This window comes from Paenibacillus sp. BK720 (genome assembly GCF_011761545.1).
Lineage (GTDB): Bacteria > Bacillota > Bacilli > Paenibacillales > Paenibacillaceae > Pristimantibacillus.
Window position 1 is genome coordinate 979,400 of the sequence record NZ_JAASRQ010000002.1, and the last position, 115,343, is coordinate 1,094,742.

114 protein-coding genes and 1 riboswitch (2 of these 115 running past the window's edge) are annotated in these 115,343 nt (G+C 52.0%); of the genes, 111 read left to right on the forward strand and 3 right to left on the reverse strand.

The window, feature by feature from the left end; genetic code table 11:
• The 84 genes from fliJ to FHT67_RS11510 form a co-directional block, all read left to right on the forward strand.
• A protein-coding gene (fliJ, locus tag FHT67_RS11095) for a flagellar export protein FliJ (protein WP_167198117.1) crosses the window boundary here: on the forward strand, window positions 1-449 show its 3' portion. 1 nt of this gene lie to the left of the window's left edge; only the last 449 of its 450 coding nucleotides appear in the window; the start codon is cut by the window's left edge — 2 of its three bases fall inside, at window positions 1-2; the stop codon is at window positions 447-449.
• Between the two features lie 26 nt (window positions 450-475).
• Window positions 476-1,387: a magnesium transporter MgtE N-terminal domain-containing protein gene (locus tag FHT67_RS11100; RefSeq protein ID WP_208403220.1), complete on the forward strand. Its 912-nt coding sequence runs from the start codon at window positions 476-478 to the stop codon at window positions 1,385-1,387.
• 24 nt (window positions 1,388-1,411) lie between these two features.
• Window positions 1,412-2,869, forward strand: a complete 1,458-nt coding sequence (locus FHT67_RS11105; protein WP_167198123.1) for a flagellar hook-length control protein FliK — start codon at window positions 1,412-1,414, stop codon at window positions 2,867-2,869.
• A gap of 45 nt (window positions 2,870-2,914) precedes the next feature.
• Window positions 2,915-3,454, forward strand: coding sequence for a flagellar hook capping FlgD N-terminal domain-containing protein (locus FHT67_RS11110; RefSeq protein WP_167198125.1), 540 nt, complete (start codon window positions 2,915-2,917; stop codon window positions 3,452-3,454).
• Complete coding sequence (locus FHT67_RS11115; RefSeq protein WP_167198128.1) at window positions 3,451-3,828, forward strand: TIGR02530 family flagellar biosynthesis protein; 378 nt, start codon at window positions 3,451-3,453, stop codon at window positions 3,826-3,828. Before FHT67_RS11110 ends, FHT67_RS11115 begins: the two co-directional genes overlap by 4 nt.
• Before the next feature lie 179 nt (window positions 3,829-4,007).
• Window positions 4,008-4,820 carry a flagellar basal body rod protein FlgG gene (gene flgG / locus FHT67_RS11120; protein ID WP_132305630.1) on the forward strand — a complete coding sequence of 271 codons (813 nt, stop codon included), beginning with the start codon at window positions 4,008-4,010 and terminating at the stop codon, window positions 4,818-4,820.
• 75 nt (window positions 4,821-4,895) lie between these two features.
• Window positions 4,896-5,117 carry a flagellar FlbD family protein gene (locus FHT67_RS11125; protein ID WP_127495824.1) on the forward strand — a complete coding sequence of 74 codons (222 nt, stop codon included), beginning with the start codon at window positions 4,896-4,898 and terminating at the stop codon, window positions 5,115-5,117.
• 2 nt (window positions 5,118-5,119) lie between these two features.
• Window positions 5,120-5,590, forward strand: coding sequence for a flagellar basal body-associated FliL family protein (locus tag FHT67_RS11130; protein WP_132305629.1), 471 nt, complete (start codon window positions 5,120-5,122; stop codon window positions 5,588-5,590).
• Between the two features lie 36 nt (window positions 5,591-5,626).
• On the forward strand, window positions 5,627-6,628 hold the full coding sequence (gene fliM / locus FHT67_RS11135) for a flagellar motor switch protein FliM (protein WP_132305628.1): 1,002 nt from the start codon (window positions 5,627-5,629) through the stop codon (window positions 6,626-6,628).
• Complete coding sequence (fliY, locus tag FHT67_RS11140) at window positions 6,618-7,883, forward strand: flagellar motor switch phosphatase FliY (protein ID WP_167198131.1); 1,266 nt, start codon at window positions 6,618-6,620, stop codon at window positions 7,881-7,883. Before fliM ends, fliY begins: the two co-directional genes overlap by 11 nt.
• Before the next feature lie 20 nt (window positions 7,884-7,903).
• Window positions 7,904-8,266 carry a response regulator gene (locus FHT67_RS11145; protein WP_132305626.1) on the forward strand — a complete coding sequence of 121 codons (363 nt, stop codon included), beginning with the start codon at window positions 7,904-7,906 and terminating at the stop codon, window positions 8,264-8,266.
• 3 nt (window positions 8,267-8,269) lie between these two features.
• Window positions 8,270-8,890, forward strand: coding sequence for a flagellar biosynthetic protein FliO (locus FHT67_RS11150; protein ID WP_132305625.1), 621 nt, complete (start codon window positions 8,270-8,272; stop codon window positions 8,888-8,890).
• Between the two features lie 37 nt (window positions 8,891-8,927).
• A complete protein-coding gene (fliP, locus tag FHT67_RS11155) occupies window positions 8,928-9,635 on the forward strand; it encodes a flagellar type III secretion system pore protein FliP (RefSeq protein ID WP_373312715.1) in 708 nt (235 codons plus the stop codon).
• 21 nt (window positions 9,636-9,656) lie between these two features.
• Entirely contained in the window at window positions 9,657-9,926 is a 270-nt protein-coding gene (gene fliQ / locus FHT67_RS11160; RefSeq protein WP_127495819.1) for a flagellar biosynthesis protein FliQ, read from the forward strand.
• Window positions 9,927-9,942: 16 nt separating this feature from the next.
• Complete coding sequence (gene fliR / locus FHT67_RS11165) at window positions 9,943-10,737, forward strand: flagellar biosynthetic protein FliR (protein WP_132305622.1); 795 nt, start codon at window positions 9,943-9,945, stop codon at window positions 10,735-10,737.
• A 13-nt stretch (window positions 10,738-10,750) separates the two neighbouring features.
• Entirely contained in the window at window positions 10,751-11,848 is a 1,098-nt protein-coding gene (gene flhB / locus FHT67_RS11170; RefSeq protein WP_132305620.1) for a flagellar biosynthesis protein FlhB, read from the forward strand.
• Window positions 11,849-11,870: 22 nt separating this feature from the next.
• Window positions 11,871-13,904 (forward strand): flagellar biosynthesis protein FlhA, encoded by a 2,034-nt coding sequence (gene flhA / locus FHT67_RS11175; RefSeq protein ID WP_132305618.1) that lies wholly within the window; start codon window positions 11,871-11,873, stop codon window positions 13,902-13,904.
• On the forward strand, window positions 13,901-15,202 hold the full coding sequence (gene flhF, locus FHT67_RS11180; RefSeq protein WP_167198134.1) for a flagellar biosynthesis GTPase FlhF: 1,302 nt from the start codon (window positions 13,901-13,903) through the stop codon (window positions 15,200-15,202). The genes flhA and flhF overlap by 4 nt, the downstream gene beginning before the upstream one ends.
• Entirely contained in the window at window positions 15,195-16,067 is an 873-nt protein-coding gene (locus FHT67_RS11185) for a MinD/ParA family protein (RefSeq protein ID WP_167198137.1), read from the forward strand. Before flhF ends, FHT67_RS11185 begins: the two co-directional genes overlap by 8 nt.
• Window positions 16,068-16,094: 27 nt before the next feature.
• Window positions 16,095-17,414: a protein-glutamate methylesterase/protein-glutamine glutaminase gene (locus tag FHT67_RS11190; RefSeq protein ID WP_167198140.1), complete on the forward strand. Its 1,320-nt coding sequence runs from the start codon at window positions 16,095-16,097 to the stop codon at window positions 17,412-17,414.
• 36 nt (window positions 17,415-17,450) lie between these two features.
• Window positions 17,451-19,520 (forward strand): chemotaxis protein CheA, encoded by a 2,070-nt coding sequence (locus tag FHT67_RS11195; RefSeq protein WP_167198143.1) that lies wholly within the window; start codon window positions 17,451-17,453, stop codon window positions 19,518-19,520.
• Between the two features lie 13 nt (window positions 19,521-19,533).
• Complete coding sequence (locus FHT67_RS11200; RefSeq protein ID WP_127495811.1) at window positions 19,534-19,995, forward strand: chemotaxis protein CheW; 462 nt, start codon at window positions 19,534-19,536, stop codon at window positions 19,993-19,995.
• A 35-nt stretch (window positions 19,996-20,030) separates the two neighbouring features.
• Window positions 20,031-20,618 carry a chemotaxis protein CheC gene (locus FHT67_RS11205; RefSeq protein WP_132307140.1) on the forward strand — a complete coding sequence of 196 codons (588 nt, stop codon included), beginning with the start codon at window positions 20,031-20,033 and terminating at the stop codon, window positions 20,616-20,618.
• The gene (locus FHT67_RS11210) at window positions 20,615-21,109 is read left to right on the forward strand and encodes a chemotaxis protein CheD (protein ID WP_132305608.1); all 495 of its coding nucleotides are present in this window, start codon (window positions 20,615-20,617) and stop codon (window positions 21,107-21,109) included. Before FHT67_RS11205 ends, FHT67_RS11210 begins: the two co-directional genes overlap by 4 nt.
• A gap of 1 nt (window position 21,110) precedes the next feature.
• A complete protein-coding gene (locus FHT67_RS11215) occupies window positions 21,111-21,542 on the forward strand; it encodes a hypothetical protein (protein WP_132305606.1) in 432 nt (143 codons plus the stop codon).
• A 5-nt stretch (window positions 21,543-21,547) separates the two neighbouring features.
• Window positions 21,548-22,318 carry a FliA/WhiG family RNA polymerase sigma factor gene (locus tag FHT67_RS11220; RefSeq protein WP_132305604.1) on the forward strand — a complete coding sequence of 257 codons (771 nt, stop codon included), beginning with the start codon at window positions 21,548-21,550 and terminating at the stop codon, window positions 22,316-22,318.
• Between the two features lie 15 nt (window positions 22,319-22,333).
• Window positions 22,334-23,737, forward strand: coding sequence for a DUF342 domain-containing protein (locus FHT67_RS11225; protein WP_132305602.1), 1,404 nt, complete (start codon window positions 22,334-22,336; stop codon window positions 23,735-23,737).
• Window positions 23,738-23,751: 14 nt separating this feature from the next.
• Window positions 23,752-24,075 carry a hypothetical protein gene (locus tag FHT67_RS11230; protein ID WP_132305600.1) on the forward strand — a complete coding sequence of 108 codons (324 nt, stop codon included), beginning with the start codon at window positions 23,752-23,754 and terminating at the stop codon, window positions 24,073-24,075.
• A 27-nt stretch (window positions 24,076-24,102) separates the two neighbouring features.
• On the forward strand, window positions 24,103-24,657 hold the full coding sequence (locus FHT67_RS11235) for a DUF6115 domain-containing protein (protein ID WP_167198146.1): 555 nt from the start codon (window positions 24,103-24,105) through the stop codon (window positions 24,655-24,657).
• Window positions 24,650-25,216 carry a hypothetical protein gene (locus FHT67_RS11240; RefSeq protein ID WP_132305596.1) on the forward strand — a complete coding sequence of 189 codons (567 nt, stop codon included), beginning with the start codon at window positions 24,650-24,652 and terminating at the stop codon, window positions 25,214-25,216. Before FHT67_RS11235 ends, FHT67_RS11240 begins: the two co-directional genes overlap by 8 nt.
• A gap of 188 nt (window positions 25,217-25,404) precedes the next feature.
• On the forward strand, window positions 25,405-26,103 hold the full coding sequence (gene rpsB / locus FHT67_RS11245; RefSeq protein WP_015844998.1) for a 30S ribosomal protein S2: 699 nt from the start codon (window positions 25,405-25,407) through the stop codon (window positions 26,101-26,103).
• Window positions 26,104-26,207: 104 nt separating this feature from the next.
• Complete coding sequence (tsf, locus tag FHT67_RS11250) at window positions 26,208-26,858, forward strand: translation elongation factor Ts (RefSeq protein WP_015844997.1); 651 nt, start codon at window positions 26,208-26,210, stop codon at window positions 26,856-26,858.
• Window positions 26,859-26,956: 98 nt separating this feature from the next.
• A complete protein-coding gene (gene pyrH / locus FHT67_RS11255; RefSeq protein ID WP_015844996.1) occupies window positions 26,957-27,685 on the forward strand; it encodes a UMP kinase in 729 nt (242 codons plus the stop codon).
• Entirely contained in the window at window positions 27,685-28,239 is a 555-nt protein-coding gene (gene frr / locus FHT67_RS11260) for a ribosome recycling factor (RefSeq protein WP_127495801.1), read from the forward strand. Before pyrH ends, frr begins: the two co-directional genes overlap by 1 nt.
• A 65-nt stretch (window positions 28,240-28,304) precedes the next feature.
• Window positions 28,305-29,069 carry an isoprenyl transferase gene (locus FHT67_RS11265; protein WP_132305594.1) on the forward strand — a complete coding sequence of 255 codons (765 nt, stop codon included), beginning with the start codon at window positions 28,305-28,307 and terminating at the stop codon, window positions 29,067-29,069.
• 26 nt (window positions 29,070-29,095) lie between these two features.
• A complete protein-coding gene (locus FHT67_RS11270; RefSeq protein WP_167198148.1) occupies window positions 29,096-29,890 on the forward strand; it encodes a phosphatidate cytidylyltransferase in 795 nt (264 codons plus the stop codon).
• 333 nt (window positions 29,891-30,223) lie between these two features.
• Complete coding sequence (locus tag FHT67_RS11275) at window positions 30,224-31,363, forward strand: 1-deoxy-D-xylulose-5-phosphate reductoisomerase (protein WP_167198151.1); 1,140 nt, start codon at window positions 30,224-30,226, stop codon at window positions 31,361-31,363.
• An 86-nt stretch (window positions 31,364-31,449) separates the two neighbouring features.
• On the forward strand, window positions 31,450-32,715 hold the full coding sequence (rseP, locus tag FHT67_RS11280; RefSeq protein WP_167198154.1) for an RIP metalloprotease RseP: 1,266 nt from the start codon (window positions 31,450-31,452) through the stop codon (window positions 32,713-32,715).
• A 7-nt stretch (window positions 32,716-32,722) separates the two neighbouring features.
• Complete coding sequence (gene proS / locus FHT67_RS11285; RefSeq protein WP_132305586.1) at window positions 32,723-34,171, forward strand: proline--tRNA ligase; 1,449 nt, start codon at window positions 32,723-32,725, stop codon at window positions 34,169-34,171.
• 42 nt (window positions 34,172-34,213) lie between these two features.
• Entirely contained in the window at window positions 34,214-38,527 is a 4,314-nt protein-coding gene (locus tag FHT67_RS11290; protein ID WP_167198156.1) for a PolC-type DNA polymerase III, read from the forward strand.
• 186 nt (window positions 38,528-38,713) lie between these two features.
• Window positions 38,714-39,175 (forward strand): ribosome maturation factor RimP, encoded by a 462-nt coding sequence (gene rimP / locus FHT67_RS11295; RefSeq protein WP_132305582.1) that lies wholly within the window; start codon window positions 38,714-38,716, stop codon window positions 39,173-39,175.
• Window positions 39,176-39,212: 37 nt separating this feature from the next.
• A complete protein-coding gene (nusA, locus tag FHT67_RS11300) occupies window positions 39,213-40,310 on the forward strand; it encodes a transcription termination factor NusA (protein WP_132305580.1) in 1,098 nt (365 codons plus the stop codon).
• A 49-nt stretch (window positions 40,311-40,359) separates the two neighbouring features.
• Entirely contained in the window at window positions 40,360-40,674 is a 315-nt protein-coding gene (gene rnpM, locus FHT67_RS11305) for an RNase P modulator RnpM (protein WP_091181683.1), read from the forward strand.
• A complete protein-coding gene (locus tag FHT67_RS11310) occupies window positions 40,667-41,017 on the forward strand; it encodes a L7Ae/L30e/S12e/Gadd45 family ribosomal protein (protein ID WP_091183487.1) in 351 nt (116 codons plus the stop codon). Before rnpM ends, FHT67_RS11310 begins: the two co-directional genes overlap by 8 nt.
• Complete coding sequence (gene infB, locus FHT67_RS11315) at window positions 40,983-43,772, forward strand: translation initiation factor IF-2 (RefSeq protein ID WP_132305578.1); 2,790 nt, start codon at window positions 40,983-40,985, stop codon at window positions 43,770-43,772. The genes FHT67_RS11310 and infB overlap by 35 nt, the downstream gene beginning before the upstream one ends.
• 7 nt (window positions 43,773-43,779) lie before the next feature.
• A complete protein-coding gene (gene rbfA / locus FHT67_RS11320) occupies window positions 43,780-44,136 on the forward strand; it encodes a 30S ribosome-binding factor RbfA (RefSeq protein ID WP_015844983.1) in 357 nt (118 codons plus the stop codon).
• Window positions 44,133-45,125, forward strand: coding sequence for a DHH family phosphoesterase (locus tag FHT67_RS11325; protein ID WP_167198159.1), 993 nt, complete (start codon window positions 44,133-44,135; stop codon window positions 45,123-45,125). Before rbfA ends, FHT67_RS11325 begins: the two co-directional genes overlap by 4 nt.
• Window positions 45,126-46,028, forward strand: a complete 903-nt coding sequence (gene truB, locus FHT67_RS11330) for a tRNA pseudouridine(55) synthase TruB (RefSeq protein ID WP_167198162.1) — start codon at window positions 45,126-45,128, stop codon at window positions 46,026-46,028. It begins immediately after the preceding gene.
• Between the two features lie 35 nt (window positions 46,029-46,063).
• The gene (locus FHT67_RS11335) at window positions 46,064-47,011 is read left to right on the forward strand and encodes a bifunctional riboflavin kinase/FAD synthetase (protein WP_167198165.1); all 948 of its coding nucleotides are present in this window, start codon (window positions 46,064-46,066) and stop codon (window positions 47,009-47,011) included.
• Between the two features lie 164 nt (window positions 47,012-47,175).
• Window positions 47,176-47,445: a 30S ribosomal protein S15 gene (gene rpsO / locus FHT67_RS11340; RefSeq protein WP_132305571.1), complete on the forward strand. Its 270-nt coding sequence runs from the start codon at window positions 47,176-47,178 to the stop codon at window positions 47,443-47,445.
• A 229-nt stretch (window positions 47,446-47,674) separates the two neighbouring features.
• Window positions 47,675-49,756, forward strand: coding sequence for a polyribonucleotide nucleotidyltransferase (gene pnp / locus FHT67_RS11345; RefSeq protein WP_132307139.1), 2,082 nt, complete (start codon window positions 47,675-47,677; stop codon window positions 49,754-49,756).
• A gap of 180 nt (window positions 49,757-49,936) precedes the next feature.
• Window positions 49,937-50,944 (forward strand): polysaccharide deacetylase family protein, encoded by a 1,008-nt coding sequence (locus FHT67_RS11350; protein ID WP_132305569.1) that lies wholly within the window; start codon window positions 49,937-49,939, stop codon window positions 50,942-50,944.
• 250 nt (window positions 50,945-51,194) lie between these two features.
• Window positions 51,195-52,460 carry an insulinase family protein gene (locus FHT67_RS11355; RefSeq protein ID WP_167198168.1) on the forward strand — a complete coding sequence of 422 codons (1,266 nt, stop codon included), beginning with the start codon at window positions 51,195-51,197 and terminating at the stop codon, window positions 52,458-52,460.
• Window positions 52,441-52,884 carry a dUTP diphosphatase gene (dut, locus tag FHT67_RS11360; protein WP_132305565.1) on the forward strand — a complete coding sequence of 148 codons (444 nt, stop codon included), beginning with the start codon at window positions 52,441-52,443 and terminating at the stop codon, window positions 52,882-52,884. Before FHT67_RS11355 ends, dut begins: the two co-directional genes overlap by 20 nt.
• A gap of 189 nt (window positions 52,885-53,073) precedes the next feature.
• Window positions 53,074-53,970 (forward strand): dipicolinate synthase subunit DpsA, encoded by an 897-nt coding sequence (gene dpsA / locus FHT67_RS11365; protein WP_132305563.1) that lies wholly within the window; start codon window positions 53,074-53,076, stop codon window positions 53,968-53,970.
• Window positions 53,970-54,563 (forward strand): dipicolinate synthase subunit B, encoded by a 594-nt coding sequence (locus FHT67_RS11370; protein ID WP_132305561.1) that lies wholly within the window; start codon window positions 53,970-53,972, stop codon window positions 54,561-54,563. Before dpsA ends, FHT67_RS11370 begins: the two co-directional genes overlap by 1 nt.
• Before the next feature lie 231 nt (window positions 54,564-54,794).
• Window positions 54,795-55,997, forward strand: coding sequence for an aspartate kinase (dapG, locus tag FHT67_RS11375; RefSeq protein ID WP_167198170.1), 1,203 nt, complete (start codon window positions 54,795-54,797; stop codon window positions 55,995-55,997).
• Between the two features lie 54 nt (window positions 55,998-56,051).
• A complete protein-coding gene (dapA, locus tag FHT67_RS11380; protein WP_167198173.1) occupies window positions 56,052-56,924 on the forward strand; it encodes a 4-hydroxy-tetrahydrodipicolinate synthase in 873 nt (290 codons plus the stop codon).
• 204 nt (window positions 56,925-57,128) lie between these two features.
• Window positions 57,129-58,808 carry a ribonuclease J gene (locus FHT67_RS11385; RefSeq protein ID WP_167198176.1) on the forward strand — a complete coding sequence of 560 codons (1,680 nt, stop codon included), beginning with the start codon at window positions 57,129-57,131 and terminating at the stop codon, window positions 58,806-58,808.
• 131 nt (window positions 58,809-58,939) lie between these two features.
• The gene (locus tag FHT67_RS11390; RefSeq protein ID WP_132305553.1) at window positions 58,940-59,683 is read left to right on the forward strand and encodes a ClpP family protease; all 744 of its coding nucleotides are present in this window, start codon (window positions 58,940-58,942) and stop codon (window positions 59,681-59,683) included.
• Complete coding sequence (locus tag FHT67_RS11395) at window positions 59,683-59,910, forward strand: YlzJ-like family protein (protein ID WP_132305551.1); 228 nt, start codon at window positions 59,683-59,685, stop codon at window positions 59,908-59,910. Before FHT67_RS11390 ends, FHT67_RS11395 begins: the two co-directional genes overlap by 1 nt.
• 79 nt (window positions 59,911-59,989) lie before the next feature.
• Window positions 59,990-62,716 (forward strand): FtsK/SpoIIIE family DNA translocase, encoded by a 2,727-nt coding sequence (locus FHT67_RS11400; RefSeq protein WP_132305549.1) that lies wholly within the window; start codon window positions 59,990-59,992, stop codon window positions 62,714-62,716.
• 123 nt (window positions 62,717-62,839) lie between these two features.
• A complete protein-coding gene (sleB, locus tag FHT67_RS11405; protein WP_132305547.1) occupies window positions 62,840-63,634 on the forward strand; it encodes a spore cortex-lytic enzyme in 795 nt (264 codons plus the stop codon).
• A gap of 185 nt (window positions 63,635-63,819) precedes the next feature.
• Window positions 63,820-65,046: an EF-P 5-aminopentanol modification-associated protein YfmF gene (gene yfmF / locus FHT67_RS11410; protein ID WP_167198426.1), complete on the forward strand. Its 1,227-nt coding sequence runs from the start codon at window positions 63,820-63,822 to the stop codon at window positions 65,044-65,046.
• A gap of 4 nt (window positions 65,047-65,050) precedes the next feature.
• The gene (gene yfmH / locus FHT67_RS11415) at window positions 65,051-66,346 is read left to right on the forward strand and encodes an EF-P 5-aminopentanol modification-associated protein YfmH (protein ID WP_132305544.1); all 1,296 of its coding nucleotides are present in this window, start codon (window positions 65,051-65,053) and stop codon (window positions 66,344-66,346) included.
• Window positions 66,346-67,092 (forward strand): elongation factor P 5-aminopentanone reductase, encoded by a 747-nt coding sequence (ymfI, locus tag FHT67_RS11420; protein ID WP_132305542.1) that lies wholly within the window; start codon window positions 66,346-66,348, stop codon window positions 67,090-67,092. The genes yfmH and ymfI overlap by 1 nt, the downstream gene beginning before the upstream one ends.
• A gap of 109 nt (window positions 67,093-67,201) precedes the next feature.
• Window positions 67,202-67,453 carry a DUF3243 domain-containing protein gene (locus FHT67_RS11425; RefSeq protein ID WP_132305540.1) on the forward strand — a complete coding sequence of 84 codons (252 nt, stop codon included), beginning with the start codon at window positions 67,202-67,204 and terminating at the stop codon, window positions 67,451-67,453.
• A 148-nt stretch (window positions 67,454-67,601) separates the two neighbouring features.
• Entirely contained in the window at window positions 67,602-68,372 is a 771-nt protein-coding gene (locus FHT67_RS11430) for a DUF3388 domain-containing protein (protein ID WP_132305538.1), read from the forward strand.
• Between the two features lie 18 nt (window positions 68,373-68,390).
• Window positions 68,391-69,329 (forward strand): helix-turn-helix domain-containing protein, encoded by a 939-nt coding sequence (locus FHT67_RS11435; protein ID WP_167198179.1) that lies wholly within the window; start codon window positions 68,391-68,393, stop codon window positions 69,327-69,329.
• A gap of 35 nt (window positions 69,330-69,364) precedes the next feature.
• The gene (locus FHT67_RS11440; protein WP_132305534.1) at window positions 69,365-69,856 is read left to right on the forward strand and encodes a YajQ family cyclic di-GMP-binding protein; all 492 of its coding nucleotides are present in this window, start codon (window positions 69,365-69,367) and stop codon (window positions 69,854-69,856) included.
• A gap of 206 nt (window positions 69,857-70,062) precedes the next feature.
• On the forward strand, window positions 70,063-70,641 hold the full coding sequence (gene pgsA, locus FHT67_RS11445; RefSeq protein WP_127495768.1) for a CDP-diacylglycerol--glycerol-3-phosphate 3-phosphatidyltransferase: 579 nt from the start codon (window positions 70,063-70,065) through the stop codon (window positions 70,639-70,641).
• 91 nt (window positions 70,642-70,732) lie between these two features.
• Entirely contained in the window at window positions 70,733-71,983 is a 1,251-nt protein-coding gene (locus tag FHT67_RS11450) for a competence/damage-inducible protein A (protein ID WP_167198181.1), read from the forward strand.
• Window positions 71,984-72,270: 287 nt separating this feature from the next.
• Window positions 72,271-73,326 carry a recombinase RecA gene (gene recA, locus FHT67_RS11455; protein WP_132305530.1) on the forward strand — a complete coding sequence of 352 codons (1,056 nt, stop codon included), beginning with the start codon at window positions 72,271-72,273 and terminating at the stop codon, window positions 73,324-73,326.
• Window positions 73,327-73,400: 74 nt separating this feature from the next.
• Entirely contained in the window at window positions 73,401-74,081 is a 681-nt protein-coding gene (locus FHT67_RS11460; RefSeq protein WP_167198184.1) for a RecX family transcriptional regulator, read from the forward strand.
• 181 nt (window positions 74,082-74,262) lie between these two features.
• A complete protein-coding gene (gene rny / locus FHT67_RS11465; protein WP_132305526.1) occupies window positions 74,263-75,804 on the forward strand; it encodes a ribonuclease Y in 1,542 nt (513 codons plus the stop codon).
• Window positions 75,805-75,953: 149 nt separating this feature from the next.
• On the forward strand, window positions 75,954-76,751 hold the full coding sequence (locus tag FHT67_RS11470; protein ID WP_167198187.1) for a TIGR00282 family metallophosphoesterase: 798 nt from the start codon (window positions 75,954-75,956) through the stop codon (window positions 76,749-76,751).
• A 139-nt stretch (window positions 76,752-76,890) separates the two neighbouring features.
• A complete protein-coding gene (locus tag FHT67_RS11475) occupies window positions 76,891-77,151 on the forward strand; it encodes a stage V sporulation protein S (protein WP_005550495.1) in 261 nt (86 codons plus the stop codon).
• 109 nt (window positions 77,152-77,260) lie between these two features.
• A complete protein-coding gene (locus FHT67_RS11480) occupies window positions 77,261-78,205 on the forward strand; it encodes a dipeptidase (protein WP_132305522.1) in 945 nt (314 codons plus the stop codon).
• Between the two features lie 198 nt (window positions 78,206-78,403).
• A complete protein-coding gene (locus FHT67_RS11485) occupies window positions 78,404-80,137 on the forward strand; it encodes a 2-oxoacid:acceptor oxidoreductase subunit alpha (protein WP_132305520.1) in 1,734 nt (577 codons plus the stop codon).
• A 2-nt stretch (window positions 80,138-80,139) separates the two neighbouring features.
• A complete protein-coding gene (locus tag FHT67_RS11490) occupies window positions 80,140-81,006 on the forward strand; it encodes a 2-oxoacid:ferredoxin oxidoreductase subunit beta (RefSeq protein WP_132305518.1) in 867 nt (288 codons plus the stop codon).
• A gap of 177 nt (window positions 81,007-81,183) precedes the next feature.
• Window positions 81,184-81,759, forward strand: coding sequence for a phosphate propanoyltransferase (gene pduL, locus FHT67_RS11495; RefSeq protein WP_132305516.1), 576 nt, complete (start codon window positions 81,184-81,186; stop codon window positions 81,757-81,759).
• 184 nt (window positions 81,760-81,943) lie between these two features.
• Window positions 81,944-83,521: a tRNA (N6-isopentenyl adenosine(37)-C2)-methylthiotransferase MiaB gene (gene miaB / locus FHT67_RS11500; protein WP_132305514.1), complete on the forward strand. Its 1,578-nt coding sequence runs from the start codon at window positions 81,944-81,946 to the stop codon at window positions 83,519-83,521.
• Between the two features lie 31 nt (window positions 83,522-83,552).
• Window positions 83,553-84,044 carry a YlbF/YmcA family competence regulator gene (locus tag FHT67_RS11505; RefSeq protein ID WP_167198190.1) on the forward strand — a complete coding sequence of 164 codons (492 nt, stop codon included), beginning with the start codon at window positions 83,553-83,555 and terminating at the stop codon, window positions 84,042-84,044.
• A 154-nt stretch (window positions 84,045-84,198) separates the two neighbouring features.
• The gene (locus FHT67_RS11510) at window positions 84,199-85,362 is read left to right on the forward strand and encodes an iron-containing alcohol dehydrogenase (protein ID WP_167198193.1); all 1,164 of its coding nucleotides are present in this window, start codon (window positions 84,199-84,201) and stop codon (window positions 85,360-85,362) included.
• A gap of 198 nt (window positions 85,363-85,560) precedes the next feature.
• On the opposite strand, the gene FHT67_RS11515 is transcribed toward FHT67_RS11510, so the two are convergent.
• On the reverse strand, window positions 85,561-86,178 hold the full coding sequence (locus FHT67_RS11515) for a biotin transporter BioY (protein WP_167198196.1): 618 nt from the start codon (window positions 86,176-86,178) through the stop codon (window positions 85,561-85,563).
• A gap of 113 nt (window positions 86,179-86,291) precedes the next feature.
• On the opposite strand from FHT67_RS11515, the gene FHT67_RS11520 reads away from it, so the two are divergent.
• Both FHT67_RS11520 and FHT67_RS11525 read left to right on the forward strand, forming a co-directional pair.
• Window positions 86,292-87,137, forward strand: coding sequence for an ATP-binding cassette domain-containing protein (locus FHT67_RS11520; protein ID WP_167198199.1), 846 nt, complete (start codon window positions 86,292-86,294; stop codon window positions 87,135-87,137).
• The gene (locus FHT67_RS11525) at window positions 87,134-88,837 is read left to right on the forward strand and encodes an ATP-binding cassette domain-containing protein (protein WP_167198202.1); all 1,704 of its coding nucleotides are present in this window, start codon (window positions 87,134-87,136) and stop codon (window positions 88,835-88,837) included. Before FHT67_RS11520 ends, FHT67_RS11525 begins: the two co-directional genes overlap by 4 nt.
• A 5-nt stretch (window positions 88,838-88,842) precedes the next feature.
• On the opposite strand, the gene FHT67_RS11530 is transcribed toward FHT67_RS11525, so the two are convergent.
• The gene (locus FHT67_RS11530) at window positions 88,843-90,030 is read right to left on the reverse strand and encodes an MFS transporter (protein WP_167198205.1); all 1,188 of its coding nucleotides are present in this window, start codon (window positions 90,028-90,030) and stop codon (window positions 88,843-88,845) included.
• A 149-nt stretch (window positions 90,031-90,179) separates the two neighbouring features.
• Between FHT67_RS11530 and lepB the strand changes: the two genes are divergently transcribed.
• The 16 genes from lepB to FHT67_RS11610 all read left to right on the forward strand — a co-directional run bounded on the left by lepB (window position 90,180) and on the right by FHT67_RS11610 (window position 104,145).
• A complete protein-coding gene (gene lepB / locus FHT67_RS11535) occupies window positions 90,180-90,716 on the forward strand; it encodes a signal peptidase I (protein ID WP_243711597.1) in 537 nt (178 codons plus the stop codon).
• 17 nt (window positions 90,717-90,733) lie between these two features.
• Window positions 90,734-91,564, forward strand: coding sequence for a VanW family protein (locus tag FHT67_RS11540; protein WP_243867059.1), 831 nt, complete (start codon window positions 90,734-90,736; stop codon window positions 91,562-91,564).
• Between the two features lie 71 nt (window positions 91,565-91,635).
• Window positions 91,636-91,962 (forward strand): YqzG/YhdC family protein, encoded by a 327-nt coding sequence (locus tag FHT67_RS11545; RefSeq protein WP_132305496.1) that lies wholly within the window; start codon window positions 91,636-91,638, stop codon window positions 91,960-91,962.
• Window positions 91,963-92,106: 144 nt separating this feature from the next.
• Entirely contained in the window at window positions 92,107-92,418 is a 312-nt protein-coding gene (locus FHT67_RS11550) for a YbjQ family protein (RefSeq protein ID WP_132305494.1), read from the forward strand.
• A 105-nt stretch (window positions 92,419-92,523) separates the two neighbouring features.
• On the forward strand, window positions 92,524-92,904 hold the full coding sequence (locus tag FHT67_RS11555; RefSeq protein WP_167198209.1) for a DnaJ family domain-containing protein: 381 nt from the start codon (window positions 92,524-92,526) through the stop codon (window positions 92,902-92,904).
• Window position 92,905: 1 nt separating this feature from the next.
• The gene (locus FHT67_RS11560; protein ID WP_132305490.1) at window positions 92,906-93,214 is read left to right on the forward strand and encodes a rhodanese-like domain-containing protein; all 309 of its coding nucleotides are present in this window, start codon (window positions 92,906-92,908) and stop codon (window positions 93,212-93,214) included.
• Window positions 93,215-93,361: 147 nt separating this feature from the next.
• Window positions 93,362-95,596, forward strand: coding sequence for a heavy metal translocating P-type ATPase (locus FHT67_RS11565; RefSeq protein WP_167198212.1), 2,235 nt, complete (start codon window positions 93,362-93,364; stop codon window positions 95,594-95,596).
• Between the two features lie 32 nt (window positions 95,597-95,628).
• Window positions 95,629-95,847: riboswitch (cobalamin riboswitch) on the forward strand.
• Window positions 95,848-96,017: 170 nt separating this feature from the next.
• The gene (locus tag FHT67_RS11570; protein WP_243867060.1) at window positions 96,018-97,001 is read left to right on the forward strand and encodes an ABC transporter substrate-binding protein; all 984 of its coding nucleotides are present in this window, start codon (window positions 96,018-96,020) and stop codon (window positions 96,999-97,001) included.
• Between the two features lies 1 nt (window position 97,002).
• A complete protein-coding gene (locus tag FHT67_RS11575; RefSeq protein WP_132305484.1) occupies window positions 97,003-98,037 on the forward strand; it encodes a FecCD family ABC transporter permease in 1,035 nt (344 codons plus the stop codon).
• A complete protein-coding gene (locus tag FHT67_RS11580; RefSeq protein WP_132305482.1) occupies window positions 98,037-98,843 on the forward strand; it encodes a heme ABC transporter ATP-binding protein in 807 nt (268 codons plus the stop codon). The genes FHT67_RS11575 and FHT67_RS11580 overlap by 1 nt, the downstream gene beginning before the upstream one ends.
• Window positions 98,844-98,870: 27 nt before the next feature.
• Window positions 98,871-99,935: a nicotinate-nucleotide--dimethylbenzimidazole phosphoribosyltransferase gene (cobT, locus tag FHT67_RS11585; protein WP_132305480.1), complete on the forward strand. Its 1,065-nt coding sequence runs from the start codon at window positions 98,871-98,873 to the stop codon at window positions 99,933-99,935.
• Window positions 99,936-99,945: 10 nt separating this feature from the next.
• Window positions 99,946-100,554 carry a bifunctional adenosylcobinamide kinase/adenosylcobinamide-phosphate guanylyltransferase gene (cobU, locus tag FHT67_RS11590; protein WP_132305478.1) on the forward strand — a complete coding sequence of 203 codons (609 nt, stop codon included), beginning with the start codon at window positions 99,946-99,948 and terminating at the stop codon, window positions 100,552-100,554.
• Window positions 100,551-101,531 carry an adenosylcobinamide-phosphate synthase CbiB gene (gene cbiB, locus FHT67_RS11595; RefSeq protein ID WP_167198215.1) on the forward strand — a complete coding sequence of 327 codons (981 nt, stop codon included), beginning with the start codon at window positions 100,551-100,553 and terminating at the stop codon, window positions 101,529-101,531. Before cobU ends, cbiB begins: the two co-directional genes overlap by 4 nt.
• Window positions 101,513-102,325: an adenosylcobinamide-GDP ribazoletransferase gene (cobS, locus tag FHT67_RS11600; protein ID WP_132305474.1), complete on the forward strand. Its 813-nt coding sequence runs from the start codon at window positions 101,513-101,515 to the stop codon at window positions 102,323-102,325. Before cbiB ends, cobS begins: the two co-directional genes overlap by 19 nt.
• A gap of 21 nt (window positions 102,326-102,346) precedes the next feature.
• The gene (gene cobD / locus FHT67_RS11605; protein WP_132305472.1) at window positions 102,347-103,438 is read left to right on the forward strand and encodes a threonine-phosphate decarboxylase CobD; all 1,092 of its coding nucleotides are present in this window, start codon (window positions 102,347-102,349) and stop codon (window positions 103,436-103,438) included.
• Window positions 103,435-104,145: an adenosylcobinamide amidohydrolase gene (locus tag FHT67_RS11610; protein ID WP_167198218.1), complete on the forward strand. Its 711-nt coding sequence runs from the start codon at window positions 103,435-103,437 to the stop codon at window positions 104,143-104,145. Before cobD ends, FHT67_RS11610 begins: the two co-directional genes overlap by 4 nt.
• Window positions 104,146-104,296: 151 nt before the next feature.
• Here FHT67_RS11610 and gluQRS read toward each other — a convergent pair whose 3' ends face one another.
• On the reverse strand, window positions 104,297-105,268 hold the full coding sequence (gene gluQRS / locus FHT67_RS11615; RefSeq protein WP_207918116.1) for a tRNA glutamyl-Q(34) synthetase GluQRS: 972 nt from the start codon (window positions 105,266-105,268) through the stop codon (window positions 104,297-104,299).
• 125 nt (window positions 105,269-105,393) lie between these two features.
• Here gluQRS and corA point away from each other — a divergent pair, with 125 nt between their 5' ends.
• The 9 genes from corA to FHT67_RS11660 form a co-directional block, all read left to right on the forward strand.
• Window positions 105,394-106,347: a magnesium/cobalt transporter CorA gene (corA, locus tag FHT67_RS11620; RefSeq protein ID WP_132305466.1), complete on the forward strand. Its 954-nt coding sequence runs from the start codon at window positions 105,394-105,396 to the stop codon at window positions 106,345-106,347.
• 39 nt (window positions 106,348-106,386) lie between these two features.
• Window positions 106,387-107,211, forward strand: coding sequence for a hypothetical protein (locus FHT67_RS11625; RefSeq protein WP_167198221.1), 825 nt, complete (start codon window positions 106,387-106,389; stop codon window positions 107,209-107,211).
• 83 nt (window positions 107,212-107,294) lie between these two features.
• Window positions 107,295-109,787 carry an ATP-dependent helicase HrpB gene (hrpB, locus tag FHT67_RS11630; protein WP_132305462.1) on the forward strand — a complete coding sequence of 831 codons (2,493 nt, stop codon included), beginning with the start codon at window positions 107,295-107,297 and terminating at the stop codon, window positions 109,785-109,787.
• Window positions 109,788-109,812: 25 nt separating this feature from the next.
• Entirely contained in the window at window positions 109,813-110,103 is a 291-nt protein-coding gene (locus tag FHT67_RS11635; protein ID WP_167198224.1) for a DUF1294 domain-containing protein, read from the forward strand.
• 141 nt (window positions 110,104-110,244) lie between these two features.
• Entirely contained in the window at window positions 110,245-112,326 is a 2,082-nt protein-coding gene (locus tag FHT67_RS11640; RefSeq protein ID WP_132305458.1) for a HelD family protein, read from the forward strand.
• A 174-nt stretch (window positions 112,327-112,500) separates the two neighbouring features.
• Window positions 112,501-113,241, forward strand: a complete 741-nt coding sequence (locus FHT67_RS11645) for a DsbA family protein (RefSeq protein WP_243711595.1) — start codon at window positions 112,501-112,503, stop codon at window positions 113,239-113,241.
• 5 nt (window positions 113,242-113,246) lie between these two features.
• On the forward strand, window positions 113,247-113,696 hold the full coding sequence (locus FHT67_RS11650) for a disulfide oxidoreductase (RefSeq protein WP_132305456.1): 450 nt from the start codon (window positions 113,247-113,249) through the stop codon (window positions 113,694-113,696).
• A gap of 240 nt (window positions 113,697-113,936) precedes the next feature.
• Window positions 113,937-115,031: a nitric oxide synthase oxygenase gene (locus FHT67_RS11655; RefSeq protein ID WP_167198226.1), complete on the forward strand. Its 1,095-nt coding sequence runs from the start codon at window positions 113,937-113,939 to the stop codon at window positions 115,029-115,031.
• A gap of 30 nt (window positions 115,032-115,061) precedes the next feature.
• Window positions 115,062-115,343, forward strand: the 5' end (the start) of a protein-coding gene (locus FHT67_RS11660; protein ID WP_167198229.1) for a DUF3900 domain-containing protein. The gene runs 855 nt beyond the window's last position; the window shows 282 of its 1,137 coding nt (coding positions 1-282); its start codon is at window positions 115,062-115,064; its stop codon lies beyond the right edge, outside the window.

Below are 115,343 nucleotides of genomic sequence, written 5' to 3' on the forward strand. Positions count from 1 at the left end.
TGGCAGCCTTTCGATACGCTTATCAAAAAATCGTAGACTTGAAGTCAAGCGAGAAGACGCAGGCCGAATGGCAGCTATCTTCAGCAATCGGTGTTCTGCAGGCGGAGGAATTAAGTCTTTCGGAGCTTCGGTTGAAACGGGCGGAGTGGGAAAACAAGCAGCACGAGAGTTCCAATGAAGCTGTCTCTCTCGCCGAGCTGCAGCTGATGCAGCATTATCTGGAATATTTGGATTCCTGCATTGCTAGCAAGCTTACGGATGTCAGGCAGGCTGAACGAAAGGTGGAATACAACCGGACGAACCTCGCGGATCGCATGAAGGATGAGAAGGTATGGCTTAAAGCGAAGGAGCATGCCAAAGACCGTTTTCGGCATGTAATGCAGATCAAGGATCAAAACGAGCTGGATGAAATGGCTACCAACCGCTTCAAGGTATCTCGTTCATCATGATCTGCGGCGCAAGGTAAAGGGAGTGAATGACAGTGTCGGATATGGAAATGGAGAAGCAGGGGTACAGCGGCTTCGAACGGTTGATGTTTTTTATGACGCCGATTTTGTTTACGATAGTCCTTTTGGGAGCGTTATATGTCTTGTTTAATACGGAAACCCGCAATCAAATGCTGGAGATCGGCAACTCGATTCCCTATCTGAAGGATGTGCTTCCCGATCCCAAAACAGCTGACGGAAAGGCGAACGATGACCAGCTGAAATCAGCCAATATGAGCCGTAAGATCGACGAGCTCCAGGCGCAGCTGCAGGAGAAGGAAGCCGAGCTTGCACAGACCAACCAGACGAAGGCAACCCAAGAGCAAGAATTGAAAAGCATGCGGGATCAGATTGATTCGCTGAAATCTTCCAATGAAGAAAAAGCTGCGGACGATGCGGCTTATCAGGCTAAAATCCAAGAGCTTGCAAGCATGTACAGCAAAATTACCCCAAGTAAAGCGGCGCCGATTCTGCAAAGCATGACGATGGATGAAATGGTGCTTGTCCTGGATTCCATGAGACCGGACGACAGGGTTCGCATTCTGGAGAAAATGAACCCGCAAACGGCCGCCGATGCAACGATGGCGTTGAAGGATACCGTACCGGCGAAGGACAGACAAATTGCCGCGCTGCAAGCCGAGCTGAAGAAAGCCAAGCCGACGGAAACCAAGCAGCCTGCCTCGCAGCTTAGCAGCGATCAGCTAAGCGCCACATTCGCAGCAATGGACGCGAAGAGCGCCGCCGAGCTTCTGATTAAAATGGCGGACATCAGCCCAAGCAAGGTTATCCGTATTCTCAATACCGTGGATGACAAGACGCGTTCCGGCATTTTGGCCGAAATGTCGGGGATAAACCAGACCATTACCGCACAGCTGATGTCCAAGCTGATGGCTGGCAGCTAAGAGAGAGAGGAGGTGAATCAAATAATGGAGATGATCATTCCTCAAGCCGCAACGCCGGCACCGGCCGCGCCAACAAGCAACGCATCGGCGCAAGCGAAAACTGGCGGAAACGACAAATTTCAAAAGACGCTGGCCACTCAGATGAAGGATGGCAAAGGCGCTTCGGATAAAAGCGGCGCGGCATCATCCGGTGCGGGGAAGACAGACAACGGACAGCAAGCCGCTTCAGGCACGCAAGCCGCAGCAGCGAAGGATGCAGCGGCAGTAGATCAGGCTGCCGAAGGCGAAGCGACAGCTACGGCAAGCAGTCCCGTAGCGGGATCGGATATACTGACCGATGCGAAAGCTGAGCTGATGGAAATCATCGATCAATTGCTTGCCGATTTGGAAAAGATCAAAACGGATTTATCCGACCCATCGGCCGATAGTCAAGATCAGGATACTTCGCAGCCAGCTTCGATGCTGGATCAACTGCAGGCTTTGCTAGCCATTCTCGGGATTCCGATGCCGGTACAGCTTCAGAGTGAGGCTAAAGACGCTTCCAATCAGTCGTTTGCAGGAGATCAGAATGCGAATCAGCAGCTGGCCGCAATCGCAGGCAGGATTCAGGATTCCTTGCTGCAGCTTCAAACGGCCATGCAGGAAGGAACAATGAAGCAGATCGGACTCCAGGAGCCCGTGCAATTAATCGGACAGCAGCTTGAGGTTTTGCAGCAATTCGTTCAAAAGCAGAAAGACTTGAATTCGCGGGTTGAGACCCCGGCTGTATCCGCAGAGAAAGCGCCGGAAATTACGGTTGCCACTAATGCGCCTGCAGTATCCGTTCATTTGCAGCGATTGACTGAGCGCGCTGTACATTCTGTTGCGATAGCAGCGACTACCGATCAGCAAGTAACAAAGGAAGAGACGGAAGCATCCAGTGAACCGGAAGAGCAGGTACCGACAGTAACGACCGGTCAGACTTTCGCCGATGTCATACGTCAAACGACGTCTCATGCGGCAAAGCTGGCGCCTGTTGTTCAAGCGTCCGTTCCGGTTACCGATTTCGCGGACAATATGAAGGATTTTATTCAGAAGCTGGATATCAAGCATGGCAACGGGATGTCGGAAGCAACCATTCAGCTGTTTCCTAAAGAGCTTGGACAGGTTGATGTGCGGATAACGATGCATAACGGACAGCTTACGGCTTTGTTCCATGCGGATAACGCTAGCGCTAAGGATGCGCTTGACAATCAGATGGCGCAGCTGAGAGTTGCCTTGCAGCAGCAAGGCTTGTCAGTCGACAAGCTCGAAGTAACATACGGCCAGTCGGCCGCGCACTTATCCAACGGCCAGCATGGCCAAGGAACAGGTCAGCAGGCTTTTTCCAATCAAAATAAATCCAAAGGCGACGGAATGCAGGAGGATTTTGAGTCTGATGTTGCCGAGCAGCAGGCGATACAAGATTTAGGCTACGGACGTGCCGTCAATGTGACGGCTTAATCAAATGCTCCTTAGACGGTACGCGTGTAGGATGGAGGTGAGTTTATGGCGACAGTATCTTCGAAAGTCATGTGGCCGAACTATAGCACTTCGAACGTGAAGGCAGCAGGCAAGGACACGGATAAAAATGCGCTTGGCAAAGATGCGTTTCTGGAATTGCTCGTGACCCAGCTGAAAAACCAGGATCCGCTTCAGCCGCAGGATAATGCCGCATTCATTACGCAGATGGCGCAGTTTACCTCTGTCGAGCAGCTAATGAATATGTCGGATCAGCTTTCTCAGCTCAATCAAAATCTGGGCACGGCATCTTCGATGATCGGCAAAACCGTTTCCTGGTATGAGCTGGATGACGCTGGCGAAACCAAGCTGATGTATGACAAGGTAAATTCAATCGTTTCTCAGGACGGTACTTTGTATGCCAAATTCGCGGATGAAACGATGATTAAGCTTAGCGACGTGGTCACCGTATCCGATAAAGCGCCCGAAGCGAATCAACCGGACGGCAGCGATGAATCCGATTCCGAATCAGGCGCAGCGGCAGATAAAAAATCAAGTTCGTCCGAACAGGAAGATGGTTCCGTATGAGTGACGGAGTGAAAATCAGCCATCTGTTTCCCGTCGGAGCGCCGCCCCTGACCGGTGCCAAGAATACCGCTCCGCGTCCGCAGCAAGCCGGCGGCTTCAAGGATATGCTTGATGCCAAGGTGCTGAAATTCAGCCAGCATGCCGAAGTGCGCATGAAGCAGCGCGGAATTCAGCTGCAGCCGGAATCGTTGACCAAGATTATGAATGCGGTGGATGAAGCCGAGTCCAAGGGTGCGAAGGATTCCTTAATCGTCATGAAAGATATTGCGATGATTGTAAACGTTCCAAGCCGGACGGTAGTCACTGCGATGGACGGCAATCAAATGCAAAGCAATGTGTTTACGAATATCGACAGTGCGGTGATCTTAAGCTAGGGCTGGACCGATTAGGAGGCCCTTGGCTGCCGACCGACTGACGCAGCCATTCCGCAAGAGATCCAGAAGTCCATTTGGGTGCTAATTCTTTAAGGGAATGCTTACGAAGCAAGAATCATCACAAATGGGCATACAGATGTCCATTTGGGTGCTATTTCTTTTTAGGAGGAGTTATATAAATGCTTAGATCCATGTATTCCGGCGTATCGGGTATGCGCGGTTTCCAGACAAAGCTTGACGTCATCGGCAACAACATCGCGAACGTCAACACGGTAGGCTTCAAGGGCGGCCGGGTTATGTTCAGTGATATTCTGAGCCAGACCACTTCAGGCGTTACGGCATCTCTCGAAGGAGAGCAGGGCGGCGTCAACGCGAAGCAGATTGGTCTTGGCGTTACGATCTCCTCGATCGATACCATCCATACGCCAGGCAGCGCAATGACAACTAACGTGCCAACCGACCTTCGCATTGACGGTGACGGATTCTTCGCGGTATCCGCCGGAGGCGATTCTCCTACTTATCTGACACGCGCAGGCAACTTCACCTTGGATGGCAATAGACAGCTCGTTAATGCCGACGGCATGTTTGTTCTGTCCTCCGACGGTGAGCCAATCGTGCTTGGAGAGGATGTAACTTCCTTCTCGATCGGACAAGACGGTTCGATTCTGGCCGTGACAGCGGACGGTACGGAAGCCGTTGCCCAGCTTGGGGTCGTGAAAGTGGTCAACCCGAGCGGCCTGGAGAAAGTAGGCGGCAATCTGTACCGGGTAACGGCCAATGCGAATCCGGACGGCGAATTCGAGATTGTAACGGCAGATGATGCTGAATTAGGCACGGGCGCTATCATTGCGGGCCAGCTGGAGATGTCCAACGTCGATCTGACAAACGAATTCACCGAGATGATCGTTGCGCAGCGCGGCTTCCAGGCGAATTCCCGCATCATCACAACATCCGATGAGATTTTGCAAGAGGTTGTTAACCTGAAACGTTAATAACATCGGGCAATAGCTATCGTTCATGACTGAAGGGGGCTGCTCTCAGCCCCCGAATCGGCGAGGGGGGAGCTTATGATTACCGTAACTCGATTGAATGGCTCGAAGCTGATGATTAACGCTCTTCTTATCGAATTGATTGAAGAAACTCCGGATACGATTATTACGCTTACCACGGGTAAAAAGTTTATCGTAACGGAGAGCGCAGCCGAGCTGGTGCAGTTAATTCAGAGTTATATTCGTTCAATCGGCGTTCTTGCAGCGACCCAGAAGATCGAACATACGGAGGGTCCTTAGAGATGAAAAAAATGTTGCCATGGCTAGTCACTACTTTGCTAGCAATTACGCTGATCGCAATCGTAGCCATCATTATGTACAAATCGTTTTTTAATGACACCACCGATCAGCCCGACCCGGAAAAAGCTCCCGTTACGGTGAAGCAGCTTTCCGCCGACGAACTGGTGTCCGTTACTTCCGAGCTGAAGGATTTCAAACGCAACCTGAAAGATTCGGACTATGTCGTCGTTATGAGCTTTGCGTTCCAACTGGACAGCAAGAAGACGAAGGAAGAGTTCGACAAGATTCTCGAGATTGAGGTGCGGCCGATCATTAACCGTACGGTTGCCGATTTGACGGCGGCCGAGCTTAACGGCTCGCAAGGCGAGGATATGCTTGAATCGAAGCTTCTGAATCTAATTAATCCGATTCTGCCGGAGGGAAAGAAGCTGGTTAAAGTAGAAATTACGAATTTTATCATGCAGCAGTTATAAGCTTGTTGCCGACATTCCTTGAAGGGGGTGAGAGGATTGGTTGATGTATTATCGCAGAATGAGATAGACGCGCTGCTGGCCGCTTTATCATCAGGTGAGATGGATGCGGATGAACTGAAAAAAGAAGAGGTTACGCGAAAAGTACGAGTCTACGATTTCAAGCGCGCTACTCGATTCTCGAAGGATCACATACGAAGCTTAACACGCATACACGAAAACTTCGCGCGATATTTGACAACCTATTTCTCAGCGCAGCTTCGGACGTTCGTTCAGATCAATGTCGTGCAGGTCGAGCAGCTGCCGTACGATGAATTTATCCGCTCGATTCCGAAGATGACGATTCTAAACATATTTGAAGCGGAGCCGCTGGAAGGGCGCATGGTGCTTGAGGTTCATCCCAACGTTGCTTACGCCATGCTCGACAGGATGCTCGGCGGGCAGGGGATGGCGCCTTCCAAGATCAACAATCTGACCGAGATCGAGACCATTATTATGGAACGCATCTTCGCCAGGGCGTTTGAAAGCTTGCAGGAAGCATGGAAGACGATCATAGACATATCGCCTCGCCTGGAGGCGCTGGAGACGAATCCGCAATTCATGCAGATTGTCTCGCCTAACGAAACAATCGCACTGATCTCGCTTAGCACGAAGATCGGCGATACGACGGGGATGATCAATCTGTGTATTCCTCATGTCGTCATCGAGCCGATTATGCCGCGGTTGTCTGCTCACCACTGGTTCGTCTCTCAGAAGAAAGAGAGGATTCCGGAGGAAGTTGAGATGCTGGAGCAGCGCGTAAGCAAAGCGAAGCTTCCAATCGTTGCCGAGCTTGGCGAATCGGTTATTACGATCAAGGAGTTTTTGGGTCTCGCGATTGGGGATGTCATTTCGTTAAATAAACCGATAGAGGACGGACTTCGCATCAAGGTTGGCGAGAAGCTGAAGTTTATCGGAAGCCCGGGCTCCGTCAAGGATCGGATTGCCGTGCAAGTGGATCAAGTTGTCAGCGAAGGAGCGGAAGAAGAAAATGACGAGTAAAGATTATTTATCGCAAGAGGAAATTGACGCGTTGCTTAATCAGACAGCCAGCGAGCTCGCCTCATCGCAGCCGCAGGCTTCCGAATATCAGCTGTCGGACTTCTTGTCTTCGATCGAGCAGGATGCTCTGGGGGAAATCGGCAATATCACGTTTGGCAGCGCGGCTACGGCTTTATCGACCTTGCTTGGCAAGAAAGTCGATATTACTACGCCGCAGGTTACCTTCATTAAACGCGAGGATCTTGCAAACGAGTTTCCCAAGCCTCATGTTGCGGTCAGCGTACAGTACGTAGACGGCTTCCAGGGGATTAATTCGCTGGTTATCAAAACGAAGGACGCGCAAGTCATCGCGGATCTTATGCTCGGCGGAGAAGGCGATGTAACGCTTCAGGAACTGAATGAGATCCATATCAGCGCCGTTCAGGAAGCGATGAACCAGATGATGGGTTCCTCCGCAACATCAATGTCGACGATTTTTAACCGATTCGTTAATATTTCGCCTCCGGGCATCGACATTCTGAATGTGGACAGCGGCGGCGGAATGGGGCAGCTCCCGCCTGAAGACGTGTTTATCAAAATCTCTTTCCGGTTGACGATTGGCGATTTGATAGATTCCACCATCATGCAGCTTCTGCCCGTGCCGTTTGCGAAGCAGATGGTTGCCATTCTGATGGGCGACGTTCAGGAAGAGATCCAGGCGGCTCCGGCTGCGCCGACTCCAGCGCCTGAGCCAACTCCGGCACCTGCGGCGGCGGCAATGCCAACGCCTGCGCCAGCTCAGCAGCCGGCTTATCAAGATCCGTATCAGCAAGCTCCGGCGGCTGCGGCATCCCAATATAATCAGCCCTATAATCCTTACCAGCAAAGCGCGGCATTCGATATTCCGATGCAGCCACAGGGACCTCAGACCTATGGTCACGCGGCAAACCGGAACGTAAACGTTCAGCCGGTACAGTTCGCAAACTTCAACCAAGCGCCGTATGTGCAAACAGATGAGACAAACCTCAATTTACTTCTCGACATACCGCTTAAAGTTACCGTAGAATTAGGTAGGACCCAAAAGCAAATTAAGGATATTCTGGAACTGTCCCAAGGCTCCATTATCGAGCTGGACAAGCTCGCCGGCGAGCCTGTCGACATCCTGGTGAACAATAAGCTGATCGCCAAGGGAGAGGTTGTCGTCATTGACGAGAACTTTGGTGTACGGGTAACGGATATCGTAAGCCAATGGGACCGCATTCAAAAATTGCAATAATACTCTAGGAGGAAAAAAAGATGGCAAACCGCATTCTAATCGTAGACGACGCAGCATTCATGCGCATGATGATCCGAGACATTCTGACTAAAAACGGCTACGAGGTCGTCGGGGAAGCGCAAGACGGCGCACAGGCGGTAGAGAAGTACAAGGAGCTTAAGCCTGACCTGATTACGATGGACATTACGATGCCGGAGATGGATGGCATTTCCGCGCTGAAAGAAATCAAGAAACTAGACGCCAACGCAAAGGTTATTATGTGTTCCGCGATGGGCCAGCAAGCGATGGTTATCGACGCAATCCAAGCTGGCGCAAAAGACTTTATCGTTAAACCATTCCAAGCTGATCGTGTAATCGAAGCGATTAAGAAAACGCTTGGCTAAGCTATGCTTACATATGCTACGAGATTAATTTCCTTGACTGCGGTTGGCGTTGCTGTACAGCCCGCCTTCGCCGCGGCAGCGGGCAGCGGGAATGACGAGAGTCCAATGGCCGGCAGCTATACGGGCAGCGTGATCTGGGTCATTGTCTCTCTCTTTATAGTTATCGGCTTAATCGTATTGCTTATTAAATTTTTGTCTCAGCGTAATCGCATGTGGGGAACCAACCGTGCGGTTCGCTCTCTCGGAGGGGTTGCGCTGGGACAGAACAATTCGCTTCAGGTTGTCGAGCTGTCAGGCCGGTTGTATGTGGTGGGTGTCGGAGAAAACGTGACGCTCCTCGACAAGATTGACGATGAGAAGCAGGTGCAGGCTATTCTTGCTTCACTGGGCAGACAATCCAATACAGCCGGATGGTCGGCAAACACAATCTCTGATTTTCTGAAGAGGTTCCGTAAAGAAGAGTCGCAAGCGGGAGAGGACCTGACGGAAGTGCAATGGAACATGCCGGAATCCTCCTTCGAAAGCTTGCTGAATCACAACCTCAGCAAACAGGCTGATCGCAAGCAGCAGCTGGAGTCGCTTCTGAAGGAATCCAAACATGATGGGGATGACAATGAAAAATAAATGGTGGATTTCGATCGTCACCGCAGCGCTGGGGGTTATGCTGCTGCAATCGCATGCGTTTGCGGCTGATCCGCTGCCAAATGTCGATATCAGCATCGGTGACGGAAGCGAAGAGCCGGGAACAAGCGCTTTGTCGCTCCTGCTTCTAATAACGGTATTGAGCATCGCTCCGGCGATTCTGGTACTCATGACAAGCTTTACCCGAATTGTAATCGTGCTAGGATTCGTACGGACATCGCTTGGCACGCAGCAAATGCCGCCTAACCAGGTTCTGATCGGGCTTGCGATGTTTCTGACTTTTTTCATTATGGCTCCAACCTTTTCCCAGGTAAACGAGGTGGCTTTGCAGCCTTATCTCAAGGGTGAAATCACGCAGACCGTTGCGCTGGAGAAAGCAGCGGATCCGATGAAAAAGTTTATGATCTCGCATACGAGGGAGAAGGATTTGCTTCTGTTCCTCAACTATACGAAGACGGAGAAGCCGGAGAAATACCAGGATATCCCGATTACCGTTCTGGTGCCTGCCTACGCGATAAGCGAACTGAAGACCGCATTCCAAATGGGCTTTATGATATTTATTCCGTTCCTGGTCATCGATATGATCGTCTCGAGCACGCTAATGGCGATGGGGATGATGATGCTGCCGCCGGTCATGATATCCCTGCCGTTTAAGCTATTGTTATTCGTACTGGTGGACGGGTGGTACTTGATCGTCAAATCATTGCTGTTAAGCTTCAACACGTAACAGGACAGGGAGGAACGTTCAATGAGTGCTGATTTCATCATCGGATTGGCCGGACAAGCCATCAGTACCGTATTGAAAGCCAGCGCGCCGATGCTCGTTCTCGCTCTAGTCGTCGGATTAATCGTCAGTATTTTTCAAGCGACTACCCAAATTCAAGAGCAGACGTTAGCTTTTGTGCCAAAAATCGTAGCGGTCTTTGTATCCCTGATTATATTCGGACCTTGGATTCTGAATGTAATCGTCGATTTCACTTACAATCTGCTGAACAACTTGTATAAATACATCGGATAGGTTGTGAACGGAAATCATGGATCAGATCGTGGAGTACTTTCCTATTTTTTTGCTTATTTTTTGTCGAATGACATCGTTTTTCGTCGTGGCACCTCTGTTTAACATGCGTGGAGTACCAAGTACCTTCAAGATTGGACTTGGCTTTTTTCTCTCCCTTATCGTCTTTATGACCTATGGGTTGAAAGAGAAGACGGTACCGATGGATGCAGAGTATGTCCTGTACATTTTCCGGGAGGTTCTGATTGGACTTCTAATGGGGTACATCGTTTATCTCTTTATGACGGTTGTGCAAACAGCCGGCGCACTAATGGATATGCAGATCGGATTCGCCATGTCAAACGTTATCGATCCGATGACGGGAGTCTCGGCCCCGCTGCTGGGCAACTTCAAGTACATGCTTCTAATCATGGTGTTTCTGGCCGTCAACGGGCATCATTATCTGTTGACCGGATTGATGGACAGCTACAAATGGATGCCTCTGTCCAATGAATTGTTTAGCAGGCTATACGACGGAAGCATAACCGATTTCCTGTCGCGGGCGGTAGGGAACGCATTCCTGCTGGCCATGCAGGTAGCAGCCCCGCTTGTCATTGCGATGTTCCTGACGGATGTAGGCCTTGGCTTCCTGGCAAAGACAGCTCCTCAATACAACGTGTTTGTAATCGGGATTCCGCTTAAGCTTCTCCTTGGTCTTGGTTTATTGATTCTGGTGCTTCCCGGTATATCCGCTATATTCGAAAGACTGTTCTCTATCATGTTTGACAACCTGGAACAATTGTTTGGCATTGTGCAACAAACCGATAGCAAATAAGGAGGCTGCAACGTTGAGATCTTACTACCTAGAGCTAGACTTGCAGCTGTTCAGTCAAGAAAAAACGGAAAAAGCAACGCCCAAGAAAACGCAGGAAGCCCGCAAGAAAGGGCAGATCGCCAAATCCAACGATTTGCCAAGCTCCATGATTTTGCTCTTTACCTTTGCAACCTTTGCGGCATTGGGCAGCTACTATAAGACAAGGATTATGAGCGTGTTCCAGGAGCTGTTTGATAATTGGCTTACGATGGAAGTTACTACGGCCAACATTATGCCTCTGTTTGACAAGCTTGCGGTCGATATGCTGATGTTCCTGGCACCGATTTTCGCTATCGTTGTAATCGTAGCGATATTGGGAAACGTTATGCAGTTCGGATTTCTGCTTACCGGCGAATCGCTTAAGCCGAAATTCACCAAGCTGAATCCGATTAACGGTTTTAAACAGATATTCTCCATGCGAACGGTCGTCGAGTTTCTAAAGAGCATTCTAAAGCTCCTAATTATCGGCATTCTGGTCTATCGGGCGATTTGGAGCGATTGGGACAAGATACTGATTCTATCGAGTTTATCGGTCCAGCAAATCTTCGCCTTTACTGCCGGATTGACGGTGAAGCTGGGGCTGGAGACCGGAGCCGTGCTGGTTATATTGGCTTTCGCCGACTATATGTATCAGCGTTACGAGCATGCCAAGAGTCTCCGAATGTCCAAGCAGGACATCAAAGACGAATACAAGAAGTCGGAGGGCGATCCACTTATCAAAGGCAAAATCCGTGAAAGGCAGCGCCGCATGGCGATGCAGCGGATGATGCAGGAGGTGCCGAAAGCCGACGTGGTTATTACGAACCCAACCCACTTTGCTATTGCCCTGCAGTACGATGCATCCAAAATGGAAGCCCCGGTCATCATTGCGAAAGGGATGGATCACTTGGCGCTGCGCATTCGTGAAGTCGCCAAGGAACACGGCGTCGTCATGATGGAAAATAAGCCTCTGGCCAGAGCGTTATACGAACGGGCCGATATCGGCGATTCGATTCCCGCCGATTTGTTCCAAGCTGTGGCGGAAGTATTGGCGGCCGTCTATAAAATGAAAGGCCGGGTTCGATCATCATAATTGAGAGGGAGGAGACAACATCATGAAAGTGAAAGATATTGCTATCTTAGCTGGGATTATCGGCATCGTACTCATGATGGTCATCCCTATACCAACACTGCTGCTAGATATTTTGCTCATCCTGAACATTTCGATCGCGCTCATGATTCTGCTGATTGCGATGAATACGAAGGAAGCTCTCGATTTCTCTATCTTCCCGGCAATCCTGCTAGTCACAACCTTATTCCGGCTTGCGCTGAACGTCTCGACAACGCGTAATATCTTGTCGCACGGCCATGCGGGCGAGGTTGTGCAGACGTTTGGATCCTGGGTAGGCGGCGGGGAAATCGCAATCGGCTTCGTCGTTTTCCTCATCCTTGTCGTTGTCCAGTTCATCGTTATTACGAAAGGTTCGGAGAGGGTAGCGGAGGTTGCAGCCAGATTTACGCTCGACGCGATGCCCGGCAAGCAAATGAGTATTGATGCCGACCTGAACGCGGGACTGATTAATGAACAGCAGGCGCGTGAGCGCCGCTCGAAAATCGAAAGAGAAGCGGATTTTTACGGCTCCATGGACGGTGCCAGCAAATTCGTCAAAGGCGATGCGATCGCTTCTATCATTATCTTGCTTATTAACCTCATCGGCGGATTCATTATCGGAATGGCCATTCATGGGGACAGCTTTACCGACGCCCTGCAAACGTACTCGATTCTTACGATTGGTGACGGCTTGGTCAGCCAGATTCCGGCCTTGCTTATCTCCACGGCAGCGGGCTTGATCGTAACCCGTGCCGCATCGGACGGAAACTTCGCGCAGGACGTTACAACGCAACTTCTTAAATATCCGAAGCTGCTTTATATCGTGGCGGGAACAATCACTTTGCTCGGCGTATTTACGCCAATCGGAATTTTGCGCACGGTTCCTTTTGCCGCCTTGCTTCTGTTTGGAGCCTGGAGAATGCAGCAATCCATTGCCAAGCAAATGCAGCAGGAAGAGCTTCTGGAGGAGGAGCAGCAAATCGAAGAGGTGCGCAGTCCCGAAAGTGTCATCAGCCTGCTGCAGGTGGATCCGATCGAGTTCGAATTTGGCTATGGCCTTATTCCGCTTGCGGATACGCAGCAGGGAGGAGACCTGCTGGACCGGATTATTATGATCCGAAGGCAATGCGCCCTGGAGCTTGGGCTTGTGGTACCGGTCATCCGTATACGAGATAACATTCAGCTGAAGCCTAATGAGTATGTCATTAAAATTAAGGGGAACATCGTTGCGCGCGGAGAATTGCTGCTTAACCATTATCTAGCGATGAGCCCGGGCTTTGAAGACGAGTCCGTTATCGGCATCGAAACAACGGAGCCGGCGTTTGGACTTCCGGCGCTCTGGATTGATGAAGCGATGAAGGAGAGAGCGGAAATCTCCGGATATACCGTCGTGGATCCGCCATCCGTCGTGGCGACCCATTTGACCGAGATAATCAAGCGCCACGCTCATGAACTGATCGGCCGTCAAGAGACCAAGGCTCTCGTAGAAAATGTGAAAGAATCTTACCCGGCGCTTATCGAAGAGCTTATTCCTTCCATTCTATCGATTGGCGATTTGCAAAAGGTGCTGGCTAAGCTTCTTCGAGAAAAAGTTTCGATTCGGGATCTGGTTACGATCTTCGAATCGCTGGCTGACCAAGCCCATTATACGAAGGATCCGGACATTCTTACGGAGTATGCCCGGCAGGCTCTTTCGAGACAAATTACGCAGCAGTTTACCTCGACGGGCAATATGCTCAGGGTAATTACCGTAGGTCCGGCACTCGAGAAGAAAATTGCCGAGTCGGTTCAGCAGACCGAACAGGGAAGTTATATTGCGCTGGACCCTGTGGCAACGCAGCAAATCTATCAGAAGCTCAATGAGCAAGTGTCGCGCCAGATTCAATCCGGCCAGCATCCCGTTGTACTGACATCGCCTACCATCCGCATGTATCTAAGACAGATCGTCGAACGCACCATGCAGGATGTACCGGTACTGTCGTACAGCGAGCTTGAGCCTAACATTGAAGTTCAAAGCGTAGGGGTGGTGAATTTATGAGAGTAAAACGTTATGTGGTGAACGCCTTGCCGGAGGCTCTGCCGATGATCCGGAGCGAGCTTGGCAAGGATGCGGTCATCCTGAATACGAAGGAAGTCCGGATCGGCGGGTTTATGGGGATGTTCCGGAAGAAAAAGATGGAAGTTATAGCGGCAATTGAGTCGGGAGCCGCAGCGCCGCCTGCCGCAACCGCACCGAAAAAAGCGGCAGCAGAGGTACAGCGGGTTGTTCAAGCGCTTCAAGAGTCGAAAAGACAAGCAGCTGCGGCAACGGCGGTACTTGAACCTCCGGCCCCCGCGCCCGCCCCTGCCGTTCAGCCGCCTCCGCCCGTCACGCCGGCTTCGCCTCCGCCCGTCACGCCGGCTTCGCCTCCGCCCGTCACGCCGGCTTCGCCTCCGTCACAGACGATTAACCGGATTAACGATGATCTGTTGGAAGAGATCCGGTTTATCAAGCAATCTTTGAAGCAGCTGTCGATGCATAATCCGGACAATAACCGGCCGCTCGCTATTCAATCCTTGTATGATCGTTTGATCCAACAGGAAGTGGAGCCGGAACTGATTGACCGGTTAATCGACGCGGTAAACGAGAGACTTGCCGACCGCAAGGAGGAAATGCCGGAATTGGAGGAAACCTGGCAGATTGCCCGGGAGCTGCTGTTGGAGTGGCTGGTCCCTTACAGTCGTCAATCCATAAGCGAATCGGCAAGAATCGTTCATTTCGTTGGCCCGACGGGGGTAGGCAAGACGACAACAATCGCAAAGCTGGCAGCGGGGCAATCGATCAAGTTCGGACGACAGATCGGTTTGATTACTTCGGATACTTACCGTATTGCGGCGGTTGACCAGTTACGAACGTATGCCAATATTTTGAACGTGCCAATGGAAGTTGTGTTCTCGCCGATGGATCTGCCGAAAGCTTTCAAGCAGCTGGAAGACCGCGAACTGATTTATATGGATACGGCTGGCCGCAATTTCCGCAATGAACTTCATGTATCCGAAGTAAACAGTCTTCTGCAATCCAGCCATCAAAGCGAGACCGTGTTGGTGCTGAGCTTGACCGGCAAAACGAAAGACATGATGGCGGTGGCGGACAATTTCGTGAAATACGGAGTCCGTAAGGTGCTATTCACGAAGCTGGATGAGACCTCGGTGTACGGTTCGATTCTAAACCTGGCCTTGAAGAATGAATTGCAGCCTGTGTATGTTGCCAGCGGCCAGACCGTGCCGGACGATATTGCCCCATTCAACGCGGAGCGATATATGGATGCGCTGCTGGGGGCTCCTGCCGATGAATGATCAAGCGGAGGCGCTTCGCAACATGGTGAAGATGAGGATGGGCCAGGAGACTGCCCGTCCTACCCGCATCGTGACGATTACAAGCGGGAAGGGCGGCGTTGGAAAATCCAATTTCAGCCTGAACTTTGCCATAGCGCTGCAACGCCTGGGAAAAAAGGTTCTCGTATTTGACGCGGATATCGGGATGGCCAATATCGATGTTTTGATGGGAGTAAGCTCTTCCTATCACCTCTATCATTTGTTCAAGCAGGATAAAACCATCTGGGATATTATCCAGATTGGACCGTCAGGCGTCCATTTTATCGCCGGCGGTTCAGGGTTTCAAGATCTTCTCGACTTAACCGCGGAGCAGCTGGACTGGTTCTCGGAACAGATCGGCAAGCTTCAGGGGGAATATGATTTTATTCTCTTCGATACGGGAGCCGGCCTGTCGAAGGAGACCGTCAAGTTTATCTCAGCGGCGGAAGAAACCTTTGTTGTGACCACGCCGGAGCCAACAGCGATTACCGATGCGTACGCCTTGGTAAAGATGGTCAAGTCGATGGGGATCAACGCCGCCTTTAAGCTGATCATAAACCGCGCGACAGACCGCAAGGAAGGCATCCAGACTGCGGATAAAATCAATCTTGTAGCAAGAAGATTCCTTCACGCCGAACTTCCGACATTAGGCGTCATCCTGGATGATCCGAATGTTACGAAAGCCGTAAAGCGGCAAACGCCGTTTACGGTTGCTTTTCCCGGGAGCGACGCATCGAGAGGAATTGACGAAATTGCACGCCGATACTTGGAGATGTCCATTCCGGAGCAAACCGCCGCAGCTGGGGTAAAAGGATTCATACATAAGATGTTTAGGTTTAACCGGTAGATATTCATACATAAGAGGGGGAACAGGATGGCTCCTTATCGCGTGCTGGTCGTGGACGATTCGCCTTTCATGAGAAAAATATTCAGCGATCTAATTGTTCAGGACCCCCAATTTACGATTGTGGCAACCGCTTGTAATGGAATTGAAGCCATTGAAGCCGTCAAGAAATGGAAGCCCGATGCCGTAACGCTTGATCTCGAGATGCCCGAGCTTAACGGGCTCGATGCCTTGCAGCGGATCATGCTCGAACAGCCTACACCTGTCATCATGTTATCCGGCATCAGCGAAGAGAACACGAGAGAAACCATTAAGGCATTGCAGTTTGGGGCATTCGACTTTATCCGCAAGCCGATGGGCGCTTTCTCGAATGACATTGTCCGGGTCGGAGAGCTGTTGCTGGAGAAGCTCAGAATAGCGGTCCTGACCAGAAGGTATTCCGCCTCTGTAATGGACACGGAGAAGAAGAAAGCTTCCAGTAAACGGGACAAGCCCATGCATTCGCCGGTTGGTCAGCCCGTGAAACCGGTGGAAGAAGGGAATAACCGCAAGCGCGGGCTGCTGCAGCCGGAACAGCAGGCAGAGGCAAGAGATGTTTCTGCTCCGGCAATCGAGAGGAAGACCAAAGCAACAGGCGGCTTGAGAAATCCGGTAAAGCCAATGAGCGATGGGAGCAGGCCATTCGAGTCGGCCCCGATTATACCGGTCGCGCCAGTCGCGGCGGCACTGGAAGAAAACAAAGAACGGAAGCGGTTCAGACACGCGGACAGCTTCGACCAATTAATTGCAATCGGAACCTCAACTGGCGGCCCGCGCGCTTTGCACGAAGTGATCTCTTCGCTTCCGGCCCAGTTGCCTGCGCCCGTAATGGTCGTCCAGCATATGCCCCCCAAGTTCACAAAATCGCTGGCTCAGCGTCTGGACAGCTTTAGCGAGCTTGAGGTAGTGGAGGCAGCTCAAGGTGACCGGTTGAAGGCGGGCGTTGTCTATATCGCTCCAGGCGGACATCACATGGAACTGGCGAAGGACCAGAGCGGCTATTATGTCCAGCTTACCCAGAAGCCGCCGCGTAACGGACATCGTCCATCGGTTGATGTGCTGTTCGAATCATTGACCCCATTCGACGAGCTGAAGCGTCATGCCGTCATCATGACGGGAATGGGAAGCGACGGGGCCAAAGGGATGAAGGCTCTCGTCGACAGCGGCGCGGAATCGGCGATTGCCGAATCCGAACAGACCTGCGTCGTTTATGGAATGCCGCGCAGCGCGATAGAGACCGGCTGCGTGAAGACGGTACTGCCTCTGCAGCAGATTGCTGCCGAGCTGCAGCATGCGGTTTTGAAAGGATAATAGATGATATAAAGTCCTATCAGGAGGTGCGACAAAATGGATATGAACGCCTACTTATCGATGTTTATCGACGAGTCCAATGATCACCTGCAAGCCTTGAACGAAAATTTGCTTCGCCTGGAGAGCGAACCGGAGGATCTGACGATCGTCCAGTCAATTTTCCGCTCTGCCCACACCCTTAAAGGAATGTCCGCGACGATGGGGTATGAAGATCTTGCTTCGCTGACGCACGAGATGGAGAACGTGCTTGATCTCGTCAGGAACAGCAAGCTGAGAATGGATGACTTTATTTTCGATACCTTGTTCAAGGGACTTGATGCGCTCGAGTCCATGGTTCAGGATATCGTAGGCGGCGGAACGGGCAAAGCGGATGTAACCGCGATTGTGGTTTCGTTGCAGTCCATTGTAAAAGGGGACTACAAAACAGCCGGAGCCTCTGCAGCCGCATCGTCGGCTCCGTCCCTATCCATGCAGCAAACCGGCGGAATTCTGGATGAATTCCAGACCTCCGTAATTCAGCAATCTATCGATAGCGGACATAACGTCTACTATATCGAAGTAGACATTCGCGAGGATTGCGTTTTAAAAGGCGTGCGCGCCTATATGGTATTTGACCTGCTGGGCAAGAACGGCGACATCGTCAAATCGGAGCCATCCGTAACCGATCTGGAGCAGGAGAAATTCGACCGTTCCTTTTCCGTGTTTACGATATCGACTTTATCCCAGCAAGAGCTGGAAGCTCAAATTGCGGCAATCTCGGAGATCGAAAAAGTATCCGTTGCGCTGCTAGATCTTGAATCGCTGGCCATGCTGAATAACGCGGCGGCTAAAGAGCAAGCTCCCGCCGCCGCGCCTGCACAGGCAGGTCAGCAGACGGAAGCCGCGAAGGAAGAAGCGGGCAAGCAGGTTGGCGCAGCGCGCACGCAGGCTGCGGCATCCACCGCGCCAGCAGCCGTATCCAGAACGATTCGCGTTGATATCGATCGTCTGGATGCCTTGATGAACCTGTTCAGCGAGCTGCTGATCGACCGTGTAAGGCTGGAGCAGCTATCCAGCGAAATCCGCCGCAACGATCTGACGGAGACCGTTGAGCATATGACGCGCGTCAGCTCCGATCTGCAAAATATCGTTCTCAAGCTGAGAATGGTTCCGGTAGATTCGGTCTTCAACCGTTTCCCGCGCATGATTCGCGATTTGGCCAAATCGCTCGACAAGAAGATCGATCTTGTCATTACGGGGGCGGATACCGAGCTTGACCGCACAGTCATTGACGAGATTGGCGACCCGCTCGTTCACTTGCTACGCAACTCGGTGGACCATGGCATAGAAACCACTCAAGAACGTATCGCAGCGGGCAAGCCGGAGACAGGCACGATTAATCTGCGGGCTTATCACAGCGGCAATCATGTCTTTATCGAGGTTGAGGAAGACGGCAGAGGCATTAACCGCGAGAAAGTTCTCCAAACGGCGATCAAGAACGGCGTAGTGACCGAGGAACAGGCGAAGCAATTGACTAACGAAGATATCAACATGTTGATATTTGCTCCCGGCTTCAGCACGGCTGATAAAATCTCCGATATTTCCGGACGCGGCGTTGGCCTTGATGTTGTCAGATCGAAGATCACTTCGCTTGGCGGAAATGTAACGGTAGATTCCGCGCTCGGGCGCGGAACGAAATTTGCCGTTCAATTGCCTCTGACTCTATCTATCATTTCGGCGATGCTGATTAAGCTAGGTTCAGAGAAGTACGCGATTCCGCTTACGTCTATCGTGGAAACCGGCATTATCCAGAAGGATCAGATTCTGAACGTGCACGGCAACCGGATGATTCATTTCCGCAACGCGGTTATTCCGCTGGTTTCTTTAAGCAAGGTGCTCGATTCGCCCGACTTTAACGAGCAGAACGAGACGGAGACCGAAATCGTCGTTATCCGAAAAGGGGATAAATGGGCGGCAATTACCGTTGATGAGTTTATTGGACAAAGCGAAATTGTATTGAAATCGCTAGGCAAATATTTGACCAATATCGAGGCAATATCCGGTGCGACCATTCTAGGCGACGGCCAAGTGGCGCTCATTATTGATCCTAACGCACTTATCAAATAGGGAGGGCTTAACGATGGGAGAAGAATTAAAAGTAATCGTATTTTCGCTGGCACATGAGGAATATGGCATTGAGGTGGATAAAGTCCGTACTATCGAGCGTTTATCCCCAATCACCCGCGTTCCGAAAACTCCTTCCTTCATTAAAGGAGTTATCAATCTGCGCGGGATCGTCGTTCCGGTAATCGACCTTCGCGGCCGCTTTGGCTTGGAGGAATCGGCAACAACGGAGAACAGCCGGATCATTGTCGTTGCGGTAAACGAAATGGAAGTTGGCTTTATCGTTGATTCCGCCAATGACGTCGTGGATATCGACGCGGACACCATTGATTCGCCGCCTGAGATTGTAGGCGGGATTAAAGCGAAATATTTGAGAGGCATTGCGAAGTTCGGAGATAACCGGCTGCTTATTATGCTGAATCTGTCCGAAGTGCTGAACAAAAGCGAGATCATTCAGCTTGAGCAGTTAGAGGTGTAAGCGTGGACGCTTTTAACCGATTCAAAGCGTTTGAGATGGATGTTCTGAAGGAAGTCGGCAATATCGGGGCGGGTAATGCGGCAACCGCATTATCCCGCCTTCTGGACAAGCCGGTTGATATGGCGGTCCCCAAGGTCAGCCTGCTGCCTTTCGAGGAAGTAGCGGACCGCGTCGGCGGTTCGGAGCAGGTTGTCATTGCCGTGTATCTTCGCGTAGAAGGGGAAGCGCCCGGCAATATGTTTTTCATCATCCAGGAGGATGCCGCGAAGCGTCTCTTGGGACAGCTTCTGTCACTGGATTGCGATTCAAAAGACAGCTATTCGGAGATGGAAATGTCCGCCCTTTGCGAGATCGGCAACATTTTGGCGGGATCTTATTTATCTTCCCTTGCTGACTTTACGCATTTGTCCATGGCGCCTTCGGTGCCTTCCGTTGCCAGGGATATGGCAGGTCCAATCCTGACCTACGGCCTGATGCAATACGGCGAGATGGGGGATTCCGCCCTGCTTATCGAAACAACGTTTCTTGAAGACAGAGAAGAGCTGGAGGGGCATTTCTTCCTTATTCCGGACCCGGATTCCTTCACTAAAATATTTCAATCCTTGGGAGTACTGACCGAATGATCCAACTAGATGTGATCAAGGTCGGCATGGCAGATTTAAAATGGGCTGCGGACGGAGCACATCTGAGGACAACAGGACTAGGCTCTTGTGTCGGACTGACGTTATACGATCCTGTTGCACGAATTGCGGGTATGGCGCATGTTATGCTGCCATCTTCGGAAATTGCCAGAGAGTCGACCATGAATATTGCCAAATATGCGGATACGGCAATTCCCGAGCTTATTGGGCAGATGAAAGCAGAAGGCGCCGTTATCGGGCGTCTAAAGGCAAAAATGGCCGGCGGAGCGCAAATGTTTGCTTTCTCCGGCCAGTCGGATTCGATGCGAATCGGACCCCGGAACGTAGAATCCTGTTTGGACATTCTCGCGAGCTATTCGATCCCCGTAGTGGGACAGGATACGGGCGGGAATTATGGCCGCACGATTGAAATTGACAGCAGCAGCGGTGTATTGACTATAAGAAGCGTGCAGTTTGGAATAAAGGAGATTTGAAATGGTTGGAAATTGGCGATGGAATGTCGGCTTGGGGATTTTTGGCGCGGTATTAACCTTATTATTTTCGATTGGTAAAAACCCGCTGTCTGTCATGCTGATGCGCAGCATGTATGCTTTCATCGCCTTTGCTGCGATTGCATTTGTCATGCGGTTTCTGCTTGCCTTAATTCTTAGTCCGCCAGTGATGCATCAAGCAGAGACAGCAGGAGAAGAAGGAAAAGGCACACAGCTGGATCTCCAAACTCCCGACGAGAGCGAAGACCTGAATCAACTGCTTAAATCGCAGATGGACGGCCATAAGGCTCAGGACGCACAACAGCAAGACCAACAAAATGAGTTTAAGCCGTTAACGCCGCCAAAGCTGGTATCAACGCAGAATAAAGAGCCTGAGGAATTGGCTAAGGCCATTCGTCATCTGACTGGAGGGTGAGTGACATGATTGCGACTGCGAACTTGGATTTGTGGCGAGCGTGGAAAGAGGAAGGCGATCTTGAAGCCAAGAAGCGTCTCATCGAGCAATTCTTGCCTTTGGTCGATTATGTAACGAACCGTATGGCGATTGGATTGCCCAAAAATGTTCTAAAGGATGATCTCGCCAGCAACGGAGTCATGGGGCTTATCGATGCGATCGAGAAATTCGATTATTGTCGCGGCTTACAGTTTGAAACCTATGCATCCTGGAGAATCCGCGGATCGATTATCGACGGTCTTCGCCAGGGTGACTGGGTGCCGCGCTCGGTGCGCGAGAAGGCAAAGCGCATTGAAGAAGCTTATCAAAGCCTGGAGCAGAAATACTTGCGTTCCGTCTCCGACGCGGAGATTAGCGAATATTTGAATGTCAGCGAGAAGGAATTTACCACGATGCTTCATGAAATTGCGATTACGACGGTATGCTCGCTCGAGGATCCGATCCGTGAAGAGGAATCGGAAACGAGACTATCGCTGCTTATCGATGAACGGGCCAAAAATCCGGATCATAAAGCGCATGAGTTTTTCCTCAAGGACTCGCTCGTCAGCGGCATTGAGAAATTAACGGAGAAGGAGCGCACCGTTATTTCGCTCTTTTATTATGAAGAATTATCGTTAAGCGAGATAGCAGAAGTCATGTCGTTATCCCCATCAAGGATTTCCCAGTTACATTCGAAAGCTATCTTACGGCTGCGCGGAGCGTTAGCGAAGCATAAAGATCAATTACTGCAGCATTAGAAGGGAGTAGGCAAGGTGGAAGACCATTTATTGGAGTCTTACTTGCGTATCCAGATATCAGCTGACAAGCTGTCTGCCTTACTGACCTTTAACCGGATCACCGAGGATTTCGACTGTACTCCCGGTCAATTGGAACGATTTGTACGCAGCAAGGGCGTTGTATATGGGATACGAACAAGTCTGTTAAATGAAATTTGCACCAATACGCTCGCGTATTGCAAAGAGCAAACATTAATCGCTGTTGGTACTCCGGCTTCGCCAGGTAAGGACGGATCTATCCGTTTCGCTTATGACATGCAGGAGCAAACCCAGCGTCCTGCAGAGCTGGAAGACGGCAAGGTGGATTTCAAGGAAGTTTCCCGGCTGAAAAACGTAAAGCGCGGTCAATTAATCGCAGAGCGGGTCGATGCCCTTTTCGGTTCGCCCGGCATGATGGTAACCGGCGACGAGATTCCTGCCAAGCAAGGCAAGCAGGCTAGGTTTAAAGTGGGGAAAAACGTTGTTGTGAACGAGACCCAGACGGCCATGTATGCCCTAATTGACGGTCTTATTACGATTACTGACAAAGAGAAAGTAAACGTTTTCCCGGTATACGAAGTTAACGGAGACGTTGATTATAGAGTCGGCAACATCGATTTTGTCGGAACGGTGGTCATTCGAGGCAATGTCCTCAGCGGGTTTCGGGTTAAAGCGTCCGGCGATATCCGCGTAATAGGCGGCGTGGAGGGAGCGGAGCTGGAATCCGAGGGTTCGATTGAGATAACCGGCGGTATCATGGCCGGCAATAAAGGCTATGTCAAAGCGCAAAAGAACGTAAAAAGCTCCTTCATCCAGGACAGCAATGTTATTGCCGGCGAAGATGTTTTGGTGTCGCAGAGCATCATGCATTCGCATGTTCGAGCCGGACGCAGCGTGATTTGCCAAGGTTCAAAGGGATTGATTGTTGGCGGTTCCATACAAGCGGTTGAGCAAGTGTCGGCGCGCGTGATCGGCAATACGATGTCAACGGCTACCACAATTGAAGTAGGGGTGCAGCCAGAGTCCCGGTCCGAGCTGCAGGAACTGCGCTTAACGCTTCGCAAGCATATGGATGCGATGGACAAGACGGTGAAAGCATTAACGATTCTTGACCAGCAAGCCGCGATGGACCAGTTAAACGATCAAAAAATGGCCATGCGGATCAAACTGGGCGCGACCAGACGCCAGACAACCGCCGAGATCGACCAGATCAGAGAACGTATTCTGGAGATTGAGAAAACGCTTGAGGATACCGATAAAGCAAAGGTCGATGTTAGCCACACGGTATACGGCGGCATCAAGATTGTGATCGGACGTTATACGCGTTTCATTAAAGATCCTGTACAACGTGTTTCTTTCCGGTATACAGACGGGGATATCGTACAATTACCTTTCTCGTAGGAAGGAGCTTGAAAATGGCGTTTAAGCCCATTGATTTGCAATGGTCGATCCCGCGTACCCCCGAAGCGGGCGGAATTCAAAGCCAGTCGAATCATAAGGCGAATGCGGAGGTTTCGCGTTTGGCCGAACTAGCCTCTAAGCAAACCGAGCAATTGCGCAGCAGGAATACCGGCGTTGAACAGACGGGCGGAACGAACGTTCGCAATGACCGTGAGCGCCAAAACGGAAATCCTTATCTCGCCAAGCGAAAGCAGAAGCAGGGGCAGGAGGAGTCCGCGAATTCGGAGGAAAAGGCCGAGCATCCCTATAAAGGGCATCACGTGGATATTACGCTATAAGAACAGCAAAGGTTGTAGAGGGTGTGAATGATGTCAAACTGGACTTATATTGTACTGCTCGGTGCGGTTGTAGCCGTGGCTTCGTTGTTTTTGCCAAGAAAACAGCAGGAGCGGGAAGCGAAGGATACGCGCAATATGGAAATCGCGCTCGAGCAGTTTATGGAGAATACCGAGCTGGACCATCAAGAATTGGTTAAGCTTGTTTCGGCTTTGCGAGAAGAGGGCAAACAGCAGGCGGATGCGAACAAGCAGCGGATGACAGAGCTCGAGAACAAAAGCATGCTGCTGGAGCAGCAGCTTGCCTTCCTTCAGCAGCAGCGTCAAAACGATTTATTGCAGGCTGCGCAAACCATGCCTGTCTCCGGGATGGCTAAAGCCGCTCCGGCGGCAGATCAGCCGACAATCGTCGATCAGGAGCCCGAGCAGCCCGTTTCGGGCATACAGCTGCGTTATCCTGATCTGTTTGATTTTTATCGTCAAGGCAAGTCTATCGAAGCCATCGCGAAAAAGCTGAATATGAATAAAGGCGAGGTGCAGCTTATCTTGCAGCTAGCCAAGCAGGAGGAGAAGGCTTATGTTTAAGAACCGCTCCTTTGTCGCAGGATTAGGTGTCGGCATCATTGCCGGCGCTATTTTGCTGCAGCTGATGCAGATAGGGGACGAAAGCCAGCGGAAGCTTTCGGACGGATTCAACGATGGGGAGCCGAAGCTGTATACGCAGGCGCAGCTGGACGAGAAGCTTGCGGAGGAGCGGGCTAAAGCAAGCCAGAATGCGATGGAAACCGCCAATCCGGAAGCGGAGAAGCCGGAGGAGTCACCTGCGGTCAAAGCGCCGGAACCGCCTGCTGATAGCAGCAAGAACGACGATAAGAAGGAAGCAGCCGCAGAAAAGCCAGCCGAAGAAGTCGTTAAACGGCAGCTTCGCATTACAGGCGGCATGAACTTGACGGACACTGCGGAGCTGCTCGCCGGGCAAAAGCTGATTTCGGACAAGGCTGCTTTTATCAAGGCCATGAAAAATAAGCCCGTCCGCGCCGGTTATTTCATTTTTGAAGGAAATCCGACGGTTACGGACATCATACGTATTCTGACAAGCAAGCCGCTTACGAAATCGGAGTTCGAGCAAAAAATGAAGGGCTAAAGACAAACTGCAAAATTTCGACAATCATCTGTTGCACCGTGTAGGCAGATATGTTATAGTAATTGACGGTGTTAAAAACACACGCCTATTAATTCCGTTAATGGTGCTTCCGGTCGCCGGAAGTTTTAGCGGAAGATGCGATGGGCGGAGGTAATTACTCAAAAACCATAACAGGAGGTGTGTTGAATATGGCGGTTATTTCCATGAAACAGCTTCTCGAAGCTGGGGTACACTTCGGTCACCAAACTCGTCGTTGGAACCCTAAGATGGATCGTTATATCTTCACAGAAAGAAACGGAATTTACATTATCGACCTGCAAAAAACAGTCAAGAAAGTCGAAGAGGCTTACAACTTCGTACGTTCTGTAGCTGCCGAGGGCGGCACTATGCTGTTCGTAGGTACGAAAAAACAAGCTCAAGACTCGGTAAAAGAAGAAGCTGAACGTTGCGGCAACTTCTACATCAACCAACGTTGGTTGGGTGGTACGCTGACTAACTTCCAAACGATCCAAAAACGTATTGACCGTCTGCGTCAACTCGAAAAATGGTCGGAAGACGGTACTTTCGAAGTACTGCCGAAAAAAGAAGTTATCATTCTTAACAAAGAAAAAGACCGTCTGGAAAAATTCCTCGGCGGCATCAAAGGCATGAAAGGCCTGCCTAGCGCGCTGTTCATCATCGATCCTCGCAAAGAGCGTATCGCTGTTGCTGAAGCACGCAAACTCGGTATCCCAATCGTAGGTATCGTTGATACGAACTGCGATCCGGACGAAATCGACTATGTAATTCCAGGCAATGACGACGCGATTCGCGCGGTTAAATTGCTGACGTCCAAAATGGCTGACGCTATCGTGGAAGCTAACCAAGGCGAGCAAACAACTGCTTAATCCGATATAATTGCTACAACAAAGGGTGGTCAGAAGGTGAAAGCCTCTCACCGCCCTTTTTTTGAACGTAAAAACTAAAAATGGAATTTCCAGGAGGGCTAATCATGGCGGTATCCGCAAGCGCAGTAAAAGAACTTCGTGAAAGAACTGGAGCAGGTATGCTCGATTGCAAGAAAGCATTGGACGAAACAAACGGCGACATCACAAAAGCAATTGAATTGCTTCGTGAAAAAGGTCTGTCCGCGGCTGCTAACAAAGCTGGCCGTGTTGCAACGGAAGGCGTAGTTGAATCGTATATCCATGCAGGCGGCCGTATCGGCGTTCTGGTTGAAATCAACTGCGAAACGGACTTCGTAGCTAAAACAGATCAATTCCGCACTTTCGCGCGCGACATCGCAATGCACATTGCTGCAGCAAACCCTAAGTTCGTAAAACGCGAAGAAGTTCCTGCTGAGGAAATCGAAAAAGAGCGCGAGATCTTGAAAGCTCAAGCTCTGAACGAAGGCAAACCAGAAAAAATCGTTGAAAAAATGGTTGACGGCCGTATCTCCAAATACTACGAAGAGTACTGCCTGATGGAGCAATCCTTCGTTAAAGATCCGGACAAAACAATCTCGGCTCTTCTGAACGAGAAAATCAGCGCTATCGGTGAAAACATCTCGATCCGTCGTTTCGTTCGTTACGAACTGGGCGAAGGCTTGGAGAAAAAAGTGGATAACTTCGTTGAAGAAGTTATGGCTCAAGCAAAACTGTAAACCGAACGCACAGGCGGGGCGGGGCGTTCGCCCCGCTCTTTTTTTCTAAATAATAGGATGTTACCTCGCCCGCGAGGTACAAGATGGAGGTAGGGACGATGGGACAGCCTGTTTTCAAAAGAATTGTTCTAAAAGTAAGCGGAGAATCCTTGTCGGGGGATCAAGGCTACGGCATTGAAGCCTCGGTCATTTCCGAAATCGCTGATCAAGTTAAAGAAGTAGTTGCACTCGGTGTTGAAGTCGCTATCGTTGTAGGCGGCGGCAACATTTGGCGCGGTATTGCTGGCACGGCTAAAGGCATCGACCGGGCAACAGCAGACTATATGGGCATGCTGGCAACCGTAATGAACTCCCTGGCCTTGCAGGATGCGCTTGAGCAGATCGAAGTGCCTACTCGCGTTCAAACTTCGATCGCCATGCAACAAATCGCGGAGCCTTACATAAGACGCCGCGCAATCCGTCACCTGGAGAAAGGCCGCGTTGTCATTTTCGCAGCCGGCACAGGCAACCCGTTCTTCTCGACAGATACGACTGCAGCCCTTCGCGCAGCCGAGATCGAGGCGGAAGTCATTCTGATGGCTAAGAACAAAGTTGACGGCGTATATTCCGCCGATCCGTTCAAAGACGCTACAGCAGAGAAATACGAAGAATTGACTTACATGGAAGTACTGAACAAAAACCTTGGAGTTATGGATTCAACGGCATCGTCGCTTTGCATGGATAACAATATTCCGCTCGTCGTGTTCGCGATTACCGAAAAAGGGAATATTAAGAAAGTCGTGCTTGGTGAGAAGATTGGTACTATTGTGAGAGGAAGTGCGAAATAATGCCGCAAGCAATTAAGAAAAATGCAGAAGAGCGTATGGAGAAAGCAATCGGTGCTTTGAAACGTGATCTGGCTACACTTCGTGCAGGACGGGCAACGCCTGCTTTGCTCGACCGTGTTCAAGTTGAATATTACGGGGCGCCTACGCCCGTTGCGCAATTAGCGAATATTAATGTTCCGGATTCCCGCACGCTGTTTATTCAGCCTTGGGACAAATCGTCGATCGCAGCGATCGAGAAAGCGATTATGAAATCCGATCTTGGATTGACGCCATCCAACGATGGTTCGGCTATCCGCATCACTTTGCCGCCGCTTACGGAAGAGCGCCGCACCGAGCTTGTTAAAACGACGAAGAAGTTCGGCGAAGAAGCGAAGGTTGCTATCCGCAATATCCGCCGCGACGCAAACGACGATATCAAAAAGCTTGAGAAAACGACGATTTCGGAAGACGAATCCCGTCGCCATCAAGAAGACATTCAAAAAGCAACGGACCGTTTCATCGCGGAAGTTGATAAAGTATTGGTAGCTAAAGAGAAAGAGATTATGGAAGTATAATTGCGCCTACAGCCCCTCCGTCAGGTGGGGTTTGGTTTTTTGAATTCCGGGTGGGAGGAACAAACATGATCAGTCGACTTTGGGCTAAACTTGGCAAATCGTCCTCGAATGCGGCTGAACCGTTGGCAGCTGACAATGTTCCGAAGCATATCGCCATTATCATGGACGGCAACGGACGTTGGGCAAAGAAACGTGGGCTTCCACGAATCGCCGGCCATCATACCGGTATGAAAACGGTGAAGCGAATCGTAATGGAGGCAGATCGTCTTGGTGTCAAATATTTGACATTGTACGCTTTTTCCACGGAAAACTGGAAGCGGCCCAAAGACGAAGTTGAGTTCCTGATGAAGCTTCCCCAGCAATTTTTGGAAATCGAGCTGGCAGAGCTCATTGAAAAAAACGTTCAAGTTCGCATGATGGGGCATAAAGAAAACCTGCCTTCGTTTACGCTTAGCGCTGTCGAGGAAGCTATCACGAAAACGGCTCAAAATACTGGACTCGTACTCAATTTTGCTCTTAATTATGGCGGTCGCAGGGAAATGCTTGAAGCGATCAAAGAAATTGCTGCCGATGTACAGGACGGACGTTTATCAACCGAGCAGATTGACGAGCAGCTGCTCTCCAGCCGTTTGTTAAGCGGAGACATTCCTGATCCCGATTTGCTGATCCGTACGAGCGGTGAACTCAGGTTGAGCAACTTCATGCTATGGCAGCTTGCTTATAGCGAAATGTGGTTTACGAACGTTTATTGGCCGGAGTTTACCGAAGCGCATTTGCAGGAAGCCATTCAGGAATATCAGCGGCGTGCCCGGCGATACGGCGGTTTATAGCATCGATAACGGAGAGTGACCATCACTTGAAACAGAGAATCATTTGGGGACTGCTTGCCGGCGCGGCGTTTGTTGCTTTGCTCTTAGCCGGCGGATGGTTTTATGCAGTTGCGCTGGTGTTGCTGGCATTGCTTGGATTTAATGAATATACGAAGATGAACGGGCACTCGTGGAATGAGCCGGCGTCTCTGCTGGGTTATGCGGGCGTGCTTATGTTCGTATGGCCGTGGAAGCTCATGGGCGTAGATTCGCCTTCGTCGATTACCGTGCTATGGGTGCTGGCTTTCTTGCTGCTTGCGGTAACGGTATTCACTAAAAACAAAATAACCATCGACGGCGCCTCGCTTATGTTGTTAGGCGCTTTATATGTAGGTTACGGCTTTAGCTCTATGAATGCCGTTCGGGATTTGGACCACCACGGCATTTTCTGGTCGTTTCTTATTATTACATGCAATGTTGCTTCCGATGCAGGCGCGTATTTCGTCGGGCGGGCAATGGGTAAGCATAAGCTATGGCCGTCTATTAGCCCAAACAAGACGATTGAAGGTGCTGTCGGCGGTGTTGTCCTTGCGGTCATTGCAGCGCTTCTATTCGCAGTCTGCGCACCGCATGTTGTCGACATCGGGACTTCGTTATTGATCGGTCTTATCGTAGCTGTAGCCGGTCAACTGGGCGACCTCATCCAATCGGCCTACAAGCGTGTCCGCAACATCAAGGATTCCGGCTCCATCCTGCCGGGTCATGGCGGTGTTCTAGACCGGTTCGACAGTTGGATTATCGTGTTCCCTTTGTTGATACTGACCGATTTGATCCCTACATAAAATAAGTGGCAAAGCAAAGTGGTTTTATCCACCTGTGGATAATCATTAACCTGGACCTTTAACCAGGTTAATGATTCTTTCTCTGCTCTCCATCTTTTTTCTTTGGCAATTCCGACTTGGAAGGAATGCCGAGTCGGGGTTGGCTCTTGATTGAGCGGAGCGAAAGTGTTATGGAAGAGAAGCGCTAGCGCTCGCCTTTGTCCAGGAATTTCAACCGCTAGGCGGATTGAATCAAGAAATTCATGGACAACAGCGATCGAAGCCATGACACTTTCGCGCAGCGAATGTTTTTCGAGAGCAAATTACGCATCAAACGAGTTCCAGGAGGAATCCATGAAAAAAATCACCATTTTAGGTTCCACCGGCTCCATAGGCACCCAGACGCTAGACGTTATTGCCAATGATCCGGACCGCTACAAGGTTGTCGGCTTGTCAGCGGGCAATAACCTGCAACTGCTGGTCGAGCAGGCCAGACAATTCCGGCCTTCGGCGGTTTGCTTGGCCAGCAAGGAGTTGGCAGAGCAGGCAAAGACGGAATTGCCTCCGGATACTCAGATCCTGTATGGCGAGGAGGGGCTTGTGGAAATCGCGGCGAATAACGATGCCGATGTTGTCGTGACAGCGCTTGTTGGCAGCCGCGGTCTTCCTGCAACACTTGCCGCCATTGAAGCTGGCAAGACCATTGCGCTGGCGAACAAAGAAACGCTTGTGACTGCCGGCCATATCGTGATGGAGCGCGCCAGAGAAAAAGGCGTCTCGATTATTCCGGTCGACAGCGAGCACTCGGCGATTTTCCAATGCCTGAACGGGGAAGATTCGAAGGCTTTGCAGCAGCTTACCCTAACGGCATCCGGCGGGTCGTTCCGCGACCGTACGCGCGAACAGCTGGAAGGCGTATCGGTCGCGGAAGCATTGAACCATCCGAACTGGTCGATGGGAGCCAAGATCACGATTGATTCCGCAACCATGGTGAACAAAGGATTGGAGGTCATCGAAGCCAGATGGCTGTTTGATGTGACTTACGATCAGATCAAGGTCCTGATTCACCCGGAGAGCATTATCCATTCGTTTGTGGAATTCAGCGACAATAGCGTAATTGCTCAGTTGGGCTTGCCGGATATGCGGGTTCCGATTCAATATGCGCTTACTTATCCGAATCGCCGTCCGACGCCGACTGGCCGATTGGATCTGGCGGCAATCGGGAAGCTGCATTTCCGCGAGATGGATTTTGCGAGATACCCTTGCCTCAAACTTGCCTTTGACTGCGGCCGTGCCGGCGAATCGGCGCCAACGGTGTTCAATGCAGCCAATGAAGTTGCGGTAGCCCGTTTCTTGAACGGGGAGATTGATTTCTTGGGCATTGAGCGAGTGCTGGAGCGCGTTCTCGAGCGCCACTCGGTAACAGCAGTAAATGATTTGCAGGCTATTGCAGAAATAGACGCGTGGGCTCGTAAAGAGGCAGCGGTCATCTAGCTTTTGCCTTAACCTGCGGTTCTCTTGTATCGTACGGGAGAATAATGATAATCTATGTACAGGCCGTTACGAACAGGAGGCTCGCTATGGAGATGATTCGGGTCATATTTATGACCGTGCTCGTATTTTTTGTCATTGTGACCATTCACGAATGGGGACACTATTTTTTCGCGAAACGCGCCGGGATATTGGTAAGGGAATTCGCTATCGGCTTTGGGCCTAAGCTCTTTTCGATCAAACGCGGCGAAACGCGCTTTACGCTGAGACTTGTGCCCGCAGGCGGCTTTGTCCGCATGGCAGGCGAGGATCCGGAGATTGTAGAGGTTACTGTCGGCCAAACGGTAGCCGTTCGGGTCAAGAATAATCAGGTTACCCGGATTTATCTTGATCGTCTGGATGAGCGGAGCGGCGTTATTCGCGGGGAAGTGACTGGCATTGATCTGGAGAAGGATTTGTTCGTTTCCCTTGACGTTGAAGGGGAGAACGACCGTTTCTCCGTTCATCCTGCAGCGCTTCTCATTTCAAGAGGGAAAGAGACGCAGATTGCTCCGATCGACCGTCAATTCGGAAGCAAATCGGTTGGCGCGCGCGCCATGTCCATCTTTGCAGGCCCTCTCATGAACTTTGTGCTTGCGTTTGTTTTGTTCATGGCATACATACAGCTCGCTGGAACGCCGCAAGGCTTGCTGGTTGACGAAGTAACCAAAGGAATGCCGGCCGAGCAGGCACAACTGCAAAAAGGTGATTTGATCGATACCGTCAACGGCGTCAAGATCGGCACCGATTATGACAAAATGATTGATATTATCGGTGCTTCCGCAGGCAAGCCGATTCAATTGAATGTCATCCGCAACGGGACGCTTGAACCGGTTAAGCTGACTCCGGTGGCGGATGATCAAGGCGTCGGCAAGGTTGGCCTCAGAGCGGCTTATCAGTTCCGCAGCGCAACGGTTGGGGAGACCATTACCGGTGCGGCGAAGCTGATGAAGACGATGACGATCAGCATTTTCGAAGGCTTCAAGAAGATTATCATCGGAGACTTTAAGCTCGATGATTTGGGCGGACCGGTCCGTACAGCGGAAATGACGAGCGAGATTGCCCGCAAGGGGATCACGGACCTGACGTCATGGACGGCTCTGTTAAGCCTGTATCTAGGCATATTCAACTTGCTGCCGATTCCCGCGCTTGATGGCAGCAGGCTTATTTTCCTCGGTCTCGAGGCGGTTCGCGGGCGTCCGGTTAATCCAAGCCGGGAAAGCATGGTCCACTTCATCGGTTTTGCCTTAATAATGCTGCTGATGCTTGTGGTGACTTACAATGATATTTTGCGATTGGTACGAGGGGAGCCATAAGTCGGTTATGTCCAAGGATAAACAGTTTGTTACCGAAATTACGCCACAAGGCGAAGATTTTTCCAGATGGTATATCGATGTCATTAAGAAAGCGGAGCTCATGGATTATTCGCCGGTACGCGGCTGTATCGTGTTCCGTCCGGAAGGCTATGAGCTTTGGGAAAATATTCAGCGCGACCTGGACCGCCGTTTCAAGGAAACCGGCCACCGCAATGCCTACTTCCCGCTCTTTATCCCGGAGAGTTTTTTCCAGAAGGAGAAGGAGCACGTCGAAGGCTTTAATCCCGAGCTGCCTTGGGTAACCGAAGCGGCAGGCGAGAAGCTGGAAGAGCGTCTGGCGATTCGCCCGACTTCGGAAACGATGTTCGGCCATATGTATGCCAAATGGATTCAATCTTATCGCGATCTCCCGCTCCTTATTAACCAATGGGCGAACGTTGTCCGCTGGGAGAAGCGTACGCTGCCGTTCCTTCGCACAAGCGAATTCCTGTGGCAGGAAGGCCATACGGCTCACGAGACCGAAGATGAAGCCCGCGAAGAAACGATGAGAATGCTGACGGTATACCGCGAATTCGTGGAAGAGTTCCTGGCTATTCCGGTTATCGAAGGGGAAAAGACGCCATCCGAGCGTTTTGCCGGCGCGGTTAACACGTATTCCATCGAAGCGATGATGAAAGACGGCAAGGCGGTGCAAGCCGGTACGTCCCATTATTTGGGCACTAAATTTGCCGTTGCGTTCGACATTAAATATTTGGACCGCGAGAATACCCTTCAGTTCGCGCATACCACATCTTGGGGCGTGAGCACGCGGCTGATTGGTGCTATGATTATGGTTCATGGCGATGACCGCGGATTGGCATTGCCTCCTAAGGTTGCGCCGACGCAAGTGATTATGATTCCGATTGGTCCGGCTAAAACCCGCGATCAAGTGGTTGGACGGGTAGACGAGCTTTATGCGGAATTGAAAAAAGCCGGCGTCCGAGTTAAAGTTGACGACCGTTCCGACGTAAGTCCGGGCTGGAAGTTCAACGAGTACGAGATGCGCGGCGTTCCGCTTCGTCTCGAGCTTGGTCCACGCGATATGGAAAACGGACAAGTTGTTCTCGTATCGCGCATTAGCGGCGAGAAACGGATCGTTCGCCAGGATAACCTGATTGCGGAAGTGGAAACGATGCTTGCCGATATTCAACGCGATATGTATGAGAAAGCGAAAAAATTCCGCGAAGATAATTTCTACGACGTAGAGACGCTTGACGAGATGAAAGCTTCGATGGAAGAGAAACGTGGATTTGTACTGGCCGGCTGGTGCGGTTCCGCTGCTTGCGAGAAGCAAGTGAAGGAAGAGACTGGCGCTACAAGCCGCAACATCCCATTCGAACCGGAGAAGAAGAAAAGCAAATGTCTCGTATGCGGTGATCATGCGGAGCACACGGTCGTATTTGCACGTGCCTACTAAAAGCATCGATCGGATTGGATCGTACAGGAGTGATTGATTGCCATGAGCCAAACCGGAGACAACCGGCAGCGCTTTGAGCTGCTTATGCAGCAAGCGGGGCTGCCGCTCGAAATTATAAATTCCTATTACAAGGACGGTTATATCGAACAAGTCGTTGTAGGGAAAAGCAACAGAAAATGGACGTTTTGCATTCGCAAAACGTCTTTAGTTCCTTATAAGGCATTTATGGCTTTAACTCAAGCCGTGAACATGAAGTTCGCTCATATTGCCGAAACTTCCTTTAAACTTCTATATGACGATGCCGTTTCATCGGCAGACATTGCCCGAGAATACTGGCCTTTGTTCCTCGAATGGGTCCAGCAGGAGAATGCATCGGTTAACGGCTGGCTTAGCAAAGCCGGCATGGAGCCGACGGACGAGATGATGGTCGTATCGCTGCTGGATGGCATGGGGCTGGAGCTTGCGAAGAAGAAGCGAATCGACGAAGCGATCAGCAACTTTTACGAACGGACCTTCAGCCGGAATTACCGGGTTAAGCTGGAGGTTGGCGAGCAGGTCAGACAGGATGCCTATGAAGAGTTCCAGCAGAAGCGGGACCAAGCGGAGAGGGAAGCCGTCATTCAAATCATGGAGAGCGTTGCCGAATCTAATGAGGCAGAAGGCGACGAAGAGCCTGTCAAATTGGCAATGGGCTATGATATCAGGGATGAACCTACCCCGCTTATGAATATCCGGGAAGAGGAGAAGAAGGTTACGGTTCAGGGGGCAGTATTCGGCCTCGAGGTGAAGGAGCTCCGCAACGGAATGACCTTATTCACCTTTAACGTAACGGACTTCACCGATTCCATGGCGATGAAGATGTTCGCCAAGACGAAGGAAGACGTGAAAATCCTCAGCCTGCTGTCTAATGGCAAATGGGTAAAGGCCCGCGGCAAGGTCGATTACGACCGATTCATGCAAGAGCCTGAGCTTGTGATGATCCCTAATGATCTCCAAGAGATCTCTTCGCCGCCGGACCGTAAAGACAATGCGGAGGAGAAGCGCGTTGAATTCCATCTTCATTCCACCATGAGCGCGATGGACGCGGTGACGCCGATTGGCGAGTATGTGAAGATGGCGGCCAAGTGGGGACACAAGGCGATTGCGATCACGGACCACAGCAATATTCATTGTTATCCGGAAGCGTTCAAGGCGGCAAAAAAGAATAATATCCAAGTACTATTCGGGCTTGAAGCCAATGTTGTGAATGACGCGGTGCCGATGGTATTGAATTCAAGAGAAGAACAGCTTGCTTCTGCCGTTTATGTCGTATTTGATATTGAGACCACAGGCTTATCCATCATAAATAATAAAATTATCGAGCTTGCTGGCGTAAAAATGCAGAACGGCAAGGAGATCGACCGTTTTTCCACCTTTATCAACCCTCATGAGAAAATCCCTTACCATATTCAGCAGTTGACCAATATCAATGACGATATGGTTAAGGACGCGCCGGAGCTGGAGCCGAAGCTTCGCGAATTTGTCGAGTTTATAGGGGATTGCATTCTGGTCGCCCATAACGCAAGGTTTGATATCGGGTTTATTCAAGCCAATCTCAAGTCTATCGGCCTGCCGGAATTAACGAATCCCGTGCTCGATACGCTGGAGCTCGCAAGATTTCTTCACCCGACGCTTAAGAATCATCGTCTTAATACGTTATCCGCAAAATACAAAGTTTCTCTTGAGAATCATCACCGTGCCGTGGACGACTCCGTTGCTCTCGGCGGTGTAATGTACGGCCTTATCAATGACGCGGCTGAACGCAATATTACGGGACTTCATCAATTAAACGATTATGTCGGTCTGGACATTTCCAATTCCAGGCCGTTCCATTGCAACATTTACGCGTTAAACGCAGTCGGCAAAAAAAATCTGTTCAAGATGGTTTCGATTTCCCATACCGAGCATTTCAAACGCGTTGCTTGTATTCCGAAGAGCAAGCTTGTCGACATGCGAGAAGGCATTCTTGTCATTTCCGGCTGCGAGAAGGGTGAATTCTTCGAGACGGTGCTAAATAAATCTTATGAAGAAGCTCTTGAAGTTGCCCGGTTCTACGATGTGCTCGAAATCCAGCCGGTGGACTTTTACATGCATCTTGTAGATAAAGGACTTGTAGGCAGCCGCGCTGAAATCGAGCAGGCCATGCGCCGTATTTGCGAAATCGGCGATGAGCTTGGCAAGCCTGTTATCGCAACGGGGAACGTCCATTATTTGAATCCTCGGGACAAGCTGTATCGCGATATCGCGATTCACGGCATTACCGGATTCAGCCCGCTGAAGGACATCCGGAAGCCGGATGCCCATTTGCGGACGACCGACGAGATGCTTCGTGAGTTTGCCTTCCTCGGTGAAGCGCGGGCATACGAGGTCGTTGTCAAGAACACAAACGAGCTTGCCGACCGTTTCGAGCCGTTCGAGATGTTCCCGGACAAGCTGTTTACCCCGATTATCGAAGGGGCGGAAGAAGAAATTCGGAGCACATGCTATAACACGGCGAAATCTATGTACGGGGATGAGCTCCCTCAAGTCGTTATCGACCGGCTTGAGAAGGAACTTGTGCCGATTATCAAATTCGGCTTCTCCGCGAACTACTTGATTTCGGAAAAGCTCGTTAAGAAGTCCAATGCCGACGGATACCTCGTAGGTTCGCGGGGATCGGTAGGCTCTTCCGTGGTTGCGACATTCTTGGGCATATCAGAGGTTAATCCGCTGCCAGCGCATTATTTGTGCAAAAACCCGGAATGCCGGCATAGCGAATGGTTCCTTGACGGAAGCGTCCCGAGTGGATTCGACTTGCCGGACAAAAATTGTCCGAAATGCAATCTGCCGATGAAAGGAGAAGGACAGGATATCCCGTTTGAGACCTTCCTTGGTTTCAAGGGCGATAAGGTTCCCGATATCGATCTTAATTTCTCCGGTGAATACCAGCCAACGGCGCATAATTTCACCAAGATCATGTTCGGCGACAAATGCGTATTCCGTGCCGGCACAATCGGTACGGTAGCCGAAAAAACCGGCTATGGATTTGCGCGCAAGTATGCCGAGGATCATGGCAAAACATGGCGCAGCGCGGAATTGTCGCGCCTTGCTTCCGGTGTAACCGGCGTGAAGCGGAGTACGGGCCAGCATCCGGGCGGTATCGTTGTTGTTCCGAACTACATGGAAGTCGAAGACATTACTCCGGTGCAATACCCGGCGGATGACGTGAACGCGGAGTGGAAGACGACGCATTTCGATTATCACGCCTTTGAAGCCAACTTGCTGAAGCTTGATATTTTGGGGCACGATGATCCGACCATGATGCGGATGCTGCAGGATTTGACGGGTGTCGATCCGACGACTATTCCGATGAACGACCCTAAAGTAATGAGCATGTTCAATTCGACGAAAGCGTTAGGCGTGACCCCTGAGCAGATCCGGACACCGGTAGCGACATACGGCGTTCCGGAGATGGGCACGAAGTTCGTTCGGCAGATGCTTCAGGAGACGCAGCCATCGTCGTTTGCCGACTTGCTTCAGATTTCGGGATTGTCGCATGGTACCGGGGTATGGCTTGGCAATGCGCAGGAGCTGATCAAGAAGGGCACTTGCAACATCAAGACCGTTATCGGCTGCCGTGACGATATCATGCTGTATCTGATCTATAAAGCGGGCATGGATGCCGGACTCGCCTTCAAAATCACGGAAAGCGTGCGTAAAGGCAGAGGCCTTACTCCGGAATGGATCGAAGAGATGAAGCGATGCAAGGTGCCGGCCTGGTACATTGATTCCTGTCTTCGGATTGAATACATGTTCCCGAAGGCCCATGCCGCCGCGTACGTTATTTCCGCGGTGCGGACCGCCTACTTCAAGCTGTATTATCCGATTCAATACTATGCAACGTATTTCTCGGTTCGCGCGGAAGACTTTGATCTCGAGCTGCTCTGTCAAGGCTACGATGCCATTCAGAAGAAGATTATCGAGATCGAGGACAAGGGCTTTAATGCCACGACCAAAGAAAAGAACAGCATTTCCTTGCTGGAAATGGCACTAGAGATGACAGCCCGCGGCTTCTCCTTCAAACCGATCGATCTGTATCGTTCGGATGCAACGAAATTTATCGTTGACGGCGAAACGCTTATTCCTCCGTTTTCGGCCATTGCCGGTATCGGGGAAAATGCCGCGCGCAATATAGCGGCTGCCAAGGATGCGGGAGAGTTCCTGTCCATTGAAGATTTCCAGCAGAGATCCAAGGCGAGTAAGACCGTTATCGAGGTATTGACGGGCATGGGATGCTTCCGCGGATTGCCGGAATCCAACCAGCTGTCCTTGTTCTAGACGCTGCGTGTTAGAAAACATTTCTTGTCACCCCTATGCGGTTATGATATAATTTTTGTGGCAATGATGTGGATAGAGACTTGAAGCAGAGAGTGGGGAAACCCACTCTTTACGTTTTGTAAACGGCTTTTTTCGCATACGAATGGGCCGCTGGCAGGCGTATGAAGAAACAGGAGGTTACACCGATTGAGCACATCCAAAATCAAAACCGTCGTTGAGGCTATGGTTACTCCTTTCCTCAACAGCAATGGATTTGAACTTGTTGATATTGAGTACGTCAAGGAAGGCAGCAACTTCTTCCTTCGGGTGTTCGTAGACAAGGAAGGCGGCATCGATATTGACGAATGCGGCAGAATCAGCGAATTTTTGAGCGAGGAATTGGATAAAAACGATCCGGTATCCGATGCTTACTTCCTGGAAGTATCATCCCCGGGGGCGGAGCGTCCGCTTAAGAAGCCGGAAGATGTTCGCAAGGCCGTAGGCAAGCATGTCTACATAACGACTTACGAGCCGCTTGACGGTTCGAAGGAATTTGAAGGACAGCTTACCGCTTTTGACGGTGAACAGGCTACCGTAAAAATCGGCAAAAAAGAGCATGTCATTCCGTACGCCAAGGTCGCGAGCGCTCGTCTTGCGATTGTGTTCTAAATAGCGGTTTATTTTTGAAAGGGGGAACCCCATTCCAATGAGCATGGATTTTATTGAAGCATTGTCGGAAATCGAGAGGGATAAAGGGATTGCAAAGGAAGTGCTGTTAGAAGCGATTGAAGCGGCTTTGATATCGAGTTACAAGCGCAACTTCAATACGGCGCAGAATGTACGCGTGGACATTAACCGCCACAGCGGCGTTATTAAAGTATACGCGCGCAAGACGGTAGTAGACGAAGTGCTCGATCCGCGTCTTGAAATTACCGTTGACGCCGCGCGGGAGATTAACCCGCACTACGCGCTGGACGATATCGCGGATATCGAGGTTACGCCCCGCGACTTTGGCCGTATTGCCGCCCAGACCGCTAAACAGGTCGTTACGCAGCGTATACGCGAAGCGGAACGCGGTCTGATCTACAACGCGTTTATCGACAAGGAAGAGGATATCGTTAACGGTATCGTGCAGCGCCAGGATACGCGCAACCTGTTTGTCGACCTTGGCAAGGTTGAAGCGGTTCTTCCGCTTACCGAGCTGATGCCTACGGACAAATTTAAGCACGGCGACCGCGTGAAGTCGTATATTACTAAAGTAGAGAACACGACTAAAGGGCCGCAAATTATTTTGTCCCGTACTCACCCAGGGCTTCTTAAGCGTCTCTTCGAGCTTGAGGTTCCGGAAATTTACGACGGCGTCGTCGAGATTCGTTCCGTTGCCCGCGAAGCCGGCTACCGTTCGAAGATCGCCGTTTATTCGCGCAACGAAGAGGTTGATCCGGTTGGATCCTGCGTAGGTCCGAAAGGCATGCGCGTACAAACCATCGTTAACGAGCTTACCGGCGAGAAGATCGATATCGTTCGCTGGTCGGAGAGCGTAGAGGAATACGTCGCGAATGCGCTCAGCCCGTCGAAGGTGCTGGAGGTTATCGTATTCGAACAAGAGAAAATGGCCCGCGTAATCGTACCTGATTACCAGCTGTCTCTTGCAATCGGCATTAAGGGTCAGAACGCGCGCCTTGCCGCGAAGCTGACTGGCTGGAAAATCGATATCAAGAGCGAAACCCAAGCGGAGCAGGAGTACGGCCGTCCGAAAACGTCGACCGGCACCATGCACCAGGATTCCGTTTCTATCGATTAATAACAGGCTCGCATCTTGGGTCCATTAACGGGCAAAGGAGGGGTGTGCGGTGAGACCGAGAAAAGTGCCGCTTCGCAAGTGCGTGGCATGCCAAGAAATGAAGCCAAAGAGAGAACTCATACGGGTTGTTCGGACACCAAACGAAGAAGTGCTTATAGACCTGACGGGGAAAAAAGCCGGTCGCGGCGCCTATTTATGTGGACAGGTCAGCTGCTTTAAGCTGGCTAAGAAGTCCAAGGCGCTTGACCGGGCATTAAAGCAGGCAGTCGACGCATCGATTTACGACCAGCTTGAACAGGATTTCATAGCGGTAGAAGACGAGTTTCTGGCAGGCAAGGAGCGGGAAAGCGATGAAGATGAATAAAGGCTTGTCTTCGCTCGGAATGGCCATGAGAGCCGGAAAGCTTATTACCGGAGATGAAATTGTGCTCAAGGCGGTTCGTAAGGGTGAAGCGCAGCTCGTTATTATAGCGGGTGACGCTTCTCCAAACACGAAGAAGAAGTTTCGCGACAAATGCAACACCTACGGGGTACAGCTCGCCGAAGCATTTGACCGCGATCAGCTTGGAAAGGCCATTGGAAAGCCGGAACGAGTCGTACTGGCGGTAACTGACGCAAAGTTCGGAAAAATGATTGCAGGTCATCTGAGTCAAAATTCGGAGGTGGATAATATTGAGCAAACAACAGGACAACAGCAAGGACAATAAAGATAAAACCCGCGTATACGAATACGCGAAATCGCTAAACATGAGCAGTAAAGAAATTATAACGATTCTTAAACGGCTTAATCTGCCCGTTAATAATCATATGAGTGTCATGGAAAACGAAATGGTTCAAAAAGTGGAAGGCTTCTTCCGCGATATTAAGCAAAATGCGGCCGCAAAGCGTGCCCAGGAATCCGGCAGTGCTACCGTATCGGCGGCACCTCAGCCACAGGCGCAGACTGCAAGCAAGCCGCAACCTAATCAAACGGTACAAAAAAATCTATCTCAGGACAGACAGGGGCCTATGAATTCTATTAAAACGACATCCGAAACCAACCAATCGCAACAAGAACAACGTCCGCAAAGTCAGCAAGAAAATACAAGCAACACGGCTTCAAGCCAAGCCAACCCTACTGCCGGCGGCAGCAGCTCCAGCAATAATAACAGACCGCAGCACAGCGGTAACCGTCAAGGTTCCTACCAAGGCAACCGTCCGCAAGGTCAAGGCGGCCAAGGCGGCAATCGCCCGCAGGGCGGCGGATACAACCGTCCGCAAGGTCAAGGCGGCCAAGGCGGTAATCGCCCGCAGGGCGGCGGCGGATACAACCGTCCGCCGGGTCAAGGCGGTCAAGGCGGCAATCGTCCACAGGGTCAAGGCGGCGGATTTAACCGTCCGCAGGGTCAAGGCGGCGCACCAGGCGGCAACCGTCCGCAGGGCCAAGGCGGCGCGCCGGGCGGCAATCGTCCGCCAGGTCAAGGCGGCGGCCAAAACCGTTCGTTTGATGCGGCCCGTCCGGCACCAACTTCGCGTGGTACTGCCGCAGGCGAAACAAACAACCGCAAAGGCAACAACGCAGTAAACAAGAGCAGAGTAAATAACAGCGGCAGCCAGAAGCGTTTTGACGACGGCAAGCCGAACTTCAGAACAAACTCTAACAACCGCGGCAAAGGCGGCAGAAATAACCGTAACCATTCCCAACAGCCTCCACGGGAGAAAATCGACAATACGCCTAAGAAAATCATTGTTCGCGGTACAATGACAGTAGGCGATCTGGCAAAGCTTCTGCATAAGGATGCTTCCGAGGTCATCAAGAAACTGATTTCTCTTGGCGTAATGGCGACCATTAACCAAGAGCTGGATATGGATACGATTCTTTTGATCGCACAGGAATTTGGCGTAGAGGTTGAAGTGAAAATTCCGGTTGAAGAAGATACCTTCGAAACCGTGGAAGAAGTGGATGACGAAGCGGATCTGACTACTCGTCCACCGGTTGTTACGATCATGGGTCACGTTGACCACGGTAAAACAACTCTGCTTGATGCTATTCGCCATACGAACGTAACCGGCGGCGAAGCTGGCGGCATCACGCAGCATATCGGTGCTTATCAGGTTGAGATCAATCATAAGAAAATTACGTTCCTCGATACGCCGGGTCACGAAGCGTTTACGCTTATGCGTGCTCGCGGTGCTCAAGTAACGGATATTACGATTATCGTAGTTGCAGCCGATGACGGCGTTATGCCTCAAACCGTTGAAGCGGTCAACCATGCAAAGGCCGCTGGCGTACCTATTATCGTTGCGGTTAACAAAATCGATAAACCGGACGCAGATCCTGACAAAATCAAGCAGGCGCTTACCGAATACGAGCTTGTTCCGGAAGAGTGGGGCGGCGATACCATCTTCGTGAACGTATCGGCTAAGCAACGTCTCGGACTGGAAGAGCTGCTCGAGATGATTCTGCTCGTAGCTGAAGTTAATGATTACAAAGCGAATGCGGACAAACGCGCACGCGGTACGGTTATCGAAGCCGAGCTTGACAAAGGTAAAGGTCCGGTAGCTCGCGTTCTCGTGCAGCACGGCTCGCTTAAGATCGGCGATGCTTTCGTTGCCGGCAACTGCTTCGGTCGCGTCCGCGCAATGGTGAACGATAAAGGCCGCCGTATCAAAGAAGCGGGACCTTCTACTCCGGTTGAGATTACCGGTCTGACAGAAGTTCCTCTAGCCGGCGATCCGTTCATGGTATTCGAAGACGAACGCAAAGCAAGAGCCATTGCGGACCGTCGCTCGATCAAGCAACGTCAGTCGGAGCTTGGCGCGAATTCCCGCGTTACGCTTGACGATCTGTTCAAGCATATTCAAGAAGGCGAGATCAAAGAGCTCAATATCATTATCAAGTCTGACGTTCAAGGCTCGACAGAGGCGCTGAAAGGCTCCCTGGCGAAAATTGAAATCGAAGGCGTTCGCATCAAGATCATTCACAGCGGCGTAGGCGCGATCACGGAGTCCGATATTAACTTGGCAGCGGCATCCAACGCTATCGTAATCGGCTTTAACGTTCGCCCTGAGCCTCAGGCTGATCTTGCCGCGCAACAGGAGAAAGTGGATGTGCGTCTGCATCGCGTCATTTACAACGTAATCGAAGAGATCGAGCAAGCTATGAAGGGCATGCTGGATCCAATCTTCAAAGAGGTTGTTCAAGGCCAAGCTGAAGTACGCAACATCTTCAAGCTCAGCAAAGTTGGCGCTATCGCAGGATGCATGGTTATCAGCGGCAAAATTACGCGTAACTCCGAAGTTCGCGTCATCCGCGGCGGTATCGTTGTATTCGAAGGTAAACTGGATACCGTTAAACGCTTCAAGGATGATGTTAAAGAAGTCGCTCAAGGCTACGAGTGCGGTATTACGATCGAGCGGTTTAGCGACTTCAAAGAAGGGGATATTATTGAAGCCTTCGTAATGGAGTCCGTAGAGAGGTGATTAACGCATGGCTAAAATTCGTGTAGGACGGGTCGGCGAACAGATTAAAAAAGAGCTGAGCCAAATTATCCAGACCGAGTTGAAGGACCCTCGTATCGGATTTATTACGGTAACGGGTGTTGAGGCGACAAGCGATCTTTCCCAGGCGCGTGTCTACCTCAGCGTGCTCGGCAGCGAAGAACAGAAAGAAGAAACCCTTAAAGCGCTTGGCAAAGCAAACGGATATCTCCGTTCGGAGCTTGGCAAGCGGATGCGTCTACGTCATACACCGGAACTTCTGTTCAAATTCGACAGCAGCATCGAGTATGGCAGCCGCATCGAGGGGCTGCTCGAAGAAATCAACCGCGGGAATAAAGGCCAATGACGGCCGGCGCGGACTACGGGCAACAGCTTGAAACTGCACTTGCATTTATGCGGGAAGGAGACGACTTCTTAGTCGTCTCCCACGTGCAGCCCGATGGTGATGCGATCAGCTCTACATCGGTTATAGGCTGGATGCTTGATCAATTGGGGAAAACAAAAACGCTGATCAATGAAGGAGAATCTCCTTCACGGCTTAATTACTTAAGAGGCTTTGATCAAATCGTCAATTACCGCAAGGAGAAGCCGGGGCAAACGTACACGCATGTCATTGCGGTCGATTGCGCCGATTTTCGGCGTATTGGCGAGGTTTCAGCCTTGTTTGCGCAGGACGCAAAAATACTTAATATCGACCATCACCCTACCAATGACGGGTTTGGGGCGGTTAATGTCATTCGTCCCAATGCGGCGGCTACGGTTGAGATCCTGTATGATCTGATCGAATGGTCCGGTTTTAACATCGATGTGGAATGCGCAACGGCCATCTACACGGGACTGCTAACGGATACCGGCGGTTTCCGCTATTCCAATACTAGTCCCAAAGTGATGGATGTGGCTTCCCGCATGCTCTCACTCGGCGCGCCGGGACACCAGCTCGCTGATCATTTGCTAGAGAAGATGACGATGGCCAAGCTGAAGCTTCTTCAGCGCTGCTTGGCGAGGCTGACCTTTACGGAGGATCAGCAGATCGGCTGGCTGTACGTGGGCAAGGATGATATGAAAGAGATCGGCGCTGTGCCGGATGATTTGGAAGGGATCGTTAATTACGCACTCAATATTGACGGCGTGGAAGTCGGAATTCTTTTCAAAGAAACGGAAGATGGCGGAGTGAAGGCAAGTCTACGTTCCGCGGGAAAAGCGGATGTTGCGGCTATTGCTCAAGCGATGGGCGGCGGCGGGCATGTCCGTGCGGCCGGATGCCGGATGCAAGGGACGCTTACCGAAGCCATGCAGGAGCTTATTGAAGCCGTTAGAAAGGCGTTGAATGAATAGATGGACGGAATTATTGCCGTATGGAAGCCTGCCGGTTGGACGTCGCATGATGTAGTGGCGAAAGTACGGCGAATCGTTCGTATGAAGCGTATCGGGCATGCGGGAACTCTAGATCCCATGGTTACCGGCGTTTTGCCGCTGTGCCTGGGAAGATCAACAAGAATGGTTGAATATTTGCAGGAGAGGCCAAAAGCCTACGAAGCGGTCATTCAGCTCGGCACAGCTACGGATACGGAAGACTTGACGGGGACAGTCCTTGAAGAGCAGACTGGAATCAAGGTTACGAGAGAGCAAGTTCAGCGGGTGCTGCAGACCTTTGTTGGCGAGATTGATCAGGTTCCGCCGATGTTTTCCGCCGTGAAGGTAGATGGCAAGCGGCTTTATGAGCTGGCAAGGGAAGGCAAGACCGTTGAACGGAAATCACGCAAAGTGACCATTCATCGGATTGACCTTCTGAATGCGGATCTTGATGCGGATAAACCCCGTTTCGCGTTTTCCGTCATTTGCTCCAAGGGTACGTATATTCGCACGTTATGCGTGGATATCGGCCGTGCCCTTGGCGTTCCGGCTGCAATGGCGGAGCTCACCCGGACGATGTCCGGGGGTATTACGCGAGAGCAATGCGTGACGCTTGAAGAGCTGGAGGAGCTGCAGGCTGCGGGCAGGCTGGAGGAGAAGCTGCTTCCTTCTGATATCGCCATTGATCATCTTCAGCGGGTTCAAGCAAATGCGTCGGTTACCGAGATGGCGCTTCGAGGGCAGAAAATACCGTACAATCGGATGGCCGCTTCCTTCGATTCCAGCAGTCTCGTACGCCTATATGGAGAGAATGATGCTTTTATCGGAATTTTTGAGGCCGATGATCAAGCATTGGCGCTTAAGCCGGTGAAAGTATTTTCCTAACCGGGATTATATAGAGGAATTGCAGGTGTATCAGCATGGAAATTATATCCCTTACTTATCCTTTATCCGAATGCCCGGCTTTGCTTCAGAACAAGAAGCTCGCTGTGGCAATCGGACATTTTGACGGGGTTCACCGCGGCCATCAGAACGTGATTACCCAAGCGGTGCAAATCGCGAAGGACACGGGCGCATTGTCTGCCGTGATGACCTTCCTGCCGCATCCGAAAGAGGTTCTTGGACAAGGCGATCAATATTTCAACTGCTTAACGCCGCCGGAAGAGAAACAGGCTTTGTTTGCCGAGCTTGGCGTGGATATCATGCTGGTGGTGAACTTTGACCTGACCTTTGCCGCAATCAGTCCGCAGCAGTTCGTAGACGAAGTGCTGCGTCCTTTGCGGGCAGGGCATGTTGTGGTTGGATTTGATTTTACTTTTGGAGCCAAAGGCATGGGCAATCCGGAAATGATGAGAACGTTGGGCAATCCCGATATTACCGTCGATATCGTCGAGCCTCTTTACGAGAATGGCGAAAAGATAAGCAGCACGTACATCCGGGCCGCACTCGAGAAAGGTGACATCGCGCTGGCAACAACACTGCTCGGCCGTCCTTATGAAGTGGAGGGCATTGTTGTACACGGAGATGCGCGCGGAAGAACGATCGGTTTCCCGACGGCCAACGTAGGGTTGTCCAAGCCTTACGTAACTCCTTGTCTCGGCGTATTTGCCATTAAGGCGAAGGTGGCGGGCAAGACTTATTACGGCGTGCTCAATCACGGAATGAAGCCTACGTTTAACAAAGAGGAGATTCGTCCCGTGTTGGAGGCGCATCTGTTCGATTTCCATCAAGATATATACGGAGAGCCAATTGAGCTTGAATTCCACTCCTTTATCCGGGCGGAGAAACGTTTTGGTTCGGTACATGAATTAATTGAGCAGATTGGGGAAGACGCGAAGCAAACCAAGCAATTCTTTGGCTTGTCCTAAGCGCGGCATTTACTTGCTATCTTCATTGTGCTATACTAAAAAACGTTGTGGGCGAGAACGGCTTGTCCGTAAATCGTGCCGCACTTGAACCTTAGCTTGGAAATCAGCTCTCACCGGCGGTTTCGAGGCTAACGGCGATTAACTGAAACAGGAGGTGAACGAGGATGGCAATTACACAAGAGCGTAAGCAACAACTGATCGACACTCACAAAACACACGCGAGCGATACGGGTTCCCCGGAAGTTCAAGTGGCTATCCTGACGGAAAACATCGTGAACTTGACGCAACATTTGCGGGAGCACAAGAAAGATCATCATTCCCGCCGTGGTCTGCTCAAGATGGTAGGTCAACGCCGTAAGCTGTTGGCATACCTGAAAAACAAAGATGTTAAACGTTATAGCGCATTGATCGAAAAACTCGGCCTTCGCCGCTAGAACAAGTTTCATGAAAAGCAACCTGGTTGTCTTGCCGTCCGGGCTACCGGAGCCGGCAGAATCGGGTTGCTTTTTGTAATATCGCAACATTCAGCAGGATATACCAGCCCTGTTCACGAATGTAATGAAAACCAATGGTTACATAATGACTTTAAGCACATGCTTGCTTACGAGCAAGTATGGCTTCAAATTTCTTTTTTAGGAGGGAATACGTTTGCAACGAGTAGAGATGTTATTAGGCGGCAGACCGCTTGTTTTGGAAACAGGCCGTTTGGCGAAGCAAGCCAATGCTGCTGTAACGGTACGCTACGGGGATACCGTTGTTCTTTGTACGGTAACGGCTTCGGCTGAACCGAAAGATCTGGATTTCTTCCCGCTTACGGTTAACTATGAAGAACGTTTGTATGCGGTTGGCAAAATCCCTGGCGGATTTATTAAACGCGAAGGACGACCGAGCGAGAAAGCGATTCTGAGCAGCCGATTGACGGACCGGCCGATTCGTCCGCTGTTCCCGGAAGGCTTCCGTAACGATGTTCAAGTAGCGAATATCGTGATGAGCGTAGATCAGAACTGCACGCCGGAAATTGCGGCAATGATCGGTACTTCCGCAGCGCTGAGCATTTCCGATGTACCGTTTAACGGTCCTATCGGCGGCGTTAACGTAGGTCGTATCAACGGTCAATTCATCATTAACCCGACTGTGGAGCAAGAGGCGGAGACTGAGATCTTCGTTACCGTTGCGGGTACGAAAGACGCCATCATGATGGTGGAGGCCGAAGGCAATGAAGTGCCAGAGGACGTAATGCTCGAAGCGATCATGTTCGGCCATGATGAAATCAGAAAAATCGTCGCAACGATTGAAGAACTTCAAGCTGCCGCAGGCAAACCAAAAATGGAAGTCAAGCTTCATACCGTTAACGCGGAAGTGAACGCTGCCGTTCGCGCCTTCGCTTCGGAGAAACTGGTTGCAGCTATCCGTATTCCGGAGAAGCATGCTCGCCAAGACGCAATTGATGCCGCAAACAGCGAGACTGTCGCTCACTTCGAAGAAGTATACGCCGAAACTCCCGAGCTTCTGGCAGACGTAAAAGAAGTGCTGTACGACATCGTAAAAGAAGAAGTCCGCCGTTTGATTACGCATGACAAAGTGCGTCCTGACGGCCGCGCGCTTGACGAGATCCGCCCAATCGAATGCGATGTGGCTTTGCTGCCGCGTACGCACGGTTCCGGTCTGTTTACGCGTGGACAAACACAAGCATTAAGCATCTGTACGCTTGGTGCGCTTGGCGACGTTCAAATCCTGGACGGCATTAGTCCGGAGGAGACCAAACGCTTCATGCACCATTACAACTTCCCGCCGTTCAGCGTTGGTGAAGCACGTCCGCTTCGTCCTCCTGGCCGCCGCGAGATTGGCCACGGAGCACTGGGCGAGCGCGCATTGTCGAAGGTTATTCCTTCGGAAGCGGACTTCCCGTACACAATCCGTCTTGTATCCGAAGTTCTGGAATCGAACGGTTCGACGTCCCAAGCAAGTATTTGCGCAAGCACGCTTGCCATGATGGATGCAGGCGTACCGATTAAAGCACCAGTAGCGGGTATCGCAATGGGCCTGATCAAGGACGGCGACCATTTCTCCATTTTGTCCGATATCCAAGGCATGGAAGACCATCTCGGCGACATGGACTTCAAGGTTGCAGGTACGGCGCAAGGGGTTACCGCGATCCAAATGGATATCAAAATCAACGGTATCGACCGTGCGATTCTATCGCAAGCGCTTGAGCAGGCGCGTATCGGACGTATGCATATTTTGGGCAAAATGACGGCAGTCATGTCCCAATCGCGTTCGAGCTTGTCGCAATACGCTCCTAAAATCCTTACTCTTCGTATCAACCCTGATAAGATTCGTGACGTTATCGGCTCCGGCGGTAAGATCATCAATAAAATTATTGAAGAAACCGGCGTGAAAATCGATATCGAGCAAGACGGCATGGTGTTTATCGCTTCTTCCAACGAAGAGATGAACCAACGCGCGAAAGCGATTATCGAGGGAATCGTAAAAGAAGTCGTGGTAGGCGAGGTTTACCTCGGAACCGTGAAAAGGATCGAGAAATTCGGCGCGTTTGTTGAAATTCTCCCGAACAAAGACGGACTCGTTCATATTTCGCAGCTCTCTACCGAGCGCGTGGCGAAGGTGGAAGATGTCGTTGCGATTGGCGATCAGATTACGGTAAAAGTTACGGAAATCGATCAGCAGGGCCGAATTAACCTGTCCCGCAAAGCTGTTCTGACTCCAGAAGTTCCAGCGCAGTAATCCTACTGCGCTTCCATAAGCAAGACAGCAAAGAGCCAGATTTGATCTGTCTCTTTTTGTTTTGCTTGGGAAGCATAATCTCGTCCAGCTCCACATACCTATTAGACAAGCGCAGGCGTATGGATAAGCTATGCCTGCATCCGCCGCGGAAGCGGCGTATAACGATAAGTAGGAGCTGGAATGATGCGTATGCGGAAAAAAATCATCGGGCTTGGTGCTGCCTTTATCGTACTATTTGTTTTTATCCGGCTGAACGTAGGGGGCGTCATGGATTACATTCAAGCCGTTAAAGGGCAGGAAGCTGTCGTTACGGGGACAGAGCCCTCTATTTCCGATGAGGAAAAAGCGAAGCTGCGGGAAACCATAGAAGCAGAGGCTCAGCAGCGCTATGTTGAACCCGTTGATGCGCGGATTGACCGGGTGTGGAAGGCGATTCCCGGCTATAACGGGCTGGAAGTCGATGTCGAAAAAACGTATCAGCAAACGCTCGCAAGCGGTAATACCACGCCTATTCAGTATGTATACAAAGAGGTTCCTCCGAAAATTTCTTTGAAGGATTTGGGGCCATGGCCGATCTATAAGGGCAATCCGAACAAAAAAATGATCGCGATCATGGTTAACGTCGCTTGGGGGAACGAATATCTCCCGGCCATATTGAACACCTTCGATAAAGAAAACGTCAAGGCTACCTTTTTCTTGGATGGCTCTTGGCTGAAGAAATACCCGGATGTTGCGAAACAGATTCAGGAACGGGGACATGAAATTTCGAATCATGCGTATTCGCATCCCGACATGAAAACCCTAAATAGGCAATCCCAGTATACGCAAATTTCCCGTACCGAGGATTTAATCAAGGGGACGCTCGGCGCGCAGAACAAATGGTTCGCTCCGCCTTCCGGCTCTTACAATCAGACAACGGTTCAGGTTGCCAGCGAGCAGGGCTTGATGACGGTTATGTGGACGATTGATACGGTAGATTGGCGCAAGCCGTCGCCGGATTGGATTATCCAGAAAATTTCCTCGAAGCTGGAGCCCGGCGCGCTTATTCTCATGCATCCAACCGCTTCGTCAAGGGATGCGCTTACTGGGATGATCCGAGAAGCGAAGCGGCAGGGATACGCGCTGGGCACGGTTAGCGAAACGCTGTCATCCGACCGTCTGCCTGCTGCGGTTGAGCAGACTCCCTAAATTTGTTATAGTGAAATCATTCATCTTCGGACCATGCATGCTTACGAAGCATGAATCACCGCAGATGGTTGATAACCAACCTATGTTTGGCAATTCATTAAGCTCATGCTTACGAAGCATGAATCACCGCAGACGGTTGATAACCAACCTTTGTTTGGCAATTCATTAAGCTCATGCTTACGAAGCATGAATCACCGCAAACGGTTGATAACCAACCTTTGTGTGGCAATTCATTTTAGGAGGATACCAAGTGAATAAATACACGCTCAGCAATGGCCTCCGCGTCGTTGTGGAATATTTGCCGACATTCCGGTCGGTCTCCTTCGGCATCTGGGTAAAGACCGGTTCTCGCAATGAAACGCCCGAGAACAACGGGATTTCCCATTTTATCGAGCACATGCTGTTCAAGGGCACGAACGGCCGCACAGCTAAGGACATTGCCGATCTGTTTGACGGGATTGGCGGCAACGTAAATGCTTTTACATCCAAAGAATACACCTGCTACTTCGCAAAGGTATTGGATGAGCATCTTCCTCTTGCGGTCGACGCATTGTCGGATATGTTCTTCGAATCTAAGCTGGATGCGGAGGAACTGGCAAAAGAGAAAAACGTCATTTTGGAGGAAATCTCCATGTACGAGGATACGCCGGATGACAAGGTGCATGATGAGGCTTCACGAGCAGCCTACGGCGGCCACCCGCTTGCTTATTCCATTCTTGGTCTGGAAGAACGCCTTACGGCCATGAATTCGGAATCGCTGCGCGGTTATATGAATGATACATACACGATTGAGAATACGGTAATCAGCGTTGCCGGCAACGTGGAGGAAACCAAGCTTCTGGCACTCCTCGAGCAATACTTCGGCCGCTTTCAGAACAAAGGAAAGAGCAGTATTGTTACGGCTCCTACGTTCCACGGCGATTATGTTTACTTCAAGAAAAAAACGGAGCAGAATCATCTCTGCCTTACCTTCCCAGGCTGTTCCAACTCTGACCCGCAGCTATATGCCATGATTCTGCTTAACAATGCGCTTGGCGGGGGCATGAGCTCAAGGCTGTTCCAGGAAATCCGCGAGAAGCGGGGCCTGGCTTATTCGGTTTATTCCTATCATACGTCTTATGCGGACAGCGGATTGTTTACCGTTTATGCGGGAACAGCGCCGAAGCAGACGAAAGATGTGCTTGATCTGACGCTTGAGCAGATGGAAGAGCTTTCGGTGAAGGGACTTAGCGACGAAGAATTGCATCGCGGGAAAGAGCAGCTGAAGGGCAGCCTGATCCTGAGCCTTGAGAGCACGAGCAGCCGGATGAACCGCCTCGGCAAAAACGAATTGATGATCGGAAGACACTATACGTTAGACGAAATGCTGCAACGCATCGACAATGTCACGATGAAGGATGTACGCGAAGTAACGGAGCGGATGCTGTCCGTGCCGTTTGCCGTTGCCATGGTTGGAACTAACGATAAAGCTGCAGCTCAGATCGGGAGGGATCGTTTTGTTTCAAATTCTCTTTAAACGGCTGCCGGGTAATGAAGATATCGCATTGCCTGGTAAAATGTCCGAGTGGGCTGCGGGCTTTGACCTGCAAGCCGCTGTAAACGAGCCGGTCGTGCTTGCGCCAGGGGAGCGCAAGCTGATCCCGACCGGCCTTGCGATGGCGATGCCGCCGCAAGTGGAAGCTCAGGTTCGTCCCAGAAGCGGACTGGCATTCAAGCATGGTATCACTTGTTTGAATTCACCGGGCACCATCGATGCGGATTACCGCGGCGAAGTGAAGGTACTGCTCATTAATCTGGGCCAAGAGCCGTTCACCATCAACCGCGGCGAGCGTATCGCCCAAATGGTTATTCAGCGGCTGCCGGAAATCACGATCGCCGAAGCGGATGAGCTTCCCGATACTGTCCGCGGCGCAGGCGGTTTCGGGCATACCGGCGTGTAAGAACGGGATGGGGTATCAAACGAAAACCCAAAATATCCGGTCTGCACTCAATTGAACCATAATAGCACCAAGACCAGGTTAACCTTGGTTTTGGTGCTTTTTTTGCGTTCCAAAATATTGGCTTTCACCATTCTGGGCGCAGGGCATAAGATGGTCTATAGCTAGTGCGCAGAAAGGAGTGAAGCCTACATGCTAACAGGCGTTCAAATACTGCTGCTAGGAGGCGATGCGAGACAGCTTGAAGTTATTCGCAAGTTAACGGAGCTGGATGCAACCGTAACGGTGTCCGGTTTTGACGGACTGCATTCTTCCTTGGACGGCGCAGTGCAAGCCGAATTTGACGAAAGTTTGTTTGACGATGTTGATGCACTGCTGCTGCCTGCAGTAGGCACGGATGATAACGGCTTTATTCATGCTGTATTCAGTGACCGCCAGATGCAGTTGGAGGATCGACATATCGCTAGGCTGCCTAAGCATTGCAAGGTGTATGCCGGGATGGCAAAGCCCTATTTGCGGGAGCTTTGCGAGAAGCATCAGATTGGTCTTGTCGAGCTGTTCGACCGTGATGATGTTGCGATCTACAACTCCATTCCGACGGCAGAAGGGGCCATTATGATGGCCATTCAGAATACGGATATTACGATACATGGATCAACAAGCATGGTATTGGGATTTGGCAGAACCGGGTTTACGATGGCCCGGACCTTGCAGAGCTTAGGCGCAAAAGTACTGATTGGCGTAAGGCGCAGCGAGCATTTCGCAAGGGCTGCGGAGATGGGTTTTACGCCGTTTTACACAAGTCAACTCCTCCAAAATACGGGTAATATTGACTTGCTTTTTAATACAATTCCGACTATGATAATCACAGCGCAAATTATAGCAAATTTGCCTTCGCGAACCGTTATTATTGACCTTGCTACAAAGCCTGGCGGAACCGATTTCCGCTTCGCCGAGAAGAGAGGCATTAAAGCGATACTCGCGCCCGGACTTCCCGGTATCGTCGCACCTAAAACAGCTGGACGAATCATAGCGGATTGCTTGACTCAGTTGATTACGGACGATTCGATAAAGCGGGGGAATGGGTAATGGATTGGACAGGGAAAACAGTCGGGTATGCGCTGTCTGGCTCGCACTGTACATTGGCTGAAATTATGCCTCAAATAAAAAGGTTTGTCGATGCTGGCGCAAATGTGGTGCCAATCGTATCGCAATCCATTATGACAACAGACACGCGATTCGGATCGTCTGAAGAATGGCAGACGCAGCTGAAGGCGATAACCGGCAATGAAATTATTTCGACGATTGTGCAGGCTGAACCGCTTGGTCCGGCAAAGCTTTTCGACGTGCTTCTGATTGCCCCATGCACGGGCAGCACGACAAGCAGACTCGCGAACGCGATTACCGATAGCGCCGTGCTTATGGCGGCGAAAGCTCAAATGCGCAATCTAAGGCCACTTGTGCTTGCAATTTCGACTAATGACGGTCTCGGATTAAATGCTGCTAATATCGCAAAGCTGTTAGTCGCTAAAAATATTTATTTCGTGCCATTTGGCCAGGATAACCCGGCACAAAAACCAAACTCGCTTGTGGCGAGAATGGATCTGGCTTTGGAAGCATGCGAAGCAGCCTTGCAGGGGAAACAGCTGCAGCCGTTACTGATTGAGCGGTTCAATTATTAAGATGCTCTTATAGGTGTATCATCTATTACAAGCAGGCGGCGACGTATTCGGGACGCTGGCGATTCAGCCGGGGGCCTTGAATTCGATTACGCCGCTTGTTTTGTCTTCATTCATTCAAATTGAAATTGTTCGACTTGTGCCACAAAAACAACTACGACCGGGAAGATGTCTGTCTTCGGTTAGGCATATCCACTCAGACATCTTTGTATCGGTTACGGAGGAAAGACAGCAATGCGCATCCTGGTACAAAAGTTCGGGGGCACTTCACTTTCGACCGATCATGCTAGAAGCTATTGTCTTCAACATATTGCAAGAGAGCTCGCAAATGGCTATAGCGTTGTAGTCGTTGTTTCGGCGATGGGCCGTTCCGGGGATCCGTACGCTACGGATACCTTGCTTCAGCTCATCCGCAGCAACGGCGATAAGCTGCCGGCGCGGGAGCGGGATATGCTGCTGGGCTGCGGGGAGATTATCTCGGCCGCGGCGTTATGCAGCTTGCTTTGCTCCGAAGGGATACCATCCGTCGTTTTAAACGGCGGCCAAGCAGGAATCATTACGGATGATCAATACGGCCACGCCCGGATTAAAGAGCTGCGTCCCGAGAAGATATTGCAGCATTTGCGGGACGAGAAGGTCGTAATAGTAACCGGGTTTCAAGGAAGCACGGAAAGCGGCGACATGACGACGCTCGGCCGGGGCGGGAGCGATACGTCGGCTACCGCGTTAGGCGCGGCGCTTCGTGCAGAAATGGTTGACATTTATACGGATGTTAACGGGATATTGACGGCGGATCCCCGCATCGTGGAAAATGCGAAGCCGCTCCAGGTTGTCAGCTATGCGGAGATCTGCAATATGGCACGCCAGGGAGCGAAAGTCATTCATCCGCGCGCGGTGGAAATTGCCCAGCAGGCAAGAATTCCGGTACGCGTAAGATCGACCTTCTCCATGGAGGAAGGGACTCTCGTCTCCGATGCGGCGTTCACCCCGGTTACCGACCGTCAAGCTACGGGGATTGCGCATGTATCGGGGGTAACGCAAATAACGGTTAAAGCGATCGAGGGCAGAAGCGACGTGCAGCTTCAAGTGTTCCAGACGATGGCAAAGCATCATATCAGCGTTGATTTTATTAACGTTACGCCAAGCGGAGCCGTATACACCGTATTCGACCAGGACGCTGACCGGGCAGTATCGGTTCTTCAGGAATGCGGATATGATCCGCTCGCTGTTCGCGGCTGCGCCAAGGTGTCCGTCATTGGCGGCGGTATGAACGGCGTGCCGGGCGTTATGGCCCATATAGTGGAAGCCTTAACCGAGGAAGGCATTACAATCATGCAATCCGCCGACTCCAATACAACGATTTGGGTACTGGTGAAGGCAGAGGATATGGTGAAGGCCGTAAGGGCGCTTCATGCGAAGTTTGAACTTCATATATAATCGATAATAGCTGTTGCGCTTACGAAGTGAAGTACTTTTCAGGAGGTCATAACAATGGATTTTGGTAGATTAATTACTGCAATGGTCACGCCTTTCGATGAAAATGGTCAAATTGACTGGAACACGACCGGTCGTTTGATCGATTATCTGATTAAAGAACAGCAAAGCGACACGCTTGTTGTATCCGGCACCACGGGTGAATCCCCAACCTTGACGGAAGATGAGAAAGCGGAGCTGTTCCGTTACGCTGTGGAGCGCGCTGCCGGCCGCTGCAAAATTATTGCCGGAACGGGAAGCAACAATACAGCGCATTCGATTCATCTGACGAAGGTAGCGGAAGATGCCGGCGTAGACGGAGTGCTTCTGGTTGCGCCGTACTATAACAAGCCGAATCAAGAAGGTTTGTATCAACACTTCAAAGCAATCGCTGAATCTACCAATTTACCTGTCATGCTCTATAACGTTCCAGGCCGCACAGGTATTAATATTTCCGTTGAAACCACACTCCGCCTTGCGGAACTTGATAATGTGGTTGCAACCAAAGATTGCGCATCCTCCGATCAGTTGTCGCAGATTATTGCCGCAGCTCCGGATCATTTCCGTGTTTACAGCGGCGATGACAGCGCAACACTGCCGACTCTTGCGATTGGCGGTTACGGTATCGTAAGCGTGGCGAGCCACATCATCGGCACTAAAATGAAGCAGCTGATCGAATCGTACCTGAGCGGCGATGTAAAGCAGGCAGCCAAGCTTCATGCGGAATGCTACCCGGTGTTCAAAGGCTTGTTCGAATGTCCTCACCCGGTTCCTAATCCGGTTGCCGTTAAATACGCGCTTGAGCTGCGCGGCATGCCTGTAGGAGGGGTTAGGCTTCCGCTCGTGGCAGCCAGCGAAGCCGAAGCGGCTTTTATTAGCAAGCTGGTCTAATATAATTTTGATTTGACCTCTATAAGCAGGGCGGAGAGATTATCTCCGGCCTGCTTTTTTGCATTCGCGAGCGGGACAAACGGGCGGTTGTTTCACCTTGTTTTCCGTCTTTTTTATCATGTATAATGAGGTCAAGTGAAACGGACGGAAAATTCATACAATTAGCTGGAACGGAGAATGGTTTCATTCGAAGGAGGTAAGCACTTGTCGAAGAAAATTCAGGATAAGCTTCTCGTATTTGCCCTTGGCGGAGTTGGCGAGATTGGCAAGAATATGTATGTTGTTCAGTATTCGAACGATATTGTCGTCGTGGACGCGGGACTTAAGTTCCCCGAAGAAGATATGCTGGGGATCGATATCGTTATTCCGGATATTTCCTATTTAACGGAAAATCGGGATAAAGTCAGAGCCATTCTGATCACGCATGGCCATGAAGACCATATCGGCGGTTTGTCCTACGTACTGAAGCAGCTAAATGTCCCCGTGTATGGAACCAAGCTGACATTAGGGCTGATTGAAGGGAAGCTGAAGGAAGCCGGTATACTCGGGGAGACCAAGCGGATCGTAATCGATGCGGATTCCGAAGTGCAGCTCGGGACAATAAGGGCAAGCTTTTTCAAAACGAATCACAGCATTCCGGACTCCATTGGCGTTGCGCTTGATACGCCGGAAGGAACGATCGTACATACCGGTGACTTCAAATTTGATTACACGCCGGTGAATGGTCAGTACGCGGATCTAAAACGGATGGCGGAGATCGGCCAAAGAGGCGTACTCGCACTCCTGTCGGACAGCACCAATGCGGAAAGACCCGGTTATACGCCATCGGAGAAAAATGTCGGGGAAGCGCTTGAAGATATTTTTCGCAAGTCCTCTCAACGCGTAGTCGTGGCAACCTTTGCTTCCAACGTGCATCGAATTCAGCAGGTTATCAACGCCGCAATTGCAACTAACAGGCATGTGGCTGTTGTCGGGCGCAGCATGGTTAATGTCGTCACGGTCGCATCGGAGTTGGGGTATCTGCACATTCCGGACGGAATGATAATTGAGCCCGAGGAAGTGAATAAGCTGGCTGCCGACCGCGTGGTCGTTCTGTGCACGGGCAGTCAAGGCGAGCCCATGTCGGCCTTAACGAGGATGGCGAGGTCGACTCATCGCAAGGTTGATATTTTGCCTGGGGATACCGTTATCATTGCCGCTACGCCTATACCGGGAAATGAGCGTTACGTCGGCAGAACCGTGGATGAGCTGTTCCGCTTGGGCGCTCATGTCATATACGGCCCCGGTTCCATATCGGGCGTGCACGTGTCGGGTCACGGAAGTCAGGAAGAATTAAAGCTGATGCTTAATTTAATCAAGCCGAAATATTTTATACCGATCCACGGGGAGTACCGGATGCTTAAGCAGCACGCTCAGCTCGGGGAAGCCGTAGGTATTGAACGGAGTCATATATTTGTCATCGAGAACGGGGAAACCGTTGAGTTTCAAGGTGGTCTAGCCCGGAAAGGCTCCAAGGTGCAGGCAGGCAATATATTGATTGACGGGCTTGGCGTGGGAGATGTCGGCAACATTGTGCTGCGGGACCGCAAGCTTTTATCCCAGGACGGCATTCTTGTTGTCGTTGTTACGCTCAGCAAACAGGATGGGGGATCCATTATCTCAGGTCCGGACATTATCTCTCGCGGTTTTGTATACGTGAGGGAATCGGAAGGGTTGTTAGACGAAGCAACCAAAATTGTCACTTCAACGCTTAATAAGCTGATGCATGATAAGGTAAACGAATGGGCTTCGCTCAAAACGAATGTAAAAGATGCCTTAGGGCGCTTCTTATACGAACAGACCAGACGTCGGCCAATGATTCTTCCGATTATCATGGAAGTTTAATTTGAAAGAACGTTCCAACGAGGAGTGATCGAGCTCCTGAGGGGCGTTCTTTTTTGCTTGCGCAAGCCGTATAAATTCGCCATTCCACCTCATACTATGACGAGCGCTTACGTTAATGAGGGGGAATAAATATGAATTACATGAATGAAGATCAGCCGCAGCAGCCGGATCCGGCAGAGAGCGAGAAGAAGAAGCAAAATTCGATCGTGGAAACGATACAGCAATTAGGGCAGACGACTACTCCGGCGTCGGAATCGAATATTTTCTGCATGACGATTATCGGACAGGTGGAGGGCCATATCGTCCTGCCGCCGCAAAATAAAACAACCAAATACGAGCATCTCATTCCGCAGCTTGTCGCCGCGGAGCAAAATCCGAAGATCGAGGGCATTCTGATCGTGCTCAATACCGTTGGCGGCGACGTTGAAGCGGGACTTGCCATCGCCGAGATGATCTCTTCCTTGTCCAAGCCTACGGTGACGCTGGTGCTTGGCGGCGGACATTCCATTGGCGTTCCGATTGCAGTGGCGGGCAACATGTCCTTTATTGCGGCGACGGCCACCATGACCATTCATCCGATTCGTCTGAACGGTCTCGTTATCGGAGTACCTCAAACGTTCGAATATCTGGATAAGATGCAGGAGCGCATCTTGAAGTTTGTGACCATGCATTCCAATGTGACGGAAGAGAAATTTAAAGAACTGATGTTCAAGACCGGCGAACTTACGAGAGATATCGGCACAACCGTTATCGGTTCGGATGCCGTGAAATACGGCCTGATTGACGCGGTAGGCGGATTAGGGGATGCGCTTAGGGAGCTTAACAGCCGGATCGCCGAGCGTAAGCCTGCAGCGCAGACAGGGGTGTACAATTAATGACGCTCTATACGATTATGCCGCTTGAGAATGTCTTCGACGGCATTCACGGAGAACCGGAGCCTTCCCAGGAAGTATGGGTCAACGGCGTATTTATGCAGGTTCAACCCGTAGCGCCGGGTATGGGGAAAATCGTTCGCCTGCTTCATTGCAGCCTCGATGATTATTTAAAGCCGGAGCTCGCACCGGGTAATTTCGTCATGTTCGGACAGCCGCCGATGTCGTAAAAATACGTACAAAGGTTCTTATGTCCAATAGGAACCTTTGCCTGGATATGGTATAATGCTAGGCAGAGGTGACGAAGCATTGGCTAAGAAAAGACGAAAGAAAAAATCGATAACTACGCAATTAAAATATGAAGTATACGGTATTTTGCTTATTACGGTATCGGTAATTGCTTTATCGGGAGAGGCTACGGTTGGACGCTCCTTGTCCAAGCTGTTTGGCTTGTTCCTGGGCAAGTTTTATTTTGTATTGGCACTGGTCGGCATTTACGTCGGACTGGTTGTCATGGTCAAAAGGGCTTGGCCGCGCGGTTGGACCAATCGTCGGACAGGCCTTCTTGTGTTTGTTTTGGCCCTTGCGTTATCCAGCAGCATAGCAGAAATCGACCGTAAGCTGCTTCCGACTTCCGACTTGACGGGTGGAGCTATTCTTCACCAGCTTGGCCAGGACATGAAGGACGAGCTGTTGTCATTCGACGGTGCCGATGACAGGCCGATCAGCCAGCGAGCCATAAGCGGCGGTTATATTGGGGCAATCGAATATTCGATGCTGTTCACGCTTTTCGGTTATTTTGGCTCCAAGCTGATTGCAGGCGTTATGTACGCTATCGCCATTATGCTGCTTACGGGCAAATCGTATGTGGAGCTTGCCCGTATCGGCCGGGACAAGAGCATACGAATGTTCAAGCTGCTTGCCGCCAAATGGTCGAAGGGGGCGGCGCTTCGGAGCGCAGCCAAATCAAACAAAGCCGTCAATCCCCCGGTATTCGCGCAATCCGATGCGATTGACGACGATGACGAGGATGATGATTACGCGGCAGCACTTCCGCCAAGGCGCAAGAAATCGCTTTTCTTCTCCTGGAGACATCAGGAACAGAACAATCAGCCTGAAGCGCAAAACGCCCATGACGATTGGTCAATGAACGAAGAGCATTACAACGGAGGACACGACGGCGACGCCAAGCCTCATTGGGCGAAAGCACAGCCTTGGGATGACGACGAACAGTGGGACCCCAACGGCGAAGGCGATTCCGGTATGAGTCACAAGCAACAGGAGGACGGGCTTCCTCCATGGGAGGAGCAGCAGCCTGAGCCCGGCAGCCATACTTCCGCTGCTCCTGCATATAACGAGTTCGAGGAAGACGAGGAGCCGGCTGTCATTACGAGATTGGTTCCGCGCGCAGATACATACGACGAGGTAGAGCCAGAGGATCACCATATAGCTGAGGCCGTTATAACGGACTCAGCTCGATATGCGGAAGATTACGAGCAACACGAAACGGAGCCTTCCGCCCCGGGGCAGGAGCCTCAGGAAGATATTGCGGAAACGGATAAGTCCGCAACGACGGGCATCCATCAGCCGGCATCGGATGCGCCTGTCAAGAAGCCATACTTGCTGCCGCCTTTCTCTCTGCTTGCCAAGCCAAGCTTGATGGCAAGAGGCGGCGACGGGGCGGATGCCATGGATTCGAAGCGTAAGCTGGAAGCCACGCTGGAGAGCTTTGGCGTGAAAGCCAAGGTGCTTGATGTCGTGCGCGGTCCGGCGGTTACGCGTTATGAGGTTCAGCCGGCATCGGGCGTGAAGGTAAGCCGGATTGTCAGCCTGACGGACGATATCGCCTTGGCGTTAGCCGCAAAGGATATCCGCATGGAAGCGCCGATTCCGGGTAAATCGGCGATCGGCATCGAAGTTCCTAATATGGAAGTATCGATGGTGACCATGCGCGAAGTCATGGAAACCGCCACCTTCCAAAATGCTCCGTCCAAGCTGTCGATCGCGTTTGGCCGGGATATTTCCGGTCAACCGATCATTGGCAACCTGGCGAGAATGCCCCATCTGCTGGTAGCCGGAGCTACGGGTTCGGGTAAATCGGTCTGCATTAACGGTATCATCACCAGCATTTTGTACAAGGCTGCTCCGGATGAAGTAAAGTTTCTGATGGTCGACCCTAAGATGGTTGAATTAAACGTATATAACGGAATTCCGCATTTGCTTGCGCCGGTTGTAACCGACCCAAGGCGCGCGGCACTTGCCTTGAAGAAAATTGTTGTCGAGATGGAGAAGCGCTATGAGCTGTTCTCCAAATCGAGCACGCGAAATATCGAAGGCTACAACGCTTTGATGGCCGAGAATCCCAAAGCCGTACTTCCTTACATCGTCGTAATTGTCGACGAGCTTGCGGATTTGATGATGGTTGCGTCAAACGACGTTGAAGATTCCATTGCAAGGCTTGCCCAGATGGCCCGCGCCGCGGGCATCCATCTCATTATCGCTACGCAGCGTCCGTCGGTAGACGTTATTACGGGGGTTATTAAAGCGAATATCCCGTCCAGGATTGCCTTCGGCGTATCCTCGCAGGTCGACTCCCGTACCATTCTGGACATGGTTGGCGCGGAGAAGCTGCTGGGCAGAGGAGACATGCTGTATCTGCCGGTTGGCATGTCGAAGCCGATTCGCGTGCAAGGGGCCTTCTTGTCCGATCAGGAGGTCGAGGCCCTTGTCGATTACGCAAGAGGTCAGGCCGAAGCGGAATACAAGGAAGATCTGGTGCCTGAGGTAGAGGAAGAGTCGGCAGATCCGGAGGAAGTACTGGACGAGCTATACGATCAAGCCGTTCAGATCGTTCTCGAAGCGAAGCAGGCATCCGTATCGCTTCTTCAGCGGCGGATGAGGGTTGGTTATACCCGCGCGGCAAGGCTTGTGGACCAAATGGAAGCACGGGGGATCGTGGGTCCTTACGAAGGCAGCAAGCCGCGGGAGGTCCTGATGTCGATCGAGCAATACCAGGCCAGCCGCATTCCTTCATGAGCAGCCTCGGCCTTTCCTACGGCAATACGCAATGATGAATAGAAGCAGGAATCCCTTCTCATACTAGAGTTAGGTAACGCAGCTAATCGCGGACTAACTTGCAAGAGAAAGGCAGAATCCTACATGAAAAATCGATTAATTGTCGTGACTGCCATCATCGTGATGGTATTGTTCGGAATGCATTCCCTCCAGCAATCATCGCAGGATGATGCAAAAGCAACGTTCAGCAATGCTACTTTAACGGTAGGTTCATCCGGCTCGGATGTCTACGAGCTGCAGGGCAGGCTTAAATATTTGGGCTATTACAACGGTGCGATCGACGGGAGCTTCGGTACCAAGACGAAAAATGCGGTGACTTGGTTCCAATGGAAGTTCGGGATGAAATCCGACGGGGTAGTTGGGGCAAAAACCAAGCTCAAGCTGTGGGAGGCCACGAAAAACTGGCAGCCGACCGCTGCGGACACCGGCAATACATCCGGCAGCTCCGGCAGCGGCAGCAACAACGGCTCGGATACCGGGTCTTCAAGCGGAAGCACGCCGTCGAAATCCAATAATCTCGGTCTTTCGGAAAGCGATTTGAAGATTATGGCGAATGCGGTATACGGGGAATCGCGCGGCGAACCGTACGAAGGCCAGGTAGCGGTAGCAGCCGTTATTCTGAACCGCTTGAAGTCGCCGAGCTTCCCGAACACAATCTCCGGCGTTATCTTCCAGCCTCTTGCGTTTACGGCAGTGGCTGACGGCCAGATCTGGCTGACTCCAAACGAAACGGCCCGCAAGGCCGTGCAGGACGCTATCAACGGATGGGATCCTACGGGCGGCTGCACGTACTATTTCAATCCCGAGACGGCAACGTCCAAATGGATCTGGTCCAGACCTCAGGTGAAGACCATTGGCAAGCATATTTTCTGTATGTAAGGATTATCAGAAGCAGCCTTTCTGCCTTGGGCAGGCAGGTTGCTTCTTCCATTTCGTATCGGTTAGAATGGGTATAGGAAGCATGAAAATGGAATACATTTACTATATTCCATTTCACTCGGAAGGAGCAAACGGAAGTGACATTATTCGAAAGAGGGCAAATCGGCCGGATTAGGCTGCATGTAATGCCAACCAAGCGGTTCAAGACGTTTGCGATATCGCTGTTCGCCGGACTGCCTTTATCTGAAGAGGCTGTAACAAAAACCGCGCTCGCCCCGTTTGTTTTGCGCCGCGGGACGGTATCTACGCCCGAGACGAAGGCTTTCCGCGAGAGGCTGGATGATTTGTACGGCGCCGGATTCGGCTTTGATGTATATAAAAGAGGCGATTCTCAAATCGTTCAATTCCGCATGGACGTGATCAACGATCATTTCGTATCGTCCGACGTTCCGCTGCTGAGTTCGTCGTTGAGGTTCCTTGGCGAAGTCGTGACGGAGCCGGTAACGGAAGACGGCGAATTCCGCCGCAAGTATGTGGATGCGGAGAAGCAGACGTTGACGAAGCGTCTGGAATCCATCGTTAACGACAAGATCCGGTATGCGGCTGAACGCTGCATGGAAGAGATGTGCGCCGGCGAGCCTTACCGTCTCCATCCTCTTGGCAAGCTGGAGGAAATCAGCTCCATAACGCCGGAATCGCTATATAGTCAATATAAACAGTGGCTAAGTGAAGCCGCATTCGATTTATACGTCGTTGGCGATACAACGATGGGGGAAGTAGCCGCCCTTGCGAAGGAAGCTTTCCGCATCGAGAATGGCCATCCTGCCAGCTACTCGACTCCGTCTATCGCCCATGAAGTTCGCAATGTCAAAACCGTTGTCGAACGCATGGACGTTAACCAGGGCAAGCTGAACATGGGACTGCGTACGAATGTCGGCTATGGCGACGACGATTACGCGGCTTCCTTGATGTATAACGGAATTCTTGGCGGTTACCCGCATTCCAAGCTGTTCCTGAACGTCCGGGAGAAAGAGAGCCTTGCTTATTACGCGGCCTCCAGGCTGGATGGGCATAAAGGTTTGCTTACGATTCAATCGGGTATCGAAATCGACAACTACGAGAAGGCGGTTACGATCATCAAGGAGCAGCTGGAGAGCATGCGGCAAGGCAAGCTTTCCGACCTTGAGATGAATCAGACCAAAGCGATGATTGCCAATCATCTCCGGGAGCTGCAGGATTCCGCTTACGAGATGATCGCTTATGATTTTAATGCCGTGCTTTCCGGCAAAGAAAGAACGGCACAGCAGCTGCTTGACGAGATTGAAGCGGTAACGGCAGAGGATATCGTCCGGGTTGCGGGATTGGCGCAGCTGGATACGATTTATTTCTTGCGCGACCAGAAGGAGGCCTGACGGCATGGAGACACTCGACTATAAAGGCGTTCAGGAAACGCTATACCGCGAAGTGCTGGATAACGGCCTCGAAGTGATCGTCCTGCCGAAGGAAGGCTTTCAGAAAACCTACGCGACCTTTGCAACCAAATACGGTTCCGTCGACAACAAATTTGCCGTAGGCGATCAAGAGCCTGTTCGCGTGCCGGACGGGATTGCCCATTTTCTGGAGCATAAGATGTTCGAGGAGCCTACCGGCGATATCTTTGCCACGTTTGCTTCGCAAGGTGCATCGGCCAACGCGTTCACAAGCTTCGACCGTACCGTTTATTTGTTCTCCGCAACGGAGCAGATTCCGGCAAATCTCGAAACCTTGATCGATTTTGTCCAGCATCCTTATTTTACCGATCAGAACGTGGATAAGGAAAAGGGCATTATCGCACAAGAGATTAACATGTACAAAGACAATCCGGATTGGCGTGTATACTTCGGCCTGATTGATGCCATGTACCACACCCATCCTATTCATATTGATATCGCCGGTACCGTGGAGTCGATTTATCAGATCGATAAGGAAACGCTGTACCGCTGTTATGAAACGTTTTACCATCCGTCCAATATGCTGTTGTTCGTAGTAGGCGGAGTGAAGGCGGAGGAGGTATTCGAGCTTGTGCGCAACAATCAAGCCCGCAAGACCTTCAAGCCGCAAGGAGAAATCAAACGCTTCTTCGAGCATGAACCGGAAAGCGTTAAAGTGCCGAGGAAAGTAACGAAGCTCCCGGTATCGCTTCCTAAAGTCATGTTTGGCTTCAAGGAGAAGAAAACCGGACTTACGGGCCAGGCTCTCCTAAGCCACGAAGTGACCTCCAAGCTGATGCTTGACGCCTTGTTCGGCGCCAGCTCTGCCTTGTATCAGGATTTGTATGAGCAAAATCTAATTTCCGATTCCTTCGGAACGGAATTTAACGTTAGCACGGATTATGCTTTCTCGGTTATTGGCGGCGACTCGCCGAATCCGGATGAACTGCTTAGCCGAATCCGTACGGCTGTAGAAGAAGCGCTGCGCACGGGGATTGAACCTGCAGCCTTTGAACGGTCGAAGCGGAAAAAAATCGGCGGATATTTGCGGATGCTGAACTCCCCTGAAGCGATTGCCGGCGAATTTACGCGATACCGGTTCCGCGACAGCGACATGTTTGATCTCTTGTCCCTGTACGAGAATTGCACGCTGGAGCAAGTGAATGAACGGATCCGCGAGCATTTCGATTTCCAGCAGCTAGCGATATCCATCGTTGAGAAGCCGGACGGACAGCCGGTTTAATGAAGCCTTTCAAAGAAATGACGGTATTGATAACCGGGGGAAGCCGCGGCATCGGCGCTGCCATCGCGCAGCGCTTTGCCTCGGAAGGACTTAATATCGTCATTCATTATAGGGAATCGCATGAAGCGGCTAACGAAACAGCAAGAGCGTGCATGCGCCTGGGCGCCAATGTCATGACCATTTCGGCCGATCTTCGTTCGAAGGAGCAACTCACGAGGATGAAAGAGAAGCTGGAGGCTCATGGCATGCTGCCCGATATCCTTGTCAATAACGGGGGAATCTCCCATTATGGCATGCTGATGGATGTGACGGAGCAGGAATGGGACGATGTGATGGCCGTGAACCTGAAGGGCATGTTTTTGTCCAGCCAGCTTTTTATGCCGAATATGATCTCCAACCGGTTTGGGCGGATTATTAACGTGTCGTCGATCTGGGGGATGTCAGGCGCTTCCTGCGAAGTGCTGTACTCCACAACCAAAGGCGGCATGAATGCCTTTACGAAGGCGCTCGCCAAGGAGCTTGCTCCTTCGGGAGTTACCGTTAACGCGGTGGCGCCGGGAGCCGTCGATACAAAAATGATGAGCGGTTTTAACGAGGAAGAGAAGGCGGCGCTCGAGCAGGAAATTCCGCTGGGCCGTTTCGGACAACCCGACGAAGTCGCTTCGCTGGTGTATTTCTTGTCCTTGCCGGAATCGTCGTACATAACCGGGCAGATCATTAGTCCAAACGGCGGATGGCATACTTAACGCCTCAGATCCGTGCGCGTGCGTATAATTCGTTTCGCCTCTACGCAGAATAACATTTGTTGAGTGCTACACTCTTCTCAAAATGTACTTATCCAGGAGGCGAAATAAAATGTCAAACGTTCTTTCTAGTTTCGACAATTGGAAAGAGTTTTTGTCGGACCGCGTGGCACAAGCCAAAAACAACGGGATGTCTGAAGAGACCATTAAAAATTTGGCTTACGAGATTGGTTCCTTCCTCGACGAGAAGGTTGACCCTAAAAATGAGCAGCAGCGTGTACTGAAGCAGCTATGGGATGCGGGCGACGAGCATGAACGCAAAACGGTAGCCGGTCTTATGGTAAAGCTGGTCGAACAAACTTAATTGCTCGCATCTGCAGAAAAGCCTCCCAATTTGGAGGCTTTTCTGCAATGTCTGCGAATAGGTTGCAGGAATGTGACGAAAATTGTAGAATAAATTTTTATAAGCGAGTCAATCAAATGGGATTGGTGACAACAAGGGACGGTGTGAAATGGCAAAGCAGCAATACTATATGGAATACAAAATACATAAGAACCGGCCGGGTCTTCTCGGCGATATCGCATCACTGCTAGGTATGCTTGAGGTAAACATTATGACGATTAACGGCGTAGAGGACCGTACGCGCGGCATGCTGCTCCAGACGGATGACGAAGAAAAAATCGTCCTGCTCGGCAAAATGCTGCAGAAGGTGGATAACATCACGGTTAACAAGCTTCGCACGCCTACGATCGTTGACATATTGGCTGTCCGTCACGGACGTTATATCGAACGTGACTCGGATGACCGCAAAACCTTCCGTTTTACAAGGGACGAGCTAGGTATTTTGGTTGATTTTCTCGGGGAAGTGTTTAAACGGGACGGCAATCAGGTTATTGGTTTGCGTGGCATGCCGCGTGTAGGCAAGACGGAGTCGATTATTGCCGGGAGCGTATGCTCGAACAAGCGATGGACCTTTGTATCGTCGACTTTGCTGAGACAAACCGTACGCAGCCAGCTGTCCGAGGACGAAATGAACGACAACAACATTTTTATCATTGACGGTATCGTAAGCACAATTCGCTCCAACGAGAAGCACTACTCGCTGCTGCAGGAAATTATGGCGATGCCTTCCACGAAGGTTATTGAGCATCCGGATATCTTTATTAAGGAATCGCAATACGATTACAGCCATTTTGACATGATTATCGAGCTGCGAAATACACCTGACGAAGAGATTACATACGAATCATTTACGGCCAATTATTCCGATAATGAATTCTAGCAGAGAGGAGTAGACACCATGTCAGATTTAGGAGCGTTGCTTCGCAAAGCAAGGGAAGAGCGCGGATTAACGCTTGATGATGTTCAAGAGATTACGAAAATACGCAAGCGCTACTTGGAAGCGATCGAGAGCGGCGACCACAGCGTGCTGCCGGGAACGTTCTATTTACGCGCTTTTGTGAAAAATTACTGCGATGCCGTCGGACTGGATGCGGACGAAGTTCTTCGGCTGTACCAGCACGAGATTCCGGCTTCCGTTACGGATCAAATTGTGGAAGCCGTTCCGGCCAGACAGCCTAAGCGGGTTCGCACCCGTTCATCGGAGCGGATCAGCAAGCTCGGCTTCAACATAATGATGTGGTCCTTCCTGATCCTCATCGTAGTTGTCGTGTGGGTTTATTTCGTTAATCAGAAAGCCGATGATCCAGACGAAATCGACAATACGAATATTACCGATCAGGCTTCGCCTGCTCCGCCAACCCAGTCGCCAAATTCGTCGAACGACGGCGGAACAACTACACCTTCGGCAACGCCTACGCCAACTCCAAGCCAATCGCCGACTACCGTGACGTTCTCGTCCAAGGTTGGCAAGGTTGATCATTACGATGTCGCACCGGCAGGCGTGCTCCATAAAGTAGAGATCAAAATTTCCGGCGGGCCAAGCTGGACGGAAGTGCGTTCGGGAAGCTCTTCCGGCAAAGCGATTATTTCGGAGACGGCTCCGGACGGCTCGGCCTTCACTTATGATCTGGATCAACCGCTTTACATTAATGTCGGGCGTGCCGACCTGAGCTCGATTACCGTCGATGGCGTGCAAATCAACGACGGCGACCGCGCAGGTTCCAAGAAAATCCAGCTGAACCCGGCAGAGGGTACCGGTGGAACGGAAGGGACTTCAACTCAAAGTCCGGACAATTCTTCCACGCCTGGGGACTCGGCAGGTACGGAGAATCAGTAAGGAACGAAATAGATGCAAAGGGAGAGTTGTAAACGATGAGTTCTGAAAGTTCGTTTGATATTGTTTCGAAGATGGATATGCAAGAGCTTAACAATGCGATTCAGCAAGCGGAGCGGGAGATTGAGACACGCTTCGACTTCAAAGGCAGCAAAAGCAGCATTAAGCTGGAAAAAGAAGAGCTTGTTGTGGTTTCCGATGACGACTTCAAGCTGGAAAGCGTTCTTGATATTTTGAAATCGAAGATGGTCAAGCGCGGCGTTCCGATTAAAAACCTGGAATACGGCAAGGTTGAATCGGCTTCGGCGAGCACCGTACGTCAGCGCATTAAGCTGAAATCGGGCATCGATCAGGACAATGCCAAAAAAATCAATATTCTGATCCGGGATTCGAAGATTAAAGTGAAAAGCCAGATTCAAGGCGACCAAATCCGCGTAACCGGCAAAAGCCGCGATGATTTGCAAGCCGTTATGGCTCTTCTTCGAGGAGCGGATTTGACAGTCGAGCTGCAGTTCACCAATTACCGTTAATAAGCCCTTTCCGGCCCTTCGCTGCCTCGTCCAATCAGGCAAGAAGGGCTTTCGCTCTATGACGTTCGTTATTTTGACATAGGAAATGGCATGTATTATACTTGGTTAGATAGTTTTGGAAACGATCCGGGGGACATACATATGACAGTACAAGCAATCATGCATCAATGCAGGAACACGGCTAGACGGTCCGGGGGTGTGAACGAATGAACCTGGCAAATAGAATTACGCTGGCCAGAATTATTTTAGTGCCGATCATAATGGTATTTCTGCTCGTTAATATCGATATTAAGCCTCTTGCGTTCGGCGATGATTACTCCATTACATACAATCAGATTATAGCGGCTATAATCTTTATCATAGCGGCTAGCACCGACGGTCTCGATGGCTATATCGCCAGAAAGAACAAGATCGTAACCAACCTGGGCAAGCTTCTCGATCCGCTGGCGGACAAGCTGCTTGTGGCTGCTGTTCTGATCTCGCTTGTCCAAATGGATAAGCTGGCGGCATGGATGGCCATCATTATCATTAGCCGCGAATTCGCGGTAACGGGTTTGCGTCAGATTGCCTTGCTGGAAGGAAGCGTAATGGCCGCTAGCAAATGGGGCAAATGGAAAACAGCCGTGCAAATCACGATGATCATTTCCCTTCTGCTAAACAACTTCCCGTTTACGTTCATCGATTTTCCGTTTGACGATATCGTAAGCTGGATTGCCGTTATTATTACGGTATATTCCGGATTCGACTATTTCTTCAAGAACAAACATTTGATTCCTGTGCAATAATCAGGATCATATAAGCAACAATAAAGCATCTTTCCATTCCTGGAGAGGTGCTTTTGCTTCCTAATGCTGCTGACTCGAAGGGGGAAATCGCATGAAAGCTGAAATTATCGCAGTAGGTACCGAGCTGCTGCTCGGTCAAATCGTAAACACGAACGCGCAATACTTATCCAGAAAGCTTGCATCGCTTGGCATTGATGTTTACTTCCAGACGGTCGTCGGCGATAACCCGAACCGGATCCGCCAAGCGATCGAGATTGCCCGTCAGCGAGCAGACCTGCTCGTGTTTACCGGCGGGCTTGGACCTACGCAGGATGACCTGACCAAGGATGTTCTCGCGGATTATCTGAACCGCGGTTTATCCCTCCATCAGCCGTCCATGGACAAAATCGAGCAGATGTTCAGCTCGCGCGGCATCCACATGGTAGAGAGCAACCGGAGACAAGCGCTGATGATTGACGGCAGCGCTCCGATTGACAATGAAGCCGGTCTCGCCGTCGGCAACGGCCTTTCCGAGGACGGGACGCATTATTTGCTGCTGCCCGGGCCTCCGCGCGAGATGAAGCCCATGATGGAGGGGCCGGCGTCGGAATGGCTTCGGTCTATTCTGGGAGCAGAGGAACCGCTTTATTCGAGATTGCTTATGTTTGCGGGGATCGGAGAATCGACGCTTGAAGCAAAGCTGATTGATATCATTGAAGCTCAATCTGATCCTACGATCGCGCCTTATGCGAAAGAAGGCGAGGTCGCCATTCGGGTATCGACAAAAGCGGCGAACGAGGCCGATGCAATAGTCAAATTGGATCAAACCGTCGAAGCGATCAAGCAGCGGGTTGGCGAGTACTTATACGCGCAGGACGAGATTACGCTGGAAGAACAGGTCGTGCAGCTGCTTCGGACATCAAGAAGAAAGCTTTCGACTGCCGAGAGCATCAGCGGTGGCTTGCTTGCGGAGCTTATTTCCGGCATTCCCGGAAGCAGCGGAGAATATTCCGGAGGCGTTGTTACTTATACGAACGAGATGAAGCATAAGCTGCTAGGCATCCCGATGGCCCAATTGGAAGGAGACGGCGCGCCGGGAGCCATCAGCGAGTCGACGGCGGCGTTGATGGCCGAACGCGTCAGACAGATCGGAGATTCCGATTTCGGCGTGTCGTTGACCGGGGTGGCCGGTCCGTCGCAGGCGGAAGGCAAGCCGGTTGGGCTGGTTTATTATGCGGTTGCCGAGAGGGGCAAACCGACGGCCGTATTTACGGGCCATTTCTCGGGTACCCGCGCCATCATCCGCATTCGCGCGGTTAAGGCTGCATTGTATCAATTGTGGTTGAAGCTTCGCGAACAATAATTTGTCGGATTAACGCGAAAAATACTTGCCTGTTTGTACCATTTCCGCTATAATTGGTTTCATGCGGAAGAACCGTGGCGAAGATTACTTTGCTGCGGTTTTTTTATGTCTATTTTTAGATTTCTTGACGAATCGCGCATTGCTGCCCAATATGGCAAAAGCCCTTTCGCCATGCGTCTGGAAAGGACGTGGAAATAAAAAAGACGAATGTATGTTCGAAAAAAAGCTTGGCATTTGAGCAGAAAAAAGGTATCATACAATTATAAATAACGAAGGATGTGAGTAGCTTGTCGGATCGTCGTGCTGCTTTGGAGATGGCTTTACGCCAAATTGAGAAGCAATTTGGTAAAGGCTCCATCATGAAATTAGGGGAATCCACACATATGCAAGTTGAAACCGTGCCAAGCGGTTCAATTGCTTTAGATATTGCTCTTGGAATCGGCGGTATGCCAAGAGGCCGTATTATTGAATGCTATGGACCGGAATCTTCCGGTAAAACTACCGTTGCGCTTCACGCTATTGCGGAAGTACAGCGGATCGGCGGACAAGCTGCATTTATCGATGCGGAGCATGCGCTTGATCCATTGTACGCGAGCAAGCTTGGCGTAAATATCGATGAGCTGCTGTTGTCGCAGCCGGATACGGGCGAGCAGGCGCTTGAGATCGCGGAAGCTCTTGTACGAAGCGGCGCAGTTGACATTATCGTTATCGACTCGGTAGCAGCGCTTGTACCGAAAGCAGAGATTGAAGGCGATATGGGGGATTCCCATGTTGGTCTGCAGGCACGTCTGATGTCGCAAGCTTTGCGTAAACTGGGTGGCGCGATCAGCAAGTCGAAGACAATCGCCATCTTTATTAACCAATTGCGCGAGAAAGTCGGCGTGATGTTCGGTAACCCGGAGACTACGCCTGGCGGCCGTGCACTGAAGTTCTATTCCAGCGTGCGTCTGGAAGTGCGTCGCATTGAAACGATCAAGCAAGGCAACGATATGGTTGGTAACCGTACGCGGATTAAAGTCGTGAAGAACAAGGTAGCTCCTCCGTTCAAGCAAGCGGAGGTTGACATCATGTACGGCGAAGGCATTTCGAGAGAAGGCAGCCTCGTAGATATTGGCGTAGAGATGGATATCGTTCAGAAGAGCGGGGCTTGGTTCTCCTACAATGGCGACCGTCTCGGTCAAGGCCGCGAGAATGCGAAGCAATTCCTGAAGGATCATCCGGAGGTAGCTGCCGTTATCGAGAAACAAATCCGCGAGCAAAGCAATTTGTCCGCTTCCGCGCAGCCTGCTAACTTCTCGCAGGATGACGATGATGACTTTGATGAGTCGGAACTTGACGATTAATAAATAAGGAAGAAGCAGCGCCGTCCCTTCGAGGACGGCGCTGCTTCTTTGCACGGAGACGGGGTGTAAAAAGCATGTTAATCGAGATTTCCGCGGTGGAGCAGGACCGCAAGGACCGCAAACGATACCATATCTATACGAACGGCGTTGAAGATCCTCTGTTATCTGTTCATGAAGATCTTCTTATTAAATTCCGGCTATTTAAAGGGACGGAGCTGACCAGCGAAGCTATTGCAGAGATTGCCGATGAGGATGAAAGATACCACGCCTATGCGTTAGCTATCGCCTACCTCGGCATAAAAGCAAGAACGCGCAAGCAGATCGAGCAATATTTGCTCCGCAAGGAATTTGAACCTGAACCAATTGCGTATGCGCTTGAACGTTTAGAATCGGAGCATATTGTTGATGATGGAGAGTATGCGCGGCATTTCGCCAAGCAGCGTATCCGTTACAGTCAGAAGGGCAGCCGTTGGATCAGGCAGGAGCTGCAGCAGCGGGGAGTATCGAGGGAGGCGGCTTCCGAAGCGCTTGATTCGATCGACAAGGATGACGAGCTTGCGTCGGCTGTACATGCGGCGAAGAAGAAATGGCGTTCTCTCAAAGGCGAGAACAGAGAGAAACGGCAGAAACTGATGGCCTTTTTAATGCGTCGGGGCTTTCCTTCGGATGTCGTGAAACAAGCGGCAAAAGCGGCTATAGATGAAGCGGAATTCGAGCAGGCGGATGAGGATGAAGGGCTTTTGCTTGACAATTGATTTTGCCAAAAGATAAAATAAAATTGTATTCCTTTTATATCAAATCAATTTTCCTTCCAAAAGTTGATTTGAAACGATTATTTTCGTCAATAAGTTAGAGAATCAATCGGTATGGAAACCGGCTAAAAACCTAATATCATCCCAAGCTTGCCTTGGTGAATGCAACGAGGAGGTGAACAAGATGGACCCTATTTGGACGGTGTTGATCTGTCTCGTTGTTGGCGTTATTTTCTTTGGGATTGGTTATTTTATTCGCAAGTCGATTGCCGAGGCCAAAATTTCCAGCGCTGAGCAAGCTGCTGTTCAAATCGTAGAGAATGCGAAGAAGGAAGCAGAAGCCCAGAAGAAGGAAACGGTGCTCGAAGCAAAAGATGAAATCCACAAACTCCGTACGGAGGCTGAAAAAGACATCCGTGAGCGGCGTAACGAGTCATTGCGTCAAGAAAGACGCTTGCTCCAGAAAGAGGAGTCGCTGGATAAAAAGATAGAAGCGCTCGAACGCAAAGAAGAGTTAGTGGCCAACAAAGAGAAACGGATCGATGAAACACAAGAACAAATTGAATCCATTTACAAGCAGCAGTTAAGTGAATTGGAGCGCATCTCCAGCTTAACGATGGAGGATGCGAAGTCGATTATTTTGTCGAATGTGGAGCAGGAAGTGCGTCACGAAACGGCACAGATGATCAAGGAGATCGAGCAGCAAGCGAAAGAAGAAGCCGATAAGAAGGCACGCGATATTATTTCGCTCGCTATCCAACGTTGTGCGGCAGATCACGTTGCAGAAACGACGGTATCCGTTGTTACCCTGCCTAACGAAGAGATGAAAGGCCGCATTATCGGGCGTGAGGGCCGTAATATCCGTGCACTCGAAACATTGACCGGTATCGATCTGATTATCGACGATACACCGGAAGCGGTCATCCTGTCAGGCTTTGACCCGATTAGACGCGAAATTGCCCGAACTTCCCTTGAGAAGCTTGTTGCAGATGGACGTATTCATCCGGCTCGAATCGAAGAGATGGTCGAGAAGTCCCGCAAGGAAGTGGACGAGCGTATCCGTGAATACGGTGAGCAGGCTACTTTCGAGGTTGGGGTTCATGGTTTGCACCCTGATTTGATTAAAATTCTGGGACGTCTCAAGTACCGGACAAGCTACGGTCAGAACGTATTGAAGCACTCGATGGAGGTTGCTTATCTGACGGGGCTTATGGCTGCAGAGCTTGGCGAAGACATTACGCTTGCCAAGCGAGCGGGTCTTTTGCACGATATCGGCAAAGCGCTTGACCACGAGGTTGAGGGCTCTCACGTCGAGATCGGCGTAGAGCTGGCGAAGAAGTACAAGGAGCATCCTGTTGTGATCAACAGTATCGCTTCCCACCACGGCGACGTGGAGGCGACTTCCGTTATCGCGATGCTCGTCGGCGCAGCAGACGCCTTGTCTGCCGCTCGTCCTGGCGCACGCCGCGAAACGCTTGAAACGTACATCAAACGTCTGGAGAAGCTGGAAGATATTTCGGAGTCGTTCGACGGCGTCGAGAAATCTTACGCAATTCAAGCAGGACGCGAAGTACGCGTTATGGTTCAGCCTGAGAAGATCGACGATACGGAAGCATTCCGGCTTGCACGAGACATTACGAAGAAGATCGAGAGTGAACTCGATTATCCGGGACATATTAAGGTTACGGTTATTCGTGAGACCCGTGCAGTTGAATATGCGAAGTAGATCACATGCAAAAAGGCAAGGTGAAACGGCTATCGCCGTCCTTAGGCGGGGAAGCGCGTATCAATCCGGAGAATTCTAAGCCTTAGAATTCAAGAACGAAAAGTGGCTGCTTGTCAGCCACTTTTTTTGCATACTAAAGGAGTGGCAGAGTGAACGTATTATTTATTGGCGATATCGTAGGAAGCGTAGGACGCAAAGCGTTAAAGCAGGTGCTGCCGGCACTGAGAAGCAAGTACAACCCGCATATTATTATCGTGAACGGCGAGAACGCCGCAGCGGGCCGGGGCATTACGCATGCGATTGCCCGGGAGTTTTTCGAATGGGGCGTTCACGGGATTACGATGGGCAATCATACTTGGGACAACAAAGATATTTTCGAGTGGATCGACGAAGAGCCGCGAATGGTCCGTCCGGCCAATTTCCCGGAAGGCACGCCGGGCCAAGGTCTCGCGCTAATCAAAGCCAACGGCAAGCAGCTTGCTATCATTAATTTGCAAGGCCGGACCTTCCTGCCTCCGATTGACTGCCCGTTCCGGAAAGCGGAAGAGCTTATTGAGCAAGCGAAAGAAAAAACCAAAAACATTTTGGTGGATTTCCATGCGGAAGCAACCTCCGAGAAAATTGCGATGGGCTGGCATTTGGCTGGCCAGGCTTCAATCGTGGTAGGTACGCATACGCATGTGCAAACCAACGATGACCGGATTCTGCCGGGCGGAACGGCTTACTTGACGGACGTAGGTATGACAGGACCTCGCGACGGCGTTCTCGGTATGGAACGCAACGCTGTCCTGCACAAGTTCTTAACCCAGCTGCCAACTCGCTTTGTCGTGGATGAAGGCGACTGGCATTTGCATGCGGTATCGGTGCAGATTGACGATGCAACGGGGCAAGCGACCAAAATCCTGAAAATTCGCCTTACCGAAGACGACTGGCTGCTCATGCAGTAGTTATATGAATATTCTAAAAGTTTAGTCAATTCAGAATTGATATGAAAGTTATTGCGGTGATAGCAGGAATTTTTTAACCTCTCTCGAATACTATCTAAATAGTGGAATCCATCCATCATTCCCGAGGAGGTCCTTTTTCATGGAAGTATTAAAAGTTTCAGCAAAGTCCAATCCAAATTCCGTTGCAGGTGCGCTAGCCGGAGTTTTGCGTGAACGCGGCGCCGCTGAATTGCAAGCCATCGGGGCGGGTGCACTCAATCAAGCGATCAAGGCGGTAGCGATTGCTCGAGGATTCGTAGCTCCAAGCGGGGTGGATTTGATTTGCGTACCGGCATTTACTGACATTGTCATTGATGGAGAAGATCGAACAGCGATTAAACTGATTGTTGAACCTAGGTAATATCTAACCGAGCAAGGCTGGATGGTACCGGGTATTTGAACCTGTTTACGAAGTAGACAGGTTTTTTGCTTTGTTGATGCTGGCGGAGTAAGGGAGAGGTGATCGAATCGTGTCCTATGGCATTGCGGATTTTCACTGCGATGTATTAAGCAAGCTGCTTGCGCATCCGAATCTGACTTTTCAAGAAAGTGAACCGGGTCTGCTGGACGTAACGTATGAACGGTTGAAGGAATCGGGAGCCGTCCTGCAGACCTTTGCGGTATACATACCGGAAAAGCTGAACGGTTCTATCGAGCCCATACTGGAATGTATTGACCATTTCTACGAGAAGGTGCTGGCTTGTCCGGATATGATGCTGATCCGGAGTCAATCCGATCTGGCGGAAAGCCTCGCTGCCGGCAAGATCGGCGCTTTGCTCTCGCTTGAAGGCGTTGACGGCCTGCAAGGCAGCATGCCGATTCTAAGGCTCCTTTACCGCCTCGGCGTGCGTGCGGCAGGATTGACCTGGAACCATGCGAACTGGGCCGCAGACGGCGTTATGGAGGCCCGTGGAGGCGGTCTGACGGCCAAGGGTAAAGACTTTGTCGCCGAATGCGACAAGCTGGGCATACTTGTTGATGTGTCTCACCTGTCCGAAAAAGCCTTTTGGGATGTGGCTGACCTGGCTGCGAAGACGATTATTGCCTCGCACTCCAATGCAAAGGCGCTTCTCAATCATCCACGCAATCTGACGGATGACCAGATAAAGGCGATCATTGCGCTGCAGGGTCTAGTCGGCATTACTTACGTGCCTTGGTTTGTAGCGGAAGGGGAGAAGACAACGGTTGATGACGTGTTAAGGCACATCGATCATGTCGGCGGGCTTGGCGGGGAGCGCCATATTATGCTTGGATCCGACTTTGACGGAATCGACAAATATGTGAACGGGCTGACTCATCCCGGAGAGGTGTACAGGCTGCGGGAAGCGCTGCTGAAAAACTATTCGGAGGAGCAGACCAAGCGGTTTCTTTCGGGTAATGCGCTTTCATTTTTAAGCGTAAATCTCCCGGCATAACAAGCGGCTCGAAACAAATCTGAATATGGTATATATACAATCGAAAATCATTATCATTCATTAAACGTTTACATCTTGCAATTTTCAAACCGCACCTTTACACTTGGTTTGACTGTTCATTCATTATATAAATTATTGTTGGATAACTGCCTTAGTAATGTACGCGGCTTAAGCCATCAAAAAGAGGAGATGGGCGTTTTGATTAGTCAATTGTCTTGGAAGATCGGAGGGCAACAAGGGGAAGGCGTCGAAAGTACGGACCGTATTTTTTCAACGGCGCTTAACCGGCTTGGGTATTACCTATACGGATATCGTCATTTCTCGTCTCGGATCAAGGGCGGACATACAAATAATAAAATTCGAATCAGCACATATCCGATCCGGGCGATCTCCGATGATCTGGACATCCTCGTGGCGTTCGACCAAGAAAGCATAGATTTGAACGCAAAAGAGCTTCGCAGCGGCGGCGTAATCGTGGCAGATGCGAAGTTTAATCCCGTTGTGCCGGAAGGGATCGACGCGCGTCTGTTCGCCGTTCCGATTACGGCAATGGCGGAGGAACTCGGTACTTCCCTGATGAAGAACATGGTTGCTTCGGGCGCATCCTGGGCTTTGCTCGGTTTGCCTCTCGAGGTATTTAATAAAGCGGTAGAAGAAGAATTCGGACGCAAGGGCGCGGCAGTCGTAGAGAAAAACATCGAAGCGGTTAAGCAAGGCGCCGAGTTCGTATTGGAGCAAGCGGGCGGACCGCTTAACGAATTCAAGCTGGAGGAGGCCGACGGCCGCCAGAAGCTGTTCATGATCGGCAACGAAGCGATTGGCCTTGGCTGTCTGGCTGCAGGCTGCCGCTTGATGTCCGCATATCCGATTACTCCGGCATCCGAGATTATGGAATACCTGATTAAAAAGCTGCCGGCGCTTGGCGGCACCGTCGTTCAGACGGAGGACGAAATCGCCGCGGTTACGATGGCGATTGGCGCCAACTACGCAGGCGTACGCACGATGACGGCTTCTGCCGGCCCTGGCCTGTCTCTGATGATGGAGGCGATTGGTCTTGCCGGTATGACCGAAACTCCGCTTGTTATCGTGGATACGCAGCGCGGCGGGCCTTCGACGGGTCTGCCTACCAAGCAGGAACAATCCGACCTGAACGCCATGGTTTACGGAACGCATGGCGAGATTCCGAAGATCGTTATCGCCCCGGCTTCTATCGAAGACTGCTTCCACGATATGATCGAAGCCTTCAATCTGGCGGAGCAATATCAGGTGCCGGTTATCGTAATGACGGATCTTCAGCTGTCGCTCGGCAAGCAGTCCTGCGAACCGTTTGATTTCAACTCGATTCAAATCAACCGCGGCAAGCTTGTTCAGGAAGCGCCGGAGCTCGAGCCGCAGCAGCTCTTCAAGCGTTACGAATTGACGGAAGACGGCATTTCGCCGCGCGTCCTGCCTGGCGCGAAGCACGGCATCCACCACGTAACCGGCGTTGAGCATGACGAAACGGGCCGTCCCTCCGAAAGCGCGGTTAACCGTCAGAAGATGATGGATAAACGTCTCAACAAGCTGAACGGCTTGCAAATTCGCGAAGGTCTCCGCATCGATGCGCCAAACGAAACGCCGGATCTTCTCGTTATCGGCATGGGTTCTACGGGCGGAACGATTGATCAGGCCCGCGGATGGCTGGCAAACGACGGCATTACTTCGAATCATATTACGATCCGTCAAATTCATCCATTCCCGGCGGAGCAGCTCATTCCTCATCTGCAGCAGGCGAAGAAAGTGGTCGTTATCGAGAACAACGCGACCGCACAGCTTGCCGGCCAGATCAAGATGCATGCGGGCTTCGCGGAAAAAATCCGCAACCTGCTGAAATATGACGGTAATCCGTTCCTGCCATCGGAAGTTTATAAAGCGTGCAAGGAGTTGGACTAATCATGGCAACATTCAAAGAGTTTCGAAATAATGTGAAGCCGAACTGGTGCCCGGGCTGCGGAGACTTCTCCATCCAAGCCGCTATTCAGCGCGCGGCGGCGAACGTGGGCCTAGAACCGGAAGAACTCGCGGTCATTTCGGGTATCGGCTGCTCCGGCCGTATTTCCGGCTATATCAACGCCTACGGCCTTCACGGGATTCATGGCCGCGCGCTCCCAATCGCGCAAGGCGTCAAGCTTGCCAACCGGGAGCTCACCGTTATCGCATCGGGCGGCGACGGAGACGGCTTTGCGATCGGCATGGGCCATACCGTCCATGCTATCCGCCGTAACCTGAATATTACGTATATCGTTATGGATAACCAGATTTACGGTCTGACCAAAGGCCAGACATCGCCGCGCAGCGCGGAAGGCTTCAAAACGAAGTCGACCCCGGAAGGATCGATCGAATCCACTTTGTCGCCGCTTGAAATTGCGATGTCGGCCGGCGCAACGTTTGTTGCCCAATCGTTCTCGAGCGATTTGAAGCAGCTGACGGCTCTGATCGAAGCGGGTATCAAGCATGAGGGCTTCTCCTTGATCAACGTGTTCAGCCCGTGCGTTACCTTCAACAAAATAAACACGTACGACTGGTTTAAGCAAAACATCGTAAACCTGGAGCAGTTCCCTGATTACGATCCTTCGAACCGCATTATGGCGATGAACAAGATCATGGAAACGGAAGGCATGCTGACGGGTCTGATCTATCAGAACACGCAGCGCAAATCGTATGAGGACATGATCAGCGGCTTTGGCGCGGAAGCTCTTGCGAAGAAGGATCTTTCTTTGTCGGAAGAACAGTTCAATAAACTTGTTGCCGAATTTAAATAAGTGTATGATGGGCATACGGCATTTTTATCTGCCGTATGCTTTTTTTAAAATATAAGGAAGTATAGTTTTTTTCTATACGATGCTTATATTTCATTCGCGGAACGCATGCTGCCCTCCTAAGGACGGCGCAGCCGTTTACGCTTGTAACCATACATAGATACAAAGGAGTAGAAACATATGGAACAAAAAATGGTGCCCGTTGGCGTATCGGCAAGACATATTCACCTCTCTGCGGAGCATGTCGCTATATTGTTTGGAGAAGGCAGCGAGCTTACGGAAGCAAAACCGTTGTCCCAGCCGGGGCAATACGCGGCGAACGAGACGGTTGCGGTAATCGGTCCGAAAGGCTCTTTCCCGAAAGTAAGAATTTTGGGTCCGGTCCGCAAAGCTACCCAGCTGGAAGTATCGCGTACGGATGCTTTTGCCCTTGGCATTAACCCGCCCGTCAGGGAATCCGGCAACATTCAAGGCTCCGCAGGCATCACGCTCAAAGGACCGGCAGGCGAGGTTACGATCGAGGAGGGCGTTATCGTTGCGGCCCGCCACATTCATTTCCATACGAGCGACGCGGAAAAATGGGGCATTGCGGACAAGCAGCACCTGAAGGTTCGTTTCCAAGGCGAGCGCGGAGTTGTATTCGAGCAGGTTATTGCGCGCGTATCGCCGGATTTTGCGCTGGATATGCATATTGATACCGATGAAGCGAATGCGGCAGGCATCAAAAATGGCGATACAGCCGAAATTATCGAATAGAGGCCTGTCATAGGCTGTTTAAGAAGGCTGACAAGCGGTCCCGTACCGCTGTCGGCCTTTTCGTATAGTCGCCATGAAATGGATATCCTTGCTATAGTTGTGCTATAATTTTTTATTGGGCAAAGGTATGTTTAATCAATGGGGCAAACCGCAATATTTCATGTAGAGGGAAGTGTGAACAACCATGTCTAAGGGGAACCCGAAAGCTCAAACCGACAAGGTTAAAGACTACTCCAAATACTTTGACTTCTCGGATGCTAAGGTGCTTAGTGAGGAAGACGGGGTAACGACCTACCGCATTAAAGGCAGGAACGTACAGATCAACTCCACTCCGAACTATAAAGACGAAAAGAAACGCGGTAAAGAAGACATAGAGGTTCATTACGATTTCTCGATTCCCGAGGAGCTGCAAACCATCGGTAAAGGGAAATTCTATTTAATACAAACATACGGCTGCCAAATGAACGAGCATGACACGGAAGTGATGAAGGGCATGTTCGAGGAGATGGGGTATACCGGAACCGAAGACCGCCAGCAGGCGGATGTCATTCTTCTGAATACCTGCGCGATCCGCGAGAATGCCGAGGATAAAGTATTCGGCGAGCTCGGGCATCTCAAAACCTTGAAGCAGCAAAAGCCGGAGCTGCTGCTGGGCGTATGCGGCTGTATGTCGCAGGAAGAGTCGGTGGTGGGCAAAATTCTGCAAAAGCATGCTTTCGTGGATATGATCTTTGGCACGCATAATATTCACCGTCTGCCCCAGCTTCTGCAAAACGCTTACTTCAGCAAAGAAATGGTAGTCGAGGTATGGTCCAAGGAAGGCGACATCATCGAGAATATGCCGAAGAAGCGGGACGGCATGCGGGCATGGGTGAATATCATGTATGGCTGCGACAAGTTCTGCACGTATTGCATCGTACCCTACACGCGGGGCAAAGAGAGAAGCCGCCGGCCGGAGGATGTTATTGCGGAGGTGCGCGAGCTGGCACGTCAAGGCTTTAAAGAGATTACCTTGCTAGGGCAAAATGTAAACGCCTACGGAAAAGATTTCGAAGACATCTCTTATCGCTTTGGCGATTTGATGCATGACATGTCCAAAATCGATATTCCTCGCGTTCGCTTTACGACAAGCCATCCGCGGGATTTCGACGATCATCTGGTCGAGGTGCTGGCGCAAGGCGGCAATCTGGTCGAACATATCCACCTGCCGATTCAATCCGGCAGCACGGAAGTGCTCAAGCGGATGAGCCGCAAGTACTCCCGGGAGCAAATACTTGAGCTTGCAGCGAAAATCAAGCGGGAAATTCCGAATGTCTCTCTCTCAACGGACATTATCGTAGGCTTCCCGGGCGAAACGGACGAACAATTCGAGGATACGATGACCTTGGTTCGCCAGGTCGGCTTTGATTTTGCCTATACTTTCATCTATTCGCCGCGGGAAGGCACACCTGCTGCCGCTATGGAAGACAACGTGCCGATGGAAGTGAAGAAGAAGCGCCTGCAGCGGCTGAACGAGCTGATGGCCGAGCTGGGCCGCAGAAGCAATGAGCGGATGGAAGGCGAGATTGTGGAAGTGCTGGTGGAAGGCGAGAGCAAGAATAATCCGAATATTTTGGCCGGCCGGACGCGAACGAATAAGCTCGTGCATTTGGAAGGTCCGAAAGAATGGATCGGACAATTCATACAAGTTCGTGTAACGGAAGCAAAAACATGGTATATTAGAGCAGAACCGTTGGCGAGTTCCGCCAGCAACGTATCCTAAAAGCGACTCATATTAGTGGGAGAGATGATAGATGTCCGAACAACAGACCGCAGTTAATTCGCAGCACCACCATGACCATGACCATGACCATGACCATGGCTGCAATGTTCCGAAATTCAATACCCGCGATCTTCTGGTCCGCGAAGATATTATGCAAAAGGCGAAGGAACTGGCGGATCTTATCTTTACTTCCGAGGAAGTCCAGCTTTACCGCCGGGCCGAGAAGCAGATTCAAGGCAATGAACGCGTCCAATCGCTGATCTCGCTTATCAAGAAGAAGCAAAAAGAAGTCGTTGCCTTCGAAACAACGTTCAAAAACGAGCAAATGGTGAAAAAAATCGAAGGCGAAATGGAAGTGCTGCAGGACGAGCTGGACGGTATTCCGATCGTATCGGAGTTCCAGCAAAGCCAATCCGACATCAACTATTTGCTGCAGCTGGTCATTTCGATCGTACGCGATACGGTATCCGAGAAAATCAATGTCGAAGACGCTACGGTGGAAGCGCCGGCTGAATGCGACTAGAATAAAGAGAGAGGCGATTCTGCATCGGATCGCTTCTCTTTATTTTTCCCTATAATTTCGGCGGAGACTCTCATAATAAAGACAGGATTGTGCCAAAATGAACTGTCGGAGCATTTAAGCCTTAAAAACCAATTAGGAGAGGAGAAATACGATTATGTATCCATTTACATACTACAATCCGACCCGCCTGCACTTCGGTGAAGGGCAATTAAAGCAGCTCCCCGTCGAAGCGGCAAAGCTGGGAAAACGCGTGCTGCTTGTCTATGGCGGCGGAAGCATTAAGCGAAACGGTCTTTACGAGCAAGTACTCGCCAAGCTGGATGAAGCGGGTTGTACGGTTACCGAGTTAAGCGGCGTTGAACCTAATCCGCGTCTGTCGACGGTGCACCGCGGAGCCGAGCTGTGCCGCTCCGAGTCGATTGACTGGGTGCTGGCCGTTGGCGGCGGCAGTACCATTGACTGCGCGAAAGCCATTATTATCTCCGCGAAATACGAGGGCAGCTTCTGGGACGTCGTAACGCGCAAGGCGAAGCCGGAAGCAGCGCTTCCGCTTGGCACCGTGCTCACGCTTGCGGCAACGGGCTCCGAAATGAACTCCGGTTCGGTTATTACCAATCAAGAGACGCTGGAGAAGCATGGCTGGGGCAACGTTTTGGCTTATCCAACGTTCTCCATTCTGGATCCGGTATTTACGGCCAGCGCGCCAAAAGACCATACGGTCTATGGCATGGTGGATATGATGGCTCACGTACTGGAGCAGTATTTCCATCATGACGCGAATACACCGGTGCAGGACGGCTTCTGCGAAACGATTCTGCGCACCGTAATTGCGACAGCTCCAGGCCTCGTGAACGATCTGACAAACGTGAAGCTGCGCGAGACGATTCTATATTGCGGCACGATGGCTCTGAACGGAACGCTGTCTATGGGCGTTATCGGCGACTGGGCGAACCATGACATGGAGCATGCGGTGTCTGCGGTGTACGACATTCCGCACGGCGGCGGTCTTGCCATTCTGTTCCCGAATTGGATGAACTATGTGGTGGAGGAAAACGTGGCACGCTTCAAGCAGTTCGCGGTCAATGTATTCGGGGTGAATGCCGATGGCCGCAACGACCTTGAAGTAGCCCGCGAAGGGATTGCGAAGCTGCGCGAGTTCTGGAATTCGATCGGCGCTCCGTCGCGCCTCGCGGACTACGAGATCGACGACAGCAGACTGGAAGAGATGGCGGAGAAAACAACCGGAAGCGGTACCCGCGGCAACTTCCGCAAGCTGACGAAGGAAGATGTTGTGGCGATCTATCGATTGTCTCTGTAAGGATATAGGCTAGCTGGGCAGATTAGGGCGAAAACCTGGTCTGCCTCTTTTTTTGGGCGGAATGCAGGGATTTTCCAGTTTAAAATCGTACGGTTAAGTCGGACTTTCATTCCTTAATGGGGTTAATTAAAGGCATGCGCAAAAAAGCGGCTGTGCAGGATAAGTCCTGGCGCAGCCGCTTTTGCATGTACTATTTTATTAAATGGTTGTGTGGAGCTGGCTGCCTTCCTGTTCGGAATGGATTGACGATTGAATTCTCAGAATGTATGGTTTGAGAGACAGTACGATAACTGCCGCAACAAAGGATTTAACGGCGTCACCGGGAAGGTAAGGGTAACACCCGGCCGTCATGGCTTTGCCAAAGCCAAGGCCCGTTACATGCACCAGCCAGGGCACGCCCGGCACATAAGCAAGGAAAGAGCCGAACAGCTCGAACACGATAAACAAAGCGATAAATCCAACAATCCGGTTGCGCATGAGAGCTTCGCTGCGGAAGAGAGCTTGCGTCGCAAAGCCGATCAGCAGAGCGCAGAACGGGAAGGCAAAGATAAATCCGCCGGTTGCTCCGGTCAGCGTCTCAAGACCGCCTCTGCCGCTTAATAGAGGAAGGCCTGTCGCGGTTAGGGCAATTACGATCCAAAGCGAGATAAAGCTTTTGCGAGGGCCCAGAATCGCTCCCGCTAACGTGACTGCAAGCGTCTGAAGGGTAATAGGCACATAAGAACCCACTTTGATCTGAATGGCGCTCATTACGATGAAGAGAGCTGCGAATAAGGCGATAAATACGGTGCCTCGAATATTACTGCCGGTGCGCATGGTAGATCGACTCCTTTGGTGATTGCAATTTAATTGTTAACCATTTATATTTTATTAAGGTTAACAAATCGGATTTTAGCACAGCTTTTTCATTTGGGGAAGAGGTAGAAGAAATGTTTTCGGAAAAAAATTTGGCAGAGCTGACCAATGTGTCAGTTCAGCCTCTTGCTTACGGGGAGCAAATGAAGGCCCAGCCTTTCCTGCTGCGCAACGTGTCGGCGACGATTGCAGAAGGGGAATGGATTAACCTGATCGGTAGGAACGGAAGCGGGAAAAGCACGCTGGCGAGGCTAATCGCCGGTTTCGGCGCTTTTCGGATTGTAGGCGGGGTTGAGAAGGATCAAGCCCGGTTCATAACGGGGCAGGTTCCAATGGTGCTGCAGCAGCCGGATGCGTCCATGGTGGGTTCAACACCTTGGGAGGATATCGTGATGATGCTCGAGCAGCATGGCGTCGACGGCAGCAGGATTGCGGGGCTCTCAGAGGCTGCCCTTCGTCAGACCGGTCTGCATTCGCGCATGCATCAACCGGTAGAAACCTTGTCCGGCGGTCAGAAGCAGCTGACGGCTATAGCGGGCTGTCTCGCCGTGCAAACGCCGATGCTTATTCTGGATGAAGTTACGGCTATGCTGGATCCCGAAGCCTGCATAAGTGTAATGGCTAAGGTTAGAGAGCTGAACAGCGGCGGAGTAACGGTCATCTGGATAACGCAGAAGCTGGAGGAGCTTGCTGCCGGCGACCGCGTCCTGGCGCTGGAGCAAGGAGAGCTCCGGTTCGATGGAACCGCAGAGAAGCTGTTCGAACGTTGCTCTGCCGAGGGAAGCAGTCCATGCGAGGAGCTGGGCTTTTCAGCTCCTTACGTCATTCGGACGGCTTGGGAGCTCGAGAAGCTTGGACTAAAGCTGCAGCCGCTGCCAATGACGCCAGAAATGCTTGTTAAGGCGGTGACAACGGTATGACAGAAGATTGGAAGCTGAAGCAGGTATCGGTTGCCGCGGCCCATGAGCCGGACAAGCTGCTGTTAAGCGAGATTAACCTGACCTTCCGAAAAGGAGCTATTACGCTGCTTGTCGGACATAATGGCTCGGGCAAATCAACGCTGCTCGAGACGATGGCGGGTTTGCGCCGATTAGCCGGCGGGAAAATCGGTCAGGGAAATGAAAACTTATGGATGAACGAGGGGAAAAAGCAGCGGTTGAATAAGTCGATTGTGATTCGGACGGGCATTGCGCTTCAGCAATCCGAATCGCAATGGTTTGCGTCGACGGCAAGGGAAGAGTTCGAATATTCGTTGAAGCCTTACGGGCTGAATGCCGAAGAGAAGGCTAGCAGAATCGAAAAAGCAATGGAGCAGGCGGGACTGCCAAGGGAGCTGCTGTTGCGCGATCCTTGGACGCTAAGCGGCGGGCAGCAGCGAAGGCTTGCCATGGCCTGCCTGTTGGCATGCGAGCCGGAATGGCTGCTGCTCGACGAGCCGACGGCGGGGTTGGACGCCGACGGCATCCGCCGCTTATGCGCGATGCTGGACGCGCACAGGGCGGCGGGGCGCGGAGCGGTCGTGGCCACGCACGACCTCGACGCGCTGCTGCCGCTTGCGGACGAGGTCGCCGTGCTTGCCGGCGGCTCCGTCCGCGAAGCGGCTCCGGCGGCCTCGTGGGCGGAGAACCGCGCCCACGAGGCCGCCGCGCCGCAGGCGCAGCGCACGCTGGCGCAGCTGCGCGCGGCCGGCTTTGCGCCGCCGGCTGCGCCAGGCGGCGCGCCGTGGCCGGCGCCGCGCGAGCTCGCGGCGCTGCTGGCGGCGCAGCGCGCCGCCCACGGCGCAAGGACGGCGGAACGCCCGCCCTTGCAAGCCGCTGCCGCAAGCGCTGCTGCCGATACGCCCGCAGCAGCGCTTGCTTCGCCGCAGGCTCCGCCCGCTGCGGCTCCAACCCAAGGGCTCGCTGCGCGGTTCGATCCGCGGGCGTTAATCGCCGCGTACCTCTTGCTCGCCACGACCGTCCTGCTCCAGCGCAGCTGGGCCGGGCTGGCAGTCGCCGCGGTCATCTCCCTCGCGGTTCTGATCCCGCTGCGGGCGCAAATAAGGCCCTGGATGAAAGCCATCCGGGCCTACGTGATCATGACGGCGGTGATCGCCATTATATCGGGCGTGCATTTTAGCCCGTTTGCCTTCGAATGGGAGGCGGCCCTCCAGACGATTCAGCGCTTCAGCGGTTTGCTGCTCGTGATGATGCTGGGCTTGCCGCTTATGGGACTCGTGACGCCGCTGCGGGTCCAGCGCAGCCTGGAGCAGACGTTTGGCTGGCTGAGCCGCTTCAAAGTCCCCGTGGCGTCCGTGGCGCTAACGGTAACCTTGATCTTCCGCTTTATTCCGCTGCTTGCGGGGGAATGGGAGCGTTACGTCAAGATCGCGCATGCGAGGGGCAAAGTCACAACGGCCGTAGGCTCGCTACCGTTCCGGATGCTGCTGCCTGCCATGGTGCCGTACATCCGTTCCTTGCTGCGTTTGGCCGAGCAGATGTCGGATGCGCTGGAAGCCCGCGGAATCGGGCATCCGCTTGCGAAGCCAACGCACGGCCTCCGGCTGAAGTTCAGCCGGGAGGATATAAGTATCGTCTTTTCCGCGGCTGTCGCCGCTATCATTCTCTTTTTAATCAGATAATGGCATTAATTATTAATGGACTTAATTAACTTCCTGTCCGACCGGTAATAGACGAGACATAGCACGGCTGCGATGAGACCAAACATCCCGCCCAGCGCGAATCCGCTGTTTAACCCCCAGCCTTCGTTCAGCCAGCCCGCAAGGAATGGACCCGCGAACATGCCCGCCGCGTAGACCGCCTGGTACAGTCCCATGGCGGTAGCCCGGCCGGGAGGGTCCACGTCATGGATCGCAAGCCCAAGCAGCAGAGGGATATGCAAGCCTTGCGCAAATCCGTTAACCATCTGCGTAAGCATAAGAACCCAGATGGAATGCGCATAGCAGATCGAGACGGTGCAGATGGCGCTTAGAATAAAGCCGGTGCCGATCGTCGTCCAATTCCCGAAGCGCGGCGCGAACCACCTGGCCGTAAACATGGAAGCGAGGGCGTGCGGCGCCATAAAAGCGAAAACGAGAAGCGTAAGCTCGAGTCCGCTGCCGCCCATGTCCTCCGCTTTTAACGGCGTAAATCCGAACATCGTAATGAATAGCACGCAATGCGCGAGCAAAGAGAGCAGGGCGACCCGCAGCAGCAGCTTTGTCCGGATTACGCTTTGAATCTTAGAGAACGATATTCCGCTCCGCTCATGAAGCGGTTTGGCCGGCTCGTGAATGACGAGTGCCAGCAAAAGGCCAATTCCTCCAATTATCGCCCCAAGCACAAAAGGAGCATCCGCTCCAAATCCTTCGGACATCCAGCCGCTTAACAGCATCCCGATCATTTGGCCCGATACGGTCATCACGCTTATGTTTCCCATCGCCTTCGTGGCATCTTCAGCCGCAAAATAATTCGCGTACATTACCGTAAACGCGACCCAGGTCGATGCGCATAATCCCGCCATCGCGCGGCCCGCAAGCGGCCATAGCCAGCTCCCCGGTATGATAAACAGAAGACAGCTGACGCCGGCGGCCAGCATGCCGAGCAGGATAAAAGGCTTTCTTTTTCCGTAACGGTCCGACAGCATCCCGAGCGGAAAACGGATTAACAGCTGAACGAAGCCATAACTGCCAAGCACAATTCCGATTAAATCAAGCGAAAGCCCTCTCGAGCTTAAGTAAGGCGACAACGTTGGCACGTATGTATACATCGCAATCCAGAACATTAACGTTACCGTCATAAAAAGTAGTCGCTGCGATCGTGTTGATGGTTCCATTCTGGTTACCTCCCTCATATAAATCTACTTTATAAGACATGCCACGCACCTGTCACGGTATTTTTAGTCCGAAGGTAACTTTAGTCCGGGCAAAATCGTTAGAGGCGATGGCGATGTTGAAATCCTGTTTCTTCAAGGGGTGCAAGGGAATGGATGATCGACTAACCGGGAAGAGCAACGTACCGCGCGAGCTGAGAGAATGGCTGTTTTCGATTGCGGCCGCAATCATGATCGCATTGCTGTTCCAAAACTATGTTTACGCGCAGGCGAAGGTACATAACATTTCGATGCAAAAAACGCTTGCGGAAGGCCAGCGCCTGATCGAAGACAAATGGTCTTACCGTTTCACCCCCCCGGAACGCGGAGATATCGTCATCATCCATGGACCGGAAAGCCCCTTGCGTTTAGTCAAAAGAGTAATAGGCGTGCCTGGCGATATCATTGACGTCCGGGACGGATTGGTTGTCTTGAACGGACAGCCGTTATCGGAGTCCTATTCGGTAGGGAGTACGATGCCTGGCAGGATGCTATTGCCCTATACGATTGCCCCGAAGGAGCTTTTCGTTCTTGGCGACAACCGCGAGCATAGCGTGGACAGCCGGACAATCGGGCCGATTGCCTTCTCCAGCATTGAAGGAAAGGCCGTGTGCCGGATATGGCCGCTGAACAAATTTGGACTTCTGTAAAGGAGAGAAAAGGGAAGTTGGATAATCTGATGCTGCATCGGCCGGTCAAACGTTCGTTCCTGCGCCTGCAGGCCGGTAAATGGTGGTTTACGAATAAAAGGCGGATAAAATGGCTGTTTAGCGCAAGCAAGCCGGCCCGGATCCGTAAGGAGCTGTCTTTGCCGTATGTGGTTTTTACCCATGCGACTCCTCTCATGAGGAAGCTCCGAAATGCGGACATGCGGCTGCAGACCAATAAGGTAATCAATTTGCGGCTGGCGGCAGAGAGATTGAACGGCATTGTATTGATGCCGGGCGAAACCTTCTCCTTTTGGCGGACCATAGGCAAACCGACAAGAAGGAAGGGTTATGTGGACGGCATGATTTTGTTTTACGACGGATATAAGCCGGGAGTAGGCGGCGGATTATGCCAAATGTCCAATCTCCTCTATTGGATGACGCTGCATACTCCGCTCCAGGTGACGGAACGGCATCGGCACGGCTATGATGTCTTCCCGGACGCCGGGCGGACGCAGCCGTTCGGAAGCGGTGCGACCTGCGCGTACAATGATATGGATCTAAGGATCCATAACCCGACGAAGCAGCCTTTTCAGCTGATTGTGGGCCTTACGGAAGGTAAGCTGGTTGGCGAATGGCGATCATCCCTGCCGGTGAACTGCCGGTACGAAGTCGTGGAAAAGGATCATCGGATTGAGCTGAAGCCGTGTGGCGGTTACGTCAGAAGCAACTCGATCTACCGCAGGACATACTCGCTCGATGAAGGAGAGCTGCTGGACGAAGAATTCGTTGCCGGCAATGAAGCGGTCATGTTGTATACCCCTATGCTTGAGCCGGTTGAAACGGAATAGCATGTATGCCCGCTTCCCTCAACAGCCACAATAAAGGGAGTACCCAAAAATGTGGTTAGCGAGGTGGCCTTATGTCAATCCAAAAATGCAGACCTTTGATCTATATGCTGATTGTCGCCGTATTTGCGTTTGCGGTGCCTTCAGCCGCGCATGCGGAGCCTTCATATGCCAAATACGGCAGGATCGCGATGCAGGAGACGGCAAATAAATATCCGGATGCGGATATTATCGATTACAAGTACGAGGGACATTTTTCGGCGAGCGGATCGAGGGCGGAGGAACGGTTTAAGCTATGGCTTAGGGGCGGCGGATCCGAATTTGGCGTGCGCGTCCATGTCATTGTAGCAACCGACTCCGGTCAAGTTAGAGATATTCGGATCGAGGAGCTGAGGGGTTGAGGAGCGGAAGCCCGCTAATCGTATTCTTAGGCTCTAGTCGTTAGCGGCTGCTGATTTTTCTTAGTACTAAATGAAACGTTTTGGAGTCGGCAACGTATTCCTTCTTATCATCGGCTTTATTATTATCGGGAGGGGTCATATTTTATGTTAGTAACAACAACTGCAGCGATTGAAGGACATCCGATTATCGAATATACGGGCATTGTGACCGGCGAAGCGATTATGGGCGCCAACGTTGTCCGCGACTTTTTCGCATCGATCACGGATATAGTAGGCGGACGTTCCGGTGCTTACGAGAGCAAGCTGAAGGAAGCAAGGGATGTTGCGTTTGAGGAAATGAAAAACCAGGCTTTCCGCATGGGAGCAAACGCGATTGTCGGCATCGATATCGACTATGAGGTTGTGCGCGACGGTATGCTGATGGTGGCTGTCAGCGGCACGGCCGTGCGCATCTAAATTGAAGGCTGAATAAGAAGCTTCTCATTGCCGGGAGGCTTCTTTTTCGTTACAATGCTTAAAGAAAGCGATGGATGACGGGCCATGACAGGAGGCGGATAAGGCATGGATTTTATGTCCTCGCTAGTGGAGCAGCGGATCAAGGAGTCGATGGAGAAAGGCGAGTTTGACAACCTGAGCGGGAAAGGCAAGCCGCTCGAGCTGGAGGATAACTCCCATGTGCCGGAGGAGCTCCGGGTTACCTACAAGCTTCTGAGCAACGCCGGAATGATTCCGGAAGAGATGGTTGTGAGGAAGGAAATCGTCAGCCTCCGCGATATGATTCGCCTATGCCGGAATCCGGATGAAAAAGACGTTCTCCAAAAGAAGCTGACGGAGAAAGAACTGAGGTTCAAAATGCTCATGGAAGCACGCGGACTTCGGCAATCGCCGGTTTTTCAGCAATATGAAACAAAGATTCTGAAGAAATACGAAGGAGTGGAATGAAGTGTATCCCGAAATTACGCCAGCCGAAGTAGAAGAGCGCCTGAAAAACGGCGAGAAGCTGAATCTGATTGACGTGCGTGAAGATGACGAGTGGGAAGCGGGACATATCGCGGAAGCGGTCAACGTTCCGCTCTCGCAATTCGGCGAACGTTACGAAGAGCTGCCGAAGGATCAGGCCCTAATCATGGTTTGCCGAAGCGGCGGACGCAGCGGAAGAGCCTGCGATTTCCTTCATGCCCAAGGCTACAACGTAACCAACATGACCGGCGGCATGCTGGCCTGGAACGGCGAAGTCGAATACGGCAAATAAAACAAAGCGTGCTTGTCAGGGCGGCAATTGGCCTTTCGCAAGCACGCTTTTTTAATTCTACAACCCCCATTCGAGTCATATAGATTAACGCAGGAGCTTGTTCGATTGCGGCGGGAGAATGGACAAGCGGAAGGCGGGTGAGGCTGTATGGACGAGAAGGGGATTACGATCGATTTATCCGTGCAAGGGATGAGCTGCACCGCTTGCGCGGCCAGAATAGAGAAGAATGTCGGAAAAATGCCAGGCGTTGAAGCCGTAGCGGTCAGCTATTCGGCGCGCACGGCCTGGGTGCAATATAAGCCGGGAATCATTGAACCGTCAGCCATTATGGAGCAGATTGGCAAGCTGGGCTTTAAAGCCGATCTGCCAGAAAACGCCAAGGAGGGCTTCGAGAAGGAACGAAGCCGGCTGAGGCTCAGGCTGATTATTTCCTTGATTCTTACGGCGCCTCTGCTCTCGGCGATGGTGCAGCATCTGGCTCCTTTTGCGCGGATCGAGCTGCCCGTGCTTATGACCAATCCGTGGCTTCAGCTCGTCCTGGCGACCATTATCCAATTCGGCATAGGTCTGCCGTTCTATATCGGGGCCTATCACGCCATCCGGTCGCGGGCGACAAATATGGATGTACTGGTGGCAACCGGTACCTCGGCCGCTTATTTGTACAGTCATTTTCTCGTATTTAACGCAGATCGAACCGCTTTGTATGCCCATGAGGTCCCTTTGTATTTCGAGACGTCCGCCGTGGTCATAACGGCCGTGCTGCTAGGCAAATTTATTGAAGCATCGGTTACCTCGCGCGCGCAGCAGGATGCCTCGGGATACAGGAAGCTGCAGAACACGGTTGTGAAGGTGGAGCGGGCCGGCGTTGAAATGGAGATCAAGACGGAGTTTGTCCGTCAGAACGATTACGTGCTTGTGCCCTCCGGACAAATTATTCCTGTTGACGGCGTCATTGCGAACGGGGAATCGGAAGTCAATGAATCCTTGCTGACGGGCGAGAGCGTTCCGCTAGCCAAGCGCCCCGGCGACCAGGTATGGGCGGGAACGCGGAATGAAAGCGGCAGCCTGCGCATCCGAACAACCGCTGCGGGGCATGCCACCATGCTGAGCCGGATTGTTGATCTGGTCAGGCAGGCACAGCGGTCGAAGTCGTTAATTCAGAGACAGGTCGACACGGTTTCAGCCTGGTTTGTTCCGGCGATGCTTCTTCTTTCGTTAGGCACTTTCGTTATTTGGGTTGCGGCTGTGGATCCGGGCAATTGGACGACGGCCTTCCGCTGTGCGGTTGCGGTTGTGCTGGCGGCTTGTCCTTGCGCTCTCGGACTCGCAACTCCGATTTCTCTGGTCGTAGCCTCGGGCCGGCTGGCCAAAAGAGGGATTGTGGTGAAGGAAGCGGGAGCCCTTGAACGGCTGGCGCAGCTTAATATGCTCGTGCTCGATAAAACGGGAACGTTAACGGAAGGTAAGCCGAAGATCGGAAGCATGCATGTCACGCAAGGAAGCAGGCAGGGGCTCTTGAGGCTGGCGGCCGCCGTCGAAGCCCAATCGACTCATCCGCTTGCCGTCGCCATCCGGGCGGAGGCCGTGCAGACCGGACTGGTTCCTCCTGCGGCGACCGGCTTTTCTTATACGACGGGCAAAGGGGTAGAAGCAGTCGTAGAGCAGAGGAGAATCGGAATCGGCAATGCCGGGTTTGCGGCACTCAAAAATTGGGGCTTCGGCAGTCCGACTGTGCAAAGATTCGCGGAAGAACGACAGAAGCTAGGGGAAACGGTGCTGTACGTAGCGGATAATAACCGGGTAATTGGAGCCATTTCCTTTATCGACGCCGTAAAGGCTTTCGCCAAACCGGCCGTAAAGCAGCTCCGTAAAGCCGGAGTAACCGTGGTTCTGGCAACGGGAGATCATCCCGCTCCGGCTCTAAGCGCAGCCCATACGGCGGGGATCGATCCTTCGAAGGTTTATGCCAATATGCTGCCCGAAGATAAATTGGAGCTGGTTGACCGTTTGAAGGAGCAGGATTACAAGGTCGGCATGGCCGGTGACGGCTGGAATGATGCCCCGGCACTAGCCGCGGCGGATGTAGGATTCGCAATGGGAGACGGTACGGACGCGGCATTAACCGCCGGCCATATTACGCTGCTCCAGCCTCGAATGACCGCTATTCCGGAGGCTTTGCTGATCAGCCGTCTAACGGTACGCAACGTCCGCCAGAATCTGACGTTCGCTTTTATCTATAACGCGCTTATCATTCCGTTCGCCGCATGCGGCATGCTTCAGCCATGGATGGCCGGTACCGCAATGGCCTTCAGCTCGGTATCGGTGGTGGGCAACGCCATCCGGCTTGGGGCCAGATTAAGAAGAGCCGCTGGACAATTCTAGAATATGGGTGGTATAGTTACGTTGGTCGAAAACGAATAAATCATGGAACAGGTGCTGCATCAGCCGCAAGGCTGTTGCAAGCTTAATAGGGAAGTCCGGTTCAAATCCGGCACGGACCCGCCACTGTAAGAAGCGGTCTAAGCAATTGCTGAAAGACCCGTGTGCCAGCTTACGTCACTGAATGAAAAATTCGGGAAGACGCTGGCCCTAGTGCTTCAAGTCAGGAGACCTGCCTGTTCGCATAACGCTGTACCTACGCGGAATTAGGGAAGTGTTGGAATGAAGGAACCCGTCTTTCTTTGCGCGCATGCAAAGAGGACTTCCGGCATTTCCGGCACCTTTGCCGGGAATGCCTTTTTTTGTTTTCGATTCAAGATCATTGAAGGGGTGCTTGGAAAGAATGGTTGAGAGAAACAAAAGATTGTCGAAAGTAATGCTGGCGGCGTTGATCGCCGCAATTATGGTCTTTATGGCGGCATGCGGCGCTAATAACGCGAACACGAACGCCAATAAGGGGAATGCAAACGCATCGGCGTCGCCGGTTCAAAGCGAGCAGCCTGCCGAAAGTCCGGCAGCGGCCGCAGAGACGGTATATCCATTTAAAGTTACGGATGCTACGGGAACGGAATTGACGTTTGAGAAAGCTCCAACGAAGGTCGTATCGCTTGCGCCAAGCGAGACGGAGGTTGTTTATGCGGTTGGCGCGGGCGAAGAAGTAGCCGGCGTTGACAGCTACAGCAATTATCCGGAAGAAGCGGCCTCCAAGCCTAAAGTAGGCGACATGACAACCAACATCGAAGCAGTCGCGGCACTGAATCCCGATCTCGTTGTGGCTTCTTCTTCGATGAACGCCGACGCTGTCGAGCAGCTTCGCAAGCTGAACATTGCGGTTCTTGCGACGGATCCCAAAACTTATGATGAAACAATTGCCAAAATCGAGACAATCGGTAAAATTATGAATAAGAACAAGGAAGCGGCTCAGGTTGCGTCGCATATGCGCGATGTGAAGCAGCAGGTGACGGATGCCGTGAAGGATGCTCCGAAGAAGCTGGTTTACCTGGAATTCTCGCCAGGCTGGACGGTTGGTTCCGGCACGTTCCTGGATGAATTGCTGACGATTGCGGGCGGTACGAATGTAGGCGCTTCGCAAGCAGGCTGGTACGAGGTTAGCGCGGAAGAAGTCGTGAAGCAAAACCCTGAAATTATCCTTTATCCTGATCTGGGAGAGGATCCGAATCCAATCGTGACCGGCATTAACAGCCGTCCGGGCTGGGATGCGATTGATGCGGTGAAGAACAAGCAGATGTTCGAGGTTGGCAATGACGAGACTTCGCGCGTAGGTCCGCGTCTTGCGGATGCTCTGCTGCAGATTGCCAAAGCTCTTCACCCGGATCTTGTGAAGTAAGATGAAAAGAAAACTAGCGGTCTATGGAGGAGCAGCTTTGCTCCTTCTTGCTGTTTCTATCGTTCTAAGTTTGTCGATTGGATCCTCCATGCTGCCGTTTTCCGACGTATGGGGAATTCTCTGGCATCAGCTTCCTTGGACGGATGACGCAGGCAGTCGCTGGAGTGCCGGAGAGATTGCGATTGTGACGCAGGTTCGGCTGTCCCGCGTGCTGCTGGGCGTGCTTGTTGGCGCCTGTCTTGGGCTTGCCGGGGCCGGCTTTCAAGGCGTGCTCCGCAATCCGCTTGCCGATCCTTATACGTTAGGGGTATCATCAGGCAGCTCGGTAGGGGCGGCTTTTCTTATTTTGTTCGGTTATCAGGCGGTGCTGGGCGAGTGGACCATTCCGGTTGTCGCTTTTATCACGGGAACGGTTACGCTGCTTGGCGTTTTCTTCCTGGCGCGCAGCAGAGGCGTCATGCAGATTGAGACGTTGATCCTCTCTGGCGTCATCATTCAATCCTTCTTAGGCGCGTTCGTATCGTTTATGGTATCGATGTCCGACGATGTCATTAATCAGATTTTGTTCTGGCTTATGGGATCGCTGGCGATGAAAAACTGGGCGGACGTTTATATCGTGCTTCCATGTCTTGCGATCGGGCTGCCGCTTCTGATTGCTTACGGACAAGCGCTGAACCTGTTTGTGCTTGGCGAGCGGCATGCGGCGCATCTGGGAATCCGGGTTGAGCGGACAAAACTGATCGTCCTGATCGGCTCGACGCTGCTTACAGCGGCGGCGGTATCGGTCAGCGGCGTTATCGGCTTCGTGGGCTTGGTAGTGCCGCATCTCATCCGGTTAATGGTAGGGCCCGATTACCGGCTTCTTATTCCTCTCTCGGCCATAGGCGGTGGAATATTCGTGTTATGGTCCGACACCCTTGCGAGAGTTGCCCTTGCACCCAAGGAAATTCCGCTAGGCGTCGTAACCGCTTTGCTAGGCGCGCCGTTCTTCGCGTATCTGCTGTACCGGCGCAAAAAAGGACAGGAGGGCTTCTAATGATCTCGGTTCAACAAGCGAGCAAGAAAGTGAACGGCCGTTCCGTGCTGGAGAACCTCTCGTTCGAGCTGGAGCCGGGCCGGATTCACGGCATCATCGGGCCAAACGGGGTAGGAAAGTCAACGCTCCTGCAGCTGTTGTCCGGTGTGTCGAAGCCCACTCAAGGCGAGGTCAGCTTAGCCGGCGTCAACCTGTCGAATTATTCCCGCAAAGCGCTTGCAAGACGTCTGGCAGTGTTGCAGCAAGGCGGGCTCCCGCCTGCGGGCTTTACCGTCCGCCAAGTCGTTGAGATGGGACGGTTTCCTTATCAGAATTGGTTCGGCGACGAGCGGGAGGATCATTCGGCTTTGATTGATTTTGCCCTTGAGACTATGGGTCTTACAGCGTTGTCGAGCCGATCGCTTGATCAGCTTAGCGGCGGGGAGCGTCAAAGGGTCGCTCTGGCGAAGGTAATCGTGCAGGAGCCGGAGGTTATTTTGCTGGATGAGCCAACGACTTATCTGGATATCGGTTATCAAGTGCAGCTGCTGGATACCGTGCGGCAGTGGCAGAAGGAACGCAGCTTGACCGTTGTGGCGGTTCTGCATGATCTGAATCTGGCTTCTCTGTACTGCGACCGGATACTCGTCTTGCATAAAGGCGGGATTGCGGCATTGGGAGCTCCTTCGGAGGTGCTCAGCGCGGATCTGATCCGGGAGGTTTATCAGACGGAAGCATCGATCGTGAAGCATCCGTTAACCGGTACGCCGCAAATTTTGCTGCAGCCGAAGTTGCAGGAAGCTGACCTATTAATTAAAGTGACCTAGAGTTATAGATGGAGAGGAGAAAACGTTATGGCAAATGAACTAGCGGCCAAGCTGAAACGGGTTATCGAACGAATCAGGCCTATCCAGGAGCAAGCTGTCCTTGAAGCCAAGGCGCATTCCGATCAGCTGACAAAGCCAACCAGCAGTCTCGGGAAGCTTGAAGAGATCGCTTTTCGCTTAGCCGGGATTTCAGGAGGCCTATGGCCGGATTTGTCCCGCAAAGCGGTAGTCGTCATGGCTGGAGACCACGGCGTGTGCGAGGAAGGAGTCAGCGCTTATCCGCAGGAAGTGACGCCGCAAATGGTTCTTAATTTCTTAAACGGCGGCGCTGCGGTTAACGTACTGGCGCGGCAGGCGGGAGCCGATGTCTATTGCGTGGATATTGGCGTTAATGCCGAGCTCGAGCATCCGGGACTGATCAGCCGCAAGGTGGTTCGCGGGACGGCCAATATGGCAAAGCAGCCTGCGATGAGCTGGGAAGAAGCGCTTCAAGCCGTTATGGCCGGCGTACAGGTAGCGGAGGAATTAGCGGGGAAAGGTTACCGGCTGTTCGCAACGGGAGAGATGGGCATTGGCAATACGACCCCAAGCGCGGCTCTGACAACCGTATGGACGGGATTATCGCCCGAATTGTCCGTTGGCCGTGGAACAGGCATTAACGATGAAAGCTGGCGGCATAAAATCGAAGTCGTGAAACGCGCTATAGCCGTTAATAAGCCTGACGCTTCTGACCCGCTTGACGTTCTCGCCAAGGTTGGCGGTGCTGAGATTGCGGGATTGGCCGGATTTATCATCGGAGCGGCGGCCAACGGCTGTCCGGTTGTCGTTGACGGTTATATTTCCTCGGTTGCCGCGCTTGCTGCCGTACGGCTGGCGGAACAGGCGAAGCCTTATTTGTTCGCCTCCCATTTATCCCAGGAGCAAGGGCATGCGGTTGTGCTGGAGACGATGGGGCTGTCTCCGATGATTCAGCTTGACATGCGGCTTGGAGAGGGGACTGGCGCCGTACTATGCTTCCATTTCGTTGACGCCGCCTTAAAGCTGATGCAGGAAATGGCGACCTTCTCAAGCGCCGGAGTTTCCAGGGAGTAGGTGGGCGAGGATGGCAATGTTGGTAACCGGCGGAGCGAGAAGCGGCAAAAGCTCCTTCGCCGAGAAGCTTGCGGCCCGGCTTGGGGAACAAGGGGTGTATCTCGCAACCAGCCGGATTTGGGATGGGGAGATGGCGGAACGGATCGCTTTGCACCAACAGAATCGGGAACAGGACATCTTTCGTTGGACAACCATTGAGGAGCCGATGGAGCTTCCGGCCAGGCTGAGGCAACTGGCGAAGGAAGCCTATGAGCTGGAGTTAATGGAAGGTAAGCCTCCGGTGGTTTTGATTGATTGTTTGACGTTATGGCTGACGAATGTGCTAATGGAAGCGGAGGAACGGGAAAGATCCGATTCGGCGGAGAGCAGCCGGGATTGGCTGAGTGAAAAGCTTCATGAACTGGCCGCTGCCGTTCAGGAATATCATTATCCGCTTATCCTCGTGACCAATGAGGTAGGAGACGGAATTGTACCGGCTTATCCGCTGGGAAGAAGATTCCGCGATGAAGCCGGACGGCTGAATCAACGGATGGCTGCGCTGTCGGAAAAAGTTTTTCTCGTGACGGCGGGAATTCCGGTCGAATTGAAAGCCTTGGCATTTCGGTGGGAGAGCTTATGATTTTTTATTCTTTGCAGGAAACGCTGCTGCTTGCGGCGGCTGCGATCGTTATAGACTGGATTATCGGCGATCCGAAGTGGCCGACCCATCCCGTTATCTGGATCGGTCGGCTTATTCGCGTACTCGAGAAGCGTCTTCGCGGGAAGGAAGAAGGTCGGGACGCCGCGCGGGTTAAGGGAACCGGCATTATTTTGACGATCGTTACCTTGTCCGCATCCTTCGGCATCATGTGGGCAGCGACGGCCGCGGCAGCCTGGATCCATCCGTGGCTTGGTTATGCGGTAAGCGCCTGGTTCATCTCCACTACGATTGCGGTAAAGGGATTGAAGGATGCGGCAATGCTTGTCTATCGACCGCTTGCTGCCGGCAATTTGGAGGATGCGCGCAAATTCGTCGGATACATTGTTGGGCGCGATACCGCGAACCTGACGCCTCCCGAAGCTTCCCGGGCAGCTGTGGAGACGGTAGCGGAAAATACGGTGGATGCGTTTGTATCGCCTATTCTGTTCGCCATCCTCGGCGGTGCGCCGCTTGCCATGCTCTATAGGGCAACAAATACGCTGGATTCCATGGTTGGTTACCGTAATGATAATTATGTAAACTTCGGGTGGTGTTCCGCCCGAACGGATGATGCGCTCAATTATATTCCGGCACGCCTTACCGGACTGCTGCTTACGCTAGCCGCGTTTCTGAACGGGGGAATGTCGGCTGCCCGTTCCTGGGCTTCGGTTCGCCGGTTCGCCCGTTATCATCCGAGTCCCAACAGCGGTATTCCGGAATCCGCCGTGGCCGGAGCTCTTGGCATTGAGCTTGGCGGACTTAATTATTATTTCGGACAGCCAAGCGAGCGGGCCAGGATGGGATGGCCGATTAGAGCCATGGAGCCTTTCGATATCGTCCGCTCCGTCCGGCTTTTGTATACCGTTAGTATTCTTATGATGGCTGGAGTGTTGGGGTTATGGTTATTGCTTCGTTAAAACGCCATGCGTTGGCTGCCGCTGCGGCCCTGCAGTTTCTTACGCGGATTCCCGTACCGGTAACGGTTCCGTTTGAACCGGTGACTCTGGCAAGGACGGTTATTTATTTCCCTGCGGCTGGCTTTCTTCTTGGAGCGATATTGGCAGGAGGGTTTGCTTTGCTGGAGCAGTTCACGCCCGCTATGCCGGCTGCCGTATTGCTGCTGGCTATTTGGACGGCGCTAAGCGGAGGCTTGCACCTCGACGGATGGATGGATACGGCAGACGGCGTGCTCAGCCACAGGTCCCGGGAGCGGATGCTGGAGATTATGAAGGACAGCCGCGTAGGGGCTATGGGCGTCATTGCGGCAGTGCTGCTTCTTCTCTTTAAATTTTCCTTGCTGGCGGAATGGTTTGGCCAGCAGGATAGCAGCCGCGCATTATCCCTTCTAGCGATCATTCCGGTCTGGAGCAGATGGTGGATGGGAGCCGCCATCGCGGGCTGGCCGAATGCCCGGCAGGGCGAAGGAATCGGGGCTTTATTCCATTTGGCTTCGGGACGGCAGGTTGCCGCAGGCTTTATTGCAGCTGTCGTCTTAACGGCGCTCAGCTTAATTCTAAGCGGATTGCCTTGGCAGGAAACATTTCTGCTGCTTGCCGGCTGCATTTTATTAACGATACTTACCGGAACGTTATTCGCCGTATGGCTTAGCCGCAAGCTTGGCGGTTTGACGGGGGATACCTACGGTGCGCTTAATGAAGCCGTTGAAGCCGTATTATTATTTGCAAGCGTATTGGCCATTCACGTAATTTAGCGATGGGAGAGGGGAATATCCATGCTTGAACGCTACGGACATGGGGGAGATTTACGGACGGCGGAAGAAACCTTCGGCTTCCCGGCCCGGCAATTTATTGATTTCAGCTCGAATATGAATCCTTTGGGCCCGCCGGAAGGTGTGAAACGCGCCTTGGTGCGTTACGCGGAGCAGATTGACCGTTATCCGGATCCGGCCGTTCGCGAACTTCGGACCAAGCTGGCGAAGCTTCACCGCGTAGACGAGCAGTCCATTCTGATCGGAAACGGCGCCGCCGAGCTGATCGACTTGGTCGTGAGGGCCCTTCGTCCGGCCGTAACGGCATTAGCTTATCCTTGCTTTACGGAATACGGTGACGCCGTGATGAAGACCGCCGGATCGATATCGCCGGTCATGTTATCCGCGGGCAATGATTTTACATTGACTCCACCGATGGTCGAGGATATGGAAGCAACCTTTTATATGCTTGGATCGCCTAACAATCCAACCGGCCAACTGGTGGATCCTAAGCTGATCATGAAGCTGGTATACGGCGGCGCGACGGTTGTGGTTGACGAAGCGTTTATGGACTTTGTGCCGGAGGAAGAGAAATATACGCTTCTGAGGGAAGCGGCGTCGCATGAACGGTTGTTCGTCATCCGGTCGATGACCAAATTTTATGCCGTACCGGGCATTCGACTAGGCTATATGGTTGGATCCCCTCATAAAATCGCCGAACTTCGCAGGCTTCAAGTGCCCTGGAGCGTGAATTCCTTGGCTCAGCAGATTGGAGAAGCGGTGCTGGATGAGGCGGAATACGCAGCGCGAACGATGAATTGGCTGCAGGAGGAGCGGCCATGGCTGATCGGCAGGCTTGAAGCCCTTGGTTTCCGGGTTATCCCCGGGAAGGTGAATTACTTGCTTGTTCGGCTGCCCGATATTCCGGGATTAACGGCCGCGGGTCTGCAGCATGAAATGGGACGAATGGGAATTCTCATCCGGGATGCCTCGCATTTTATCGGTCTGGATGAATCCTATTGCCGCTTCGCGGTAAAGCTCCGCCATCAGAACGAATGGCTGCTTGAGGCGCTCGAGCGCTCTTTGTCCAAGTTCCGGGAGGCGGCCGCCCGATGAGCCAGCCATTCAGGCAAGGTCGGCATTACTGTTCGGAATTGTGGAATGGGCTAAGCATCACGTATCGGGACGAGCGATTGGAAATGCGCTGTCCCGGGAAGTTAAGGACGTTAAGTAACGCGATTCATACCGGAGGCTTGGCCGAGGCGGATGTTATCGTTAACTGGAAGGTACCTCTGAATTATAGCGGTACCGATCCTGCCCGTGATGCTGCTGCTCAATTGAAGCAGTGGGGCTATGAGCCGGACCGTACGATTGGCCTTCTGACCGCGGCAAAGCTGACGCATGCATCCGTAGCCGAATTCGAAGGCGATCGCTTCAAGCTGCTCTGCTTGACGACGGCCGGTACCCGGAACGCAGCCAGAGCCGGCTTGCCTCGGGAGACGTTCTCCGCGTATTCGGCGGGTACCATTAATACGGTGCTGCTTGTGGATGGTCGGATGACCGATTCCGCCATGACAAACGCGATCATTACTTACGCCGAAGCGAAAGCTGCAGCTCTTGCCGATCTGCAGCTCATGGATCCGGAGACGAACCGGATTGCGACCGGTACAACGACGGATGCCGTGGTGGTTGGGGTTAGCGGCAATCCTGCCTGCCATGCCGTTCATGCTTATGCGGGAGCGGCCACAACCATAGGCAATGCGATAGGCCGCCTTGTGTACGAGACGGTGCATGAAGCCTGCCGGACACAACACGAGAGCTGATTCCGCCAGTCACGTCATGCGTGAAGGGCGGGAACCGGCTCTTTTTTCATTACGCGTCTTCCTCCTTAACCGCATGAAACGACAAAAGAGCGGGCTTCCGCCTTTCGCATCAGACGAAAAAGAACGGGAACCGGCTCTCTTGTTGGCCGCTTCATTCGTTGAACAGCTGCTTCATTAAGGCTTCGCGGATCGTAATCGGTCCCTTGGGAACCCGGTTCAGATCGAAGTGCCGGATAAGCTCGGCTGCGGCAACCGGCTCGAATCTGTCCGTTTGCCCGGCCAGAAAGGCAAGCCAGCCTATAATGCGCTCAGGTCCAACGCCTGCCGCCTTTAGACCGGCAATCGAAGTATCGCCATGCCGTTTGGCCAGCCGTTTACCGTCTTCTCCCATTAGCAGCGGCACATGGGCGAACCGGGGAGCGGGAAGGTCAAGCGCTTCGTACAGGAGCAGCTGGCGCGGGGTGGAATCCATAAGATCCGCTCCGCGGAGGACATCGGTCATACGCATGGCAGCGTCATCAATGACGACGGCCAGCTGGTAACTGATAATGCCGTCCGCGCGGCGGACCACAAAATCGCCTCCGATCCCGGGCGGGAAGCGTAAAGTCCCTGCAATCCCGTCTTCGTAAGTTATCGCCCGTTCCTCGTCCACTTTAAAACGCAGGGAAGGTGTCTTGACTTCTCCCCGTTCCCGCCGCTGCTCATGCGTCAGATGCCGGCATGTTCCGGCATAAGCCGGACCTTCCGAGGATAACCCGTGCGGAGCGCTCGCGACCGCAAGCAGCTCCGCACGACTGCAGAAGCAGGGATAAAGCCTGCCGCTTGCAAGCAGTTTGTCCATTGCCTCCTCGTAGAAGGAAATCCGCTCGCTTTGCGTGTACGGGGAATAAGGTCCGCCGACATCGGGGCCTTCATCCCAATCAAGACCAAGCCAACGAAGATCGATTAACGCCTGTAGAGCCAGCTCGGGGCGGCATCTCGGCCCGTCGATGTCTTCCAGCCGCAGCACGAATTGACCGTTTCGGCTGCGGACCTGCAGCCAGGCGAGCAGCGCCGCCCAGGCATTGCCTACATGCATCAGACCGGACGGAGTAGGAGCGAAACGTCCGCGTATATTCGACATATCGATCGACTCTCCTTTATTGACACCGATGATAGCATGACTATTTTGAACGGCGCAACTTTTTTACAGATTGGCTGTAACACGTTAGAATAAGAGAATCGGTTATCACGTTGGAGGATTCGGCTATGATTCGGATAAAAGGGTATACGAAAGAAAAAACTTGGGTGAACAACATCCCGTTGGAGGATCTCAAAAAGCTTGATCTTGACTGGTATTGGGTCGATTTCAGCGAGCCGGAGGCCTCGGAGACAAAGCTCCTCGATACATACTTTCATTTTCACCCGCTTGCCATTGAGGACTGCTGTCATTTGCTGCAGCGTCCCAAGCTGGACCACTATGACGATACGCATTTCTTCGTCCTGCATTCGGTTAACCCGCGCAGCCTGGACGTGGAGGAGGTCAACTTATTTATCGGCCCCCGGTTTATCGTGACCTATCACGTTAAAAACTCGGAAGAAATAAACGAAGCATGGGCCAAAATTCAATCTGCCTCCAAGCTTGGGAACGACGGCTTTCTGTTTGCGGCTTACATGGTGATCGACCAGCTGGTCGATCAGTATTTCCCTGCCGTTCAGGAGCTGGAGGAGCAGGTGTTGGATATGGAGATCGGCAGCGGAAGCGAGAGCACCAATCAAATGACGATGGACGAAATCTTCAACATTCGCTCGCGGCTGCTTCGCCTCCGCAAGACGATATTGCCTATGCGTGATTTGCTCTACCGCACGCTGAATACGGAACGGATTGAAGGATTAAAGGGGTATCTGGCGTTCTATCACGATGTCTACGATCATCTGCTTAAGCTGTCGGAGATGACCGACGCCTCGCGAGAGATGACCGCGGATTTGCGCGACAGCTTTATGTCCTACAATTCGAATCGGATGAATTCGATTATGAAGACGTTAACGGTAATTACAACGATTTTTATGCCTCTGACGTTTCTGGCCGGAATATACGGGATGAACTTCGAGAATATGCCGGAGCTTAGCTGGCATTGGGGATATTTTGGCCTAATCGGCTTTATGGTCATGCTTGGCGTTGCCATGTACATCTGGTTCCGCAGAAAAGGCTGGTTTGATTAGAAGAACAAGAAGATCGATTCTATAGAATTGGGGTTTTTCATGGAAAATCCATCTGTTACGGTTCTTGATAAGAAGAGAAAGCTGCAAATTGCCGGCATAATGGCGGGCATCTTTCTTGTGTTGGGACTGCTGTTTGCCGCGATGATCTATGCCATGCAGGTGAAAAGCGAAGGGCCGAAGCGGGATGCAAATGCCCCGTCTGCTTATCGGTATGAGGAGCTTGAAGCGACAAACGGGATGAAGCTTCACGTGCTGGAGACAAGACCGTCGAATGTTACGTTAGCATCCGTTCAAACCAACGTCTCTTTAACGCCTTATTACGGGGTTAATGGCGGATTCTTCTTTGAGAACTCCCTGCTGAGCATCGCCGTGGTAGACGGAATGCCGGTCAATGGGTCGCTGGACGATTACGGATCGGGTGCGGAAAATGTCAAATATGCCCGCGGAACCTTGGTTTGGGATGGAGCTTCGGACAAGCTGAGCGTGCAGGTAGTGCGCGAAGCAGCCGATTTGAAGGTAATGGACCACACCAGGTTTTGGGCGCAGGGCGGCATCAGCATGAGTCTCGGACGGGATCGGAGCTGGCTTGAGCAGATCGAGACGGAGCAAGCGCCTTACCCTGACGATGCTCGTTTGCGTTCGGCGGCTGTCTATGACCGTGAGGGTATGCTCTATTTGGTTGTTAGCAGTTCCCAAGGGTCGCTGCAGGCTTTTCGCGATGCGATAGTAGAAAAGGTAGGCGGAGGCATGCTGGAGGATGGAATCTTTCTAGACGGGGACGTCTCGTCCCAGCTGCGGTCAGCGGAAAAAATACTGACCGGAGATAACCGGCCGGTTGTTCAAATGATGAGGATAGTCAAATAATTCACGGTATTAATTATATTTTTAATGGCATTAAACAATAGATATTTAACGAGGTTAAATGAATGAGAAGGAATGTATAACCTATGAAGCAACTGCCTATTGATGCCGTATTGCCGGAGCTGCTGCAGGCCTTGAGGGACGGAACAAGCGCGGTGCTTGTCGCGGAGCCCGGAGCCGGCAAAACGACCCGCGTACCACTGGCTCTCCTTCATGAGACATGGCTGGACGGGCGAAAAATCGTCATGCTGGAGCCGCGCCGGCTCGCCGCGCGATCCGCTGCCAAATATATGGCTTCCTCATTGGGGGAGCAAGTCGGAGAGACTGTCGGCTACCGGGTAAGACTGGATACGAAAGTAAGCGCCAAAACGAGAATTGAAGTGGTTACCGAGGGCGTTCTGACTCGCATGCTTCAAGAGGATCAGGCGCTTGAAGAGGTTGGGGCGGTTCTGTTCGACGAATTCCATGAACGCCATCTGCACGGTGATCTTGGACTGGCGTTAGCGCTGCAATCCCAATCGCTGCTGCGGGAAAATCTTCGCCTAATCGTCATGTCGGCTACGCTGGATGCGGAGCCTGTCGCAAAGCTTCTTGGCGGAGCACCTGTGATCCAAAGCCGCGGACGCGCCTTTCCTGTGGAGACGGTCTACCGGAGCGCAAAAGTTGAGGGCAGGATAGAACCGCATGTTGCCTCTGCTATTGCGGATGCTATCCGAAATGATGAAGGGGACGTCCTCGTCTTCCTGCCCGGCGTTGGAGAGATCAGGCGGACCGCAGGCCTTCTTGCGCAATCCGGCCATGCTTCATCCGTCCGAATCGCCGAACTTCACGGCAACCTTCCGCTGGAGGCGCAGGATGCGGCTGTTGCTCCCTGCAAACCGGGGGAGCGCAAGGTTGTATTATCGACCTCCATCGCGGAATCCAGCTTAACCGTCGAAGGAATTCGTATCGTTGTGGACTGCGGTCTGATGAGGGTTCCGAGGTTTTCTCCCCGCACCGGTATGACACGTCTGGAAACGGTGCCTGTCTCGCAAGCCTCGGCCGACCAACGCCGAGGCCGGGCGGGACGGCTTGCGCCTGGCGTCTGCTACCGGCTCTGGACGGAGCAGGAGCATGCCTATTTACCGCAGCATAATACACCTGAGCTGCTGGAAGCGGATTTGGCGCCGCTTGCGTTAGAGTTGTCTGTATGGGGGGCCGCCGAACCCGGCGAGCTGATGTGGCTGGATGCCCCTCCGCAGGCGGCCTACCGTCAGGCGCTTGAGCTCTTGAAGCTGCTCCAGGCTATTGATGCGGATGGCCGCATAACGAGCCGGGGAACGCGAATGGCCAAGCTTGGCCTTCACCCAAGGCTGGGGTTTATGCTTCTTAAGGCCGCGGAGTTGAATTTATTAAAGGAAGCATGCGAGCTGGCCGGTTTGCTAAGCGAGCGCGATTTGTTGCCTCAAGAGCGGAATGTCGATGTAGCGTTACGGCTTGACGCCTTGCATGGAGCAGGCGGCAGACCGATGGCTGACCGAGGTGCCGTGCAGCGGATTAAGGCGCAAGCAAAGCAATGGCAGCAGATGGTGGCGGATAAGGAACATGATCATAAAGGCAAACGGGATTGGAAGGGAACTTCCTATGCGGGTCTGTTGATCGCTTTGGCTTACCCGGACCGGATCGCCCAGAAACGGCCGGATGGCCGTTATTTGCTGGCGAATGGCCGGGGCGCCGTGCTGCCGGAGCTTCAGCCATTGTCGCGGTCGGCCTTTTTGGCTGCGGCAGAGCTTGACGATGCGGGCAGCGAAAGCCGCATACGCCTGGCAGCAGAGCTTGAATTGGATATGCTGGAGCAAGCGGCCGGCGAGCAGTTCCAAGCGGAAGACAGCGTAGAGTGGGACTCAGGAGCGCAAGCCGTGCGCGCGCGAAGACGCGTCCGGTTAGGCGCGATTATATTAAAGGAAGCGCCTATTCAGCAGCCATCGCCGGAGCAGATTGCGGCAGCGCTTGCCGACGGTATTGCTGGCGCTGGTCTTGGACTGCTCCCGATGTCGAAGGCTGCTTGGCAGCTGCAGGCAAGGATGCGGCTTATGGCGCATCATAACAGCGGTTGGCCGGATGTGTCCGAGGAGGCACTGCGTGCCACGGTTCGCGATTGGCTGCTGCCGCATCTGTACGGCATGAAGAGCAAGTCGGATTTGCAGCGGCTTAACATGGTGCAGCTGCTGGAAGGAATGCTGTCATGGGGACAGCGGCAGGAGCTTGACGAACAGGTGCCTACGCATATGACGGTGCCCAGCGGTTCGCGTATTCCGATAGATTACAGCGATCCGGAAGCGCCGTTTATTGCCGTTAGGCTCCAAGAGCTGTTCGGGCTGCGGGAGACGCCGCGCCTCGCGGGCGGAAAGCTGCCATTGACGCTTCATCTTTTATCGCCCTCCCAAAGGCCGGTGCAGGTGACCAGAGATCTAAGAAGCTTCTGGAACGAGGCCTATTTCGAAGTCAAGAAAGACCTGAAGGGACGGTATCCGAAGCATTATTGGCCGGATGATCCGTACGCGGCGCAGCCGACGAACCGGGTGAGACCGCGCACGTAATCGGCAACAAGAAGGGGATGCGAGTATGGAACTGTTGATTATTTATTTGCTTGTCATTAATATGATCGCGTTCGCGATGATGGGAATGGACAAAAGCTTCGCTAGACACAAGAAGCAGCGCATTCCTGAAAAACGACTGTTTGGAGTGAGCGCAATCGGCGGAGCGTTAGGCGCCTGGATCGGCATGCAGGTATGGCGGCACAAGACGAAGCATACCTCGTTCCGGGTCGGAATCCCTTTACTGTTCCTCCTTAATCTTGTCGTGATTTATTATTTGTCGGGTCTAATCGGGATGAATTTCAATTACATTGCTTAAGGCAATTGTCCTGTGGTATATTGGTTATCCGTTTTTGGCAAACCACTACATTACTCTAGTCTATGCTTACGGGTTAAGAAGCACAGCAGTTGACTGTATCGAAGTCTACTGTGCAGTCATTCTTTTTAGGAGGTAACTGACATGACCACGGTTCAAAGTGCCTATCAAGAAGAGCAAGAGAGGCTGGCTCGGTCGCTGGACGATATCAAGAGTCAGCTGGCAGGCATAGGTCCCCGTTATACGGGCGATGATTTTACGGAGCAGATGCTCGATCTGCAGCGCGAGGAGCGCAAACAGCGTCTGGAGGTTGCCTTCCGCGAGCCTTACTTCGGACGGATCGATTTCGAAGAGCTGCCGGATGGCGAGAAGAAGCCGCTGTATATCGGGAAGGCAGGCGTGGCGAAGCAAGGCAGCAACGAGCTGCTTGTTATCGATTGGCGCGCGCCGGTAGCCAGCTTGTTCTATTCTTTTACGGGCGGCGAGGATGCGGCTACATATACGGCGCCTGAAGGCGATATCGAAGGCTATGTGCATCTGAAACGAAATTTTATGGTGCGGCAGGGTGAGCTTGTCCGCATGGTGGACAGTTACGTGCGCGGGAAAGAAGAAGAGTCCGTTACGGACGAATTCCTCTTATACCGCTTAGGCGAGAACAAAGACAATAAATTGCGGGATATCGTATCGACGATCCAGCATGAACAGGACCGGATTATCCGTTCCGAACGGAGTAAAGCGCTGTTCATTCAAGGAGTAGCGGGCAGTGGCAAGACGACGGTGGCCCTTCACAGGCTTGCTTTCCTTCTCTATCAATACGCGGACCGTGTGAAAGCGGAACGGATGATCATTTTCGCTCCCAACCGGATGTTCCTGGATTACATTTCGGGCGTTCTGCCCGAGCTTGGCGTCGGCGATATTTTGCAGACGACGTTTGCGGACTGGTCGCTTGAGCTGTTAGGGCACGAGGTGAAGCTGAGAAGCGCGTCGGATGCCTTGGCATACTGGTTCGAGCAGCATCGTTCGGCGGCAGAGATGGCTAATGCGCCGGGCCGGATTAAAGGCTCGCTCGCGTTCAAGGAAGCAATCGATTCCCGTATTGAAGAGCTGGCGCAGCGGATCGTTCCGGTTATCCCGTTTGAACCGCTGCCGGGTCTGCTGCTTACGCCCGATCAGATGAAAGAATGGTACGAGACGGATTACGGCGACGAGACTTTGATGCAAAAGCGCGAACGGCTCGTAAACCGCATCCGCCGCTGGTACGAATCGGAGCTTAAGCTTCGCAGGATCGTGGATAAGAAGCTGCGCGCCAAAGCGCAGGCCAAGCTTTCTGCTTTTGCGAAAAAGATCCCTTCCTACACGGCACCTCAGCTCTATTCTGCTTTATTCCAGGGCAAGCAAGCCGTCCCCGTCATCCCGAAAAATATCGCGGCAGCTACCGCCGCTGCATTGAAGGATGGCCTGGTTGAAGCGGAGGATTTGGCGCCTCTTGTTTACATTCATTTGCGGCTGTACGGATTAAAGATCCCGGCTTACGATCATATCGTTATCGACGAAGCGCAGGATTACTCGCCATTCCAGCTGGAAGCTCTGAAGCTTTGCCAACGAACGCCGTCCATGACGGTTCTTGGCGACCTTCAGCAAGGCATTCATGCTTATGCGGGAATTAACAGCTGGACGGAGCTGATCCAGCTCTTTAACGACGAGCAGACCGGCTTCTTCGAGCTGAACCGCAGCTATCGTTCGACCATGGAAATCATCGAATTCGCGAACCGGATCCTAGGCGCGATGGGCGGCGGCGTTAAGCCGGCCGTACCGGTGTTCCGGAGCGGCGATCCGGTTGAGGTTGTGCAGGTGGACCAAGCGGCATGGCACAAACAGATTGCGCAGTCGATCCGTGAATGGCAGGCTTCCGGCCAATTCCAGACGATTTCGGTTATCGGCCGTACCGCGGAGCAATGCGCCGAGCTGCATGATTATCTGGTTCGGGAAGGGCTTGAAGCATCGCTTGTACAGAGCAAGCAGCCGGAGTATGGAGGCGGGCTATCGGTCGTTCCCGTCTACCTGTCGAAGGGGCTGGAGTTCGACGCGGTGCTGATTGCAGACGCCGGGGCGGATATATATACGGAAGATGACGCCAAGCTTCTTTATGTAGGCTGCACGCGTGCGCTTCATAAGCTGAAGCTGCTCCATCGTGAATCATTAACGACATTAATCAATGAAGAATAGCGTTCAAATATGACAGTATTTCGTCATGTCACAGCTAGTTATTGACATTAAAGCCCGTTGTAACTACACTGGTCACAAGTACGGGCATATCAACAGCGCCAGGGCACCGGAAATTGTGCCTGGCGCTGGATATGCCAAGGATATTATTCGAATGCCGGGGAGGAATGGACAAGTTTGGGCACTCAAGCAAAAGCAAAGGCCAAGCAGCAGCGGCCGAGGCAAGGCACTTACAAGCAGCCGGTAAAGAAGCAATCGAACAAGTCGCTAATTGTATTGACGCTGGCGATCGTAGCCGTAATCGTAGTTATCATTTTAGGTATTAACCATCAATCGAAGCAGCAGGCCGATCTGGCAAACAAGGTATACGATATCGATTATACCGGTATGCCGGTTAAAGGTAATGCGGAAGCTCCTGTCAAAATTGTTGAGTTCGGCGATTACAAATGCCCGATTTGCCAGTATTTCGCGCAAAACGTAGAACCGCAGCTGGAGAAGGACTTTATCGATACGGGTAAAGCAGCTTTGTATTTCGCGAACTATACCTTTATCGGTCCTGACTCAACGACTGCGGCATTGGCTGCCGAGGCTGTGCAGCAGCAAGCGGGCGACGAAGCGTTCTGGACGTATTACAAAACGATCTATGATAATCAGAAGGACGAGAAGACCAAATGGGCAACCTCGGACTACCTTGTCCAGCTCGCGAAGGATGCGAAGCTTACGCTTGATTTCGACAAGCTGAAGAAGGACATCGACGACAAAACGTATCAAAGCGAAGTGAACAAGGACAATGCAAAAGTAGGCCCGCTTAATGTAACGGGTACGCCAACGCTCTTTATTAACGGCGTCCAATATGCCGGCAACCTTGATTACGCGAGTATCAAAGCGGCAATCGACGAAGCTGTGAATAAGGGGTAGGGAACTTGACAACGACAACCGAATCCGAAATCTATGAAAGCTGGTTTCAGCGATATGGTTTATATTTGGCTTGGCTTGTCGCTTTGGTTGCTACCGGCGGATCCTTGTATTTCAGCGAAATTCGCGGGTTTATTCCATGCGATCTGTGCTGGTACCAGCGAATCTTCATGTATCCGCAGGTCCTTCTGCTCGGGATTGCGGCTTACCGCGGCGACCGTCGCATCATCGGCTATGTCCTGCCGCTTAGCATTATCGGAATGCTGATCTCGATCTACCATAACTTCGAAATTTGGTTTCCGAAGGTGGGCGATATGATGCCTTGCCGCTCAGGAATTCCATGCAACTACGATTATCTGAACTGGCTTGGTTTCATCACCATCCCGCTGATGGCGCTGACCGCATTTATTTTAATTACCGTTCTTCTGGTGCTTGGCCGTCAGAAAAACGAACAATGAGAGATTTGAATCGCCTGTTTCCGAGTGGGCCGGAGAAGCTTGCATAAGCTTCCTCCTGCCGCATGGGAGAAGGCGATTTTCTTTTGCCGTACGCTGTCCAAAGCCAATTGTGACAACCCGGTTAAATGAATCCGTGAACAATAAGTGAACGCGCCGTTTTTGACAACTCGCAAGGTGGCATGGGCCTTCAAAATGCGTTATCGTAAGAAGAAAGTTGCTGGATAGAGAGCAGGTGCGGGCATGATTGCCACAGAATTGTATAAAGAGGCGGAGCAGTTTATCGCCAATTGTTATAGCGAGCTGGGCAAGACGGAAATGGAGGCATCGGAGCGTCTGAAGGAAATCGGGCAGTCGATTGAGAATAAGGGCTATTACGTGCATACGTTAGAGGAGCTTCGGCATGGAGCAAGGATGGCCTGGAGAAACAGCAACCGCTGCATAGGCCGGCTATTCTGGCAATCGCTTGAGGTCATCGACGCGCGTTCTTTACAGGACGCCGATCAAATCGCGGCACAGATATTTAATCACATTAAGTATGCGACGAACGAAGGGCGGGTCCGTCCAGCCATTACGGTATTCGCGCCGCAATTCGGGGAAAGGCGGATCCGGATCTGGAACCATCAGCTTGTGCGGTATGCAGGTTACGAAACGGATAGCGGAATTTTGGGGGATCCGGCCTCCTTGGATTTTACCAAAGCATGCGCGGCCCTAGGCTGGAAAGGGGCGGGGACGGCATTTGACGTGCTGCCGCTTGTTGTACAGGTGAATAACGATCCTCCATGCTGGTACGAGCTCCCGGAGGGGCTAGTGAAGGAAGTGCCGTTGACTCATCCCGAAATCGAACGGTTTGAGGAGCTGGAGCTGCAATGGTACGCGGTGCCTTTTATTTCGGATATGAAGCTGGAGATCGGCGGTTTGATATATACGGCCGCGCCGTTCAACGGCTGGTATATGGGGACGGAGATCGGAGCACGCAATCTGGCGGACTTCAACCGATACAATAAGCTGCCCGAGGTTGCCCGGATAATGGGGCTTGATACGTCGACTAATACATCGTTATGGAAGGACCGTGCGCTCGTCGAGCTGAATGTCGCGGTCATTCACTCATACAAGAAACATGGCGTGAGCATTGTGGACCATCATACCGCCTCGGAGCAGTTCATGCGGTTCGCCCAGCAGGAGAAAAATAACGAAAGGCCGCTAACCGGCAGGTGGTCCTGGCTCATCCCGCCAATGTCGCCTTCGACAACTCCGGTATGGCATCGCGGATTTGACAATACGGAGCTGAAGCCGGCATACGGCTATCAGAAGGCTCCCTATATTCGGAATGATTAATAAGCCTAGGTTATGGGGGAAAATGTACAAGTGGATTTCAGATTGGAATATCTCTCTTTCTTTGTTATTGTAACGGATGGCGAGGACAGCTCTTCCGCAAAGCGGTATAAGCACTTTCAGACGCTGGAGGAAGACGATTATGAAGACAGCGAAATCAAACGGTTTCTCGACGGGGAATTTACGCGAATCGTAAAAAGAAAAGTAGAACGCAACCCGAATACCGAAAACGCGCCTACGAAAATCGGCCGTTTCATGGTTGAGCCGGGTTACGAACTGGGAAGCAACCAGAACTATAACTTATTCCAGCGTTTG

Bases quoted from the DNA above. Each gene is read 5' to 3' on its own strand.
- FHT67_RS11335 (WP_167198165.1), top strand. From the start codon at position 46,064: ATGGAAATTATATCCCTTACTTATCCTTTATCCGAATGCCCGGCTTTG.
- cbiB (WP_167198215.1), top strand. From the start codon at position 100,551: ATGATTTTTTATTCTTTGCAGGAAACGCTGCTGCTTGCGGCGGCTGCG.
- FHT67_RS11200 (WP_127495811.1), top strand. From the start codon at position 19,534: ATGGGAGAAGAATTAAAAGTAATCGTATTTTCGCTGGCACATGAGGAA.
- frr (WP_127495801.1), top strand. From the start codon at position 27,685: ATGCCGCAAGCAATTAAGAAAAATGCAGAAGAGCGTATGGAGAAAGCA.
- FHT67_RS11460 (WP_167198184.1), top strand. From the start codon at position 73,401: ATGTTAATCGAGATTTCCGCGGTGGAGCAGGACCGCAAGGACCGCAAA.
- FHT67_RS11475 (WP_005550495.1), top strand. From the start codon at position 76,891: ATGGAAGTATTAAAAGTTTCAGCAAAGTCCAATCCAAATTCCGTTGCA.
- proS (WP_132305586.1), top strand. From the start codon at position 32,723: ATGTCCAAGGATAAACAGTTTGTTACCGAAATTACGCCACAAGGCGAA.
- FHT67_RS11115 (WP_167198128.1), top strand. From the start codon at position 3,451: ATGAGTGACGGAGTGAAAATCAGCCATCTGTTTCCCGTCGGAGCGCCG.
- FHT67_RS11575 (WP_132305484.1), top strand. From the start codon at position 97,003: ATGAAAAGAAAACTAGCGGTCTATGGAGGAGCAGCTTTGCTCCTTCTT.
- yfmH (WP_132305544.1), top strand. From the start codon at position 65,051: ATGGAGACACTCGACTATAAAGGCGTTCAGGAAACGCTATACCGCGAA.
- FHT67_RS11110 (WP_167198125.1), top strand. From the start codon at position 2,915: ATGGCGACAGTATCTTCGAAAGTCATGTGGCCGAACTATAGCACTTCG.
- FHT67_RS11105 (WP_167198123.1), top strand. From the start codon at position 1,412: ATGGAGATGATCATTCCTCAAGCCGCAACGCCGGCACCGGCCGCGCCA.
- dapA (WP_167198173.1), top strand. From the start codon at position 56,052: ATGGATTTTGGTAGATTAATTACTGCAATGGTCACGCCTTTCGATGAA.
- FHT67_RS11370 (WP_132305561.1), top strand. From the start codon at position 53,970: ATGGATTGGACAGGGAAAACAGTCGGGTATGCGCTGTCTGGCTCGCAC.
- FHT67_RS11525 (WP_167198202.1), top strand. From the start codon at position 87,134: ATGACAGAAGATTGGAAGCTGAAGCAGGTATCGGTTGCCGCGGCCCAT.
- FHT67_RS11440 (WP_132305534.1), top strand. From the start codon at position 69,365: ATGAGTTCTGAAAGTTCGTTTGATATTGTTTCGAAGATGGATATGCAA.
- FHT67_RS11235 (WP_167198146.1), top strand. From the start codon at position 24,103: ATGATGTCAAACTGGACTTATATTGTACTGCTCGGTGCGGTTGTAGCC.
- FHT67_RS11555 (WP_167198209.1), top strand. From the start codon at position 92,524: ATGGATTTTATGTCCTCGCTAGTGGAGCAGCGGATCAAGGAGTCGATG.
- rpsB (WP_015844998.1), top strand. From the start codon at position 25,405: ATGGCGGTTATTTCCATGAAACAGCTTCTCGAAGCTGGGGTACACTTC.
- pnp (WP_132307139.1), top strand. From the start codon at position 47,675: ATGTTATTAGGCGGCAGACCGCTTGTTTTGGAAACAGGCCGTTTGGCG.
- FHT67_RS11430 (WP_132305538.1), top strand. From the start codon at position 67,602: ATGGCAAAGCAGCAATACTATATGGAATACAAAATACATAAGAACCGG.
- fliR (WP_132305622.1), top strand. From the start codon at position 9,943: ATGGATCAGATCGTGGAGTACTTTCCTATTTTTTTGCTTATTTTTTGT.
- pgsA (WP_127495768.1), top strand. From the start codon at position 70,063: ATGAACCTGGCAAATAGAATTACGCTGGCCAGAATTATTTTAGTGCCG.
- FHT67_RS11265 (WP_132305594.1), top strand. From the start codon at position 28,305: ATGATCAGTCGACTTTGGGCTAAACTTGGCAAATCGTCCTCGAATGCG.
- FHT67_RS11195 (WP_167198143.1), top strand. From the start codon at position 17,451: ATGGATATGAACGCCTACTTATCGATGTTTATCGACGAGTCCAATGAT.
- FHT67_RS11290 (WP_167198156.1), top strand. From the start codon at position 34,214: ATGAGCCAAACCGGAGACAACCGGCAGCGCTTTGAGCTGCTTATGCAG.
- miaB (WP_132305514.1), top strand. From the start codon at position 81,944: ATGTCTAAGGGGAACCCGAAAGCTCAAACCGACAAGGTTAAAGACTAC.
- FHT67_RS11310 (WP_091183487.1), top strand. From the start codon at position 40,667: ATGAATAAAGGCTTGTCTTCGCTCGGAATGGCCATGAGAGCCGGAAAG.
- FHT67_RS11130 (WP_132305629.1), top strand. From the start codon at position 5,120: ATGAAAAAAATGTTGCCATGGCTAGTCACTACTTTGCTAGCAATTACG.
- FHT67_RS11190 (WP_167198140.1), top strand. From the start codon at position 16,095: ATGGCTCCTTATCGCGTGCTGGTCGTGGACGATTCGCCTTTCATGAGA.
- nusA (WP_132305580.1), top strand. From the start codon at position 39,213: ATGAGCATGGATTTTATTGAAGCATTGTCGGAAATCGAGAGGGATAAA.
- ymfI (WP_132305542.1), top strand. From the start codon at position 66,346: ATGAAGCCTTTCAAAGAAATGACGGTATTGATAACCGGGGGAAGCCGC.
- sleB (WP_132305547.1), top strand. From the start codon at position 62,840: ATGAAAAATCGATTAATTGTCGTGACTGCCATCATCGTGATGGTATTG.
- FHT67_RS11640 (WP_132305458.1), top strand. From the start codon at position 110,245: ATGACCACGGTTCAAAGTGCCTATCAAGAAGAGCAAGAGAGGCTGGCT.
- FHT67_RS11425 (WP_132305540.1), top strand. From the start codon at position 67,202: ATGTCAAACGTTCTTTCTAGTTTCGACAATTGGAAAGAGTTTTTGTCG.
- FHT67_RS11625 (WP_167198221.1), top strand. From the start codon at position 106,387: ATGGAAAATCCATCTGTTACGGTTCTTGATAAGAAGAGAAAGCTGCAA.
- cobT (WP_132305480.1), top strand. From the start codon at position 98,871: ATGGCAAATGAACTAGCGGCCAAGCTGAAACGGGTTATCGAACGAATC.
- FHT67_RS11510 (WP_167198193.1), top strand. From the start codon at position 84,199: ATGTATCCATTTACATACTACAATCCGACCCGCCTGCACTTCGGTGAA.
- FHT67_RS11230 (WP_132305600.1), top strand. From the start codon at position 23,752: ATGGCGTTTAAGCCCATTGATTTGCAATGGTCGATCCCGCGTACCCCC.
- lepB (WP_243711597.1), top strand. From the start codon at position 90,180: ATGGATGATCGACTAACCGGGAAGAGCAACGTACCGCGCGAGCTGAGA.
- FHT67_RS11125 (WP_127495824.1), top strand. From the start codon at position 4,896: ATGATTACCGTAACTCGATTGAATGGCTCGAAGCTGATGATTAACGCT.
- FHT67_RS11610 (WP_167198218.1), top strand. From the start codon at position 103,435: ATGAGCCAGCCATTCAGGCAAGGTCGGCATTACTGTTCGGAATTGTGG.
- FHT67_RS11515 (WP_167198196.1), bottom strand. From the start codon at position 86,178: ATGCGCACCGGCAGTAATATTCGAGGCACCGTATTTATCGCCTTATTC.
- FHT67_RS11185 (WP_167198137.1), top strand. From the start codon at position 15,195: ATGAATGATCAAGCGGAGGCGCTTCGCAACATGGTGAAGATGAGGATG.
- FHT67_RS11580 (WP_132305482.1), top strand. From the start codon at position 98,037: ATGATCTCGGTTCAACAAGCGAGCAAGAAAGTGAACGGCCGTTCCGTG.
- FHT67_RS11210 (WP_132305608.1), top strand. From the start codon at position 20,615: ATGATCCAACTAGATGTGATCAAGGTCGGCATGGCAGATTTAAAATGG.
- FHT67_RS11550 (WP_132305494.1), top strand. From the start codon at position 92,107: ATGTTAGTAACAACAACTGCAGCGATTGAAGGACATCCGATTATCGAA.
- FHT67_RS11350 (WP_132305569.1), top strand. From the start codon at position 49,937: ATGATGCGTATGCGGAAAAAAATCATCGGGCTTGGTGCTGCCTTTATC.
- FHT67_RS11220 (WP_132305604.1), top strand. From the start codon at position 21,548: ATGATTGCGACTGCGAACTTGGATTTGTGGCGAGCGTGGAAAGAGGAA.
- FHT67_RS11505 (WP_167198190.1), top strand. From the start codon at position 83,553: ATGTCCGAACAACAGACCGCAGTTAATTCGCAGCACCACCATGACCAT.
- FHT67_RS11205 (WP_132307140.1), top strand. From the start codon at position 20,031: ATGGATGTTCTGAAGGAAGTCGGCAATATCGGGGCGGGTAATGCGGCA.
- rbfA (WP_015844983.1), top strand. From the start codon at position 43,780: ATGGCTAAAATTCGTGTAGGACGGGTCGGCGAACAGATTAAAAAAGAG.
- dpsA (WP_132305563.1), top strand. From the start codon at position 53,074: ATGCTAACAGGCGTTCAAATACTGCTGCTAGGAGGCGATGCGAGACAG.
- pduL (WP_132305516.1), top strand. From the start codon at position 81,184: ATGGAACAAAAAATGGTGCCCGTTGGCGTATCGGCAAGACATATTCAC.
- tsf (WP_015844997.1), top strand. From the start codon at position 26,208: ATGGCGGTATCCGCAAGCGCAGTAAAAGAACTTCGTGAAAGAACTGGA.
- hrpB (WP_132305462.1), top strand. From the start codon at position 107,295: ATGAAGCAACTGCCTATTGATGCCGTATTGCCGGAGCTGCTGCAGGCC.
- FHT67_RS11100 (WP_208403220.1), top strand. From the start codon at position 476: ATGACAGTGTCGGATATGGAAATGGAGAAGCAGGGGTACAGCGGCTTC.
- FHT67_RS11565 (WP_167198212.1), top strand. From the start codon at position 93,362: ATGGACGAGAAGGGGATTACGATCGATTTATCCGTGCAAGGGATGAGC.
- fliY (WP_167198131.1), top strand. From the start codon at position 6,618: ATGACGAGTAAAGATTATTTATCGCAAGAGGAAATTGACGCGTTGCTT.
- rseP (WP_167198154.1), top strand. From the start codon at position 31,450: ATGGAGATGATTCGGGTCATATTTATGACCGTGCTCGTATTTTTTGTC.
- FHT67_RS11530 (WP_167198205.1), bottom strand. From the start codon at position 90,030: ATGGAACCATCAACACGATCGCAGCGACTACTTTTTATGACGGTAACG.
- FHT67_RS11240 (WP_132305596.1), top strand. From the start codon at position 24,650: ATGTTTAAGAACCGCTCCTTTGTCGCAGGATTAGGTGTCGGCATCATT.
- gluQRS (WP_207918116.1), bottom strand. From the start codon at position 105,268: ATGTCGAATATACGCGGACGTTTCGCTCCTACTCCGTCCGGTCTGATG.
- FHT67_RS11450 (WP_167198181.1), top strand. From the start codon at position 70,733: ATGAAAGCTGAAATTATCGCAGTAGGTACCGAGCTGCTGCTCGGTCAA.
- flhF (WP_167198134.1), top strand. From the start codon at position 13,901: ATGAGAGTAAAACGTTATGTGGTGAACGCCTTGCCGGAGGCTCTGCCG.
- pyrH (WP_015844996.1), top strand. From the start codon at position 26,957: ATGGGACAGCCTGTTTTCAAAAGAATTGTTCTAAAAGTAAGCGGAGAA.
- FHT67_RS11390 (WP_132305553.1), top strand. From the start codon at position 58,940: ATGAATTACATGAATGAAGATCAGCCGCAGCAGCCGGATCCGGCAGAG.
- dapG (WP_167198170.1), top strand. From the start codon at position 54,795: ATGCGCATCCTGGTACAAAAGTTCGGGGGCACTTCACTTTCGACCGAT.
- corA (WP_132305466.1), top strand. From the start codon at position 105,394: ATGATTCGGATAAAAGGGTATACGAAAGAAAAAACTTGGGTGAACAAC.
- FHT67_RS11635 (WP_167198224.1), top strand. From the start codon at position 109,813: ATGGAACTGTTGATTATTTATTTGCTTGTCATTAATATGATCGCGTTC.
- FHT67_RS11395 (WP_132305551.1), top strand. From the start codon at position 59,683: ATGACGCTCTATACGATTATGCCGCTTGAGAATGTCTTCGACGGCATT.
- fliQ (WP_127495819.1), top strand. From the start codon at position 9,657: ATGAGTGCTGATTTCATCATCGGATTGGCCGGACAAGCCATCAGTACC.
- FHT67_RS11150 (WP_132305625.1), top strand. From the start codon at position 8,270: ATGCTTACATATGCTACGAGATTAATTTCCTTGACTGCGGTTGGCGTT.
- yfmF (WP_167198426.1), top strand. From the start codon at position 63,820: ATGCCAACCAAGCGGTTCAAGACGTTTGCGATATCGCTGTTCGCCGGA.
- FHT67_RS11275 (WP_167198151.1), top strand. From the start codon at position 30,224: ATGAAAAAAATCACCATTTTAGGTTCCACCGGCTCCATAGGCACCCAG.
- FHT67_RS11145 (WP_132305626.1), top strand. From the start codon at position 7,904: ATGGCAAACCGCATTCTAATCGTAGACGACGCAGCATTCATGCGCATG.
- rpsO (WP_132305571.1), top strand. From the start codon at position 47,176: ATGGCAATTACACAAGAGCGTAAGCAACAACTGATCGACACTCACAAA.
- FHT67_RS11520 (WP_167198199.1), top strand. From the start codon at position 86,292: ATGTTTTCGGAAAAAAATTTGGCAGAGCTGACCAATGTGTCAGTTCAG.
- FHT67_RS11435 (WP_167198179.1), top strand. From the start codon at position 68,391: ATGTCAGATTTAGGAGCGTTGCTTCGCAAAGCAAGGGAAGAGCGCGGA.
- FHT67_RS11655 (WP_167198226.1), top strand. From the start codon at position 113,937: ATGATTGCCACAGAATTGTATAAAGAGGCGGAGCAGTTTATCGCCAAT.
- cobU (WP_132305478.1), top strand. From the start codon at position 99,946: ATGGCAATGTTGGTAACCGGCGGAGCGAGAAGCGGCAAAAGCTCCTTC.
- rny (WP_132305526.1), top strand. From the start codon at position 74,263: ATGGACCCTATTTGGACGGTGTTGATCTGTCTCGTTGTTGGCGTTATT.
- FHT67_RS11325 (WP_167198159.1), top strand. From the start codon at position 44,133: ATGACGGCCGGCGCGGACTACGGGCAACAGCTTGAAACTGCACTTGCA.
- cobD (WP_132305472.1), top strand. From the start codon at position 102,347: ATGCTTGAACGCTACGGACATGGGGGAGATTTACGGACGGCGGAAGAA.
- FHT67_RS11215 (WP_132305606.1), top strand. From the start codon at position 21,111: ATGGTTGGAAATTGGCGATGGAATGTCGGCTTGGGGATTTTTGGCGCG.
- flgG (WP_132305630.1), top strand. From the start codon at position 4,008: ATGCTTAGATCCATGTATTCCGGCGTATCGGGTATGCGCGGTTTCCAG.
- flhA (WP_132305618.1), top strand. From the start codon at position 11,871: ATGAAAGTGAAAGATATTGCTATCTTAGCTGGGATTATCGGCATCGTA.
- truB (WP_167198162.1), top strand. From the start codon at position 45,126: ATGGACGGAATTATTGCCGTATGGAAGCCTGCCGGTTGGACGTCGCAT.
- FHT67_RS11490 (WP_132305518.1), top strand. From the start codon at position 80,140: ATGGCAACATTCAAAGAGTTTCGAAATAATGTGAAGCCGAACTGGTGC.
- cobS (WP_132305474.1), top strand. From the start codon at position 101,513: ATGGTTATTGCTTCGTTAAAACGCCATGCGTTGGCTGCCGCTGCGGCC.
- FHT67_RS11545 (WP_132305496.1), top strand. From the start codon at position 91,636: ATGTCAATCCAAAAATGCAGACCTTTGATCTATATGCTGATTGTCGCC.
- fliP (WP_373312715.1), top strand. From the start codon at position 8,928: ATGCTGCTGCAATCGCATGCGTTTGCGGCTGATCCGCTGCCAAATGTC.